This window comes from Pararhizobium mangrovi (assembly GCF_006516965.1).
Taxonomy (GTDB): Bacteria; Pseudomonadota; Alphaproteobacteria; order Rhizobiales; family Rhizobiaceae; genus Pararhizobium_B; species Pararhizobium_B mangrovi.
Genome location: NZ_VHLH01000021.1, coordinates 1 through 81,489 on the forward strand (window position 1 = coordinate 1; position 81,489 = coordinate 81,489).

At 64.4% G+C, this 81,489-nt stretch carries 74 protein-coding genes, 1 tRNA gene and 1 pseudogene; 41 read left to right on the forward strand and 35 right to left on the reverse strand.

All coding sequences use genetic code 11. From position 1 onward, the window contains the following. A partial coding sequence (locus FJU11_RS18460) for a hypothetical protein (RefSeq protein ID WP_210242883.1) occupies positions 1-201 on the reverse strand: 201 nt, incomplete at its 3' end. Between the two features lie 204 nt (positions 202-405). On the opposite strand from FJU11_RS18460, the gene FJU11_RS11525 reads away from it, so the two are divergent. The 4 genes from FJU11_RS11525 (at position 406) to FJU11_RS11540 (ending at position 4,831) form a co-directional block, all read left to right on the forward strand. Next, positions 406-858, forward strand: coding sequence for an NUDIX hydrolase (locus FJU11_RS11525; protein WP_407946711.1), 453 nt, complete (start codon positions 406-408; stop codon positions 856-858). A 160-nt stretch (positions 859-1,018) separates the two neighbouring features. After that, positions 1,019-2,527 (forward strand): inorganic phosphate transporter, encoded by a 1,509-nt coding sequence (locus FJU11_RS11530; RefSeq protein WP_141167209.1) that lies wholly within the window; start codon positions 1,019-1,021, stop codon positions 2,525-2,527. A gap of 28 nt (positions 2,528-2,555) precedes the next feature. Further along, positions 2,556-3,293 (forward strand): 16S rRNA (uracil(1498)-N(3))-methyltransferase, encoded by a 738-nt coding sequence (locus tag FJU11_RS11535; protein ID WP_141167210.1) that lies wholly within the window; start codon positions 2,556-2,558, stop codon positions 3,291-3,293. Between the two features lie 164 nt (positions 3,294-3,457). Then, positions 3,458-4,831 carry a glutamate--cysteine ligase gene (locus tag FJU11_RS11540; protein ID WP_141167211.1) on the forward strand — a complete coding sequence of 458 codons (1,374 nt, stop codon included), beginning with the start codon at positions 3,458-3,460 and terminating at the stop codon, positions 4,829-4,831. Between the two features lie 324 nt (positions 4,832-5,155). Here the strand turns inward: FJU11_RS11540 and FJU11_RS11545 are convergent, their stop codons facing one another. The 3 genes from FJU11_RS11545 to FJU11_RS11555 all read right to left on the reverse strand — a co-directional run bounded on the left by FJU11_RS11545 (position 5,156) and on the right by FJU11_RS11555 (position 7,251). Continuing rightward, the gene (locus FJU11_RS11545; protein WP_141167212.1) at positions 5,156-5,467 is read right to left on the reverse strand and encodes a hypothetical protein; all 312 of its coding nucleotides are present in this window, start codon (positions 5,465-5,467) and stop codon (positions 5,156-5,158) included. A 167-nt stretch (positions 5,468-5,634) separates the two neighbouring features. Continuing rightward, a complete protein-coding gene (locus FJU11_RS11550; RefSeq protein WP_141167213.1) occupies positions 5,635-6,666 on the reverse strand; it encodes a DUF2156 domain-containing protein in 1,032 nt (343 codons plus the stop codon). A 306-nt stretch (positions 6,667-6,972) separates the two neighbouring features. Continuing rightward, entirely contained in the window at positions 6,973-7,251 is a 279-nt protein-coding gene (locus tag FJU11_RS11555; protein ID WP_141167214.1) for a DUF1127 domain-containing protein, read from the reverse strand. 149 nt (positions 7,252-7,400) lie between these two features. Here FJU11_RS11555 and FJU11_RS11560 point away from each other — a divergent pair, with 149 nt between their 5' ends. Both FJU11_RS11560 and FJU11_RS11565 read left to right on the forward strand, forming a co-directional pair. Next, positions 7,401-8,342, forward strand: a complete 942-nt coding sequence (locus FJU11_RS11560) for a LysR substrate-binding domain-containing protein (RefSeq protein WP_141167215.1) — start codon at positions 7,401-7,403, stop codon at positions 8,340-8,342. A 126-nt stretch (positions 8,343-8,468) separates the two neighbouring features. Further along, positions 8,469-9,926, forward strand: coding sequence for a DUF2252 domain-containing protein (locus FJU11_RS11565; RefSeq protein ID WP_141167216.1), 1,458 nt, complete (start codon positions 8,469-8,471; stop codon positions 9,924-9,926). A 120-nt stretch (positions 9,927-10,046) separates the two neighbouring features. On the opposite strand, the gene FJU11_RS11570 is transcribed toward FJU11_RS11565, so the two are convergent. Next, positions 10,047-11,564, reverse strand: a complete 1,518-nt coding sequence (locus FJU11_RS11570) for a catalase (protein ID WP_141167217.1) — start codon at positions 11,562-11,564, stop codon at positions 10,047-10,049. A gap of 139 nt (positions 11,565-11,703) precedes the next feature. Between FJU11_RS11570 and FJU11_RS11575 the strand changes: the two genes are divergently transcribed. Next, positions 11,704-12,612, forward strand: coding sequence for a hydrogen peroxide-inducible genes activator (locus FJU11_RS11575; protein WP_235891001.1), 909 nt, complete (start codon positions 11,704-11,706; stop codon positions 12,610-12,612). Here FJU11_RS11575 and FJU11_RS11580 read toward each other — a convergent pair. The 5 genes from FJU11_RS11580 to FJU11_RS11600 all read right to left on the reverse strand — a co-directional run bounded on the left by FJU11_RS11580 (position 12,593) and on the right by FJU11_RS11600 (position 18,239). Continuing rightward, entirely contained in the window at positions 12,593-13,012 is a 420-nt protein-coding gene (locus FJU11_RS11580) for an MAPEG family protein (RefSeq protein ID WP_141167219.1), read from the reverse strand. The genes FJU11_RS11575 and FJU11_RS11580 overlap by 20 nt on opposite strands. Positions 13,013-13,096: 84 nt before the next feature. Continuing rightward, positions 13,097-14,584 (reverse strand): IMP dehydrogenase, encoded by a 1,488-nt coding sequence (guaB, locus tag FJU11_RS11585; protein WP_141167220.1) that lies wholly within the window; start codon positions 14,582-14,584, stop codon positions 13,097-13,099. 279 nt (positions 14,585-14,863) lie between these two features. Next, on the reverse strand, positions 14,864-15,835 hold the full coding sequence (locus FJU11_RS11590; RefSeq protein ID WP_141167221.1) for an MBL fold metallo-hydrolase: 972 nt from the start codon (positions 15,833-15,835) through the stop codon (positions 14,864-14,866). A 152-nt stretch (positions 15,836-15,987) separates the two neighbouring features. Beyond that, positions 15,988-16,701 carry an RlmE family RNA methyltransferase gene (locus FJU11_RS11595; protein WP_141167222.1) on the reverse strand — a complete coding sequence of 238 codons (714 nt, stop codon included), beginning with the start codon at positions 16,699-16,701 and terminating at the stop codon, positions 15,988-15,990. Next, a complete protein-coding gene (locus FJU11_RS11600; RefSeq protein ID WP_407946709.1) occupies positions 16,701-18,239 on the reverse strand; it encodes a Ppx/GppA phosphatase family protein in 1,539 nt (512 codons plus the stop codon). Before FJU11_RS11600 ends, FJU11_RS11595 begins: the two co-directional genes overlap by 1 nt. Positions 18,240-18,572: 333 nt before the next feature. Here FJU11_RS11600 and FJU11_RS11605 point away from each other — a divergent pair. After that, positions 18,573-18,646 (forward strand) — tRNA-Gln (locus FJU11_RS11605). Between the two features lie 370 nt (positions 18,647-19,016). Here the strand turns inward: FJU11_RS11605 and FJU11_RS11610 are convergent. From FJU11_RS11610 to FJU11_RS11645, 8 genes are all read right to left on the reverse strand, one after another. Next, positions 19,017-20,975, reverse strand: a complete 1,959-nt coding sequence (locus FJU11_RS11610; RefSeq protein ID WP_141167224.1) for a beta-galactosidase — start codon at positions 20,973-20,975, stop codon at positions 19,017-19,019. 105 nt (positions 20,976-21,080) lie between these two features. Continuing rightward, the gene (locus FJU11_RS11615) at positions 21,081-21,719 is read right to left on the reverse strand and encodes a 2-dehydro-3-deoxy-6-phosphogalactonate aldolase (RefSeq protein WP_141167225.1); all 639 of its coding nucleotides are present in this window, start codon (positions 21,717-21,719) and stop codon (positions 21,081-21,083) included. Continuing rightward, positions 21,716-22,663: a 2-dehydro-3-deoxygalactonokinase gene (locus FJU11_RS11620; RefSeq protein WP_141167226.1), complete on the reverse strand. Its 948-nt coding sequence runs from the start codon at positions 22,661-22,663 to the stop codon at positions 21,716-21,718. The genes FJU11_RS11615 and FJU11_RS11620 overlap by 4 nt, the downstream gene beginning before the upstream one ends. Beyond that, positions 22,660-23,427: an SDR family NAD(P)-dependent oxidoreductase gene (locus FJU11_RS11625; RefSeq protein WP_141167227.1), complete on the reverse strand. Its 768-nt coding sequence runs from the start codon at positions 23,425-23,427 to the stop codon at positions 22,660-22,662. The genes FJU11_RS11620 and FJU11_RS11625 overlap by 4 nt, the downstream gene beginning before the upstream one ends. After that, entirely contained in the window at positions 23,427-25,610 is a 2,184-nt protein-coding gene (locus FJU11_RS11630; RefSeq protein WP_141167228.1) for an alpha-galactosidase, read from the reverse strand. Before FJU11_RS11630 ends, FJU11_RS11625 begins: the two co-directional genes overlap by 1 nt. Positions 25,611-25,614: 4 nt before the next feature. Next, positions 25,615-26,463 carry a carbohydrate ABC transporter permease gene (locus tag FJU11_RS11635; protein ID WP_141167229.1) on the reverse strand — a complete coding sequence of 283 codons (849 nt, stop codon included), beginning with the start codon at positions 26,461-26,463 and terminating at the stop codon, positions 25,615-25,617. 4 nt (positions 26,464-26,467) lie between these two features. Continuing rightward, the gene (locus FJU11_RS11640) at positions 26,468-27,286 is read right to left on the reverse strand and encodes a carbohydrate ABC transporter permease (RefSeq protein ID WP_210242885.1); all 819 of its coding nucleotides are present in this window, start codon (positions 27,284-27,286) and stop codon (positions 26,468-26,470) included. A 209-nt stretch (positions 27,287-27,495) separates the two neighbouring features. After that, entirely contained in the window at positions 27,496-28,734 is a 1,239-nt protein-coding gene (locus FJU11_RS11645) for an ABC transporter substrate-binding protein (RefSeq protein ID WP_141167231.1), read from the reverse strand. A gap of 211 nt (positions 28,735-28,945) precedes the next feature. Between FJU11_RS11645 and FJU11_RS11650 the strand changes: the two genes are divergently transcribed. Then, positions 28,946-29,752, forward strand: a complete 807-nt coding sequence (locus FJU11_RS11650; protein ID WP_141167232.1) for an IclR family transcriptional regulator — start codon at positions 28,946-28,948, stop codon at positions 29,750-29,752. A 77-nt stretch (positions 29,753-29,829) separates the two neighbouring features. Beyond that, complete coding sequence (locus tag FJU11_RS11655) at positions 29,830-30,912, forward strand: ABC transporter ATP-binding protein (RefSeq protein ID WP_141167233.1); 1,083 nt, start codon at positions 29,830-29,832, stop codon at positions 30,910-30,912. Between the two features lie 224 nt (positions 30,913-31,136). On the opposite strand, the gene FJU11_RS11660 is transcribed toward FJU11_RS11655, so the two are convergent. Then, complete coding sequence (locus FJU11_RS11660; protein ID WP_328591726.1) at positions 31,137-32,096, reverse strand: aldo/keto reductase; 960 nt, start codon at positions 32,094-32,096, stop codon at positions 31,137-31,139. Between the two features lie 230 nt (positions 32,097-32,326). Then, positions 32,327-33,217, reverse strand: coding sequence for a GntR family transcriptional regulator (locus FJU11_RS11665; protein WP_141167235.1), 891 nt, complete (start codon positions 33,215-33,217; stop codon positions 32,327-32,329). 126 nt (positions 33,218-33,343) lie between these two features. Here FJU11_RS11665 and FJU11_RS11670 point away from each other — a divergent pair, with 126 nt between their 5' ends. The 4 genes from FJU11_RS11670 to FJU11_RS11685 all read left to right on the forward strand — a co-directional run bounded on the left by FJU11_RS11670 (position 33,344) and on the right by FJU11_RS11685 (position 37,723). Beyond that, the gene (locus FJU11_RS11670) at positions 33,344-33,676 is read left to right on the forward strand and encodes a hypothetical protein (RefSeq protein ID WP_141167236.1); all 333 of its coding nucleotides are present in this window, start codon (positions 33,344-33,346) and stop codon (positions 33,674-33,676) included. 206 nt (positions 33,677-33,882) lie between these two features. Next, the gene (locus tag FJU11_RS11675) at positions 33,883-34,725 is read left to right on the forward strand and encodes an amidohydrolase family protein (protein WP_181408158.1); all 843 of its coding nucleotides are present in this window, start codon (positions 33,883-33,885) and stop codon (positions 34,723-34,725) included. Between the two features lie 5 nt (positions 34,726-34,730). Further along, positions 34,731-36,239, forward strand: a complete 1,509-nt coding sequence (locus FJU11_RS11680) for a UxaA family hydrolase (RefSeq protein ID WP_235891003.1) — start codon at positions 34,731-34,733, stop codon at positions 36,237-36,239. Between the two features lie 335 nt (positions 36,240-36,574). Continuing rightward, complete coding sequence (locus FJU11_RS11685) at positions 36,575-37,723, forward strand: metallophosphoesterase (RefSeq protein WP_141167239.1); 1,149 nt, start codon at positions 36,575-36,577, stop codon at positions 37,721-37,723. A 145-nt stretch (positions 37,724-37,868) separates the two neighbouring features. Here the strand turns inward: FJU11_RS11685 and FJU11_RS11690 are convergent, their stop codons facing one another. Beyond that, positions 37,869-38,477, reverse strand: a complete 609-nt coding sequence (locus FJU11_RS11690; protein WP_210242884.1) for a helix-turn-helix domain-containing protein — start codon at positions 38,475-38,477, stop codon at positions 37,869-37,871. A 230-nt stretch (positions 38,478-38,707) separates the two neighbouring features. Between FJU11_RS11690 and FJU11_RS11695 the strand changes: the two genes are divergently transcribed. The 7 genes from FJU11_RS11695 (at position 38,708) to FJU11_RS11725 (ending at position 45,206) form a co-directional block, all read left to right on the forward strand. Continuing rightward, positions 38,708-39,454: an ABC transporter substrate-binding protein gene (locus FJU11_RS11695; RefSeq protein ID WP_141167240.1), complete on the forward strand. Its 747-nt coding sequence runs from the start codon at positions 38,708-38,710 to the stop codon at positions 39,452-39,454. A gap of 72 nt (positions 39,455-39,526) precedes the next feature. After that, complete coding sequence (locus FJU11_RS11700; protein WP_141167241.1) at positions 39,527-40,183, forward strand: amino acid ABC transporter permease; 657 nt, start codon at positions 39,527-39,529, stop codon at positions 40,181-40,183. Continuing rightward, a complete protein-coding gene (locus FJU11_RS11705) occupies positions 40,180-40,914 on the forward strand; it encodes an amino acid ABC transporter ATP-binding protein (RefSeq protein WP_141167242.1) in 735 nt (244 codons plus the stop codon). Before FJU11_RS11700 ends, FJU11_RS11705 begins: the two co-directional genes overlap by 4 nt. Before the next feature lie 3 nt (positions 40,915-40,917). Beyond that, the gene (locus tag FJU11_RS11710) at positions 40,918-42,186 is read left to right on the forward strand and encodes an NAD(P)/FAD-dependent oxidoreductase (RefSeq protein WP_141167243.1); all 1,269 of its coding nucleotides are present in this window, start codon (positions 40,918-40,920) and stop codon (positions 42,184-42,186) included. Positions 42,187-42,408: 222 nt separating this feature from the next. Beyond that, positions 42,409-43,404 (forward strand): TRAP transporter substrate-binding protein, encoded by a 996-nt coding sequence (locus FJU11_RS11715; RefSeq protein WP_181408159.1) that lies wholly within the window; start codon positions 42,409-42,411, stop codon positions 43,402-43,404. A gap of 4 nt (positions 43,405-43,408) precedes the next feature. Next, positions 43,409-43,900 carry a TRAP transporter small permease gene (locus tag FJU11_RS11720; protein ID WP_141167245.1) on the forward strand — a complete coding sequence of 164 codons (492 nt, stop codon included), beginning with the start codon at positions 43,409-43,411 and terminating at the stop codon, positions 43,898-43,900. Positions 43,901-43,913: 13 nt separating this feature from the next. Next, entirely contained in the window at positions 43,914-45,206 is a 1,293-nt protein-coding gene (locus FJU11_RS11725) for a TRAP transporter large permease (protein WP_141167246.1), read from the forward strand. Between the two features lie 90 nt (positions 45,207-45,296). Here the strand turns inward: FJU11_RS11725 and FJU11_RS11730 are convergent, their stop codons facing one another. Beyond that, complete coding sequence (locus tag FJU11_RS11730; protein ID WP_141167247.1) at positions 45,297-46,496, reverse strand: aromatic ring-hydroxylating oxygenase subunit alpha; 1,200 nt, start codon at positions 46,494-46,496, stop codon at positions 45,297-45,299. Between the two features lie 261 nt (positions 46,497-46,757). On the opposite strand from FJU11_RS11730, the gene FJU11_RS11735 reads away from it, so the two are divergent. The 5 genes from FJU11_RS11735 (at position 46,758) to FJU11_RS11755 (ending at position 52,017) form a co-directional block, all read left to right on the forward strand. Then, complete coding sequence (locus FJU11_RS11735; protein ID WP_141167248.1) at positions 46,758-47,939, forward strand: ABC transporter ATP-binding protein; 1,182 nt, start codon at positions 46,758-46,760, stop codon at positions 47,937-47,939. Next, complete coding sequence (locus FJU11_RS11740) at positions 47,936-48,832, forward strand: ABC transporter permease (RefSeq protein WP_141167249.1); 897 nt, start codon at positions 47,936-47,938, stop codon at positions 48,830-48,832. Before FJU11_RS11735 ends, FJU11_RS11740 begins: the two co-directional genes overlap by 4 nt. Next, positions 48,829-49,632, forward strand: a complete 804-nt coding sequence (locus tag FJU11_RS11745; protein WP_141167250.1) for an ABC transporter permease — start codon at positions 48,829-48,831, stop codon at positions 49,630-49,632. The genes FJU11_RS11740 and FJU11_RS11745 overlap by 4 nt, the downstream gene beginning before the upstream one ends. A 56-nt stretch (positions 49,633-49,688) precedes the next feature. Further along, positions 49,689-50,756 (forward strand): extracellular solute-binding protein, encoded by a 1,068-nt coding sequence (locus tag FJU11_RS11750; RefSeq protein ID WP_181408160.1) that lies wholly within the window; start codon positions 49,689-49,691, stop codon positions 50,754-50,756. A gap of 133 nt (positions 50,757-50,889) precedes the next feature. Next, a complete protein-coding gene (locus tag FJU11_RS11755) occupies positions 50,890-52,017 on the forward strand; it encodes a C45 family autoproteolytic acyltransferase/hydolase (protein WP_141167251.1) in 1,128 nt (375 codons plus the stop codon). Between the two features lie 16 nt (positions 52,018-52,033). Here the strand turns inward: FJU11_RS11755 and FJU11_RS11760 are convergent, their stop codons facing one another. Genes FJU11_RS11760 through FJU11_RS11775 form a run of 4 tightly spaced genes read right to left on the reverse strand, consistent with a single transcriptional unit; the run spans position 52,034 to position 56,710 of the window. Next, positions 52,034-52,288 (reverse strand): hypothetical protein, encoded by a 255-nt coding sequence (locus tag FJU11_RS11760; RefSeq protein ID WP_141167252.1) that lies wholly within the window; start codon positions 52,286-52,288, stop codon positions 52,034-52,036. A 3-nt stretch (positions 52,289-52,291) separates the two neighbouring features. Next, positions 52,292-53,527, reverse strand: coding sequence for an aminomethyltransferase family protein (locus FJU11_RS11765; protein WP_181408161.1), 1,236 nt, complete (start codon positions 53,525-53,527; stop codon positions 52,292-52,294). Further along, a complete protein-coding gene (locus FJU11_RS11770; RefSeq protein ID WP_141167254.1) occupies positions 53,527-55,104 on the reverse strand; it encodes a phytoene desaturase family protein in 1,578 nt (525 codons plus the stop codon). The genes FJU11_RS11765 and FJU11_RS11770 overlap by 1 nt, the downstream gene beginning before the upstream one ends. Next, on the reverse strand, positions 55,091-56,710 hold the full coding sequence (locus tag FJU11_RS11775; RefSeq protein ID WP_141167255.1) for a phytoene desaturase family protein: 1,620 nt from the start codon (positions 56,708-56,710) through the stop codon (positions 55,091-55,093). Before FJU11_RS11775 ends, FJU11_RS11770 begins: the two co-directional genes overlap by 14 nt. A gap of 227 nt (positions 56,711-56,937) precedes the next feature. Between FJU11_RS11775 and FJU11_RS11780 the strand changes: the two genes are divergently transcribed. The 4 genes from FJU11_RS11780 (at position 56,938) to FJU11_RS11795 (ending at position 60,950) form a co-directional block, all read left to right on the forward strand. Then, positions 56,938-57,756 carry a class I SAM-dependent methyltransferase gene (locus FJU11_RS11780; RefSeq protein ID WP_141167256.1) on the forward strand — a complete coding sequence of 273 codons (819 nt, stop codon included), beginning with the start codon at positions 56,938-56,940 and terminating at the stop codon, positions 57,754-57,756. After that, positions 57,749-58,474 carry a transcriptional regulator BetI gene (betI, locus tag FJU11_RS11785; RefSeq protein WP_407946710.1) on the forward strand — a complete coding sequence of 242 codons (726 nt, stop codon included), beginning with the start codon at positions 57,749-57,751 and terminating at the stop codon, positions 58,472-58,474. The genes FJU11_RS11780 and betI overlap by 8 nt, the downstream gene beginning before the upstream one ends. Next, complete coding sequence (locus FJU11_RS11790) at positions 58,471-59,559, forward strand: ABC transporter substrate-binding protein (RefSeq protein ID WP_141167257.1); 1,089 nt, start codon at positions 58,471-58,473, stop codon at positions 59,557-59,559. Before betI ends, FJU11_RS11790 begins: the two co-directional genes overlap by 4 nt. 68 nt (positions 59,560-59,627) lie before the next feature. Further along, complete coding sequence (locus FJU11_RS11795; protein ID WP_141167258.1) at positions 59,628-60,950, forward strand: flavin monoamine oxidase family protein; 1,323 nt, start codon at positions 59,628-59,630, stop codon at positions 60,948-60,950. Here the strand turns inward: FJU11_RS11795 and FJU11_RS11800 are convergent. Genes FJU11_RS11800 through FJU11_RS11810 form a run of 3 tightly spaced genes read right to left on the reverse strand, consistent with a single transcriptional unit; the run spans position 60,914 to position 63,748 of the window. Then, on the reverse strand, positions 60,914-61,987 hold the full coding sequence (locus tag FJU11_RS11800; protein ID WP_141167279.1) for an ABC transporter ATP-binding protein: 1,074 nt from the start codon (positions 61,985-61,987) through the stop codon (positions 60,914-60,916). The two genes, FJU11_RS11795 and FJU11_RS11800, sit on opposite strands and share 37 nt — an antisense overlap. Positions 61,988-62,012: 25 nt before the next feature. After that, the gene (locus FJU11_RS11805) at positions 62,013-62,834 is read right to left on the reverse strand and encodes an ABC transporter permease (protein WP_141167259.1); all 822 of its coding nucleotides are present in this window, start codon (positions 62,832-62,834) and stop codon (positions 62,013-62,015) included. Then, positions 62,831-63,748: an ABC transporter permease gene (locus tag FJU11_RS11810; RefSeq protein WP_235891004.1), complete on the reverse strand. Its 918-nt coding sequence runs from the start codon at positions 63,746-63,748 to the stop codon at positions 62,831-62,833. Before FJU11_RS11810 ends, FJU11_RS11805 begins: the two co-directional genes overlap by 4 nt. A 362-nt stretch (positions 63,749-64,110) precedes the next feature. Here FJU11_RS11810 and FJU11_RS11815 point away from each other — a divergent pair, with 362 nt between their 5' ends. Next, positions 64,111-65,532 carry an aminotransferase gene (locus FJU11_RS11815; protein WP_141167261.1) on the forward strand — a complete coding sequence of 474 codons (1,422 nt, stop codon included), beginning with the start codon at positions 64,111-64,113 and terminating at the stop codon, positions 65,530-65,532. A gap of 201 nt (positions 65,533-65,733) precedes the next feature. Here the strand turns inward: FJU11_RS11815 and FJU11_RS11820 are convergent, their stop codons facing one another. Together FJU11_RS11820 and FJU11_RS11825 are read right to left on the reverse strand one after the other, a co-directional pair. Beyond that, positions 65,734-67,887, reverse strand: coding sequence for a sensor domain-containing phosphodiesterase (locus FJU11_RS11820; protein ID WP_181408162.1), 2,154 nt, complete (start codon positions 67,885-67,887; stop codon positions 65,734-65,736). A 211-nt stretch (positions 67,888-68,098) separates the two neighbouring features. Further along, a complete protein-coding gene (locus tag FJU11_RS11825) occupies positions 68,099-68,593 on the reverse strand; it encodes a ferritin-like domain-containing protein (protein WP_141167263.1) in 495 nt (164 codons plus the stop codon). Positions 68,594-68,951: 358 nt separating this feature from the next. Between FJU11_RS11825 and FJU11_RS11830 the strand changes: the two genes are divergently transcribed. Next, on the forward strand, positions 68,952-69,881 hold the full coding sequence (locus tag FJU11_RS11830; protein WP_235891005.1) for a formylglycine-generating enzyme family protein: 930 nt from the start codon (positions 68,952-68,954) through the stop codon (positions 69,879-69,881). A 75-nt stretch (positions 69,882-69,956) separates the two neighbouring features. Here FJU11_RS11830 and FJU11_RS11835 read toward each other — a convergent pair whose 3' ends face one another. The 3 genes from FJU11_RS11835 to hrcA form a co-directional block, all read right to left on the reverse strand. Next, on the reverse strand, positions 69,957-70,754 hold the full coding sequence (locus FJU11_RS11835) for a dimethylarginine dimethylaminohydrolase family protein (RefSeq protein WP_141167264.1): 798 nt from the start codon (positions 70,752-70,754) through the stop codon (positions 69,957-69,959). Between the two features lie 53 nt (positions 70,755-70,807). Next, positions 70,808-71,533: a nucleotide exchange factor GrpE gene (gene grpE / locus FJU11_RS11840; RefSeq protein ID WP_141167265.1), complete on the reverse strand. Its 726-nt coding sequence runs from the start codon at positions 71,531-71,533 to the stop codon at positions 70,808-70,810. A 153-nt stretch (positions 71,534-71,686) separates the two neighbouring features. Further along, positions 71,687-72,763, reverse strand: a complete 1,077-nt coding sequence (hrcA, locus tag FJU11_RS11845; RefSeq protein WP_141167266.1) for a heat-inducible transcriptional repressor HrcA — start codon at positions 72,761-72,763, stop codon at positions 71,687-71,689. 205 nt (positions 72,764-72,968) lie between these two features. Here hrcA and rph point away from each other — a divergent pair, with 205 nt between their 5' ends. From rph to FJU11_RS11890, 9 genes and pseudogenes are all read left to right on the forward strand, one after another. Then, positions 72,969-73,688, forward strand: coding sequence for a ribonuclease PH (gene rph, locus FJU11_RS11850; protein WP_141167267.1), 720 nt, complete (start codon positions 72,969-72,971; stop codon positions 73,686-73,688). Between the two features lie 15 nt (positions 73,689-73,703). After that, positions 73,704-74,153, forward strand: a complete 450-nt coding sequence (locus FJU11_RS11855; protein ID WP_141167268.1) for a VOC family protein — start codon at positions 73,704-73,706, stop codon at positions 74,151-74,153. 107 nt (positions 74,154-74,260) lie between these two features. Next, a complete protein-coding gene (gene rdgB, locus FJU11_RS11860; RefSeq protein ID WP_141167269.1) occupies positions 74,261-74,920 on the forward strand; it encodes an RdgB/HAM1 family non-canonical purine NTP pyrophosphatase in 660 nt (219 codons plus the stop codon). Next, positions 74,917-76,110, forward strand: a complete 1,194-nt coding sequence (gene hemW, locus FJU11_RS11865; protein ID WP_141167270.1) for a radical SAM family heme chaperone HemW — start codon at positions 74,917-74,919, stop codon at positions 76,108-76,110. The genes rdgB and hemW overlap by 4 nt, the downstream gene beginning before the upstream one ends. Positions 76,111-76,241: 131 nt before the next feature. Beyond that, positions 76,242-77,123, forward strand: coding sequence for a 16S rRNA (cytidine(1402)-2'-O)-methyltransferase (gene rsmI, locus FJU11_RS11870; protein WP_141167281.1), 882 nt, complete (start codon positions 76,242-76,244; stop codon positions 77,121-77,123). Further along, positions 77,120-77,488 (forward strand): YraN family protein, encoded by a 369-nt coding sequence (locus tag FJU11_RS11875; RefSeq protein WP_141167271.1) that lies wholly within the window; start codon positions 77,120-77,122, stop codon positions 77,486-77,488. The genes rsmI and FJU11_RS11875 overlap by 4 nt, the downstream gene beginning before the upstream one ends. A gap of 85 nt (positions 77,489-77,573) precedes the next feature. Then, positions 77,574-78,527 (forward strand): glutathione synthase, encoded by a 954-nt coding sequence (gene gshB, locus FJU11_RS11880; RefSeq protein WP_141167272.1) that lies wholly within the window; start codon positions 77,574-77,576, stop codon positions 78,525-78,527. Positions 78,528-78,714: 187 nt separating this feature from the next. After that, a pseudogene (locus tag FJU11_RS11885) lies at positions 78,715-79,362 on the forward strand (magnesium chelatase domain-containing protein); the annotation flags it as partial. A gap of 77 nt (positions 79,363-79,439) precedes the next feature. Beyond that, positions 79,440-81,161, forward strand: coding sequence for a recombinase family protein (locus tag FJU11_RS11890; RefSeq protein WP_141167274.1), 1,722 nt, complete (start codon positions 79,440-79,442; stop codon positions 81,159-81,161). Between the two features lie 25 nt (positions 81,162-81,186). Here FJU11_RS11890 and FJU11_RS18335 read toward each other — a convergent pair. After that, on the reverse strand, positions 81,187-81,489 hold a 303-nt coding region (locus FJU11_RS18335; RefSeq protein WP_181408163.1), incomplete at its 5' end, for a hypothetical protein.

Below are 81,489 nucleotides of genomic sequence, written 5' to 3' on the forward strand. Positions count from 1 at the left end.
ACTAGCACCAAAAGTCGGAAAAAGCAGCCAACCGCCAGAACCCATATGGACCCCGGCGCCGCCGCCGTCGATGAACGCTGTATAGGATGGACAAACCGATCCTGTCAACGAACCGTCATGAAGTTTTTCGAAAAATCTGCGAACCCGATCGCGTCGCCGGCGAAACGTCCCTTGAGGTCGGTGCCGGATCAGCGCGTGCACGTATCTGCTCCGAATGGTGCGCCGTCATGCCAGCGGGGATCGGCCGGCAGTATGGCCAACTCGCCAATCCGGCCCCATCTCATCTAGGATGAAATGGATCGATTCGCGGATCCCGGTTATCCGCGCTTCCTGAGACACGAACGAGATTTGACCGTGCCTGTTTCCCGGACCACCGCCCGATCGGCCTTCTTTCTCGCGCGCCCGTTGCGTACGGCGCTCAACGGTGCGCAGGAAATCTTCGTCCTGCCGCCCCGTCTGCAGTTCGCGGCTTTATGCTGGCGACGCGCTGCACGTGAAGGCACCTGCGAGATCTTGTTGATCACCAGCCGTGGCACCGGCCGCTGGGTCGTTCCGAAGGGATGGCCGATGAAGGGTGCCGAGGCTGCGGCGATCGCCGCGATGGAAGCCCATGAAGAAGCCGGCGTGCGCGGACGCGTCGAACAGGCGCCGCTCGGCACCTTCACGTACGCCAAGGAAATGCGTGGCGGCCTGAAGGTCGGTTGCACGGTGCAGGTGCACGCGCTCGAAGTCGAAGGTCTCGACGAGGACTTTCGTGAAAGAGGGCAGCGCCGGCTTGCCTGGTTCTCGCCGGCCGAGGCCGCCGAACGCGTCGACGAGCCGGGATTGAAGGCGATGCTCGGCGGTTTTCGCCGCTGATGCCGGACGAGGCGAAACCGCTTCAGGCTCGCCGAACTTGCACTGATCGATCATTCCCGCTATCCGCCCGCCGGGTTCGAGCATTGCCGCGACCCTTCGCGCACGGGAGAATCCGTGCCGCGCGGCCGTCCATGCCCGCCCCGCGAGGACCGTCGTCACAGTGAGCCAGTTTTCCTCCGAAACCCGCAAACCGACGCTCGACAAGGATCTCGACAAGTTCGCCTATGTCGAGGAAGCGACGAGTTTCGTCTCCCGTTCGCTGGTCGGACCGGGCATCGCGCTGATCTTCCTCTTCACCGTTGCCGTCTTCGTCGCCGTGATCTTCTCCGGGACGGACCGGACGCTGCTCATCGCCACGGCCGCCGCGATCGGCGGCTACATGGCGCTGAACATCGGCGCCAACGACGTCGCCAACAATGTCGGCCCGGCAGTCGGCGCCAACGCGCTTTCGATGGGCGGCGCGCTCGTCATGGCCGCGCTGTGCGAAAGCGCGGGCGCGCTTCTGGCCGGCGGCGACGTGGTCCAGACCATTTCCAATGGGATCGTCGCACCGGCCTCGCTCGACGGAACGAGCATCTTCATTCAAGCGATGACCGCCGCGCTCGTTTCCTCCGCGCTCTGGGTCAACCTTGCGACCTATGTCGGCGCACCGGTCTCCACGACGCATTCCGTCGTCGGCGGGGTGCTCGGCGCAGGCGTCGCGGCGGCCGGGCTTTCGGCGGTCCATTGGGAGGTGGTGCTGGCGATCACTGCGAGCTGGATCGTCTCGCCGCTGATCGGCGGCGTCATCGCCGCAGCCTTCCTCGCCTTCATCAAGATCTTCATCATCTACCGCGACGACAAGATCGCCGCGGCGCGGCGATGGGTGCCGGTCCTGATCGCGGTGATGGCCGGCGCGTTTGCGAGCTACCTCGCCTACAAGGGTCTCGGCCACCTCTTCCACCTCGGACCGGCCGACGCGACCGTTACCGGGCTCGTCGTTGGGCTCGCCGCTTGGCTGGTCTACAATCCGCTCATCCGCCGGCAGTCGCGCAACCTCGAAAACCGCAACCAGTCGCTGCGCAAGCTCTTCACCGTGCCGCTCGTCGTTTCCGCGGCCTTCCTTTCCTTCGCCCATGGCGCAAACGACGTCGCCAACGCCGTCGGCCCCCTGGCGGCGATCGTCGGCGCGGCCGAGGCCGGTTCCGTCGGTACGGCGATCACGATCCCGATCTGGGTCATGGTCGTCGGCGCCTTCGGCATCTCGCTCGGGCTGACGCTCTTCGGCCCCCGGCTGATCCGCATGGTCGGTCGCCAGATCACCCGGCTCAATCCAATGCGCGCTTTCTGCGTGGCGCTCTCGGCGGCGTTGACGGTCATCGTCGCCTCCTGGCTCGGCCTGCCGGTCAGTTCCACGCACATCGCCCTCGGCGGCGTCTTCGGCGTCGGGCTCTTTCGCGAATGGTACACCGCACGCTCGCCCCGTCGCATGGCGTATGTCCGGCGCAACGAGACACGCCGGGCGAAGGCCGCCCCCGGACCGCACGCCCGGGAAGAGCAGCGCCGGCGCAAGCTCGTGCGCCGCTCGCACTTCATGCGGATCGTCGCCGCATGGATCTTCACGGTGCCGGCTGCCGCCCTTCTCGCCGCGGGCGTCTTCTTCGCCCTCACCCCCTTCTTCGCCCTGTGAGCGATCTGCGAGATCCGGAATCTGCCTGATGCGCGCGAATTTTCGAATGCATCGCCTGTTCGTCGAGGCGCGCCTTCATGCCGGCGGCGAAGTGACGGCCTCCAAGGAACAGGCGAACCATCTCGCAAACGTGCTTCGCCTTGCCGACCAGGCGGAAATTCTCGTCTTCAACGGTATCGACGGCGAATGGAAAGCCCGCCTTTCCTTCCCGACGAAGAAGCGGCTCGTCCTGACCATGACGGACCGGGCCCGGTCGCAGCCCCCCGCCCCCGATCTCGTCTACTGCTTCGCGCCGCTGAAGGTCGGCCGGCTGGACTACATGGTCCAGAAGGCCGTGGAGATGGGTGCCGGCATCCTGCAGCCCGTCTTCACGCACCATACCCAGCTTCATCGCGTGAAGGTCGAGCGCCTGCAGGCGAACGCGGTCGAGGCGGCGCAGCAATGCGGCGTCCTCGCCGTGCCGGCCGTCCGCGAGCCGGTGAAGCTGAAGCCGCTGCTCGACGCATGGCCATCCGATCGGACGCTGATCTTCTGCGACGAGGGTGCCCGGACCCAAAATCCGCTCGATACCTTGAAACGGCTCGACGGGGCGCGATTTGCCCTTCTAGTCGGCCCCGAAGGGGGCTTTTCCGAAGAGGAGCGCACGCTCTTGTCCGCCCATGCCAACGTCATGCCGATCCCGCTCGGACCGCGCATCCTGCGTGCCGATACCGCTGCCGTCGCCGCAATGGCGGTATTGCAGGCGACGATCGGCGACTGGCATTGATGCGGCCGGACGGGGCCGCCGGATGGCGAGGCCAGGCTGGAGCGGCAGACCGGGGGTGCTTGCACGTGACACGTCGTTCAACAGAATTCTTCTTGCACTCGCGGGCCGTTCGCGGCAGGCAGGACGCCTTTCGCCGCGCGCCGAAAAGGGGCGAGTAAGATCGCATGGCCCGAGACACGACTGACGATACGCCGATCACGTCCACGCAGGAACTGATCGCCCACATCGCCGACGGCTGCAAGCCGCCGGAAGATTTCCGCATCGGCACCGAGCACGAGAAGTTCGTCTTCTTCACCGCCGACAACACGCCGGTCCCCTACGAGGGAGAACGCTCCATCTCCGCGCTGTTGCGCGGCATGGAGTCGAGGCTCGGTTGGGAGCCGATCGTCGACGCGGGCAACATCATCGGCCTTGTCGAGCCGACGGGACAGGGCGCGATCTCGCTGGAACCGGGCGGCCAGTTCGAGCTTTCGGGCGCGCCGCTCGAAACGATCCACCAGACCTGTCGCGAATCGAACGCCCATCTGGCGCAGGTGCGCGAGATCGCCGAGCCGATGGGCATCGGCTTCCTCGGCCTCGGCGGATCGCCGACCTGGACGCGCGCCGAGATGCCGCGCATGCCGAAATCGCGCTACGACATCATGACGAACTACATGCCCAAGGTCGGCACCAAGGGCATCGACATGATGTACCGGACATGCACGATCCAGACCAATCTGGACTTTTCCAGCGAAGCGGACATGCGCCGGAAGATGCAGGTGGCGCTCAAGCTGCAACCGGTCGCCACCGCTCTTTTCGCCAATTCGCCCTTCACCGAAGGCGAGCCGAACGGCTTTCTCTCGTGGCGCGGCGACATCTGGCGCGACGTCGACAATCGGCGCAGCGGCCTCCTGCCGTTCGCCTTCGAAGCCGATTTCGGGTTTTCGGACTATGTCGAATGGGCGCTCGACGTGCCGATGTACTTCATCCTGCGCGAAGGCGAATACCGCGATTGCACCGACGTGACGTTCCGCCAGTTCATGGATGGCGCGCTCGAAGGCGATGTCCCGGACGCCCGGCCCACCATGGGCGACTGGACGAACCATCTTTCGACGCTGTTCCCCGACGTTCGCCTCAAGCGCTTCCTCGAGATGCGCGGGGCCGATGGCGGGCCGTGGCGCAATATCTGCGCGCTGCCGGCGTTCTGGGTCGGGTTGCTTTACGACGAAGGCGCGCTCGGCGCCGCCGAAACCCTGACGGAGCGCTGGCGTTACGCCGACGTCGAGACGCTGCGCAATGCCGTTCCCAAACAGGGGCTCGACGCGACGATCGACGGGAGAACCCTCCACAAAATCGTACGAGACGTGCTCGAGATCTCGCGGGGCGGCCTCGTCGCGCGCGAACGCCTCAATGCGGAAGGGTTCGACGAATCGCATTTCCTTGCGCCGCTCGAAGAAATCGCCGCCAGGGGCCAGACCTACGCCGGAAGCATGCTCGCACTCTATGAAGGGCGCTGGAACCACTCGGTCGAGCCCGTCTATTCGGAATTCGCGTACTGAAGGTCTGAAACCCGCGATGTGCGGCTGTCGGCGCCGGATGTAATCGTCCGAATGCGTCGGGAAGGACAAGGTCTCGCGATGGCTTGTCGCGAACCTTCCGAGGTCGGGATTGGCCACCCGGAAACCGTACGCGAGCATTTCCGCTTCATCGAGATCACCCCGTCGAACCGGGTGATCGTTCGGCAATGTACGGCAAAAGAGACAAGACACGCGGGATCCCGGTAGAGGGGATCGCGCGTGTCTTCATGCTCTGCTGCGATCGCTGTTCGATCGGCTTCGATCGCAGGATCGTCGTGCGCTTTTTCGGACCGAACCGGGAATACGCTAGTTGGAGTTGCCGCTCGAGGAGCCGCCGTTCGACGTTCCGCCGCTATTGCCACCCGAGGAAGTGCCGCCGGTATTGCCGGTGCTCGCACCGCCGTTTGTATCGCCGCCGCTTTCACCGCTCGACGCATTGTTGGAGCTGTTGCCCTTGGACGCTTCGCCGCCATTGCTGTTGCACAGCGTGCTGTTCGCGTCGCAGTTCTGGGCATCCGAACCGGTCGTATTCTGCTGCGTATTGCTTTGGGCATAAGCGCCAGCGCACGAGCCGGCGAGCAGAGAAGCCGCAAAGGCTGCCTTCATGATGGTACGCATGTTATTCTCCACGATCCTTGGGAATTTCCGGAGCTGACCGACGTAAACAGTTCAGAAACTGCAAAAGTTCCGATGTCGGCACGATCAACTCTTTACCACGAAGGAAACGTATCTTTATTTTCAAGTCATCGTGATACGAGGACTTGATGCCCTGCGGATCTCGTCTTTTATACGATGCGACAAGCCCGTAGCAGTTTAAGAAGTCGCGGCAGGGACGGGTGCCGATTCATCGCACAGTAAGTCGGCCTGCGTTTGCCGCCATAGCTTTCCTTGTGGCGGGCGAGCGATCGGCTCGGATAGATCCACCGGTTCGTCAGCCCGTTGGTATAGACGAACCGGAAGGCCCGACGCGTCAGCCAGTCATGGGTGAATTCGCGATCCTCGATCTTGTGGAAGGGCATGATGCCGAGGTGGAATTCGAGCGCCCCCTCCTCGGAGAACCGTTCGATCGCGCGGCGGACCATCAGATAGGCCGAAAGCGGGTCTGCCTCGGGCAGCCAGCGCCGCGTCGCCGACAGATAGCCGAGAACCCGGCCGTCGCGATAGATCGGGTCGAAGAAGGCGAAGGCGATCGGCTGGTCATGATCGTCGAGGACGAAGAACTTGCGCACGCCCGGTTCGTCTTCGAGGACGACGGGACGCACGAGGAAGCCGAGCTCGTGACGCGCCGTCGTACGCGTTTCCCGCCAGGCCCGCGAGATCGCTTCGACGCGAACGGGATCGATGTCGTCGAGACGGGCTTCGACGACGCGCTGGCCGGCCCGTTCGGCGCGGTTGACCGCCGTGCGGAAGCTTCTGCGTTTCGTGCCCGCGAAGCTGTAGCCGGACATGTCGATCACGCTTTCGACGCCGAGCGCGTTCACGGTAAAGCCGCGCGCGACGAGCAGTTCGGCCATCGCGCGGGAAATCTGCCAGAACGTGACGTCCCCACAGTGCGCGACGAAGGCGTCGACGAGTTCGCCCCATCGCTCGCGCGGGGCAAGCGGATCGGCGAGCACGAAGGCGGTCCGCCCGACCATGCGGTAGGCGAGGATGCCGTCACGGTCGCCGAAATACGAAAGTCCCGGCTGGCAGGCGACGGAGAAGGCGAGCGCGAAATCGCCATGGGCGCGCAGAAGCGCCAGCCTTTCGTCGAGCGATACGCCGGCTTCGGTTCCGGGCTCGCGCTTTTGACCAAGAAAGAAGAGACGGGTGTCCATGGCGCCCATGCATCGGAGCGTACAATTCTGAAAGCGCGTGCCGTTGCCCGTCCGCCGCGTCGCACGAAAGGACGGGCCATGCCGGCGCGCGGTGCCGATCTACGCCCCGCGCGCGGGGAGCACAAGCCTTTCGCCCGCGAGCAAACAGCACGGAGCAAAGCCGGTAGCGAACGAAGGGCTTGTCGGGAATCGAAAGGCCCGGCAGTCGTTGTAAAACGAACTGCCGGGCAGGTGGACGAGCGTGAGCGCCGCCCGTCGGGAACCCCTTCGGCGCCCGCTACCCGAACGGTGCGGACGCGGCATTCTTCAGGCTCGGCGAATGCGCACGCGCCGCCGGCGTGCAGCCTCGACGAGATGATCGGAAGGGTCGCCGAGCGGCCCCATGGCGAGCGCGGCCCTCAGATCGTCGCGCCTGAGGCCGATATCGGCGAGTTCGTGGTCATCGAACGTTTCGAGCCGGCGCACGGACCGTCGGTTTCGCCGGGCACGCAGGATCGATGCGACGTCCGAACGCAGCGAACGCCAGCCTTCGCTCGCGCGCAGAAATACGGAAAGGGTCGATGAATGCCTGCCGAAAACGCTCATGGGTCTACCTCGCCTCGACGAAACTGCGGTGTATCCCTGCGGTCGGAAACCGCACACCTGCTTCGTGGCCCATGAATGCCCGTTCGCCATTGATCGGTCCAACGAATGTTTCTAATATCGGCCATCAAACAGAATGATGGATGAAACCGATGTCCGCGCCGCTCGATCTCGACCAGCTTCGAACCTTCATCGCCATCATCGAGTGCGGCAGCTTTACCCGTGCGGCCGAAGAGGTCGGGCGCACGCAGTCGGCCGTCTCCATGCAGATGCGGCGGCTGGAGGAACGCATCGCCCGTCCGCTTTTCACGAAGAACGGGCGCGGCAATCGGCTGACCGAGGACGGCGAACGACTTCTCGACCATGCACGCAAGCTGATCCGGCTCAGCAACGAGACGATCGCCGCCTTCGATGCGGAAAGCCTGACGGGCATGGTGCGCATCGGTGTGCCGGACGACTATGCCGAGCGCTACATGCCGGACATCATCGCCCGCTTCGCCAAGACCAACCCGCATGTCGAGCTCTTCATCGTATGCGAATCGTCGCGGGACCTCGCCGCCAGGATCGAGCGCAACGAGCTCGACATCGCCGTCGTGACCCATAATCCGCGCAGCCGTCCCTCTTCCCGCGTGATCCGCACCGAACCGCTCTACTGGGTCGGCTCGCTCAACCACCACGCCCACGAGGAGACGCCGGTTTCGCTCGCCGTCGGCCGGCACGACTGCACCTGGCGCCGCCTCGCCTGCTCGGCGCTCGATTCGGTCGGCCGCGCCTATCGGATCCCCTTCACGAGCTGGTCGTCCACGGTCGTCGCCTCCGCCGTGCTCGCGGGGCTCGCCGTCTCGCTGCTTCCCGAATCGGCGCTTCGCCCCGGCATGCGGGTGCTTTCCGCCGCGGACGGATTTCCGTCGCTCGCGCCCGTCCAGATCGGCATGATGCGCCGGCCGGGCGCCCCTGCGGAGCTGATCGACGCACTCGGCGAACACATCGTCGCAAGCCTCGACGACCTCGCCGATCCGCGCCTTTCTAGCGAGCCCGGCACACTGCAGCGCGCCTCCCGGTCGCGCGCGGGACACCTGCCGGCGACCTGGTAGGGCGGCGGCGTGAAACCTGCCGGTCGGCCGGGCGTTTGCCCTTCGCCGCCGCGCCGCGGGCCTTTACCGGAAACCGCCGGTCGAGCGTCGCCGTCGCGGTGAAACGCTCGAACCCGGAGACGACGGATGGCACAGGAAAAGAAGACGACGAAGGCGAGGGCGGAAGGGTCGGACGGCAAGAGCGGCAAGAAGGCGGCAGCCGACAAGTCGACGCCGCCGCCGGTGAGCAAGATGGGCGACCGGGTGGAGGCCTATGCTCGCCTCGCCACGCAGTTTCGCACCGAAGCGGCCGTCATGCTGCCGAAGACGCTGACCGGCCAGGGACGCCGGGAACACGTGCGCGCATGCATTCTCGAAGACCATGCCGACCGCATCGACACGCATGCCGAGGGCACGACCGCCAAGTTCGATAAGCTCGCCAAGTCGCTGTTTTCCTTTTTCCGCGGAACGGCACTGCTCTTCTATCGCGACATGGCGGGCAGCGACGCGCGCATGCCCACCGTGCTGCTTCTCGGCGACGTGCATCCGGAAAATTTCGGCGTGATGCCGAACCGGGACAACGTGCCGATCTTCTCGGTCAACGATTTCGACGAGGTGAGCTACGGTCCGTTCAGCTGGGACATCAAGCGCGGCGCGGTCGGCTTCATGATCGCGGCAAAGGAGGAAGGCGGTTTCAAGAAGAAGAAGCGCCGCAAGATCGCCAAGCATTTCGTGAGCGGCTACATTGCCGGCATGACGCGCTATGCGCAGCAATCCGACGAGATCGACGACGTCTATCGGCTCGACAACAGTCCGAAGATCATCTCCTCCCTCATCAAGAGCGCGATGAAAGATCGCTCGAAGTGGCTCGACAAGCGCTACGCCAACGAGACGCGCGAAGGCTTTCGCGTCAGCGACGAACTGACGCCGATCTCGAGCCGGCGCGACGAGTTTCAGAAGCTGATCGAGGAGCTGGTCGCGAAGAAGGGCATCGAGACCGGCGGACGCTTCGGTGATTTGCGGGTGAAGGACGTGGCAATCCGGCACGGGCAGGGCACGGCTTCGCTCGGGCTTTCGCGCTACTACGTGCTGATCGAGGGAGCGCTCGGCGACGGTACCGACGATGCGATCATCGAGTTCAAACGCGCCCGCCGCAGCGCGCTTTATGGCCTCGTGCCCGACAACGGGTTCGGTACGGAGGGCCGCGGTGAACGCATTGCGCATGGTCAAGCCGTCCACCTGACGGACGGCGACCAGTTCTACGGCAATGTCGATATCGACGGCATGAGCTTCATGACCCGCGAGCGTGCTCCGTTCCGCGACGACATCGACCTCGACGACCTTTCCTACGACGAGTTCAAGAACTACGCCGAAGCCTGCGGCCGCGCGCTCGCCCAGGCGCACGCGCGCTCCGACGAGGCCGGCCGGATCGACTACGACATCGAGCCGAGCATTCTCGACGCCATGACCCCGCGCGGCCTCTTCATCGACGACATGGTCCGGTTCGCCGAGGAAACGAGCGACCGGCTGGAACGCGACCACGAATCTTTCCGGCGCGACCACAAGCTCGGGGCCTTCGAGACCGTGCAGCAGGATTACCGCTGACGCCGACAGACGGCTATCGATCGCAGCAACGAAAAAGGGCCGGCGATCCGCAGATCACCGGCCCTTTCCTCATCTCGGCGTATGGGAACCGGCCGCCGGCCGATCCCCGTCATGTGCTTGCTATTCGGCCGCTTCCTGCGGTGTCGATTCGGAAACCGGCTGCGCGTTGGGCTTGTAGCCGCCCTCCGCCTTCACCTTTTCCCAAGCCCGACGCACGCCCGCCTCGTAGTCGGGATGCACCTTCTTGAACTCGGAGAGCTGACGCTCGCAGATCTCTTCCGGCACGCCCGGCCAGGTGCCGGCGACGTTCGCGAACAGGCGCTCCTTTTCGTCATCCTCGAGAACCTTCTCGAAGAGCGTACGAACCTGGCTGTAGTCGTCGTGGCCGTTGCGGTGATCGTAGCGATCGGCATTGCCGTCGATCTTGAGCGGCGGCTCCTTCTGGCCCGGATTGTCGGTCGGTCCGTCGAAGGAATTCGGCTCGTAATAGGCGTTCGGCGTACCGGTGGCGACACCGCCATAGACGTTCATCTCGCCGTCCATGTGGTAGTGATGGACCGGGCACTTCGGCCGGTTGACCGGGATCTGCTCGTAATGCGTGCCGAGGCGATAGCGGTGCGCGTCGGCATAGGAGAAGATGCGGGCCTGCAGCATCTTGTCCGGCGACCAGGAGATGCCCGGAACGACGTTCGATGGCGAGAACGCGGCGTTCTCGACCTCGGCGAAGTAGTTCTCCGGGTTCCGGTTCAGCTCCATGGTGCCGACGTCGATCGGCGGGAACTGGTCGTGCGGCCAGACCTTCGTCAGGTCGAACGGGTTGAAGTCGCACTTCTCCGCCTCTTCCTCGGCCATGACCTGGATCTGGAACTTCCAGCGCGGGAATTCGCCGCCGTCGATCGCGTTGAAGAGCGCTTCCTGGTAGCTTTCGCGCGTCTTGCCGACGAGTTCCTCGGCCTCGGCGTTGGTATGATGCTTGTGACCCTGTTGCGTCTTGAAGTGGAACTTGACCCAGTAGCGCTCGCCGGCGTCGTTCCACAGCGAGAAGGTGTGCGAGCTGTAGCCGTTCATGTGCATCGGCGAGATCGGCAGGCCGCGATCCGACATCAGGATCGTCACCTGATGCAGGCTCTCCGGCGAAAGCGACCAGAAGTCCCACATCGCCGTCGGCGAACGCATGTGCGTCTTGGGATGGCGCTTCTGCGTGTGGATGAAGTCCGGGAACTTGTACGGGTCACGCACGAAGAAGACCGGCGTGTTGTTGCCGACCATGTCCCAGTTGCCTTCCTCGGTGTAGAACTTCAAGGAGAAGCCGCGCACGTCGCGCTCGGCATCGGCGGCACCCGCCTCGCCGGCCACCGTGGAGAAGCGGGCGAGCATCGGCGTCTCGGCGCCGGGCTGCAGGCACTTCGCCTTGGTGTACTTGGAAATGTCGCCCGTGATCTTGAGCGTGCCGTGCGCGCCCCAGCCCTTGGCGTGGACCGTACGCTCGGGAATGCGCTCGCGGTTCTGGTGCGCCAGCTTCTCGATGAGCTGGTAGTCCTGAAGCAGGAGCGGACCGCGCTCGCCGGCGGACAGCGAATCCTGGTTCGAGACCCAGGGCGCACCGGCGGATGTGGTGAGTTTCGGTTTATCGGCCATGGGATCACCTCCATGCTTGGTCGAGCGAAAGGGTTTAGAATTCTTCTAAGACGAGCATATGGCACGCCGGCCGATAGTTTCCAATTGAAAATGTCCGCCCTTATGATAGCAATTTCCTATCATGCTCACGCTCCGGCAAATGCGCTATTTCGATGCGCTGGCGACCACCTTGAATTTTCGCAGGGCTGCGGAAGCGGTTCATGTGAGTCAACCCGCCCTTTCGGCGCAGATCCACGAGCTTGAACGTCATTTCGGTGCCAAGCTCGTTTCCCGCAGCCGCGGCGCGAGCGAACTGACGGCCGAAGGCGCGCGCGTCCTGCCGCGCATTCGCGCGATCCTCGGCGAAATCGACGCCCTCGAGGCGAGCGTCGGCCCGTCCGCGGCACACGACCGGACGGTGCGCCTCGGCATGATCCCGACGGTAGCGCCCTATCTCGTCGCGACCCTTCTGCCCCGGTTGCGCGGGGATGAAGGCGCTGCGGCCGTCGAACTCAAGGAAAGCGTGACGGCGAACCTGCTCACCGACCTTCGCGGCGGCCGGCTCGATGCGGCGATCGTCGCCTTGCCGATCGAGGATGCGAGCATTGCCGTTCGACCCCTCGTGGAAGACCGCTTCGTGCTCGCAGGTGCTGCGAACCTGCGGGCCGGTCTCGCCCCGCCGGTCCGACAGGAAGCGATCGACCCCGGTGAACTCCTGCTTCTCGAAGAAGGCCACTGCCTGCGCGACCAGGCGCTTTCGGTCTGCTCGCTTGCCGACGACCGCCGCCTCGTCGGCTACGGCGCGACCTCAATGTCGACCCTCGTGCAGATGGTTGCGCATGGCATGGGGCTGACGCTCCTGCCGGAAATCGCGGTCGCGGCCGAAGGATCCCGGCACGCGCTCGCCATGGTGCGCTTCGCCGATCCGCAGCCGGCGCGCACGCTGGCGCTCGCCTGGCGGCGGGGCTCGCATGGCGGCCCGTTCGAGGCGCTGGCCGAAACGATCGCCGAAAGCGCGCGAAGCGTGATCGCCGACGGCGCGGAATGGATCAGGCCGCAAGAAGCCTGAGTGCGAGCCATATCCACATGGCACCGACGACGAAAAAGCCGAAGATGAAGACCGGGCGACGAATGCGAAGATCGTTCGACGTCACGTGCACATAGGCGTGCACGACGCGCGAAGCGACGAAAACCCACGCGAGCACGACCGCCACGAGCCCCGCACCATGGGTGATGTAGAGGCTCAAGCAGACGACGTAAAAGAGGACCGGCAGCTCGAACTGGTTCGAGAGGTTGCGGATCGCGGTCGCACTCGAGGCAGGCTCGACATTCGGGACGAGATAGTCCTTCGCCTGCGTCTCGCCGTTGCGGATCGCGGCCATACGCCGGTTCGAGCCGATCAGATAGATCACGTAGATCAGCGCCGTCTGGGCGATCATCGGCCAGAAGGTCATCGTCGTCGCGCTCATGGCGGCGTCATCCCCGATGCCTGTCGTCGAAAGCGCCGCCCCGGCATTTACGGGGCGGCGGTGCAAACCGGACGGCCAGGGGCGTCACGCCCCCGGGTAGTTCGGGCTTTCCCGCGTGATCGTCACGTCGTGGGCGTGGCTTTCGCGCAGGCCCGCGCTCGAGATGCGTACGAAGGTCGCCCGCTCGTGGAAATCGGCGAGCGTCGCCGCGCCGACATAGCCCATGGCTGCCTTCAGACCGCCGGCAAGCTGGTGCAGCACGCCCGAGACCGGTCCCTTGTAGGGCACCTGCCCCTCGATGCCTTCCGGCACGAGCTTCAGCGTGTCGCGCACTTCCGCCTGGAAGTAGCGATCGGCCGAACCGCGCGCCATGGCGCCGACCGAGCCCATGCCCCGATACGCCTTGAACGAGCGTCCCTGGTGCAGATAGACCTCGCCCGGGCTTTCGTCCGTGCCGGCAAGCAGCGAACCGATCATCGTCGCCGCAGCGCCTGCGGCCATCGCCTTGGCGACGTCTCCGGAAAACTTGATGCCGCCGTCGGCGATCACCGGGATGCCGGATTCGCGCGCTGCCTCGGCGGACGCCATGATCGCGGAAAGCTGCGGCACGCCGACGCCGGCGACGACCCGCGTGGTGCAGATCGAGCCCGGGCCGATGCCGACCTTGATCGAATCGGCGCCGGCGTCGATCAGCGCCTTCGTGCCGTCGGCCGTCGCCACGTTGCCGGCCATGATGCGTACGGAATTCGAAAGCTGCTTGGCGCGGCTGACGGCTTCGAGCACGTGCTGGGAATGGCCGTGCGCCGTGTCGATGACGAGAAGGTCGACCTCGGCGTCGATCAGCCGTTCGGCCCGCTCGAACCCGTCCTTGCCGACGCTCGCCGCCGCCGCGACGCGCAGGCGCCCCTGCGCATCCTTCGAGGCGTGCGGATTGAGCTGCGACTTCTCGATATCCTTGACCGTGACGAGCCCGACGCAGCGCCCCGCCTCGTCGGTGACGATCAGCTTCTCGATGCGGTATTGATGGAGAAGCCGCTTGGCCTCTTCCTGGCCGACGCCCTCGCGCACCGTCACGAGGTTTTCCTTCGTCATCAGTTCGCGCACGGGCTGGCGCATGTCGGAGGCGAAACGCACGTCCCTGTTCGTCAGGATGCCGACGAGCCGACCGTTCCTGACCCCGTCCTCCACCACGGGAATGCCCGAGATCCGGTTCCCGCGCATGACGTCGAGCGCCTCGGCAAGGCTTGCTTCCGGGCCGATCGTCACCGGATTGATGACCATGCCGCTCTCGAATTTCTTGACCTGGCGAACCTCTTCGGCCTGCTCTTCGGGCGAGAGATTGCGATGGACGACGCCGATGCCGCCCGCCTGCGCCATGGCGATGGCAAGCCGGCCTTCCGTCACCGTATCCATCGCCGAGGAGATGATCGGCAGGTTGAGATCGATGTCGCGGGCGATGCGCGTGCGAATGTCGACGGCATTCGGCATCACGGTCGAATGGTCGGGCTGAAGAAGCACGTCGTCGAATGTCAGCGCTGCGCCGCCGCCGGCGGCTTCGATGATGCGGACCATGGCCAACCCTTTTCCACAAAACGGTAAAGACGTGCCTCGGACGCAAGCGCCCGGGGTTGGCACGGGCTGGTACCACGCCTCTTCGAGAAAGGAAACGGGCGCAGCGCCGATGGGTGCCACGCCCCAGAGCATTTCCAGCCAAAGCGGGATCGCTTTGGCGTCGGATAATGCGACAAAGCAAAGAGCTGGGGCATTTCCGGTGAACCAGAACTCACCGGAAATCCTCTAGCCGTCGTCACCAGAAATCTTCGAAGGCCCCGAGGCGATCCGCCGAATGGTTCAGCCGGCGAGCTGGTAGGTTTCAGGCACGAAGTAGTAGCCCTCGTCGCGCTTTTCGGCATAGCCGAGCGAGGGGAACGGCATGTGGTAGCCGAGGAACGGCACCCGTTCCTTGGCGATCATGTCGAAGACGCGCTTGCGCGTCGCCGTCGCCTGCCCGTGATCCATGTCGTAGGCGACCAGCCATTCCGGCCGCTGCAGCGAAAAGACGAAATGGTTCGCCGTATCACCCGTCATGACCAGGCTGCGATCGCCCGATTCGATGCGGAAGATCATGTGGCCGGGCGTGTGCCCGAAGGCGTTCATGGCCCTGACGCCGCTTGCCACCGTATCGCCGTCGCCGACATAGGAGAACTTGTCCTTCAGTGGCACGACGAGCTCCTCCACCATCTGGTGGTTGCCTTCCGCCTTCGTGCCCTTCAGCGCGTCGTCGGTCCAGAAATCGTATTCCTTGCGGCTGCTGACGTAGCGCGCATTGGCGAAGGTCGGGGCACCGTCTTCCATCAGCCCGCCGATGTGGTCGCCGTGGAAATGGGTAAGCACGACCATCGAGACATCTTCCGGCTTGTAGCCCGACGCCTTCAGCGCTGCGAGCATTCTGCCCGTGCCGTTCTCGCGTCCGCGCGCTCCGTTTCCGGTATCGAAGAGAATGAGTTCCTCGCCGGTATTCAGAAGCGCCGGCGCATAGCTCGAGCGCATGCTGTCGGCCGGCAGGAAATTCGCCCGTGCCAGATCGGCGATCGTCTTCTTGTCCTGCTCGGTGCCGAAGATCGAACCCGGATCGGAAGCCGTGCGATGTCCGTCCGAAAGCGCCGTGAGCTCGAACTCGCCGATGTGGAACCGGCGAAAGTCGGCCGATCGGTCGGGCTGCATCGCGGGCGCCGCAGCGCGTGCGGGCACGATCGCGGGCATGGCAAGCGCACCCACCGTGGTTCCGGCGATGGCGAAGAGGCTGCGTCTCGAAACGGGCATGAAGGCGTCTCCCTGTTCGACTTCGAATGAGCATGCGCTTCGACAGGTGGGGTCGTTTGTGGACCGGACAATTCGCCGCAGCCGAAATGACACGAATGTGATCGCGGGACGTGCGCGTCACGGTCGCGTCTATGGCCGGCGGCGAACGCCCTTCAGGACGTCTCCCGCTCGAGCGCGTCGCGGCCGCGGAAATCCTTGGCGAGCACGTACATCTCGACCGATTCCGACCGCGAAGCCGGCGGTTTGACGTGCACCACGGATCGAAAGCAGCGCTTGAGCAGCATGAGGAGATCCCGTTCCGCCCCGCCCTGAAACGTCTTGGCGAGGAAATGGCCGCCGGGCGTCAGCACCTCGATCGCGAACCATGCTGCCGTCTCGCAGAGGAAGGCGGTGCGCAAATGGTCGGTCTGGCGGTGGCCGGTCGTCGGGGCGGCAAGGTCGGAGATGACGAGGTCCGGCGCGCCCCCGCACGCTTCGAGGAGTGCCGCCGGCGCGGTCTCGTCCAGAAAATCCATCTGGAGGACGACGACGCCCGCCAACGGGTTCATCTCGAGGAAGTCGATGGCCGCGACGCGCGGCGCTTCGTCGGTGGAACCGGTCACGTCCGCTGCGATCTGCGACCAGCTTCCGGGCGCCGCACCCAGATCGACGATACGCCGGGCCCCCTTCAGGATGTCATGCCGTTCGTCGATCTCCAGAAGCTTGTAGGCCGCGCGCGAGCGATAGCCGTCCGCTTGGGCCCGCTGAACGTAGGGATCGTTGATATGGCGATGAAGCCAGTGACGCGAGGAAGCCTTGCGCCGGCCCTTGCGCACCTTCTGGCCGAGCTTGCGGCCGCTTGCGGAGGACCCCGTCGGTCGGGCCATCAGTTCCCGCCGCGGCGCGCGCCGCCCCTTCTGCCGCCGCGCCGTCCACGTCGCCATACGCCGTCCGCCGCCATCATTTCCGTCAGCAACCCTTCACGCAGACCGCGATCGGCGACGCGCATGCGTTCGGCCGGCCAGCGCCTCCGGATCGCCTCGAGAATGGCGCAGCCGGCAAGCACGAGGTCGGCCCGGTCGGCGCCGATACACGGATTGGCCGAGCGCTGGTCGAAATCCCACGAAAGCAGCCGCGCGATCATGCAGTCGACGTTCTCGCTCGTCAGCCAGAGTCCGTCGACGCGGCGACGGTCGTAGCGCGGAAGGTCGAGATGCACGCCCGCAAGCGTCGTCACCGTGCCGGAGGTGCCGAGCAGATGGAACCCGCCATCGTCGTCTTCGGCGCCCGGACACTCGAAACCGGCCAGCATGCCGGCGACGTCGGCAACCATCGCCTCGAAGATCTCGGGCGTCACCTCGCGCCCGCCGTGGCGCTCGGAAAGCGTCACGACGCCGACCGGCAGCGACGTCCAGGCGTGGATATGCCGCGCGAGGCGGCCGGGCCGTTCGCTCGCCGGACGGATGAGCGCGATCTCCGAAGAACCGCCGCCGATGTCGAAGAGGACGACCGAACGCGTGTCCGGCTCGACCAGCGATGAACATCCCGAAACGGCAAGCCGCGCTTCCGTTTCCCGGTCGACGACCTCGAGCGCGAGGCCTGCCTCCGCTTCGACGCGCGCCAGGAATTCCGGCCCGTTGACCGCCGAGCGGCACGCTTCCGTTGCGATCAGGCGCTGGCTGCGGATCGAGCGCGAGGCGATGCGCCCGGCGCACACCTTCAACGCCTCGACGGCACGGTCCATCGCGCATTCCGAAAGCCGACCGCTGCCGATCAGGCCTTCGCCGAGCCTGACGATGCGCGAGAAGGAATCGACGACGCGGAACTGCCCGGGCCGCGTCGGCTGCGCAACGAGCAGGCGGCAATTGTTCGTGCCGAGATCGAGCGCCGCGTAGAGAGGATTGTCGCGATGGCCCCAGGGTCCGCGGCCCCGTTCGCCGGACCTTGCGGCCCGATCCCCGCCCGAACGCTTGGGCGAACCGGCCAACGGCACATCGCCCGCGCAGTCCCTTCCGGTGGCCGAGCGCGCGGCTTCGCTTCCAGACGCCCCTTCCTCCGCACAGACCGCCGCTTTGTCTCTGGAGGCAGCGCGATGCGCAGGCTTCGCGCCCTTCACGCCCGCAAGCGGCCTGCCCTGCGGCTGGCGGCACCCCTTCGCGGAGTTTCGTCCGGCAGCACCGCTGGATCCGGCGTTGCAGTCTTCGTCGGACGGGGCCTGCGAGCGATCGTTCGCGCCGGAAGGCTTGCCGCGTGCCCGCGCCCGCCTGGATCGGCGCCGCCGGCGCTTTCGGTTGTTTGAATGATCTTCGCCGGATGTTTCGGAGGAACCGGAGGCAGGCTCGCCACCCGCCGCGGCGTCCGCATCGGCGCGCGACCGTCCGTCGGCCATGTTCGCCGACGTACCTTCGCCTTTTTCCGCCTCCATAGGATGGTGCGGTCTTGGCGATGCGGGCGCCATTGCCGGTGGCGCCCCGAATTGTGACGGCTCCTCACCGCGATCGGGGTTGGTCACTTCGATAGCCCATCAGGCGCCGCGCAAAATCACCGGGAATGCAGCTGGCGCTCTCGATATGTCGTCGCCCGGACGGTAGCAGCCACGCCGCCTTTCACCAAATTCTTTTTCCGCGCCCCTTGACCGGGCGCTCCACGCGCCGGGCCGAAAAAACTCTCGATCCCCGATTTGCATCCCAACCGCCTTTTGATTATAAGGCCCCCGTCGCCGCCAAACGGCGACCCCGCGGCAACCATGCGCCGCGATTGGGGAATAGGTTAACGGTAGACCCACGGACTCTGACTCCGTTAGTCCTGGTTCGAATCCAGGTTCCCCAGCCAACTTTCCCGAAAGCTCCTGATTTCGCGCCGTTTCGACCAGTCGATCGTTCGCTGGTACTGTCTTGCCTCACCGGGCTGGCCCAATCCGGTCAGGGTGCAGCAGGGAAAAGACACGACGGATTTCGATTTGGCGAACGAAGTTCAGGGGGGAAGGCGTGAGCCACAAGAGTGCTTGGTCCCGTCCCCCGAGTAACTAAGCTGCCTTTTATGCGGATAATTGCTCGCGCAGCGTCTTCTCCGCGCAATCACGGATGCCGTGCGCGAGCGATCATGTTCAAGACCCCATCGGGGACGAGACCGAAGTTTCGGCGCACCTCGCGGCCGCAGTTATCGTCCGGCTCCGCGCTGTCGGCTCCGCAACTCGCATGGATCAGCGCGTGCCCTCGAGGATCGCGACGCCGCTTGGGGCGAGGTCCGCACTGCCGAGAATGGCCGTGCCGCCGAGGCCGAGCGTCGTCAGGTCGAAGCGCTCGTTGCCGTAATTGACGGCGAAGACGAGACGTCCGCGCCGGCGCAGCCGCACGCCGTCCGGCAGGTCGACGGTCGAAAGCCCGGCCCGTTCGGCCATCGCCTTGACCGTCGCTTCGAGAAGCGCTTCGTCGCCCCAGCCGGCCATGTAGACGAGGTTGCCCTGGCGCACGAGCGCCGGCTCGCCGTCGGCGCTTGCGAGTTCGGTCTCGGCCTTCGGGCCGACCTCGACGAACTCGCGCCAGAAGCGGAAGGCACCTGCGCCCGTCGGCACCGGCACGTCGCCGCGCAGGCTTTCGACGCGGGCGACCTTCATGTCGAGCATGTCGGCGGGAAGGTCGGGCGGCAGGCTTTCAGGGATGGCGAAGTCCTTCGTCTTGGCGCCGCTTCGCGGCCCGAGGAGCACCTCGCCTTCGAAGGCGGCGAGTGCCTGCGTCAGGTTCTCCGTAAAGGCGAAGAGCGCCGGGACCGCGACGAGGCCGTAGCCGGAAAGATCGCTGACCGAAGCCGGCACGATATCGATCGAAAGGCCGAGCCGGCGCATGGCGCAATAGGTGTCGAAGACGACCCGGAAATAGTCGAATTCCGCGCCCTGATCCTCGATCTCCCACGCCCAGGAGGACGGATAGTCGAAGACGATGGCCGCGGCGGACTGCCCGCTCTCTGCGCCTATGTCGAGCACGGCGATCTCCTCGGCGACCTTCTTCGCCTCCGGAAAGGCCGGGGCCTCTCCCGAATCCGGACGAAGCAGGCCGGCATGCATCTGCTCCTGTGCGAACGGCGCCTGCCGCCAACGGAAATAGCTGACAACCTCGGCCCCGTGGGCGAAGGCTTCCCAGGTCCAAAGCCGCACCTGGCCTTCGCGTGGCGTCGGGTTGTGCGAGGCCCAGTTCACCGGTCCGGGCTGCTGCTCCATGATCCACCAGCGCCCGTTCGAGGTCGCGCGGTAGATATCGTGGTGGAACGCCTGAAAATCGGGATCGCCGGCGCGCATGAAGCGGCGCTTCCATTCGTCGTCGCGGTCGGAACGGTCGTCGAGGAAACCGAGCGGGTAGGCGTCCCAGCTCGTCACGTCGATGTCGGCACCGACGTCGAAATGGTCGAAGGTCGTCGTGCGCCCCATGAAGTTGTGGATGACATCGCGCCCCGGCGAATGCTTGCGGATGATGTCGGCCTGCAGCCGGTTGAAGCTCACCACCTGATCGGAGGCAAAACGGCGGAAATCCATGCGTGCCGGCGGGTTGGCGTCGGCGATCGTGGCGATCGGCAGCTCGATCCGATCGAAATCGTCGACTTCCATCGACCAGAAGACGTTGCCCCATGCCGTGTTGAGCGCGTCGATGGTGCCGTACTTCTCCTTCAGCCACGCGCGGTAGGCGGCAAGGGCGACGGGCGAATAGGAAAGTGCCGTGCCGTGGCAGTCGTATTCGTTGTCCGTCTGCCAGGCGGCGATGCCCGGATGGTTTCCGAAGCGCTCGGCGAGCGCCGTGACGATGCGCGCGCACTCCTCGCGGTAGCCTTCGTGCGAAAAGTCGTAGTGCCGGCGCGAGCCGAAGGCACGGCGATGACCGTTCTCGTCGACGGGCAGCATGTCCGGCATCTCGTCGACGAGCCATTTAGGCGGCGTCGCCGTCGGCGTGCCGAGCACGACTTTCAGCCCCTCGCCATGGAGCGTGTCGATCGACCGTTCGAGCCAGTCGAAACGCAGATCGCCGCGTTTCGGCTCGAGCCGGGACCAGGCGAACTCGCCGATGCGAACGAAGCTCAGGCCCAGATCCTTCATGCGCCGGGCGTCTTCGGCCCAGATCGATTCCGGCCAGTGTTCGGGATAGTAGCAAACGCCGAGGGCAGGTGCGGACATGCGGGCGATCTCCTAGGAAGCTATTGGTGTGGCAGCCGGCGGCGCGTCGAGGCATCGCCGGCTGCCGAAAAGGAACTGCGTGATGGTCCGACGGATGAAGCGGCTTCAGGCTGCTTCGGCGAACACGTCGTCATAGGCGGCGACGGCCGTTCGGGCGCGCCGGCCGATCTCGGCGGCGTCCATCCCCGGCTTGTAGAGGCTGGAACCGAGGCCGAAGGTGCGGATTCCGACGGCGGCGTAATCGGCGAAGTTCTTCTCCGAAACACCGCCGACCGCACCAACGGGTACATCCTTCGGCAGGACGGCCATCATCGCGCCGATGCCGGCGGGACCGAGAACGCTCGCCGGGAAGAACTTCAGCGCCGAGGCGCCGGCATCGAGCGCGACGAAGGCCTCGCTCGGCGTCATCACGCCGGGCATGGTCACCATCGAGAACGCAGCCGCGCGCGCGATGACCGCCGGTGCAGCGTTCGGCGCGACGAGCAACCGGCCGCCGGCATCGTTCAGCCGATCGACCGATCCCGTGTCGAGCACCGTTCCCGCGCCGATCAGGCAGCCTTCCGGCGCGCGCTTCGCCGCCATTTCGATGGAACGGAACGGCTCGGGCGAATTCAGCGGGATTTCCATCGCGGTGAAGCCAGCCTCGACGAGTTCGTCGATCGCCGCCTCGACCTCGTCGGGACGGATGCCGCGCAGGATGGCGACGAGCGAGCGCCGCATTTCGGGCCAGGCGATCCGGTTCATGAGTGCGCTCCTTCCGTGACGGCAGGGTGGATCGCGGCGGCGGCACGGGCGAGGCCGGCACGCACCGCCTCGTCGGCATCGACGCTCGTATGCGTCACGCCGAGCGTATCGAGGGCACGTTTGTAGAGGGCGCCGAGGCCACCGGAAGCGAGCAGGCGGATCGCCGCGCCGTCGCGCTCGGCAGGCAGGCTTCCCGCGAGTTCGGCGCCGATCAGATATCCCGAAAGCCGCGCCCTAGCGACGGTCGCCTCCTCGCCGAAGAGCAGGCTCGAACCGCGCAGCGCGAAGAAGAAGCGCATGAGAAGCGCCGGCTCGTCATGGGCGGCAAGCACCGCCTTCGCGAAGGCCGGCGCATCGGCATCGACGTCCATCGCGTCGCCGAGCGTCTGCGCCAGGATCGATTCGCGCACCATCAGTGCGTAGACCTCGCCGGTCATGAAGGTGGAAAAGCCGGTGACCGTGCCGTCACGCAGGCGCACCCATTTCGAATGCGTACCCGGCATGCAGTAGAGCACGTCGCCCGTCCCGTCGTCCTCACGCGTCATGGCCCCGAGAAGCTGCGTCTCCTCGCCACGCATGACGTCGGCGGTCTGCCGGTCGCGCTGGGCGAGGCCGGGGAGAATATGCACCGGCCGGTCGATGCCATCGATGCGGACGGCGTTCCCGGCGATGGCGTCAAGGCGGGTCGGCACGTCGAGATAGCGCGCTTCCTGCCAGCCCTGGCGCGAACCGGCCATGCCGCACACGACCGCCGGCAGGGCAGGGTCCGCGCCGAGTGCCTCGAGATGGGTTTCCAATACACGCGCGAAGCCGCGCTCGGCGGCGGTCCGCAGGCCTTCGTCGCTGCGCCGCTCGGCGAGCACGTCGCCCGCCGCATCGAGGAGCCAGACCCGAAAGGTCGACGTGCCCCAGTCGACGGCGGCGAAGGACGGCGTGCCGCTCATTGCGTCCCTCCGTCGGCGACCAGCACTTGCGCCGTGACGCCGCGCGCCGCGCTCGAAGCGAGAAAGAGGCACGGGCCGACCATATCCGCCGGTTCGAGCGGTCGCGGCAGGCACTGCCGATCCAGCATTTCCGAAAGCGCTTCTTCGGTGACCCAGAGTTCCTTCTGGCGCTCGGTCATCACCCAGCCGGGCGCCACGGCGTTGACGCGGATGCCGAACGGTCCGAGTTCGCCGGCAAGACCCTTCGTCAACCCGACGACGCCGCCCTTCGCCGTCGTGTAGGAGGGCATGCCACCCTGGTTCAGCATGTAGGAGATCGAGGAGAAATTGACGATCGAGCCTTCTCCGGCCGCCTTCATGCCGGGCACCACGGCCTGAACGAGGAAGAAATGATGGCGCAAATTCGTCGCCTGATTGTCGTCCCAGTATTCCTCGGTGACGTCCTCGATGCGGTGACGATCGTCGCGCGCGGCGTTGTTGACGAGGACCGTCACCGGCCCGTTCAGTTCGGCCGCTTCGGCAGCGGCCGCGCGCAAGGCCGCGATGTCGCGAAGATCCGCTTTTATGAAGCGCGGTGCGTGGCGCGCTCCGTCGGAAAGGCGTTCGCAAAGCGCTTCGCTCGGCTCGACGGCACGGTCGATGAAGGCGACGCGCGCGCCCTGGGCGACGAAACCTTCCGTCAGCGCCGCGCCGATGCCCGACCCGCCTCCGCTGATCAGCACGGAACGATCCTGTAGATCGGGATGAATGGCGGCAGGCTGCATCAAGACTGATTCCCTTCCAGGCGTTCGCCCGTGACGATCCACATGCGGTCCGGAAATGCGAGCGGCAGGACGAGGCCGACCCGCATGAGTGCGGAACCGGAAAGAACGAGCCCGTCGTCACCGACGAGCGGCGAAGCGAAGGAACGGGTGGGGGGCACCGTCATTTCGTCCCGGTTCCACAGATGAACGCGGTAGAGCGCTTCGGGTTCGAGGCCGGCGAGCTTCAGGGGCGAAGCCGTCTCGTTCGGCTCCGCGGCGAGCATGCCGCAGAAGAGGAGAAAGCGCGAAGCGTCTGCGTCGACGCTCATATGGGCGCGGACATGATCGCGCGCCGGCTCGAGACGGAACTGCCGCGCGGCATGCAGAAAGTCGCGATTTTCCTTGTAGAAGCGCGTGTAGCGCGTGAGCGTCGCGGCTTCCTCTCCGTCGAGCTCGCGCAGGTCCATCTCGAAGCCCATATGACCCGAAAGCGCGACGCCGGCACGAAACGCCATCGGTAGAACGCGTCCGGACGTGTGGCAATGACGCGGGCCGACATGGCTGCCGACGATCTCCGGCGGCAGGAACAGCATCGCTTCGTGCTGCATCCGCCAGCGCTCGTGCGCGTCGTTGGAATCGGACAGCCAGACACGCTGCGTGTGGCGCAGGATGCCGTAGTCGATGCGTCCGCCACCCGACGCACAGCTTTCGATCTCGACCGACGGATGGGCTTCCGCCAGCCGTTCGAACAAAGCGTAGAGCGCGTCCGTCTGGCGGACCAGCAGCGGCATGCCGGCACGATCGACGGCAAGCGTCAGATCGCGGTTCATGTCCCATTTCAGGTAGTCGATGCTGTGCTCCGACAGCAGCGCGTCGAGACGTTCGAAGAGGTAATCGACGACCTTCGGGTTGGTCAGGTCGAGCACGTGCTGGCCTCGCCCCTCGATCTGGACGCGACCTTCCGAGGCGATCAGCCAGTCGGGATGGGCACGAGCGAGCGCGCTTTCGAGATTGACCATCTCCGGCTCGACCCACAGGCCGAAATTCATGCCGAGCGCTTCGACGTGGTCGATCAGCGGGTCGAGGCCGTCGGGATATTTGCGCCGGTCGACGGTCCAGTCGCCGAGGCTCGTCGTATCGTCGTTGCGGCTCTGCCCGGCGCTGCCGAACCAGCCGTCGTCGAGGACGAAGCGCTCGGCACCGAGGGCCGCCGCGCGCTCGGCCAGGTCCTTGAGCGTCGCCACGTCGTGGTCGAAATAGACCGCTTCCCAGCAATTGTAGTGGACCGGGCGCGGACGTTGCGGCTGCGGCCAGCGCAGCACGGCTTCGCGCACATGGCGCTGCAGGGTATGCGAAAGCCCGTTCAGCCCCGTGTCGGAATGGGCGAGGCAGATCCGCTGCGACGAAAGCGTCTCGCCGGGCGAAAGGCGCGTGCCTTCGCAAAGTCCGGCCTGAAGCTGCCGCCGCCCGTCGGCCAGTTCCTCGACGAGAATGCGATGGCAGCCGGAAAACGCAAAAATCAGCGCGTGCGCGCTGCCGGAATGCTCGCCGGTTCCGCGATCGGGCACGACGAGGCCCGGAAAATGGTCCTGCCCCGTACGCCCGCGCCGGCTTTCGCGGAGATGCACACCGCGCTGGATCGGCACCCGGCTTAGAGCGAACTCACGCGTCCAGCGGCCGGCGAACTCGAGAAGATGGGACGCGGTTTCGGGCAACGGCAGCACCGGCGCGGCGAGCCAGTCGACATGGATGTCGCGCGTCCCCCGATTGACGAGTTCGGCTTCGCCTTCGATGACGCCGCCATCCACCGCAATGGCGAACGTGGCTCGGTAGGTCAGACCGTACTTTTCATCGAAGGCTTCGACGACCAACGCGTCGGATCGCGCCACTGCCGACTCGGCCAATACGAACTGCGTAAGCAGCGGCCGACCTTCCGTGTCTCGCGCGTCGATGCCCGTTTGGCCCTGGAAGCCCCGACCCTCTTCGGGACAGACGGAAAGCGAGCCGATCTGATCGAGGACGCCGTTCGTCAGCGGCCGGCGGCCGGCTCGCGCAAGGGCACCTAGATCCTCGTTGACTGCAATGAGCGCACCCCAGTGGATCACCTCGGGCAGCCCGTCGTCGTAGGAGGCGAGCACCAGCGTCTGGCAGGCGCTGTCGAGGCGCCAGGTTCGCGTGACCTTCGGTTCGCTCTGCGTGGTCAAGCGATCAGCCCTTCGTCGCGCCGAGCGTGAGGCCGGCGATGAAGTGGCGCTGCATCAGGAAGAACATGGCGACCGGCGGCAGGGCGGCGACGATGGCACCGGCCGAGACGAGCTGCCACGACGCCACCCATTGGCCGTTCAACGTGTAGAGCCCCGCCGTCACCGGCTGCGCACCGGCACCCTGCGTCAGCACAAGCGCCCAGAAATAGTCGTTCCACACGAAGGTGAAGACGAGGACCGAAAGGGCGGCGATCGCCGGGCGCATGAGCGGCAGCACGATGTGCCAGAAGATGCGGAATTCCGAAACGCCCTCGACCCGTGCCGATTCCAGAAGCTCGAAGGGAAGCGCCTTGATGAAATTGCGCATGAAGAGCGTACAGAAGCCCGTCTGGAACGCGACGTGGAAGAGCACGAGCCCTGTCACCGTGTCGTAAAGCCCGAGCTTCAGCGTCAGGTCGCGCACCGGCACCATGAGGATCTGAAAGGGCACGAAATTGCCGGCGACGAAGATGAAGAAGACGAGAAGGTTCGTGCGGAAGCGATAGGTCGCGAGCGCGAAGCCCGTCAGGCAGGAAAGCGCCACCGCCCCGATCACCGCCGGCACGGTAATGCGCAGCGAGTTGAAGAGGTACTGCGCCATCGGCGACTGGCGGAAGACGTCGAGATAGTTCGACAACGCGATCTGGCTCGGCACGCCGAAATAGTTGCCGTTGGCAAGGTCGCTCGCCGGGCGGATCGAAGTGATCGCGATGCCGATCAGCGGCAGGAGCCAGATGATCAGCGAGACGGGAAGCGCCACCTGGTAGAGCGCACGTCCACCGGTGCCGGCGCGTTCGATCGGACGTGGAAACATTGCCTCAGCCCTCCCGTTCCGTGATCACCATGCGCCAGATGAAGCCGGTGATGAAAAGCATCATGATCAGGAAGAGGACGACGGCGATCGCCGCGCCGTATCCCATGCGGTAGCCGTATTCCGAAAGCGCCTGCTCGTACATGTAGAAGGAGAGAACCCGGCTCGTGCCGTAAGGCCCGCCATCGGTCATGATCGAGACGAGGTCGAAGGAGCGCAGCGCGCCGATGACCGTCACGACCATGGCGATGAAGGTCGCCGGGCGAAGCTGCGGCAAGATCACGTACCACAGCATCCGCCAGCCCTTGGCGTTGTCGAGCCTGCCTGCCTCGACCTGCTCGGGCGAGACGTTGTTGAGCCCCGTCAGGTAGAGGATCATGCAGTAGGCGATCTGCGGCCAGAGCCCGGCGGCGATGATGCCGTAGGTCACGAACCGCGCATCGGCGAGCACCGCGATCTTGCCGAGACCGAGCGCATCGGTGATCTGCGGAAAGAGCCCGATATTCGGCGCGTAGAACCACGAGAAGATGAGGCCGACGACCACCTGGCTGATGACGAAAGGAAAGAAGAAGAGCGACTTGTAGACGCGGATGCCGATGACGTTCTGGTTCAGGAAGATCGCGATCATCAGGCCGGCCGGGATCGCGAGCAGGTAGAGAACGAGCCACAGGACGTTGTTCCACAGCGAAGTGTAGAACGCCGGATCGCCGAGAAGCTCGGTATAATTGCTGAGCCCGATCCACGTCATCTCGCTCAGCCCGTCCCATTGGTAGAACGAGATCCAGATCGATTCGAAGATCGGAAGGATGACGTAGACCAGGAACATCAGCGCGCCGGGCGCCAGGAAGAGGGCCGGCGCGAGCCTGCGCTGGTTGCGCTTCCAGAACGGCATGCGCCGCTGCTCGAGATTGGCCGCGGTGGCCGAGGCAGAGGCTGCGGCGGTGCTCATCGTCATCCTCCCAAAAGTCGATCAGGCCGGAAATCGATCACGAACGCCCGCCGGCGGTCGGCCGGCGGGCGAAGAGAGGCGAACGCCTAGTTCGAGTAGACCCGCTTGCGCACGCTTTCGAGGCGCTGGAGGATCTGGTCGATCTGGTCCGGCTGCGCCATGAACTGCTGGAAACCTTCCATGCCGGCCTTCGCCATCTGCGCCGGTGCGTCGCGATCGTAGAACTGCGACAGGTTCGAAGCGCTCGAAAGCATCTTCGCCCCCTGCTGCAGCAGCGGGTCGTCGGCGATCTTCGACTGGCTGTTGACCGGAAGCTGGCCGAGAATGTCGTTCATCTTGGCCTGAGTCTCGGGCTTTGCAATGAACGCCATGAACTTCCTGGCGTCCTCCTTGTTGCTGGCGTTCGCGGCCATCGCCACCATCTCGGTCGGCGCGTCCTCGGCCCGCGGCACGTCCTTGTTGATCGTCGGGAAGGAGACGAAGCCGACCTTGCTTTCGTCGAGCCCGGCGTTCTTCATGACGTCGACGGCGAAATTGCCCATTAGATACATCGCCGCCTTGCCCTGCACGAAGAGCGGCACGGCGTCCTGCCAGTCGAGGGCGGCTGCGTTCTTGGTGAAGTAGCCGGGCTTCACGAGCTGCGCCCAGTTCTCGAAGACCTTCTTCACGCGCTCGTCGGTGTAGGGAACCTCGCCCTGCGTCAGCTTCATATGGAAGGCGTAGCCGTTGGTGCGCAGGTCCAGGTAGTCGAACCAGCCGGCCGCGGGCCAGAGCGCCTTCGTGCCGATGGCGAAGGGCGTGATGCCGGCATCGCTCAGCTTCTTGCAGTCGGCGAGCAGATCGTCCCACGTCTTCGGCGGCTCGATGCCTTGCTTCTCGAAGATGTCCTTCCGGTAGTAGATCGCCCACGGATAGTAGCTGTAGGGGATCGCCCACTGCTTGCCGTTGGCGCTGACGGCGGACTTCGCCGACTTGAGCTGCGAATCGAGATCGTTCTCGCTCCACAGATCCGAAATGTCGGCGAACAGGTGCGCGTCCACGAAGGGAAGCATCCGGTTGCCGGAGTACCAGGTCACCACATCGGGTGCATCGGCGGTGAGGAAGTTGCGGATCGCGCTCTTGAAGCCTTCGTGATCGAAGACGTTCCACTTCACCTTCACGTCCGGATTGGCCTTCTGGAAAGCGTCGATCGCGTATTTGAACGCGCCCTTCGGGCCTGGATCGGACGTATCCGTGTTGATGGTGATCGTGCCGGCAAGCGCCGACGTCGTCATCAGCGCTGCTGCAGCAGCACCGAGCATCATGGTCTTTACGGAAAATCGCATGGAATAACTCCTCCTCCGGGATCGATAGTCTTGCGAGACGGGCCCGAACGCCGGGCCTTTCGCATTCAATCATCGTTCCGATATTTGGAACGTTATTTGACTATACAGAACTATTTGCCTAAGCTATGCTCGCTGTCAAGGACAATTGGCGGAACGACGCCAGCTTGCGGCGAAGGCCGCGATTGCGAGAAGAACGAAGGAAACGCCATCGATGGAGGCGGAACGGACGAGGCCACGCCCATCCGGGTCGGCGAACGGCACAGGCACGCTCGGCAAGGCGATCGACGTGCTCGAACTCGTCGCCGAGACGGACGAGCCGATCCGCTTCACCGAGATCCTGCGCCGCTGCGACCAGCCGCGCGGCACGCTGCATCGCCAGCTCAGCAACCTCGTCGAGGAGGGGCTTCTGGTCGTCAATCGCGACCATTCCTATTCGCTCGGCGTCCGCCTCCTGAAATTCGCTTCCAAGGCCTGGGCGAACAACGAGTTCCGCGTGATCGCCGAGCCGCATCTGCGCCGCCTGCACGAGCTGACCGGCGAGACCGTGCACATGGGCGTGCTTCGCGGGCTGGAAGTCATCTATCTCGACAAGGTCGAAAGCCGGCAGGCCGTGCGCATGTACTCGCAGATCGGCAACGCCTCCCCGGTGTTTTGCACCGGCGTCGGCAAGGCCGCCCTCTCCTGCCTTTCGAAGGAGACGGTCGAGGAGATGTTGCCGCGCATCGCGTTTCGTCGCTTCACCGAACACACGCTGGTCGATCCAGCGACCTTCGCGAAGGCGATCGACCGGGCACGCAGCGAAGGCGTCGCCTACGATCGCGAGGAACACGAGATCGGCATCCGCTGCGTCGCCGCCCCGATCCACACGGCGGATCGAAGCTTCGTCGCCGGCATCTCGGTGACGGCGCCGGCCTATCGCGCCGGCGAGGAAACGATTGCCGGCTGGGTCGATCTCGTGCGCGAGGCGGCCGCCGCGATCATGGACGACATGCGCAACCGCCTCGGCCCCCGGGTCTGAAGTCGGCGCGCATCGAGACAAACGCCGGCGCCGAGACGCCGAAACAACGTGACCCGATCCTGGGAGGAGTTCGAAGAATGGCCGGTCTGGAACTGAGCAAAGTCCGAAAGTCCTTCGGCGCGGCGGAAGTCATCCACGGCGTCGACCTGACGATCGACGAGGGCGAATTCGTCGTCTTCGTCGGCCCGTCGGGCTGCGGCAAGTCCACGCTTTTGCGCATGGTGGCCGGGCTCGAACAGACCTCCAGCGGCCAGATCCACATCGGCGGAACCGACGTGACGCGCTACGAGCCGGCCGAGCGCGGCATCGCCATGGTCTTCCAGTCCTACGCGCTCTACCCGCATATGAGCGTCGCCGAGAACATGGGTTTCGGCCTGAAGATGACCGGCTACAAGAAGGACGATGTCGACCGGCGCGTGAAGAAGGCCGCGGAGATCCTGCATCTGGAACCCCTGCTCGATCGCAAGCCGAAGGCGCTTTCGGGCGGCCAGCGCCAGCGGGTGGCGATCGGGCGAGCGATCGTTCGCGAACCGCAGGTCTTTCTCTTCGACGAGCCGCTTTCCAACCTCGACGCCGAATTGCGCGTGCAGATGCGCCTCGAGATCGCCAAGCTGCACAAGGAACTGGACGTGACGATGATCTACGTCACCCACGACCAGGTCGAGGCGATGACGCTGGCCGACAAGATCGTGGTGCTGCACGACGGGCGCATCGAACAGGCCGGCACGCCGCTCCACCTCTACGACGACCCCGACAACATGTTCGTCGCCGGCTTTCTCGGTTCGCCGCGCATCAATTTCCTCGAAGCCGTCGTCAAGCGCTCGGAAGGCGACCGTCTGGTCGTCGCACTTCCGGCCTTCGACGACATCGAGGCGCCGCTGCCGATCGCCGAGAGCCATCCGCAGGAAGGCCGCACGCTGCGGCTTGGCATCCGGCCCGAGCATCTCTCGCCCGACGGTTCGGTCCGCTTCTCCGCGAAGGTCGACGTCGTGGAAAACCTCGGCGGCGTTTCCTTCGCCTATGCGAATTCGCATTGGGAGGATCCGTTCGTCATCGAGATGAAGACGCGGCGGGCGAGCGAAGGCGAGACGCTGCAAACGGGTTTCGATCCGGAAAAGGCGTTGCTCTTCGACCCGCAAAGCGAACTGCGCATCCGTTAGATGCGCATTCCCTTCGCCCCGTCGACCGCAGGGACGTCCACATGCGCTCGCCGCAGGCAAACGGGGCGGCAATATCGGGCAATCGAAGGATCGACGAGATGAAGACATGCCGCATTGCACGCACCGGCGTTGAGGTCACCAGGGTCGCTTTCGGCTGTGCTCGGAAAGCCGATAGGCGACACGATGAAGACGCACTCCTTTCGAGTTCGTGCTGATCTTACTTCTTAATCTTGCGCCGAATGCTTCGCCAACGCATCGAGATTGCGTTGAAGGGTTTTGGACTTTGCCGTTCCCAGGAGAAGCGAACTCGTCGCCTTATGCCGCTTGGCAAACAGTAATGCGGCGGTTGCAAGTGTCATTCCCTGTTCTTCCGCGCGCGTTTGAAGGTCCCTGACCTGATCCATGATCTCCGGCGATGCCCGGCCGTAGTCATAAGTCGCATCCGGCACGGGACCCGTTGCCAGAATACCGGAATTGAAGATGCCGCCCAGTACCAGGCTGGTTTCGGCCGCCAGACACCGGGGGACCAGTTCAACCTCGGCGGAACGGTCGAGAAGTGTGAGCCTTCCGGCCAGCAGGATCACGTCGATCGGGCCATGGTCCATGACGTCGAGGCAGACCTGGCATTCGTTCACGCCCAGACCGAAGGCGCCGATGCGACCGGCCGCCTTCAATTGCGTCAGGCGATCGTAGCCGGACGAAAGGAATGCCTCCATATGCCCGTCGTTGTGGTCGCCATGGGTGTATCGCCCCAGATCATGGACGTAGACGATGTCGACGTGATCCAGGCCGAGGCGTTCCAGGCTTTGCTCCAGGCTCGCTTCGATCCCGTCCCCGGAATAGTCGTAGACGACATCGTTCTGCAGCGGCTTCACGTAGCCGTCGGCCTGTTCGATCGGGTGATCGGACGGGCTGAGCAGACGACCGACCTTCGTGGACAGGCGATATCCACTTCGTCCGGCGAGAAAATGTCCGAGACGCTGTTCGGACCGACCGCGTCCGTAATGCGGCGCCGTATCGAAATAGCGGATGCCGGCATCCCACGCGGTCTGCAGAACTGCGTGAGCGTCGTCGTCGTCCACCTCGCGGTAGAGATTTCCGATGCTCGCACCACCGAATGAGACGTCGGTGACCTCGATATCGGTACGTCCGATGCGGTTCGTCTTCATTTCTGCCTCCCCCATCAAGCTGCAGGCGCACGTCGCCCCGAACGCTTTCCGTTCGGCCGGAAGCGTACCCATTGAAGGCGCCGGTGTACTCCGGCTCCGACGTCGGCCTGCCGGCACGCCACGGCGACCTCGTGATCGCCCTATGTTTTTTCGATATTATAAACCGCCGGACGTGACCAGCGGCAATGGAGGTTCCGGCACCGGACAGACTGCGAACGAGCCTGGTTCAGGCGCCGGAGAGGCAGTCAATACGGCTTGAGAGAAGCTAGAAGCGTACGTCGCGCCGTTGTCAGATGGGTGCAGGCGCAGTGACGGATGCGCTCGGCATCGCGGCTTCTCAACGCTTCGATGTAGGCGAGATGCTCCCGGATGGCGGCTTCGTTTCGTTGCCGCTCGGAATGTCTGTTCCACTGATAGTGATAGTGGAAGACAAGCGATATGACCTCCTGAAACTCGCGTACGAAACGGTTCCCGGTGATGTCGGTGATGAGAGTATGGAACCGGTCGTCCAGAACGGAAAAGTCCCGGTAAGCATCCTCGATATGGGCAAGCAGGGCTCGATGGTCCGCCTCCAGTCGGTCGAGTTCGAGCCAGACGGCATGATCCTCGGGCAACTCGGCGAACCGCACGGCAGCGTCGAGTTCGATCATCGTTCGGAACTGCGAGAGTTCGATCGCATAGTCGGAGGTGAACCCGCGAAGCCGCCAGCCACCTCGACCGGTATGGTCGACGAGACCGAAACGACCGAGGCGAGCGAGAAAGCTCGTGACGACGAGCGGCGTGACGGAGAAACGCCGCGCCAGTTCGCTGACGTTCAGTTTTGCGCCGGGAGCCAGGCCGCGATGCAACGTCCACTCCAGGAACGGTCGTTCGAAGCGCTCGCTGTCGCTCGTTAACTCGCCGTCGGGAAACCGGTCCGAACGACGCGGATTGCGCACGACGCGCTTTTCGCGGCCGTTCCACTCGATGACACCACGTTCGTCGAGTTCCGCTAGAACGCTGCGAACGACCGTTCGGCTGACGCCGAGCCGATCGGCGAGGGCATGTTCGGATACGAGGACGCGCTCCTTCTCGGACCCGATCAGTTCGAGAAGAGCGTTGTAGGCATTCTTGAAACGAGTGTTCTTGCGCGCCATGACTTTCGTACAGTTCTGACAACCACCCGATTATGAACAGCAAAATTCGAATTGTACAGAAATAATTAAAAACCGTTGACGTTGGTTCGGGTACGATATCCTATGTCGTTGGGAGGATGAGCGAGCATGAGCACCATCGGCGAAACACCGAAGCGAGGCTTCGAACCGGCCGATGTTCTGTCCGGCCTGAAGCGACGCGGCGACATGCTCCAGCGCATCTCCGCGCTCGCGACGCTGGTGCTCCTGATCATCGCCTTTTCGTTCATGAACGACGCGTTCTTCTCGATGCGCAACGGCATGAGCGTACTTTTGCAGACTGCCGTCATCGGCCCGCTCGGCATCGGCGTCACCGTCGTCATCTCCCTCGTCTGCCACGACATGCACGACGTCTTCCGACTGTGCGACCGGGTCATGGTGATGAACAATAGCCGCAGTGTCGGCGAACATGCCATCGACTAGGTCACCAAGGACGATGTCCTCAGCCTCATCATGAAGGGCGAAACGCGCGGCGGCCGGCAGCCGCGCAACGCGGCCGCCTGAACGAAAGACGGAAAACGAACGATGACGGAAACGATGCAGGCCCTCGTCTGCGGCGAACCCGGTACCCTCAGGCTCGAAGACCGTGCCCTGCGGACGCATTGAAGCCGTGGTGTAGAGGAAAATCGGTGCGTATCGACAGCCACCAGCATTTCTGGACCTATTCTAAAAACGCCGACGATTTCGGCTGGATCGACGACCGGATGGAAGCGCTCAAGCGCGACTTTGGACCCGGCGATCTCTCACCGGAGCTCGCGGCAGCGGGTTTCGACGGCTGCGTTGCGGTTCAGGCGCGCGAAACGCCGGCCGAAACCGATTTCCTGCTGACGATCGCCGACCGGCATGCCTTCGTTCGCGGCGTCGTCGGCTGGCTCGATCTGCGCGCGCCCGAAATCGAGGCGGACCTCGAACGCTACAGCGAGGCAAGGCGCCTCGTCGGCCTGCGCATGCCGGTGCACGACTATCTGGACCCCGACTTCGCGAACGCAAAACCGCACGCGCGCGGCGTCGGCCTGTTGCGTCGGTACGGGCTGACCTACGATCTGCTGGTGCGTCCCGCGCAGCTTCCGGCGGCGAGCGCCCTTGCCCGGCGCTTCCCCGACCAGCCCTTCGTCCTCGACCATATCGCCAAACCCAACCTTACCGTTCAGCGCGACGACGCGTGGTTCGACCGGATCGGCGCGCTGGCCGCCTGCGACAACGTCTTCTGCAAGCTTTCTGGCATGGTGACGGAAGCCGACTGGGCCGATCCGCATTCGGCCCCCTTTACGGCTTATCTCGACCATGTGCTCGAACTGTTCGGCCCGAAGAGACTGATGATCGGTTCCGACTGGCCGGTCTGCACGCTCGCCGCGCCCTATCGCAGCGTGATCGGCATCGTCGAGCGCTGGGCAAAGGATCGGCTGAGCGACGACGAACGAACCGGCCTTTTCGGCGAGACGGCGTTTTCCTTCTACGGACTGGACCGATGAACCACATGGATACTCTCGCAGCAGCACCATCCGCGCTCAAGCTCGGCGATGCCGACAATGTCGCGGTCGCCGTCAGGGCGCTTGGCGCCGGCGAACACATTCTCGGCGTAACGCTCGCCAGCGACGTCCCCGCCGGTCATAAATTCGCGCTGAAACGCGTGGCGACCGGCGATCCGGTCGTCAAGTACGGTCAGGTCATGGCCGCTGCAACGACCGAAATCGAGCCCGGCTCGCATGTCCACGTCCACAACTGCGCCATGGCGGATCTGCGCAACGGCCATGCGGCCGCCGGCGCCTCGCTACCCGACATGCCGGTGCGCACGACGTTCGAAGGCTTCGCCCGGCCCAACGGGCGCATCGGCACGCGCAACTACATCGCCGTGATGGCTTCGGTGAACTGTTCGACGACGGTCTGCCACGCGATCGCCGCGGCGGCGAACGCGACGCTTCTGCCGCGCTTTCCCGGCATCGACGGCTTCGTACCGCTGGTACACGACCAGGGATGCGGCATGGCGAATGCGGGAGAGGGGTTCGAAACCCTGGTCCGCACCCTGAAAGGCTACCGCGACCATCCGAACTTCGGCGGCGTTCTCATCATCGGCCTCGGCTGCGAGGTCAATCAGATCACGCTCTACAGGCCGACGGAATGGACGCGCGAGCGCTTCCAGACCTTCAACATCCAGGAAGTCGGCGGCTCGCGATCGGCGGTGGACCGGGCGCTTGAGCTTCTCGAACCGATCGCTGTTGCGGCGAACCGGGACGAGCGTACGATCCTGCCCGTTTCCGGCCTGGTTCTCGGCATGCAATGCGGCGGATCGGACGGCTTTTCCGGGGTGTCGGCCAATCCCGCGCTCGGGGTCGCATCCGACATGCTGGTCGCGGCCGGCGGCACGTCCATCCTGTCCGAAACGCCGGAAATCTACGGCGCCGAACACCTCCTGATCGCGCGTTCCGACGCCGATACCGGTGCGCGCATCGCCTCGATGATCGAGTGGTGGCGGGACTACGCAGCACGCAACGGTGCGACCCTCGACAACAACCCCTCGCCCGGCAACAAGAAGGGCGGGCTGACGACGATCCTGGAGAAATCGCTTGGTGCTGTCGCCAAGGGGGGTCTGTCGCCCGTTGCAGGCGCTTATGCCTATGGTGAGCGAATAGATCGGACCGGCTTCGTCTACATGGACAGTCCCGGATACGACCCGGTCGCAGCGACCGGCCAGATTGCCTCCGGTGCCAACATCATGGCGTTCACCACCGGTCGTGGATCATGCTTCGGCGCCAAGCCGACGCCGAGCCTCAAGCTCGCCTCGAACAGCGCGCTCTTTCGTTCGATGCCCGAAGATATGGACATCGACTGCGGTGCCATCCTCGAAGGGCATGCCGGAATCGAAGAGGTCGGCGAGACGATCTACGACGCACTCCTCGACATGGCTTCGGGCAAGAGAACGTCATCGGAAGAATTCGGCTATGGCGACAACGAATTCGTACCGTGGAAAATCGGCGCGACCCTGTAATGCGAACAGGAGATTGTTGACTGGAGCGCTTTGCGGCCTGACGGGATCGGGTCCGGCACTCCATCTTTCTGTTTTGCGCATCATCTGCGACGCCGAATTGAATGCGTCTGGTCGGAAAATGCTTTGAACACACCGCCACCGATGGTCGTCCCGCGCGCATCATGTACAGCGATCATTCTACACGTGGTTGCGTGACCGGCCGGTCTTCCGGACCGCTGCATCGCGCCATGCGCCTTTTCGGATGTTCATGAAATTTCGCTTTGATGCGCCTCTAATACGGTGCAATCGTATCGCTGGGCGGCTTGCACCCGGACGATGGGACGAGGCGTGATTTCATGGGCGATACCGAAAGGCTGCGCAAAGGTGAATTCCCTCGCCGGACCGTGCTCAAGGCGACCGCTTCCCTGGCGTTGTTGCCGCTTGCGACGAGGCCGGGCAATGCGGCGTCCAGGAAGAGCACCACATTCGTCTTCACCTGCGATGTCCATGCCTGCCTGATGCATAGCGGCCTCGCACCCGAATGCGCGGCCGAGGGCAAGACGGATGCGAACCTGCTCCGCCACGTGCACGCGATCAACGCCCTTCCCGACTATGCATGGCCGAGTGAAATCCACGGAAGGGCAACGGGCCTCGTCAGCGCCGGAAAGGCGATCGGCAAACCGCGCGGCGTCGTCGTCGGAGGGGACATGACGGATGACGGCGGCGGACAGGTCGCCGTTCCCGGCGAAGGAACGCAGCTCCAGCAATTCTCCCACCGCTACGCACAAGGCACCGGCGAGGACCAGATCCATTTTCCCGTCTATGTCGGTCTCGGCAATCACGATCTCGACCAGAACGGCCCGCCCAACAATCCCGACTGGTACCGCCGCGAGCTTCGCGACTACGTCAAGCTGAACCATCGGCCTTCCGTCTTCTTCAAGCCCGCCCTGCCGGCCTCCGACTACGACGACGATTCAGACGACTATGCGTGGGATTGGGGCACGTTGCATCTGGTTCAGGGCGAGCGCTTCTTCGGCGACACATCCGAGGGCGCGATCAACGGGCTGCCCTGGTTGAAACAGAATCTCGCCGCCCGCGCGGCGCACGGCCGGCCGGTAGTGGTGTTTCAACACTATGGCTGGGATCCCTTCTCGACGCTGGAATGGGATCCCGCACGCGACATCTTCGATGACACGGGACCGGGTCCCGCGCGGTGGTGGAGCAGGGCGCAACGCAAGGCGCTCCTCAATGCGCTGACCGGCTACAACGTCATCGGTATCTTTCACGGACACGAGCACGTGACGCCGATGATCTATAATGTCGAGGGATACGACGTCTTCAAACCGAAGGCCGCCTTCCTCGGCGGTTTCGCACTCGTGCGCGTCGGCGGCAACTTCATGGACGTCGTCCTCGCCGAGGCGAGAGACGGTGGCGAGATCGAGTTCACGAACGCCTTCTCCAAACCGCTCCGGGCGTTTCGAGGAAGGTCGGCACAACGCATCTGAAAACCCCGCCAGGGAACGACGTTCTTGCAGGCCAGCGTTACACCGCCTGCGAACAGGCTGAGGTCGTCGGCGAAAACGCATCTATTCGATGCCGACGGAAATGCCGTGCGCCGATAACGGGACGGATGGCGCGTGCGTGAACGCTTCACCATACCGGCGGTGTCGTGATCCAGATCACTCGTGTTTCGACCTCTCCTTCATTGGCAAACCGATGGGACAGCGTGCTCTCGAAGGTGAAGGCGTCTCCCGCCGAGAGGCTGTACCGCCGGCCGTCGACCTCCAGCATCAATGCCCCCTGCAGCACCACGCCGCATTCTTCACCGTCATGGGTATAGGGTTCCTCTCCGGATCCGCCGCCGGGAGAAAGCGCGATCTCCATGACCTGCAGCGCACCGTCATCCCGGGCGTTCAGGAATTCCTTCACCATCCCCTTGCTGCCGAAGTCCACCCGCCGGCGGCGGCCTGCACGGACGATTCGATCCGTTTCGGGCTGCCCCTCGTCATTGCCGAACAGAGCGTGAACCGGCACCCCGATCACGTCGCAGATGGCCCTCAGGGAGCGTACGGACGGGGAGGAAATGCCGCGCTCGATCTGGCTTAGCCCGCCGACCGAAAGGCTCGCACGCGCCGCCACGCACTTCAGCGACAGCCCTTGAGCCTGTCGAGCGCGACGCACCGCACGACCCAATGCCTCATCGTCCTCGCGTGCGCTGTCGGCCGCAGCGCTTGCGCTTGACGCCAAGGGCATCTCCATCCCGATCTCGCTTTCAAGTACATGAACTTTCTCCGAATGTAGATCGAGGCGATGAAAATCTCAAGCAAGGGAACGATGTTCACTACCGGACTATCTGGCTTCTTTCGATTTTCGTATCGGATAAAAGCGCTGCCGTTTTTCATTGCAGTGATGATCAGTTTCACTATGATGAAATCATCAAACCATCAGTCCCGGCTGCCCGATGGCCGGCATAAGGAAAGGGGAACGCAATGATTTCCAAAGCATTTGCAACGGCGCTCGTCGCCCTGGCCGTCGCACTCTCCGTCCCGGCAAGGGCCGCAGACACGGTCAAGGTTGGTATCACCACCACCGGCGTACCCTTCACCTTCATCGACACGTCGAGCCAGAAGCCGGTCGGAGCCATGGTCGATCTCGCCGCTGCCATCGCGAAGGACAACGGCATGACGCCGGACTTCAAGATCACCGCCTTTTCCGCACTGATCCCGTCATTGAAGACCGGCAAGATCGACATGATTTCGGCCGGCATGTTCGACACGGCAAAACGCGAAAAGATCGTCGATTTCAGCGAGCCGGTCTACAGCTACGGCGAAGCCATGTTCGTGTCGGCAGACGACGAGCAGAACTACACGCTGGACGACCTGAAGGGTGCGACCGTCGGTGCGCAGGTCGGCACAACCTTCGCCGATGCCCTGCGCGAGCGTGGAACGTTCGGCCAGGTGAAACTCTACGATTCCATCGTCGACATCATGCGCGACGTGAAGCTCGGACGCATCAAAGCCGGCTTCGGCGACAAGCCGATCGTGGCTTATCAGATCAAGCAGAAGCCCGCCCTCGGCGTGCGTCTCGTAAAGGGTTACGAGCCGATGCGCAGCGGCAAGGTCGCGCTCGCCGTGTCCAAGGACAATCCCGAACTCCTCAAGAAGGTCAATGCCTCGATCGAGAAGCTCGAGAAGAGCGGAGAACTCGCGAAGATCTTCGCCAAGTACGGCCTCTGAGCGCCTTTACGCCATCGGCGACGGCCGGCTGCCGGCCGTCGTTCAACGGACTTCGAGCGGGATGAGCATGGCATGGACAGCCTGGTTTCGCGTGCCGAGAGCTATTGGCCCATACTGGTAAGCGGGCTGTGGCTGACGATCGCCGTGACGGTCGCCGCCCTCGTGCTTTCCACCGTGCTCGGCCTCGTCTGGGCGATGCTGCGCACCTCCGGCGTGCCGGCGCTGGCGAGGCCGACACGGGTGATCGTGGAGTTCCTGCGCGGCATTCCGATCCTGGTCGTGCTGTTCTACATCTACTTCGTCATGCCGGAGATCGGCATCGACCTGACCGCCTTCCAGGCTGGGGTCATCGGGCTCGGCCTCACCTATTCGTGCTATATCGGCGAGACGTTCCGCGCCGGTATCGAGGCGGTGGATCCCGGCCAGATCGAGGCCGCCAAGTCCATCGGCATGCGCCGCGGCCTCACCATGCGCCGGGTCATTCTCCCGCAGGCCTTCAGGATCGTTCTGCCGCCTTACGGCAACAACCTCGTCATGCTCCTGAAGGATTCCTCGCAGGTTTCCGTCATATCCGTCGCCGAACTGACCATGCAGGGCAAGATGCTGGCCTCCTCGACGTTCGACAACATCACCGTGTTCACCATGGTCGCGCTGCTTTATCTGTGCCTGACCATCCCGCTCAATCTGTGCATGAGTTATCTCGAAGCCAATTTCGGGAGAGCGCGGTGATCCGTTTCGAGCAGATGCGAAAGTCCTTCGGCACGCACGCGGTGCTAAGGGGCATCGATGCCGAAGTGAACCGCGGCGAAGTCGTCTGCCTGATCGGACCCTCCGGCTCCGGCAAGTCGACGATGCTTCGGTGTATCAACGGGCTCGAGCCCTACCAAGGTGGCCGGGTGATGATCGGCGACACGCTGGTGGATGCGTCCCGGCCGACGATCCATGACATCCGCACGCGGGTCTCGATGGTCTTCCAGCGCTTCAACCTCTTTCCCAATCGCACAGCGCTCGAAAACGTCATGGAAGGACCGATCTACGTCCTGAAGGAAAAGCCGGCCGACGTGCGCGAGCGCGCATCGGCCCTGCTTCGCCGCGTCGGTCTCGAGGAAAAGATGCAGGCCTATCCGGCCTCGCTTTCGGGCGGGCAGCAGCAGCGCGTGGCCATCGCCCGCGCGCTCGCCATGCGCCCGGAAGCGATCCTCTTCGATGAACCGACTTCCGCGCTGGATCCGGAAATGGTCGGCGAGGTTCTTTCCGTGATGCAGGGTCTCGCCGAGGAGGAGGACATGACGATGCTCGTCGTCACACATGAAATCCAGTTCGCCCGCGAGGTCGCCAGCCGCGTGCTCTTCCTCGATGACGGTTTGATCGCCGAGGAAGGGCCGGCACGTGAGCTGCTGCAGCATCCGAAGAACGAGCGCACGCAGGATTTCCTGCGCCGCGTCACCCATCCGGTCTAGACGATGGCGGAAAAAGCCCCCCTCACGTCGCTCTGGGCGGAAACGGCGACGCCGGCCTTCGAAGCCTCGCGGCTTGTGGGTGACCATGAAGCCGATGTCGCCGTGGTCGGTGGCGGTTTTACCGGCCTGACGACGGCACTGGCACTTGCCGAAGGTGGAGCATCCGTCGTTCTTCTGGAAGCCGAGCGGATCGGCTTCGGCGCCAGCGGACGGAATGGCGGGCAGGTGATACCGGGCCTCAAACACGATCCCGATGCGATCGACGCGGCGTTCGGCGAAGAGACGACCGACTTCGTCGGACGGACGGCCGACACCGTCTTCGAGCTGATCGAACGGCATGGCATCGACTGCGCTCCCGTGCGCAGGGGATGGATCCAGGGCACGATCAAGAATGTCCATCTCGCGAAGCTTCGAACGCGGATGGAGGAATGGCAGCGCCGTGGCGTCGCCGCGCGCTGGCTCGATGCCGCCGCGATCGAGAAGGCGACGGGCAGCCCAACGTTCGTCGCCGGCTGGCACGACCCGCGGGCGGGAACGATCCAGCCGCTGAGCTATGCACACGGTCTCGCCCGTGCGGCGGAGGCAGCGGGCGCGAGACTGCACGCTGAAAGTCGCGTTACGGACCTTCGCCGAAACGGCTCGCGCTGGACGCTTCGCTGCGCGAAGGGAAGCGTTCGCGCCGAGAGCGTCGTCCTCGCGACGAACGGCTACACGGATGGGCTGTGGCCCAAACTGAAGGCGACCGCGCTACCGGCCAACAGCTTCCAGATCGCGACTGCGCCCTTGAGCGCGGAGGAACTGGAGCGTGTGCTGCCGGAAGGATGCCCCGTCTCCGAGACGCGCCGGATCGGCAATTATTTCCGCTTCGGCCCCGGCAATCGTCTGCTCATGGGCGGGCGCGGCAGTTTCCGCGATCCACGCACGTCGACCGACTTCAAGCGCATCGTCGGCGCATTGCACCACTTCTTCCCCGACCTGCGGGGCAAGAAGATCGACCATCACTGGTGGGGTCGCGTGGCGATGACCGCCGACTCACTCCCACACATTCATCGCCCGGCCCCCGGGCTGATCATGGCCCTCGGTTTCAACGGTCGCGGTGTCGCCCTTTCGAGCGCGCTCGGCACGGCGATCGGCAAGCATCTGCTCGACGAGGCCCATCCCCTGCCGCTCGCCACTTCGCCGATCCGGCCCTTGCCGGTCCACGCGCTTCATCGCTGGTACGGCACTGGCGCCATTACATATTACCGGCTTCGCGATGCGCTCGACCGCTGACATGTGAGGGAGTACGGACACCATCTCGTCATCGAAAGACGCTCGTTTTCAAGATGGTAAGTCGGTGATGAAGCCTGGCGAACTCACAAACGGCGTCGCTAGCGAGATCCCGGACAAACCGGAACTGATCATCGGAGCGATCGGCTTCGTTGACTTGAACTTATGCGTCAGCACGGTACGGATGTGGAACGCATACCGAATCATCTCTCAGGGAGGAGAGCCATGTTCAGAGGTCTTGTCGTAGCCGGTGCCCTTTTCGGCACTGTTCTCGCCTCGCACGCACAAACTTTAAGGTTCGCCGATCTTCACGCCCCGGACTCGCCAACTGGCAAGGGCGCCACGAAGTTTGCCGAATTGGTCAAGAAATACTCGGACGGTGATCTGACCGTGCGTGTCTATCCGTCCGGCCAGCTTGGCGACGCCAAGAACCTGACGAATTCGGTCAAGACCGGCGCCCTCGACATGGCGATAGGCACTTTTCCGCTGCTGGCGGACATCGTTCCGGAATACAATGTATATAACGCTGGCTATTTCTTCGACTCTTGGTCGAATTTAAAGATGATCGTCGAGGGAGAGAATTTCGGAAAGAAGTGGAACAAACAGCTTTTGGATAAAAGCGGTATCGAGATGATGGCTGCTAGTTATTACGGGGCCCGCGATCTCACCACGAAGGGCTTTCCTGTCAAAAAGCCTGCGGACCTGAACGGCAAGAAGATCCGCGCCGTACCCAACTCTATGTCGCTCGCCGTAGACACGGGGCTTGGCGGCAAACCCACGCCGGTCGCGTTTCCCGACCTTTTTCAGGCGCTAAGCCAAGGCGTCGTAGACGCACAGGAAAACCCTCTTCCCACGATCGAATCGGAGAAATTCTACGAGGTCCAAGATCATTTGATGCTGACGCAGCATCAATTGATCGTCCTGCCGTGGATCGCCAACGCGCAACGCCTGAAGCGACTTTCCGACAAGAACAGGAAGGCCGTTTTGAAAGCAGCGCAGGAAGCTGCTCAGTGGACCTCGCAACGCACGGCAGAGGTCGAAAAGAACCTCTCGAAAAAGCTGGCTGATCAGGGTATGACGGTCGTTGACGAGAGTGACGGACTGGATCTCGAGGCCTTCAAGAAATCGGTTCGCGCCGAAGTTAAGAAGCGTTTTGAGGGCAAGGTTTGGCCCTCTGGTTTATCGGAAAAGGTGCTCGAGGCTTCGAAACAGGCACAATGATCCGATGACTTCCGAACCGGAAGTTTCGACGAGCTGGGGTTGGCGGCGGTTGATCGCCGATCCCGAGCTCGTGATCGCTGCCTTCATCCTGATGGCGATTGTCTTTATCTCCTGCCTTCAGGTGTGCATGCGCTACCTGTTCAACGCACCGCTCGACTGGACGCAAGAGGTCAGCGGCATCCTTGTCGTCTGGATGACTTTCATCGCCTCCATCGGCCTGATGCGCCACAACGTCCATACGCGAGTGGAATTGTTCGAGGAGATGATCGAAAACAAAAGGGCGGTGCAGTTGCTCGCAATCGCTATCGATCTCCTTGTGCTGCTGTTCCTGATTTCCATTGTTTACAGCGGCTGGCTCCTCATGGGGCAGGTCGCCGGCCAGAAGACGGCGGCCCTCCGTTTGCCCGTGGGACTGGAAGTCGTCGTTGTGCCGGCCAGCGCTGCGGTGATGACGTTCATGGTTCTCGTTCGCATCATTCGCCGCGTCCTCCTATGACGAAAGCGCGCTGATGGATTTTGATCTCTTTCTCGTAGGCCTGATTGCCATCAGCCTCATCGTCATCATGCTGGGAATGCCGGTGGCATTCGCACTTGGTGCTTGTTCAGTGGGTTATCTGCTCTACGAGGGTTTCCCGATTACTCAGGCTGCGCAGGAACTCGCCTTTTCGATCGGAAAGTTCACGATCCTGGCAATTCCGCTCTTCATGCTTGCCGGTCAGATCATGAACGCCGCCAAGATTACCGACCGCATCTTCGATTTCGCCGTGAAGGTCGTCGGACGGGTTCCTGGCGGTCTCGGCCACGTCAATATTCTGACGAGCCTCGTGTTCGCCGGCATGTCCGGCTCGCTGCTTGCGGACGTCGCGAGCCTCGGCCCCATCCAGGTCCGCTCGATGAAACGCCATGGCTACAGCGAGGATTTCGCAGTCGGCGTGACCCTCGCATCCTCTTCGATCGGGCCCATACTGCCTCCGAGCATTCCGCTCGTGATGTTCGGCATCATCGCGCAAGTCTCGATCACCCAACTCTTCCTGGGTGGCGTCGTACCTGCCTTCCTTATTGCGCTTTGCCTGATGATCTATGTCTATATCGTGGGACGACGCCGTGGTTACGTCGTTCGGCAGACCTATAGCTGGGGAGATCTCGGCTGGTCTCTTCTGGTAGCACTTCCGCCGATGCTGACGCCGGTAATCATCGTCGGCGGCATGACGCTTGGAATCTTCAGCCCAACGGAAGGCGCGACGGTCGCCGTCCTTTACGCGTTGCTTCTCGGGGCTCTCGTTTACCGTGATCTGACGCTCGGTGCGATCATCCAAACGTTCATCGAGGTCGTTTCGGCATCCTCGAAGCTGCTATTGATCATCGCCAACGCGATCCTCTTCGGCTGGGTGCTCACCGTCGGCAACATTCCTCAGGCAACTGCCGGCTTCATCTCCACGACCTTTGATTCTTCGGCGATGTTCATCCTGCTGACGCTCGTCGCCCTCCTAATTCTCGGCGCCATCATAGAAAACGCGATTCTGCTTCTTATCCTCGCGCCCATGCTGGTCCAGGTCGCTTCGAGCAATTACGGGATCGACCCGGTGCATCTCGGGGTCACTATGGTTTTCGCGATCATGATCGGCCAGTATACGCCCCCACTGGGCCTCTCCCTATTCCTCATGCGCGATCTTACAGGCATCTCTTTCGGAAGGATCGTTCGGGCAGTCCTGCCGTTCCTGATCCCGTTGATCGCCGCACTCTTCATCATGGCCTACGTCCCGATTTTGGTTACGGGATTGCCGACCGCTTTCGGCTATTGAATGACCGGATGGGCCCTAACGCAAAGGCGAAAGCGAACAAACGACGAGATCGCCGCGGAATTGTCAGCGTTTGCGGCAGAGTGAACGATTTCAGCCTTCGGCCAGCATCTCGGCGTTGATGCGGGCCATGTCGGCTTCTTCGGGGCGTTCGTCCACATTCAGGACCGGCATCGCGGCGCGCAGATGGTCGTGATGGGTGCGTACGCCGTATTCGAGGTCGGATAGGTAGAAGCCCTGAAAGGCTTTCGATTCCATGGCCTCGTTCGACCATTTGGTGAGCTGGATGTCCTCTTCCATGGTCTCGCGGTCGATGCGCGCAGCGAGATAGCGGGCGAGGTGCTGCTGCCGGGTCTCGTCGGCGTAGCGGTAGGCGCGGCCGCGAAGCAGCGTCCTGCCGGTCGAAAGCGGTACTTCCTGGTAGTATTGCGCACCTTCCGGCGTCACCGAGATGACGGCGTTCGGGAAGAGGCCGTAATAGATCCACGCCTTCCTGAGATCGCCGGGCAGATGTGTCGGTTCCGGAGCGAGGTTGACGTAGTTGCGCACGCTCCAGCGGCGGCCGGCATGCGGATTGTACGTCGCGTAGGAGCGGCAGATACCGTCGACGAAGGGCTCGTCGTAATAGGTGGAGCCGTAGAGGTCCTGCAGCGCCGGATGGGCCATCGCGACGTGGTAGCCCTCGTTGTCGACGTCGCGCACGGACTTCCAGTTGACCTCGGAAATCTCCGACCAGCCCTCGTCGGCCGAAACCATGTTCTCCGTGTCGTAATGCGAAATCTCGTCGGCGAACGGCTTCATGACCGTCGCGACGTCCGGTTGCGGACCCGGCCGGAAGCGAATGAAGACGAACCCCATCCAGGTTTCCAGTTCGAGCGGCATCAGCGCGAACTCGTCCTTGTCCATCTCGGGGAAAGAACGGGGCCTCGCCGCACCGCGCAGCGATCCGTCGAAGTTATAGACCCAGCCATGGAACGGGCAGATCAGCGCGTTCTTGCAATGCCCCTCATTGTCGGCGACGAGACGCCCGCCGCGGTGACGACAGATATTGTGGAAGGCACGCAGTTCGCCGTCGGCGCCGCGCACGATCAGTGCGCGTTCGCCGACCGCATCGAAGGCGAGATAGTCGCCGGGCTCGGGAACGTCGGCGACGTGCCCGGCGATCTGCCAGTGATTGCGAAAGAGGTATTCCTTCTCGATCTCCAGGAACGCCTCGCTGTGATAGCTCCATGCCGGCAGACCCCTGCGGTCCCAGTCGTTCGGAATGGTCAGATCGCGCTGATGGGTGTTCACGGCGCCCTCTCCGGGATCGGTTCGTTGCTGAATGTTCATTCAATACAAGCATAATCACGCTTTTCTCGCAAGCGGTTATGCGATTACGTAGGGTATCGGCCGTTGCTTGCGCTCATGCATGGGCTACTAACCGGCGGGGGCAGACGACGAGGTTTTCCGCCGGTTTCGCGACGGGCCTCTTGCAAAGTCCCGTTGCGGATGACCCAATACACCGCAACGCAACAAAAGCGGGAACGCCATGAGATCGTTTGGACGGTGCCGATGAGGGAGCGCTCGCCGGAACGAAATCCGCAGGAGAATTCGCAGTGTACCCGAACGCATGACGCGGCGATCGATATCCGTCGCGTTCGAAAGAGCTTCGGTACGGGGGCCAACGCCTTCGTCGCGCTGAAAGAGGTCTCCGCCGCGATAAGGCGGGGCGAATTCTTCACGCTGCTTGGGCCGTCCGGCTGCGGAAAGACGACGCTCCTGCGGCTGATCGCCGGCTTCGACCAGCCGACGTCCGGCGACATCCTCCTCGACGGCGAGGACATCTCGCAGCTTGCGCCGTTTCACCGTCCGGTCAACACGGTGTTCCAGAACTACGCGCTCTTTCCGCACATGAGCGTCGCGCAGAACATCGGCTTCGGCCTGAAGATGCAGGGCAAGTCGAAGGCGGAGATCGACGACCGGGTCGACGCGATGCTGACGCTCGTGCAGATGCAGGCGCTCAAGTCCCGCCGCACGGGCGAAATCTCCGGCGGCCAGCAGCAGCGCGTCGCGCTTGCCCGTGCGCTCGCCCCCGCGCCCAAGCTCCTCCTCCTCGACGAACCGCTCTCCGCCCTCGACCTCAAATTGCGCAAGGAAATGCAGATCGAACTGAAGCGGCTGCAGAACGAGACCGGCATCACCTTCGTCTTCGTCACGCACGACCAGGAAGAAGCCCTGACAATGTCGGACCGGATCGCCGTCATGGATCACGGAAGCATCCTGCAGATCGGCACGCCGCGCGAGATCTACGACCACCCCAAGCGTCGCTTCGTCGCCGATTTCATCGGCGACATCAACTTTATCGAGGCGACGGCGGTGACGGACGGCGGGCAAGCCGGCGCACGCATTCCCGGGCACGGGTTCGTCAGGCTCGAAGACGACAGGACGCTTGCCGACGGCGAGACGATGACGCTTGCGATCCGCCCGGAACGGGTCGAGATCGTGCCGTCGAAAGCCCTCGACCATATTGACGGCCCAAGGAACGAGGCGACGAACGAACTGACGGGTAAGCTCGTGAACGTCGTCTATCACGGCACCGACACCATCTACCATTTCACCCTCGCCGACGGCACGGTGATGCGGGCGCGTACGCAGAACAATCGCGGCTTCGCACCGCGCTTTTCGGTCGGCGACGCCATCGGCTGGCGTGTCGATCCCTCCGCCATCTCGATCGTCGAGGACGCGGCGGCATGAGCGGACGTTCCCAACGCGCGACATCGCGGGTGCTGCTCATCGGCCCCGCTTTCGTCGTCATCGTCGTGCTGATGGTGGTGCCGCTCGCGCTGATGGCGTGGATCTCCATCCAGGAACGCGACTATGCCGGCGGCGTCGTATGGGGAAGCCTGACGCCGGACGCCTATGTCCGCTTCCTCTTCGAGCGCAATCTCGACGACACGGTATCGCTGAGCTTCGACTATCTGCGCATCATCGCGCGCTCCTTCTGGCTTTCGGCGATGACGACGGCCATCTCGCTCGCGATCGGCTTTCCGACCGCCTTCTTTATGGCGACCCGGCCGAGACGCTGGCGCGGGGTCCTCGTCTTCATGGTGACGCTGCCGTTCTGGACGAACCTTCTGGTGCGCAACTATTCGTGGATCCTCATCCTGCGCGACCACGGCACGATCAACGGCCTGCTTGAATGGCTGGGCGTCATCTCGCAGCCGCTGCCGCTGCTCAACAATCAGTTCGCCGTCGCCGTCGGCCTGACCTATTCGTTCCTGCCCTTCATGGTGCTGCCGATCTATACGAGCCTCGAAAAGCTCGACCTCAGCCTGGTGGAAGCGGCCTTCGACCTTTACGCAGGACGGTGGCGCGCGCTCAGGCACGTGGTGCTGCCGCTTTCGCTGCCGGGCATCGTCGCGGGATCGGCGCTCGTCTTCATGCCGTGCCTCGGGTCGTACGTGACGCCCGAACTGCTCGGCGGCGGCAAGACGCTGATGATCGGCAACCTGATCGGCATGCAGTTCGGCTCGGCGCGGAACTGGCCCTTCGGCGCGGCCCTCGGCATGCTGCTTCTCGCCATCCTCCTGATCGGGCTCGCGATCTACGCGCTGCGAAAGCCCTCGGGCGAGGAGGCATCGGCATGAGGCGCACGAAAGCCTCCGGCGACGCGAAGCACTGGCCGGGCCTCGCCTTCGGCGCGGTCGTATTCTTCGCCTATGTCTACCTGCCGATCCTCATCCTCGTGGCGCTTTCCTTCAACGAGAACCGCACGGTCACCATGTGGACGGGCTTTTCCCTGAAATGGTACGCCGAGGCGCTCGCCAACCAGGCGATGCTGAACGCCGCCTGGAACTCGCTCGTCATCGCCTCGGTCGCCGCCGTCTGTTCGACCTTTCTGGCAACGCTGTGCGCCGTCCGCATGGCGCGCGACACCTTCGCCGGCAAGACGGCGGTGAACGCGCTCGTCGCCCTGCCGCTCGCCGTACCGGAGATCGTGCCGGCGGTTGCGACGCTGATGTTCTTCGCCACGCTCGGCGTCACCTTCGGCCTCGGCACGGTCATCGTGGCGCACACCGTCTTCTGCCTGCCGTTCGCCTATCTGCCGATCCGCGCCAGGCTCGAGGGCATGGATGCGCGGTTGCCGGAAGCGGCCGCCGATCTCTACGCCAATCCGCGTCGCGCCTTCTTCCACGTGACGCTGCCGCTTCTCATGCCCGGCATTCTTTCGGGGCTCGTTCTCGCGTTCATCATTTCGCTCGACGACTTCATCACCACCTTCTTCGTCGGCGGGGCGGGCTCGACCACCCTTCCCCTTTACATCTTCGGTCTGGTGCGCATCGGCGTGACACCGCAGGTCAATGCCATATCATCGCTGATGCTCGTGCTTTCGCTCGCCCTCGTCTCGCTCTCGCTGTTCCTCAGCCGTTCGAGGGACGGGAACTGACGGGTACGCCGGCAAGGGAAAATCACATTCAAGGAAACTTCCAGAGGAGAAACCGGATGAACCCATCGATCTCGAAACTGACGTCGAGCCTTTGCATCGCCTCCGCGACGGTGATGGCGCTCGGCCTTTCGGCCGGTGCCGCACGCGCCGACGGCGAACTGCACCTCTACAACTGGTCGAACTACTTCCCGCCCGAACTCATGAAGAAGTTCGAGAAGGAAACCGGCACGAAGGTGACGATCGACAACTACGCTTCCGAGGAGGACCTGCTCGCCAAGCTGCAGGCCGGCGGTGGCGGCTACGACATCGTCTTCCCGACGCCGACGACGCTCGGCACGATGATCAAGAAGGGGCTCGTCGCCAAGATCGAGGTCAACCAGATGACAAACTTCGGCAACATCCTGCCGAAGTTCAAATCCGTTTCGGGTGACGAGAACCGGGACTATTCGGCACCCTATATGTGGGGCACGACGGGCTTCACCTACGATCCGTCGAAGGTCCCCGACGGCAAGATGGCGCAAAGCTGGAAGGGATTGCTGGAACCCGACGATTCCCTGAAGGGCAAGATCGGCATGCTCGACGACATGGCCGACGTCTGGAACGCGGCCGCCTACTATCTCGGCATCGACAAGTGCACCGAGGATCCGGCAAAGGCGCAGAAGATCCTCGATCTCCTGCAGAAACAGAAGCCCTTCGTAAAGGTCTATTCGAACGACGGCACCATCGACCGCATGATCGCCGGCGAAGTGGCGATGCACATGCAGTGGAACGGCGCGGCGCACCGCGTGAAGGAAAAGAAGCCGGACGACGTCTACGTCTATCCCAAGGAGGGCGTGACCTTCTGGACCGACCTGATGGTCGTTCCCGCCAACGCGCCCGACATGGAAAACGCCAAGACGTTCATCAACTGGATGATGAAGCCGGAAAACGCCGCGATCGCATCGAACTACACGGGCTATTCCAACACCATCAAGGGCTCCAATGCGTACCTCAAGCCGGAACTGAAGGACGATCCCGCCGTCAACGCGCCGGAGGACGTGCAGGATCGCCTGCGCGCGTTCAAGGAATGCTCGCCGAAGTCCAAGGATCTGCGCGAGCGGGTCTGGACCAAGCTGAAGTCCTGATCCGCCGCCGGCACGCCACCTCCGCGCTTGGGCGGCGCGGGGGTTCACGTCCGATCGCCTGCGCGGTATGCGGGGTCGATCGGACGTCGAACGGCAGAATTCGGGCATGGCGGGCAATGAGACGAGGTCCTGAATGACGCGAACCTATCGCTCGCAAGAAACCGATCCTAACGCACGGGGACGCACGTTCGGCTCCGTCCATGCCGAGGAAATCGGCAGAACGGTCGCGCGCTATTGCGGCATCTTCGATACGCTCGCGGGCGGCTCGTACGATATCGCAGCGGATGGCGATGCCGCCCTCAAAGCGACGCTCGGCTTCGCGCCTCATCTCCACGCGGAGATGCTGGGGCTCGCGGAGGGCACGGGGCTCGATCCGGCGGAAATCGGGGCGATCAACGCACGCACCGAGATCCTTGCGAAGCTCAGAACCGCGCGTCGCGGCGAATGCTCCGCCGCCATCGTGCTGCCGTCCAAAGACATGCTGGACGATGATTTCCCGAATGGCGATCTACCGCCGGTCGCCGTGCAGACCTGGGACTGGTACTGGCGGCTCGCCGACAACTGGCTCGTCTGGGAAATTCCGCTCGAGGACGGCACGACGACGAAGACGATGACCGAGTTCGGCATTGTCGGCAAGGTCGGGCTGAACACGCGCGGCCTCGGCGCGCTCTTCACCATCCTCCGTCATGCGGCCGACGGCGCACGCATCGGCCTGCCGGTGCACGTGGCGGCACGTGCGGCACTCGATCTCGGCCGCGACGTCGCCGATGCCGCCCGCCTGCTCGCCTCGGCCGACGTTTCGGCATCGAGTTCCATCAATCTGGTCGGCTACGAAGCCGGCACTGCAGCGGCGATTTCCGTCGAACTCCATCCGGGCGGTCCGAGCTTCGTCATGCCGGACGCCAACGGCCGGCTGGTGCACACCAACCATTTTCTGGCGCCCGGACCGGCCGCGTTCGATACCGAGCCGAGGATTGCGCCCGACACGCTGATCCGGCGCGACGTGATCCAAAGGCGGATTCGCGCGGATTGCACGACGCCGGAAGCCGTCCTCACCGCGATGAATTCACACCTCGGAACGACGGCGGCGATCTGCTGCCATCACGACCCGCAAGATCCGTTGGAAGAGCAGTTCGAAACGATTGCGACGGTCGTTCTCGACGTTGCCGCCGGCACGCTCCACGCCCATCGCGGAGGACCGTGTTCCATGCCGGTCGGTCTCTCGGACGTCGCCGACGAGGCGGAGGCGATTTCCGCCTGATCCGCTTTACGTGCGATCAGTCGTCGCTCTCGATCTTCTCGAGCCAGTCCCGGCCGATCCCGCTCGTACGCAGGATCGCGAGCGGATCCTCGCCGTCGAGCCGCGAGCAGATCCTGTAGATTTCCAGCACGTCCGAGTCCATCTCTCCGCAATTGTAGAGATAGACTGCGGCCGCGTAACGGGTGCGCCCGGACCAGTCCACGCCGAGCGGTGTGCGCACGAGGTCGAAATTGCGGCGGAGCTCCGCCTGCGTCTCGTCGGCGTTCGACATCGCTCAGAACCCGCCCGGCGGCGTCGCGCGGCGCCGGTCGAGCTTGAGGAAGGGCCGCTCGACGATGCGCGCGCGCTTCATCAGCTTGACGTATCGCAGCTCGTGCAGCGCGTAGATCTCGACCCACAGATCGTCCGTCACCGTATCCCCGTACGGCCGTTGCAGGCTGGCGATCGCGATGTTGCGCTTGAGCATGGGCGACCAGATCGCCGCCGTGACGATGCCCGCCTCGCGCTTCTTGCGATGGTAGACGATCGCGTGTTCGGCCGGCACGTTGCCTTCGATCTCAAGACCGACGAGCACGTGCCGGTTGGCACCCTTCGCCCGTGCCGCTTCGATGGCGCGGCGGCCGTTGAAGCGCTCCTTCTTCATGTCGACCAGCCAGCCGAGGCCGATCTCGTCCGGCATGCGCGCGCGATCTGCGCGAAGGGCCGCGTCGACGGTGACGAAATCCACGTTGGCGATGAGGAAACCGGCTTCGATGCGTGCGCGGTCGAGGGCGCCGAAGCCGATCGCGTTCAATCCGTGAAGGCGTCCTGCCTCCCACAACCGATCCCACAGGGAAAGCGCGTCGCCGGCATCGACGAAGAGCTCGTAGCCGAGGTCGCCGGTAAAGCCCGTCCGCGAGATCGTCACCCGACCGCCTTCGTGCGCGAATTCGGCGATGCCGAACGGTTTCAGCGATCCGATCTCGCCGAAGCCCGCCGCCTGAAGGACCGCGAACGACGTCGGCCCCTGAAGCGCCAGGCCGGCGATCGCTTCGGTCTCCTCCTCGATCGCGACGTCGAACCCGATCGCCCCGTCGAGGAGCCATGGCAGGTGCCGCTCCTGGCAGCAGAGCCGGAACCGCGTCTCGCTCAACCGGAAAAGCGTGCCGTCGTCGATCACTTCGCCGGCGTCGTCGCACCATGCGGTGTACTGCACGCGAAGCGGCTTGAGGCGCGTCACGTCGCGCAGCGTCAGCCGGTCGCAGAAGGCTTCGGCGTCCGGCCCCTCGATGCGGTACTTGACCATCGGCGAGAGGTCGAAAAGCGCCGCCTGGCTGCGGATGGCGAAGTACTCGAGCTCCTCGTCCCAGAGCGAATGGGCGGAGAGATAGCCCGACCAGTCGTACCACGCATGGGTATGCATCAGCGCGGCTATGCGCGGATGGAAGGGCGTTTCGAGGCGGAGCGGTCCGCTCTTGCCGAAGACGTCGCTCACCGGTGCCGTGTTCGTCTCGACGGTGTTTCGTGCCATCATCGTTTCTCCGCCGCGAGGATATGGCGCACGGCATTCATCGCCGGCCTGCCGGAGATCCCGCCGCCCGGATGCGAGCCGGCACCGGCAAGGTAGAGCCCGTCGATCGGCGTGTCGTAGCCGGACATGCCCGAGACCGGCCGCGAGAACAGCATCTGGTCGGCCTGCAGTTCGCCGTGGTGCCAGTGCCCGCCGGGCATCCGGTAGCGTGCCTCGATATCGGCCGGCGTCAGCAGTTCGCTCCGAAGGATGCTTTCGCGAAGACCCGGCGCATGGGCTTCGAGCCGACCGAGCACGGCCTCCAGGAATTTCGGCTTGCCGGTTTCCCAGCCCTCTTTCAAGTCGTAGGGCGCGTATTGGACGACGGCGGAAAGGACGCACGCGCCGTCCGGCGCAAGGCTCGGATCGTGGAGGCTCGGCAGCACGATCTCCATCACCGGTTCGCGCGAGAATTCACCGTATTTCGCCGGATTGAAGGCGCGTTCGACATCGTCGCTCGACCGCGCGATCACCAAACGGCCTGAAAGTGCGTCTTCGTCGACACCGGTGAAGGTCGGCGGACGATCGAGCGCCAGATCGAGCTTGGCGACGTCGCCCTTCATGCGAATATGGGTAAGCTTGCGCACGAGGCCGATATCGAGCGCGCGCGCACCGACGAGATCGAGCATCGTCGTTCGCGGGTTCATCGCCGAGACGATCGTCAGCGCGCGCAGCGTCTCGCCGCCTTCGAGGACGACACCGACGGCTCGTCCCGCCTCGACGAGAATGCGCCCGACGCCGGCTTTCGTCCTGAGCGTCGCACCGGCGCGCTCGGCTGCACTTGCGAGCGATGCGACGACCGCACCCATGCCACCCTTCGGAACGGTCTGTGCGCCCGGCTTCGCCTCGATTTCGCCGGCGAGCCGGTAATAGAGGCCGAGCAGCGAGGTCGGCGAGCGCGGACCGAGATGGCTGCCGAGCGTGGCGTCGAAGGCGAGCAGCCCCTTCAGCCGATCATCGTCGAGGCATTCGTCGGCGACATCGGCGACGTTCATCAGCACCATGCGCAGGAACGCACGCATTTCGTCCTTGCCGAGACGCTTCAGCGAAAGGGCGGCACCACCGAGCACCCCCTTTTCGCCGAGCGTCAGCGTGTCGAGCTGCGGTGGCCGGCGAGCGAGGAACGGCTTCAGAACGCCCGCTTGCAGCATGAGACGCCGGCGCAGTTCCGTCCATGCCCGGCCCTCTGCTTCGCCAAGACCCGTGACCGTCTTCCCATACGCTCCATGCAGGATCAGCGGATCGCCCTTGCCGAGCGCGACCGTCGGCATCGGCGCGCCGCCGAGCTCAAGGCCGTGGCTTTCCAGGTCGAGCGTCCGGATCAGTTCGGCGTCGAGCCGATTGAGGACGTGGGCGAGCGAGGACGTGCGGAACTTCGGCGCAAGCTGGCGCGCGCGGGCCCCACCGCCGACCTCGTCGTCCGCTTCCAGCACGCAGACGCGCCGGCCGGACTTTGCCAGAAGTGCTGCGGCGGCAAGACCGTTATGGCCGCCTCCGACGACGATTACGTCCCAATTGCCGGTATCAGAGGACCTCATGGGCGGGACTCATCTGCTTGTTGGGCCGCTTGGCATCGCGCAAGATTTCCGCCGCGGCGTTGCGCCCTGGTGCACCCATGACGCCGCCACCGGGATGCGTCGACGATCCGCAGATGTAGAGGCCCCCGATCGGCGAGCGATACTGGGCGTAGCCCGGCACCGGACGGTTGAAGAGCAACTGATCGAAGGTCAGTTCGCCCTGGAAGATGTTGCCTTCCGTCAGCCCGACCTCGTCCTCCAGTTCGCGTGGCGTGCGCACCTCCATGTGGACGATGCGTTCGCGAAAGCCCGGCGAATAGTCGGCGATCTGGGAAATCACCGTGTCGGCGAACGCATCGCGGTCGGCGCTCGTCCAGTCCCGCCCTTCCACCTTGGGCGGGCAATACTGGACGAAACAGCTCATGAAGTGCTTGCCGGGCGGCGCCATCGTCGGGTCGAGCGTCGTCGGGATCACCATGTCGAGGATCGGATCGGCCGACCAGCGCCCGGCCTTCCAGTCGTCGTAGCCGCGCTCCATGCGCTCGATCGAATCCGTGAAGTGCATGTCGCCGCGAACGCAGGGCGAGTTCGGCGGAAGGGCCGGAAATTCCGGCATGGAATCGAGCGCGATGTTGAGCTTGCCCGACGATCCGCGCATCTTGAACCGCTCGACGTCGCGCACGAACGGATCCGGCAGATCGGAGCGTTCGACGAGCTTCAGGAAGGTCCGCTTGACGTCGGCGTTCGAAACGACGCGGTCGGCGCGGATCTCCTCGCCGCCTGCGAGAACGACGCCCTTCGCGCCCTGCGTGTCGACCAGCACCCTGTCGACTTCGGCTTCGGTGCGAATGGTGCCGCCGGACTCCCGAAAGGACTTCGCGAGCGCCTGCGTGACGGCGCCCATGCCGCCGCGTGCGAACCCCCACGCACCGACCGAGCCGTCGACTTCGCCCATGTAGTGGTGCAGGAGCACATAGGCCGTGCCCGGCGACATCGGGCCGAGCGCCGTGCCGATGATGCCGGAGATCGCAAGATAGGATTTGACGACGTCGGACTCGAAGTATTCGTCGAGGAAGTCGGAGATCGACATCGTCCAGAACCGCATCGTCAGCGCCATCTCCTCCGCGCTTAACCCGGCGAACTTGCGGCCGAGATAGAGGAGTTCGGAAACGTCGCGCGGGCGCAGGCGCGCCGGATCGGGCGCGGTGCGCATCAACAGCGGCTGGATGAAGCGACACTGTCGCGTAACGTCGCGGGCGTAGCGTTCGTAGGCTTCGGCGTCGCGCTTGGAAAAACGGGCGAACGCACGGCGGTGGGCATGGTGGTCACGGTGGGCACCGAGATGGTCGCCGTCTTGCGTGAAGACGGCCCCGCCCTCGTAGGGGATGACCTGCAGCCCGTGACGCGGAAGCTCGAGATCACGCATGATCTCCGGGCGGAAGAGGCTGCACACATAGGAACAGTTGGAATAGAGGAAGCCGTCCGTCAGTTCGCGGCTGACGGCAGCGCCGCCGATCCATTCGTTCTTTTCGACGACGAGCACGTCGAGCCCCGCGCGCTGCAGGTAGCACGCATTGACGAGGCCGTTGTGACCCGAGCCGATGACGACGGCATCCCACTTCTTCATCCGCATTCCTTCGTTACCGTGCCCTGCCCGTCGGCAATCGCAAGCTTCGCCACCCATCGAATGCCTCGACCGTCGGATAGCGGGAAAGCCCGACCTGGAACCCTAAGGCTGGCACGACCGGTTCCATTCTGTCCAGCCGTGTTGAATGAATGTTCAGCAAGTGACCTTGTAATTCGCGTTTCATGCGGTAGGCTCGCGCTCATGAAACGAACTCTTCGGTCCTTCGCGTGAGCGTGCCTCCCGCACCCGAATACGACGATCTCGCCATTCGTTTTCTGGAAGCGCTCTGGGGAGAAGGCTACCTTTCGCCCGGCGGCCCTGAAGAGGTCGACCGCATTCTCGAAGGTCGCGCGCTCGAAGGCCGCACGGTCCTCGACATCGGCTGCGGCTCGGGCGGCATCACCCTCCATATCGCCGAGCGCTACGCGCCAGCGCGGATCGTCGGGTTCGATGTCGAACGACCGCCGATCGAGCGCGCCCGTCGCTACGCCGAAGAGCGCGGCCTCACCGAAACGGTCGAATTCGTCGAGGCACCGCCCGGTGCGCTTCCCTTCGCCGATGCCACCTTCGACGTCATCTTTTCCAAGGACGCGCTCGTCCACGTCGCCGACAAGGAAGCCGTCTTCGCCGACATTTTCCGTATTCTGAAGCCGGGCGGGATCTTCGCCGCGAGCGACTGGCTGACCTCGCATGACGGGCCGCCTTCCGACCGGATGAAGGCCTATCTCGAAGCCGAGGGCCTGAGCTTCGGCATGGCTTCGGCCGAGCGCTATCGGCGGGCGATGAAAAGGGCGGGATTTCGCGACATCGCGACCGTCGATCGCAACGCCTGGTATCGCGAACAGGCGCGTGCAGAACTCGAGCGTCTCAAAGGCCCGCTCTACGACAAGGCGGCCGCCGCCGTCGGCGAAGCCTATGTCGACAAGAACATCCGCACATGGACGGCGATGCTCGTCGTGCTTGACAGCGCAGAACACAGGCCTACCCACCTTCATGCGATCAAGCCGGCCGGAACGGATTCCGGGGAGAACCGGCCGGATGCTTGAAACGGGGGAAGGCATGAAATCGGATCCGGCAGCAGCGCTGGCGCAGCCAGACAGGAAGGGCCGCAAGGCCTCGAAGGAGGTTCGCCGGCAGCAGCTCATCGACGCGACGATCGATTCGCTGGCGCGGCGCGGCTATTCCGAAACCACGATGGCGAACGTCGCCGACGGGGCCGGCCTTTCGCGCGGCATCGTCAACTTCCACTTCGAAAGCAAGGACAAGCTGCTCGTCGCGACGCTGCAGCACATGGCCGAGGAATACGCCGCGCACTGGCGTTCGGCACTCGCGCGCGCGGGCGACGATGCGGCCGAGCAGCTCTTCGCGCTCGTCTCCGCCGATTTCGACCGCGCGATCTGCAACCGGCGCAAGCTCGCCGCCTGGTGCGCCTTCTGGGGCGAGGCGAAGTCACGCCCGACATACCAGGCGCTGTGCGGCCAGCGCGACGAGGCTTACCAGAACCGCGTGGCCAAGCTCTGCACGGCACTGATCGAAGAAGGCGGCTATCGGCGCGATCCGGGCATGACGGCACTCGGCCTCGACGCCCTTCTCGAAGGGCTCTGGCTGCGGTTGATGCTCGCCAATGGCGAGCTGAAGCGGGAAACCGCACGCGATGCGGCGATCGCCTTCCTCAGGACGACATTCCCGGATCATTTTTCGAACATCGACGGATCGCCGGTCCGTCGCGCTATCAACAACGAAAAAAAGGGAGCAGCACGATGAGCATTTCGAGAACCTGGAAGGGCCTGGTCGCGACGGTCGCGGTCGGAGCCGTAGTGTCCATGTCGGCGGCGGCCTCCGCGAGGGCCGACGATTCCGACCTCACGGTCTTCGACTGGGCGGGCTACGAGGCACCGGAATTCCATCCGGCCTATGTCGAGAAATACGGCCATTCCCCGACCTTCGCCTTCTTCGCGGACGAGGACGAGGCCTTCGCCAAGCTGATGTCCGGCTTCAAGGCCGATATCGCCCACCCGTGCTCACAGAGCGTCGCCAAGTGGCGTGACGCGGGGCTTCTCCAGCCGATCGATCCGAAGCGGGTGAAGGGCTACGACGACATCATGCCCGGCTTCAAGGACATGAAGAACCTGATGACGGGTCCCGAGGGCAAGACCTGGTTCATCCCCTTCGACTGGGGCAATACCGCGCTCACCTATCGCACCGACAAGGTCGATGCCGCCGACGTCCAGTCGCTTCAGGCCTTCGCCGATCCGAAGTTCAAGGGGCGCGTGTCGATCGGCGACAACGTCGACGACGCCTATGCGCTCGCGAGCCTCGCCATCGGCCTGAAGGACTGGACCGGCATGACGGACGAGCAGTTCCAGAAGGCCTCGGACTTCCTGCGCAAGGTGCACAAGAACGTCCGCCTCTACTGGACCGACGGGACGGAACTCGCCCAGGCCATGGCCGGTGGCGAGGTCGATCTCGCATGGGCGTGGAACGAGACGGCGACCACGCTCAAGGCCGAAGACGTTCCGGTGACGATGAAGAAGGACACCAAGGAAGGCCTTTCGACCTGGGTCTGCGGCTATGTCCGGCTGAAGGACGCACCGGGAAGCGAGCAGAAGGCCTACGACTACCTGAGCGCGGTCAACGATCCGAAGGTTTCCAAGTACCTCGTCACCGATTGGGGCTACGGCCACGGCAACGCCGCCGGCATGAAGGCCATTTCCCAGAAGGAGCTCGAGGCAAGCGGGTATGGCGACATCGACAAGTTCGTTGGCAATACGCTGTTCCAGTCGCCGGTTTCGCCGGAACTGAAGCAGAAGATGATCGCCGAGTTCGAGAAGATCAAAGCCGGCTATTGAGCCGGCTCCCGTATCGCGGCGCCGACCAAGTGGCCGGCGCACACTTCTTTCCGCGGGAGCGGACATCCATGAACGAGAGCGTCGATGTCGTCGTCGTAGGCGCCGGCTTTACCGGGCTCGCCGCAGCATCGCGCCTTCGCGAGCTGGGCCTTTCCTGCCTCGTCCTCGAAGCGCGGGACCGCGTCGGCGGCCGCGTCGAGGCGTCACCGAACGGGCTCGGCGAAACGGTCGACACCGGTGGCCAGTTCCTGTGCGAGGACATGGCGAACGTGACGGCGCTCGCGAAACGCTTCGGCAAGACCCTCGTCGAAACGCCGACTGCCGGCCGCGTCCTCGTGCGCCCGCCGATGGACGGTGAAGCGACCGATCGCCTGCTCGCCGACGCACATGCCATGCGCGACCGCTTGAATACGTACGAGCCGGACGACGCGGCCATCGCCGGGATTACGGTCGCCGCATGGACCCACCGCCAGCCCGAAAGCCCGGATGCGCGTCGGGCCTTCAGGGCCATGATCGAAGGGCTCTGGTGCATCGAAGCCGACCGGCTGCCGCTTTGGTATCTCGCAAGCAACGACCGCCGCATCACCAACGAGACATCGGAACTGCAATATTTCGTCGCCGGGACGATGCACGCGCTGGCCCGCGATCTCGCGAGCGAACTCGAAGCTTCGCTTCGCCTTCGATCGCCGGTGACGCGCGTTGCACGGTCATCGGACGGCGTCGACATCACAGCGATGGCGGAGAATAAGGAGCAACGCTTCCACGCACGCGCCGCACTCCTCGCCCTGCCACCGGCGACCGCCGCCGGGATCGACTTCGCCCCCGCCCTGCCCGAGCGTCTGATCCGCGCTCTTGCGGCCTGGCGGAGCGGCAAGGTGATCAAGATCCTGCTGCGCTACGAAAGCGCCTTCTGGCGCGCCGACGGCCATTCCGGCACGGTGATGTGGCGCGAACCGTCGAGCCTCTACGTCTTCGAAACGAGCCCGTCGGCCGATCGGGCGATGCTGACAGTCTTTGCGGGCGGGCCGTTGGCGAAGGCTTGGCACGGGCTCGACGAACCGGCGCTTCGAAACGCACTGCTCGAACACCTCGCCGAGGCGCTTGGCGAGGCCGCGCGCAAGCCGCTCGACATGAAGATCCGCGACTGGACGGATGACGCGTTCAGCGGCGGGGCCTATTCCGACGTCGTCGTCGACATGGACGCGACGGATGCCGAGGAGACCCTGCGCGCAGGATTGCCGCCGCTGCACTTCGCGTCGTCGGAACTGTCGCCGTCCTATCCCGGATACATCGAGGGCGCGCTCGTCGCCGGGCGGAACGTGGCCGACGCGATCGCCGACACACTGGACGCCGCTCAATCGCCCATCGCCACCAGCGCTTCCGGGTCGTAGGCCAACCGGATCGGCGAACCGACAGGAATGTCGTCGGCTCCGAAATCGTTCGTCTCGATGACGGAGAGCGGCTGCTGAAGCCCCGGGATCTCGACGATCAGATGGGTGATCTCGCCGAAATAATGCCGGTCGACGACGGTGCCGGCGATCTCGTGTTCGCTCGTATCGTCGTCCCACAGGACGCGCAGGCGCTCGGGCCGGATGCCGAGCGTGGCCGACCGCCCCTTGACGACGAAGCCCGGCGGGCGCTCGGTCGTCACCCTTCCGAAACCGACCGTTTCGAGGCAGACCTCGGACCCGTCCTCGCCGACGATATCGGCGGCGATGAAGTTCATGCCGCCGAGGAAATCGGCGACCTGCCGGCTGACGGGCCGCTGGTAGATGTCCTTCGGCGCCGCGATCTGCGCGATCCTGCCATCGAACATCACGGCGATCCGGTCCGACATGGCGAGCGCCTCGTACTGGTCGTGCGTGACGAGGATGAAGGTGATGCCGACGGCCTTCTGCAGGTGGCGCAGTTCCACCTGCATCTGCTCGCGCAGCTTCTTGTCGAGCGCAGAGAGAGGTTCGTCCAAGAGAAGCACCTTCGGCCGCATGACGAGGGCGCGCGCGAGCGCCACGCGCTGGCGCTGCCCGCCGGAAAGTTCGTTGGCGCGCCGCTTGCCGAGATGGCCGAGTTGCACCTGGCCGAGCGCCTCCTCGACCCTTCGCTTTTCCTCGCCCCCGCCGAGCCGCAGACGCTTCAGCCCGTATGCGACGTTCTCCGCGACGTTCATGTGCGGGAAGATCGCGTAGCTCTGGAAGACCATGTTCGTCGGCCGCCGGTTCGCCGGAATGTCGGCCATCGCCTGTCCGCCGATCGCGATCGTTCCCTCCGTCGGCTGGTCGAAGCCGGCGAGCAGGCGCAAGAGCGTCGTCTTGCCGCAGCCCGACGGCCCGAGCAGCGAGAAGAATTCCCCTTCCCGGATCTTCGCCGAGACGGTGTCGAGCGCCGTGATCGGCCCGAAGCGCCGGGTGACGTTGGCGATGTCGATCATCGTTTCGCCGGACGATCGTGGCGTTTCAGGCAATCAGGCCTCCATCGGCATCGGTTCGGCGGGCAGCGCGGCGCCGCAGGATTTCGGCCACGGTCAACAGCACGAGCGAGGCGGCCAGCATCAGCGTGCCGAGCGCGAGGATCGCCGGCAGGCGCGAAGCGAAGCGCAACTGGCCCCAGATGTAGATCGGCAGCGTCGGATCCGACCCACTGAGGAAGAAGGCGACCATGAACTCGTCGAGCGAGATGGTGAAGGAAACGAGCAGGCTCGAGATGATCGCCGGCGCCATCATCGGCAGCGTCACGCGGCGCAGCGTGCCGAAGGCGGTCTCGCCGAGATCGAGCGAGGCCTCCTCGTAGGCGTTGTCAAACCCCTCGAAGCCGGAGATCAGAACGGTCATCGCGTAGGGCAGGCAGATGAGGACGTGGCCGAGGACGACCGTGACGAGCGAAAGCCCGAGACCCAGTTGCAGCATGACCAGGAGCAGCGAGACGGCGATGATGATTTCCGGCAGCACCAGCGGCGCCATGATGAGCGCGCTCATCGGCCTTTGCCCGGTAAAGCGGTAGCGCGTGATCGCGCGCGCCGCGCATATGCCGAGAACGGTCGCGAGTACGGCGGACGCGCAGCCGACGACGAGGCTGTTCCACGCCGCGCTCAGCATGACGTCGTTGCCGGCGAGGCTGTCGTACCACTTCGTCGTCAGCCCCTTGAGGGGAAAGACCGGCACGGCGGAATCGTTGACCGAGAAGATCGGCAGCAGGAGCACCGGCAGGTAGAGGAACCCGACATAGACGACGGCGTAGACGCCGAGCCAGCCTGCCATCGCCGTGCGCAGCATCCTCATCGCACCAACCGCACCAGACCGCGCAGAAGAAGGACACAGGCGCCGGCCATCAGCGACACGACGATCATCGTCGTCACCGAAAGGGCGGCCCCGAGCGGCCAGTTCTGCGCGCGCCCGAACTGCGCCTCGATCGCGTTGGCGATCATCACGCCCTCGGTTCCGCCGACGAGCTTGGGCGTGACGTAGTCGCCGACCGTCGGGATCATGACGATCAGGATGGCGCCGATGACGCCGGGCATGGAAAGCGGCAGCGTGATGCGCAGGAACCGGCGCACGGCACCGTCTCCGAGATCCGTCGCGGCCTCGATCAGCGTGCGGTCCACCTTCTCCAGCGACACGAAGATCGGCAGCACCGCGAAGACCGCCCATGCGTGGATCAGCGTGATGATGACCGCATTGGTGCTGTAGAGCAGTTCGGAAACCGGCTGGCTCGTGATGCCGAGCCCCATCAGGGCCTCGTTGAGCACGCCATTGTAGCCGAGGATCACCTTCCAGGCCATGACGCGCAACAGATAGCCCGTCCAGAACGGGATCGTGATGAGGAAGAGCCAGAGCGACTTCCGCTGCGCGCCGTAGAACGAGATGTAGTAGGCGATCGGATAGGCGAAGAGCGCCGTGGCGACGCTGACCGTCAGGGAGATGTAGAGCGAGCGCACGAGCAGGTCGCGATAGATCGGCTCGGTGAGCGCCGTCTTGTAGTTTTCGAGCGTGAACGTTCGATCGATGGTCAGATAGGTCTGCGTCCAGAAGCTGTGGACGACGACGACGACGATCGGGGCGAGCAGGAAGATCAGCGTGTAGACGAATGTCGGGCTGATGAGCGCCAGACCCTTCGCCCTGTCCGAACGGAGGAGCGCGTGCCGGCCGCCCGATGGCGTCTCCGCCGCGACGGATGCCTCGCTCGCTGCCGTCACGATCGCCGCGTCCCGTTCGCAGATTGATCGGGACCTGCCCCGGCCCCCCTCGATTGGCTCATGCGCTTTCCGTGATCGGCGGAACGCTTGCGCGTGCGCCATCGCGTTACGAACGTCCCTCTCCGGCGAGATATCGACTGGAACGCCGAACGGGCGTCGCGATGGTACGCCCGCCTTCGCTCTTCGAGAAGGCTGAACGTGCATGATGGTCGCAAAGACCCGTTGAAATCAAGCCCTGTCTCTGAGATATTGAATGAACGAACATTCAAAACAATGACGGGATATTCCTGTTTTACAGGGACTTGATCGCTGAACGTCAGCGATCACCCGCTTGGAAACGCGACGATCGGAAGGCTTGAAGCATGACAGCCCTGAAGGCTCAGACTGCCGTTTCGCCCACGGACGAAGCCGAAACGCTCGCCAAGGCGGCAGAGCGCCATCTCATCCAGCCCTGGCCTTCGGCCGGCGAGATCGGCGACGAGGCGCGCGGGCTGATCGGCAGCGGCGACGGCATCTACGTGACCGACGCGGAAGGCAATCGACTGATCGACGGGCCGGCCGGCATGTGGTGCGTCAATGTCGGTCACCGGCGACGCGAACTCGCGGATGCGCTCCACGAGCAGGCGATGGCGCTCTCCTACAATTCGCCCTGGTACACGATGAACGAGCCTTCCGCGCTGCTCGCCGAGCGCATCGCCGGCCATGCGCCCGGCGACCTCAACCACGTCTTCTTCACGACGGGCGGTTCCTCGGCGGTCGAAAGCGCCCTGCGCTTCATGCAGTTCTACAACAATGTGCGCGGCCGGCCGCAGAAGAAGACGATCCTCAGCCGTGACGGCGCCTATCACGGATCGACCTATCTCTCGGCCTCGCTGAACGGCAGTTCGCGCGGACGCGACTGGATGGACATCGCCGACGATCTCGTTGTCAAGCTGTCGTGCCCCGACCCTTTCCGGCGCCCCTTAGACATGAGCATCGAGGAATTCTCCGACATGCTCGTCGAGGAGTTCGCGGACGCGGTGAAGCGCATCGGCGCGGAAAACATCGGCGCCTTCGTCGGCGAACCGGTCATGGCTTCCGGCGGCGTCATCGTTCCGCCGCCGAACTACCTTCCCCGCATCGCTGCGATCTGCCGGGAAAACGATATCCTCTACATCTCCGACGAGGTGGTGACCGCCTTCGGGCGCATGGGCGACGTCTTCGCCTCGAAGGACGTCTTCGGCATCGAGCCGGACATCATCACCTTCGCCAAGGGCGTGACCTCGGGCTATTTCCCGCTCGGCGGCATGGTCGTCTCCGATCGCCTCTTCGCCGAGCTGCGGCAGTCGAACCACGCCGATGCCATGTACGCGCATGGGCTGACCTATTCCAGCCATCCGATCGGCTGCGCCGTCGCACTGAAGAACCTCGACATCCTCGAAGGCGGACTGCTGGAGCATGCGCGCGAGGTCGGCGTCTACTTCATGGAACAGCTGAAGACGCTCGAGGAACTGGATCTTGTCGGCGAGGTCCGCGGAACCGGCCTGATGGCCTGCATCGAGTGCGTCGCCGACCGGGAAAGCAAGAACCCGCTCACGCTCGACACCGAAGTCGGCCGCCGCATCGACCAGCACTGCCAGGAACTCGGCCTCCTGCTGCGCCCCCTCATCCACATGTGCGTGATGTCGCCACCGCTCATCATCACCAAGGAACAGATCGACGAGATGGTCGCGATCCTGCGCGAAGGCATTTCCCGCACCATGGAGGATCTTCGCAAGGAAGGCCTCTGGAAAGGCTTCGCGTGATTCCGCGGTCCCGGGGCCGCAGCAAATCTGCACCGCAGCAGGACGAGGACGCGATCCAGCACCGAGCGTGCCTTGGGCCTTGCCGCGCATCCGCGGCAGGCACGCGACCGATGGCGATCTCGGCGCCGAGGCAGGCGAGGCGTCGCGTCTCACCCTGAGCAAGATCGAAAGGCTCCGATCCCGGTCATCCCCGTATCGGAATTATCCGACCGAACGCCATCGGGCTTCGCCGCAGGCGTCATGGTCCTTGAGATGGGCGAGACGCTGCACGGGCTGCGGACGGCCGAAGAGATAGCCCTGGATGTAGGAGCAGCGTTCCTCGCGCAGGCAGGCGTATTGTTCTTCGGTCTCCACGCCCTCGGCCGTCGTCTTGATGCCGAGGCTCCTTCCCATGCCGGTCACCGCACGCACGATCGCCAGCGCCTCGTCGCGCGTGCCGAGATCGTTGACGAAGGAACGGTCGATCTTCAGCTTGTCGAAGGGGAAGGTGCGCAGATAGCTGAGCGAGGAGTAGCCGACGCCGAAATCGTCGAGGCTGACCCGAACGCCGAGCGACTTCAGCTGCTTCAGCGTCGCGAGGTTTGCCATCGTCTCGTCGAGGAGCACGGTCTCGGTGATCTCCAGTTCGAGGCGGTGCGCCGGCAGGCCGGACTGCGATAGCGCCGAGGTGACGGCCGAGTTCAGCGCCTTGCGCCGGAACTGCACGGGCGAGAGATTGACCGATACCGTCAGCCCCGCTGGCCAGGTGATGGCCTCCCGGCACGCCTTCTTCAGCACCCATTCGCCGAGCACGTGGATGAACCCCGTCTCCTCCGCCACAGGAATGAACTCGCCGGGCGGGACCAGGCCACGTTCGGGATGGTTCCAGCGGATGAGCGCTTCGTAACCGACGAGCGTCAGCGTCTCGGCTTCGTAGAACGGCTGGTAGTAGAGCTCGAACTCGTCGTTTTGAAGAGCCTCGCGCATCGCGTGGCCGAGCGCGTGGCGATCGCGCGTGCGCTCGTCGAGTGCCAGATCGTAGACGTGGTAGGAGCCGCGCCCCGCCCGCTTCGCCTCGTAGAGCGCGATGTCGGCGCAATGCAGGATCTGCGCGCTCGTCTCCCCGTGCTCCGGCGTCATCGCGATACCGGCACTGACGCTCATCGAAAGCGTCTTGCCGTCGATCTCGAAGGGACGGCCGGCGAGGTCCAGGAGCGTCGTGGCGAGGGCGCGCGCCGCATCCGGCGTCGTCCGGTCGACGAGGATGGCGAATTCGTCCCCGCCCAGCCGTGCGAGCAGCGTCTCCGGCGGCAGGCCGAGCGAAAGCCGTTCGGCGAAGGCGCGCAGGAGTTCGTCGCCGGCGTGATGGCCGAGCGTGTCGTTGATGACCTTGAAGTCGTCCATGTCGACGTAGAGCACCGCGCCGGAACCGCCGTGCTCGATATGGTTCTGCACGCGGGTGTTGAAGAAGGTGCGGTTGGCGAGGCCGGTCAGGGCGTCGTGATGCGCCATGTGCCAGATGCGCTCGGCGGCGGCCTTGCGCTGCGAGGCGTCTCGGACGATGAAGCCGGTGAAGACGTTGCCGCTGTGTTCCCAGCGGGTCGCGCTGACCTCGATCGGCCGGGCCTGGCCGTTGGGCAGGCGCGCCTCGCATTCCATTGAATCGCCGGATCGCTCGACGATGCAGTCCTCGAGCAGGCTGGCACTGCCGTCGACGATGAACTCTGCAAAATTCTGCCCTTGCGCTTCGCCGCGCTTGCGCTCGAAGATCCGTTCGGCGGCCGGGTTCCAGAAGTCGATGCCTCCGGTGACGTTCGTGACGATGACGCCGTCCGGCGTCGCGCTCGCGAGTTCCATGGCGCCGCGCTTCATGGATTCCAGCCGCTGGTCCTCGATGCGCAGCATGACGAGCGACGCCATCTCGCCGAGGATCTCGCGGCTCGTCTCGGAAAGGTCGAAACGCGGTTTCGTATCGACGATGCTGAGCGCACCGACCTCCACGTCGTTCGCACCGATGAGCGGCGCACCGGCGTAAAAGCGGATCGCCGGCTCGCCCGTCACGCAGGGATCTTCGCAAAAGCGTGCGTCGTTGCACGCATCCTCGACGAAGAGGACCTGGCGGTCGAGCACGGCCCGGCTGCACAGCCCGAACACGCTTTCCACCGTTTCGTCGTCGAAAAGGGAACTCGAGGCGAAGCACTGCGTGTCGTTCTCGAACAGCGTGACGATGGCGATGGGCGCACCGAACTGTCGGGCCACTAGGTCGACGGATTTCTGAACGATCTCGTCGTGGCGCGCGCTAAGGCTCGCGAAAGACCGCAAGGTCTGGATACGCAACGTTTCGTCGTCGGGGATCTGGTAGGTACTCGCTGGCATGTCCTTCGATCCGGCGGCAGGCGCCGACCTCATCCATTTCGAATTGAAACCAGCATATCCTCATACCCTTGAAGAGAGACTTAATCGAATGCGCATATTGCGTTGCAAGATGTTCTAAAATGAGCGCCGCGGGATGCCGTAAAGAGTCGAGGCGGGCGTAAGGATCGCCCGCCTCGAAAGACCTGCAGTTCGTCGTCGGCGCGTCCGGCTCTTACGAAGCGGCCGGATTCACCGTGCTCTTCGCGATCTCGGTCATCTTCTTGTCGCCGTCGCGCGTGCCGTCGAGGCATTCGCGCAGCATGCGCGCCTCGTCCTCGAGGCCGAGCCGTTCGGCAAAGGCGGCGCAGCAGCCATAGCCGGCGATGGCGTAATGACCCATGCGCTGGACCTGCGTGATGATCATGGCGTCGCGGGCGTCGCCGTCCTCGATCTTTTCGTCGAGGCCATGTGCGCGGGCCTCCTTCACGAGGCCTTCCATGCCCTTGCAGAACTCGTCGGAAGGATCGGCGTCATGACCCTTGAGGATCTTCGAAAGGGTTTCCATCCCGCTTTCGATGCCCTTGATCGACTTTTCGATCGCCTGACGGAGTTCGTCGCTCTTCGCGGCTTTCGCGAGTTCGGGCATGACGTCCTTCGACTGCGTGTCGGCACTGTAGATGTCCTGCATCTGATCGATGTAGACGTCCTTGAGGCTGGTAATCGCCATGGTCCTGCTCCTTTGATCGTGGTTCCCTGAAACTCGACGCGCGCCGTTCCGTTCCCGAAAGAGTTCGCTCCGCTCGCCGGTCTTCGTCCCGAAGAACCCTTCGAACGGAAAGCCCGCCCCGACTTCGGCCGGAACGGGCGTCGAATATCGCTACCCACTAAACGATAGGCGCCGCGGTCCACTCAGCAAGCCTTATGGGCACGGTTGCAACCGCTGCATATGCGACGGCTTCTTAGCGGACTGGTGTTCCATCCGGGCCGCGAAGGCGCTATGGCGGGCAAATCCGAAGTTCGCAAACTGGATGACGGCGATGGAGGAGAGCGGGAGCACCGGGAAGAGCGGCGGATGCTGCCAGCCCATGCTTGAAGAGAAGAACGCGACCCCGGACGATGCCGGCGAAATGCCGGTTCCGCTGGCGGACGACGATCTTCGCCGTAGCCTGCGCGCTCGGCTGACGGAGATCCCAGGCGGCCTCTTCGAGATGGGGACGCGGCGACCGACCTTTCCCGCCGACGGCGACAGCCCCCGCCGCAAGGTGAAGCTTTCGCCCTTCCTGATCTCGCCCCATGCGGTGACGAATGCCGACTTCGCGCACTTCGTCGAGGAGACCGGCTACCGCACCGTCGCCGAGCGGGAAGGCTGGAGCTTCGTCTTCGCGCTCTTCCTTTCCCAGGCGGGCCGCTTCATGCGTCATCCGCCGGGGCTCACCTGGTGGCGTGCGGTCGCCGGCGCAAGCTGGCAGGCGCCGGAAGGGCCGGCCAGCGGGCTCGATGGAAGGCACGACCATCCCGTCGTCCACGTCGCATGGCTCGACGCCGCCGCCTATTGCCGCTGGGCAGGCCTGCGCCTTGCGAGCGAGGCCGAATGGGAGTGCGCCGCCCGCGGCGGGCTGGAACGCAAGAAATTCCCCTGGGGCAACGACCTTACGCCCGGCGGCGAGCACCGTATGAATGTCTGGCAGGGGCGTTTTCCGACGGAAAACACGGCCGACGACGGCTATGTCGGCACCGCTCCGGTCGACGCGTTCCCGCCGAACGGCTTCGGCCTATTCAACATGACGGGCAATGTCTGGGAATGGGTCGGCGATCGCTTCGGTCCGCCGCCTTCGCACGCCGGTGCGGCCCACGACCCGACCGGTCCCGAGACGGGAGATCGTCGCGTTCAGCGCGGCGGCTCGTATCTGTGCCACGCCAGTTACTGCGACCGGTATCAGGTCCATTCGCGAACCGGCAATCCGCCCGATACCTCGACCGGCAATCTCGGCTTTCGCGTCGCGGCGACCCTTTGAGCGGATCGCGGTATCGAACTCGTTTGCAAGACTTGACTGCCAAACCGAGCCGGAAGGCTGCATCCGGCCCGGAACCTACCGGCGCTCGCTTCGCCAGCGAAGAGACATGCAGGAAAGCCCCGCATCGAGCTTCATAACCTCGTCGAGCGCGACTTCACGGACCGTGTACCCTGCCCCGTCGAGAAGCTCGGCAGTCCGTGAAGAACCCTTCGCGATCAGCACCGTGTCGTTGACGCGCAGCGCATTCGCCGCCGCTTCCTCGCCGTCGGGAACGACGAGCGTCCGCATGCCAGCGAAGAGGTCGGCGTTTTGCATTGCTTCGGTCACGAGGAGGGTTTCCGCGTCGAGAAGCGAACACGCCGTCTTGAGGTGGAGAACACCTTCGGGCGGCGTGACGATCTCGCCATTGCGGCCGAGATCGCGAAGTGCCGCAACCAGATGTTCCGCGCCCGTTTCGTCGGTGCGTGCGGAAAGGCCGATATAGACCGTATCCGGCGTGACGAGGACGTCGCCGCCATCTGCGAAACCGGTTTCCGGCAGGGTGAGTACCGTCGCGAAGCGTGCGCGCAGTTCGGGCAGGATGGCGGCGGCTTCGCCGAGCCGGCTCGCCGCACCGGGTCGAAGCAGGATCGCGCCTTCGCCGAAGACGAGTGCGGGATCCTCCACGAACATGGAATCGGCGAACGCCTCGTCGGCTGCAAGCCGTTCGACCGTCACTCCGCAGACCGTGAGCGCATCGACATAGGCCGCGTGCTCGGCCTTCAGCCCGGCGATCTCCGGTGCTCCACGGTCTACCGCGCGAAGACCGTTGACCGCGCTCTCGGCGGGCTCGCGAACGAGCGCGCGGTCGAATTCGAAGACGGAAGCGGCCACGCGTGCCTCCCGATGTTCGGTGCCGGGTTTCAGATGTCGAGCGTCAGGCGTCGTCAGGCGTCGCGCTCGGCTTCTGCGTTCGGTCCGCCGGGTTCGGCGCCGTCGGCCGCGCTCGCGTTCTGCTTGGCCGCAGGCTCCGGCTTCGGGCCGCCGCGCGAGACGCCGACCATGGCAGGGCGCAGGACGCGCTCGCCGATGACGTAGCCCGCCTGGACGATCTGCACGACCGTACCGTTCGGCACGGATTCGTTCGGAACCTCGAACATCGCCTGATGGAAGTTCGGATCGAACTTCTGGCCTTCCGGCTCGATCCGCTTGACGCCGTGGCGTTCCAGCGCGGAAAGCATGTCGCGCTCGGTCATCTCGACACCGTCGAGCAGCGTCTTCAGCGCTTCGTCGGCATTCTCGCGCATCTCCTGCGGTACCGCTTCCAGCGCACGGCGCAGATTGTCGGAGACGGAAAGCATGTCCCGCGCAAAGCCGGTCACGGCATAGGAGCGCGCATCCTTGACCTCGCGCTCGGTGCGCCGGCGCAGGTTCTCCATCTCGGCCGCCGCGCGCATGAAGCGGTCCTTGAGATCGGCGTTTTCCGCCAACGCCGCCGTCAGCGCCTCGTCCGCGGCGGTTTCGGCTGCCGGATCGGCGCCGGTCTCGGAGGCCGTATCGAACGCCGCCTCCTCGCCCGTCACGTCGTCATTGGCCGCATCGACCTTGGGAGCGCCGGTTTCGTTTTCCCGCGCCGCGTCCTCGGTTTCACGCTTGTTCGTTTCGTCGGTCATGACGCTGTCGATTTCCCTTGTTGTCAAAGAATTCGCTTCGGCATTCGCTCTGGCCGCTGGCGCCGCATATCGACGCTCGAATGCGAAAAATCAAGACCTCCGCCTGGCTGCGACCCGGCCCCGGCATGCCACGACCATGTGGCGTACCCCACCCTATCGCATCAGCCGGGAGACGAGCTGGGCCGTATAGTCGACCATCGGCACCACCTTCGAATAGTTCAGCCGCGTCGGGCCGATGACGCCGACGGCGCCGACGATGCGCTCGTCCGCATCGCGATAGGGTGCGACCACGAGCGAGGAACCTGAGAGCGAAAAGAGCTTGTTCTCCGAACCGATGAAGATGCGCACGCCGGACCCGTTTTCGGCGAGATCGAGCAGTTCGAGCAGGCTGTCCTTCTTCTCTAGATCGTCGAAGAGCATGCGCAGCCGGTCGATGTCGTCGCGTCCGGAAACGCTTTCGAGAAGGTTCGCCCGCCCGCGCACGATGAGCCGCGAAGGCTCGGAACCGCCCGAACCGGACCATACCGCGAGCCCGCGCTCGACGAGATCCTGCGAAAGCTGGTCGAGCTCGCGCATCACCGCTTCCTTGAGGTGCTTCAGCTCGGTGCGCACCTCGGCGAGCGTGCGCCCGACGAGGTGGGCGTTCAGGAAGTTCGCCGCCTCCGTCAGCTGCGAGGCGGTGGTGCCGGCCGGCAGGTCGACGATGCGGTTTTCCACCTGGGCGTTCTCGCCGACGAGCACGGCGAGCGCCTTGGTCGGCTCAAGCCGGATGAACTCGATATGCCTGAGCACGGCGTCGGACTTCGCCGTGATGACGAGGCCGGCTCCGCGCGAAACGCCGGAAAGCATCTGGCTAGCGTCGTTGAGGATCGTATCGACGGGATTGCGTCCGCCGTCGGCGGTCATCTTGCGTTCGATCTGCCGGCGTTCGTCGAGCGAAAGGTCGCCGACCTGCATGAAGGCGTCGACGAAGAAGCGCAGCCCCTGCTGCGTGGGAAGCCTGCCGGCGCTGACATGCGGCGCGTAGATCAGGCCGAGCGCCTCCAGGTCGCTCATCACGTTGCGCACGGAAGCCGGCGAAAGCGCCATCGGCAGGATACGCGATAGATTGCGCGAGCCGAGTGGTTCGCCCGAATCGAGATAGCTCTCGACGATCTGCCGGAAGACCTCGCGGGAACGCTCGTCGAGCGTCCGGAAAGCCTGGTCGTCGCTCGGTTCCTGCTCAGCCATCGTCGTCGCACCGTTATCCGATGCGCAAGGTAGGGGGCGAAGGCCCGTTCGCAAAGAGCTTTCGAGATACCCGCGACGAATCGTGAAAGACGGCCGGCATTCACGGCCCGCACCGTTTGCCCGCGATCGAACGGAGCACTTCCGTCCGGCTGCGAAACGCTCTAGAAGGCTCGCCATCGCACCATCGCGGGAAAAAGGGGATCCCATGCGCCCGTCGGGCCGGAAACCGGAAGAAATGCGCGCCGTCTCGTTCGAGCGGGACGTGTCCAAGCACGCCGAGGGCGCCTGCCTCGTCAAGTTCGGCGATACGCACGTGCTGTGCCTGGCGAGCCTCGAAGAGCGCGTGCCGCCATGGCTGAGGAACGCCGGACGCGGCTGGGTGACGGCCGAATACGGCATGCTGCCGCGCGCGACCGGCGATCGCATGCGCCGCGAGGCCTCCTCCGGCAAGCAGGGCGGGCGCACGCTGGAGATCCAGCGCCTGATCGGCCGCTCGCTGCGTGCCGTCGTCAATCTCGAAGCGCTCGGCGAGCGACAGATCACGGTCGATTGCGACGTGCTTCAGGCCGACGGCGGCACCCGCACGGCGGCGATCACCGGTGGCTGGATCGCGCTGCACGACTGCCTGCGCTGGATGGAGAAGCGCTCGATGATTTCCTACGACAAGGTCATGAAGGATCATGTCGCGGCGATCTCGTGCGGCATCTTTGCCGGCCAGACGGTCGCCGACCTCGACTATCTCGAGGATTCGTCGGCCGATACGGACGCGAACTTCGTGATGACCGGGCGCGGCGGCATCGTCGAGATCCAGGGCACGGCCGAGGGCGAACCCTTCTCCGAGGAGCAGTTCAACGGCCTGCTCGCTTCGGCGAAGAGCGCGATCGGTACGCTCGTTGAAAAGCAGAAGCAGGCGATCGCCGAATAGGCGAAGGCGCAAAGCATGGCCGGCACCGTTCCTCCGCTCGGCGGCATCCTCGAATCGGCACTCTACGCGCACGATCTCGATGCGGCCGAGCACTTCTACGCAACGGTGCTCGGCCTTGCGAAGGTCACGCGGGTCGATGGCCGCCACGTCTTCTTCCGGTGCGGCGCGTCCATGGTGCTGATCTTCGATCCCGCCGCCACGCAGGCGGCGCCGTCCAACCCGGACCTGCCCGTTCCGCCCCATGGCGCGGAGGGTGAAGGGCATCTGTGCTTTGCCGTTCCGCAAGCCGAACTCGACCCCTGGGTCGACCGGCTGAAGGCGGCCGGTGTCGCGATCGAAGCGGATTTCCGCTGGCCGAACGGCGCCCGCTCGATCTATTTCCGGGATCCGGCCGGCAACAGCCTCGAATGCGCCGATCCGGCCCTGTGGGGCCTTCGGGGCGCATCGCCGCCGCGAGCCCAATAAAGGCGCCTACGCTTCGCTTTTCTGGCGAATCGGTTCACGTTCGTTCCCGCGTATCCGCTGCCACAAGGCCGCGTGCGCCGACATCCATTCAGGGAAACTGACTGCGCATGCGCACGCTCGAAACGAAAACGCTGGTCGTCGCCAGCCACAACGCCGGCAAGATCGCGGAGATCGCCGACCTGATCGCGCCTTTCGGCTTCGAAACCACGTCCGCAGCCAAACGCGGCCTCGACGAACCGGAAGAGACCGGCACGACGTTCGAGGAGAACGCCGCGATCAAGGCGCTCGCCGCCGCGCGTGCGACCGATTTGCCGGCACTTTCTGACGATTCCGGCCTTTGCGTCGACGCCATCGGCGGCGATCCCGGCGTCTACACCGCCGATTGGGCGGAAAAGCCCGAAGGCGGGCGCGACTTCATGATGGCGATGAAGAAGGTCGAGGACGCGCTGATGGGCCGCGGTGCGACGACGCCGGCCAACCGGAGGGCGCACTTCGTCAGCGTGCTCTGCCTCGCCTGGCCGGACGGGCATACGGAATATTTCCGCGGAGAGGTCGCAGGCACGGTCGTCTGGCCGCCGCGCGGCGACCAGGGCTTCGGTTTCGATCCGGTCTTCCTGCCGGAAGGCCACGAGCGGACCTTCGGCGAGATGAGTGCGGAGGAAAAGCACGGCTGGAAGCCCGGCGATACGCAGGCACTCTCCCACCGTGCCCGTGCCTTCAAGCTCTTCGCCGAGACGGCGCTCGCGGGCGCCGGAGAGGGTCGATGACCATCCATTCCCAGCCCGACAACGCGCTCGCCTTTCCCGATTTCGGCGATCCGGGTTTCGGCGTCTATGTCCACTGGCCCTTCTGCGCGGCCAAGTGCCCCTATTGCGACTTCAACAGCCATGTCCGGCTGAAGGGCATCGACGAGGAACGCTTCGTCGCCGGCTTTGCCCGCGAGATCGCCTGCATGCGCGAGCTTTCCGGCCCGCGCGAAGTGACCTCGATCTTCCTCGGCGGCGGCACGCCCTCGCTCATGAAGCCGCAAACGGTCGAGGCGGTGCTTTCGGCGATCGCCGGCGCATGGCACGTGCCGGACGGCATCGAGGTGACGCTGGAGGCGAACCCGTCGAGCGTCGAGGCGGAGCGTTTCCAGGGATACCGAAGCGCCGGCGTCAACCGCGTCTCGCTCGGCGTCCAGGCGTTGAACGACAAGGATCTGCGCTTCCTCGGCCGGCTCCACGACGTCGCCGGGGCGATGAAGGCGATCGATCTTGCGCGCGAGACCTTCCCGCGCATGTCCTTCGACCTGATCTACGCCCGGCCCGACCAGACGGTCGACGCATGGACGGCGGAACTGGAGGAAGCGATCGGCTACGCCGCCGACCACCTTTCGCTCTACCAGCTCACCATCGAGGAAGGCACGCCCTTCTACGGCCTGCACAAGGCCGGCAAGCTGAAGGTGCCGGACAACGATCAGGCGGCGCTGCTCTACGAGGCGACGCAGGAGACGACCGCCGCCCGCGGCCTGCCCGCCTACGAGGTCTCGAACCATGCGCGGCCGGGTGCGGAAAGCCGCCACAACCTCACCTACTGGCGCTACGGCGACTATGCCGGCATCGGCCCCGGCGCCCATGGCCGGCTGACGCGTGCCGGACACAAGTTCGCGACCGTGACGGAGACGCATCCCGAGACCTGGCTCGAACGCGTCGAGGCGCGTGGCGACGGCATCACCGAGAGCGTCGAACTCGACACGGAGGAACAGGCGGACGAGCTTCTGCTGATGGGCCTGCGCCTGCGCGAGGGGCTCGACGTGCGCCGCTGGCAGTCCGTCGCCGGCCGCACGCTCGACCCTGCGCGCGAGGATTTCCTGCTTCGGCAAGGCTTCATCGAGCGGCTCGGCAACGATCGGCTGCGCTGCACCTCCTCCGGCATGATCGTGCTCGACGCGGTGGTCGCCGACCTCGCATTGTGACAGGATCGCCGCAAACGCCCTGACCGCCGCGTGCGGTTAGAAGCGTCCATGTCGAGAAGGAAACCCGTCCGCTCGTGGCCCGCCCATCCGTCAGAACACCGGCAAACACGGATGCGGCGAGCGACCGGCCGATGACGTTCCGCATCGGCACCACCGAGTTTCCCACGCGCCCACTCGAGCCCGGCCTCTACCTCGTTGCCACACCCATCGGCAATCTCGGCGACATCACGCTGCGGGCGCTCGAGACGCTGGCCGCCGCCGAAATCGTCGCCTGCGAGGACACGCGGGTCAGCCGCGTGCTCCTCGATCGCTACGGGATCACCGCCAGACCGCTCGCCTACCACGAGCACAATGCGGAGACCGCCGGCGAGGCGCTGATGACCGCGCTCGAGGCCGGCCGGAGCGTCGCGCTCATCAGTGACGCCGGCACGCCGCTCGTCTCCGATCCGGGCTACCGCATCGCCAACGCGGCGATCGACGCCGGCCACCGCGTCGTTCCCATTCCCGGGGCCTCCGCCCCGCTTGCCGCACTCGCAGCTTCCGGACTGCCGAGCGACGGGTTCTTCTTCGACGGCTTTCTGCCGGCGAAGGACAAGGCGCGGCGCGATCGGCTGGCAGCCCTCGCCGCAATACCCGGCACGCTCGTCTTCTTCGAATCGCCGCACCGCATCGCCGCCAGCCTTACGGCGGCCCGGGACGTTCTCGGCGCCAAACGCGCAGGCGTCGTCGCGCGCGAACTCACCAAGGCGTACGAGGAGATCCGGCGCGGCACGCTCGAGGCGCTCGCCGCCGATTTCACCGCGCGCGAGCGCGTTCGCGGCGAGATCGTGCTTCTCGTCGGGCCCGGCGAAGAGGCACCGCCCGAAAGCGACGAGGAGATCGAGACCCTGCTCGCAACGCTGCTGGCGGACCGCCCGCCGGCGAAGGCCGCGCGTGAAGCTGCGCGGTTGACCGGCCTCGACCGGAAGGCGCTCTACCAGCGCCTGCTCGCCATGAAGGAAAGGAGCGGATGAGCGCGAGAGACGGGACGGCCGCCCGCAGGCGCGCCCATCGTCGCGGCCACGCCGCCGAACGCCTTGCCGCGATCGCGCTCGTGCTCAAGGGCTATCGCATCCTCGCGCGCCGCTACCGCACGCCGCTCGGCGAGATCGACATCGTCGCGCGCAGGGGCGATCTCGTGGCTCTCGTCGAGGTCAAGGCGCGTGCGAGCACGGCGACGGCGCTCGATGCCGTTTCCCTCTCGGCGCAATCGCGCATCCGTTCCGCCGGCGATCTCTGGCTCGCCCGCCAGCGCGATCACGAACGTCTGTCGGTGCGATGCGACGTCGTGGCAGTGCGGCCGTGGCGCTGGCCGGTCCATTATCGCGACGCGTTTTGATCCGCGGGGGCGGCGGCCATTGCAAACGGTCGGCGATGCGCTCTATTGCGGACGCATCGTTACGCTTTAGGTCCGGAGACGCGCCATGACCAAGTCCCTGAAGATCGCGGTCCAGATGGATCATGTCGCCGGCCTCAAGATCGCCGGAGACACGACCTTCGCGCTCTGCCTGGAAGCACAGACGCGCGGCCACCAGCTTTTCCATTACACGCCGGACCGTCTGAGCTTTCGAAACGGCGCCGTTTTCACGCGCGCCGAACCGATGACGGTGCGCGACGAGACCGGAAACCATTACACGCTCGCCGAAGAGCGGCGGCTCGACCTTGCGACGATGGACGTCGTCCTCCTGCGCCAGGACCCGCCCTTCGACATGTCCTACATCACGTCGACGCACCTTCTCGAGCGCATCCATCCGAAGACGCTCGTCGTCAACGACCCGGCCTGGGTGCGCAACTCGCCCGAAAAGATCTTCGTCACCGAGTTCCCCGATCTCATGCCGGAAACGCTGATCACCCGTGATCAGGTCGAGATCGAGCGCTTCCGCAAGGAGATGGGCGACATCATCCTCAAGCCGCTCTACGGAAACGGCGGCGCCGGCGTCTTCCACTCGACCAAGGACGACCGCAACCTTTCCTCGCTTCTCGAAATGTTCGCCCAGCTTTCGCGCGAACCGATCATTGCGCAGCAATACCTGCCCGCGATCCGCAAGGGCGACAAGCGCGTGATCCTCATCGACGGCGAGCCCGTGGGCGCGATCAACCGGGTGCCGGCCGAACACGATTCACGGTCGAACATGCATGTCGGCGGAAGGGCCGAACCGGTCGGGATGACCGATCGCGACCTCGAAATCTGCCGCCGGATCGGCCCGGCGCTGAAGGAACGCGGCTTCATCCTCGTCGGCATCGACATCATCGGCGACGTGATGACCGAGATCAACGTCACATCGCCGACGGGCATCCGTGAAGTCCGTCGGTTCGGCGGGGCCGATATCGCCTCGTTGTTCTGGAAGGCCGTGGAAGCCCGTCTATACACCGCCTGAGCGGCGATCTTTCCACAGGATATCAACAGCCCATCCACGACTTGTCCCACACGCCGTTCAATGGCGTACCATTTTCGTTCTTGTTTTATTCCATCGGTTATGCTTCGCTTCCGTAAGGCGGTGCTGTTTAAGATGCTCGTCGGCGAAACGATCTCGCGGACGAACGGCGGTTGGAAGGGGCAAGGACATGGTCGCACGCGTAAGGACGGTCGCGTTCCAGGGGATCGAGGCCGTTCCGGTCGACGTCCAGGTGATGATCGCACCCGGAAAGATCAACATGCACATCGTCGGCCTGCCGGATAAGGCGGTCGCCGAAAGTCGCGAGCGTGTGCAGTCCGCACTCCATGCTTCCGGACTGGCACTGCCGGCGAAGAAGGTGACGGTCAACCTCGCGCCCGCAGACCTCCCCAAGGAGGGTAGCCATTTCGATCTGGCGATCGCGCTCGGCCTGATGGCGGCACTCGGTGCCGTACCGGCCGATGCGCTCGCAGGCTACGTCGTCATCGGCGAGCTTTCCCTCGACGGCACGATCGCCCCGGTCGCCGGTGCGCTGCCCGCCGCGATCGGCGCCAGTGCAGAGGGGCGCGGGCTGATCTGTCCCGCCGACTGCGGACCGGAAGCGGCCTGGGCGGGCGAGGACATCGACATCGTCGCGCCGAAGAGCCTCATCGCGCTCGCCAATCACTTTCGCGGCACGCAGGTCCTCGGCCGTCCCGAACCGGCGCGCCACGCCTTGCCTGCAAGCCTGCCGGACCTTTGCGAGATCAAGGGGCAGGAAAGCGCCAAGCGTGCGCTGGAAGTCGCTGCCGCAGGCGGCCACAACCTTTTAACAGTGCGCGCAAAAGCACTAGTGGGGTAGCCACTCGCTTTTAACCCCTTGTCGCTAGTGTGCGCCAAAACAAGGGGTTAGGGATGCAGTCCGAGCAGCAGGCTTATGCCTATTCGTACATCCGCATGAGTACGAGCGAGCAAATCAAGGGCGACAGTCTCCGTCGACAACTGGAGATGAGCCGAGAATACGCCAAGCGCCACGGTCTCCAACTGGATGAGAGCCTCCGCGATATCGGCGTTAGTGCCTTTAAGGGCAAAAACAGCCGAGAAGGCGCACTCAGCAATTTCCTACGAATGGTGGAAGACGGTCGCGTTAAGCGAGGCAGCTACCTACTCATTGAGAGTCTTGACCGGCTAAGCCGGCAGCAGGTTCTGGACGCGCTTTCGCTGTTTATGGATATCCTGCGAAGCGGCATCACCATCGTCACCATGTCGGACGGTGAACGCTATAGCAGCGAGAGCGTCGGCAATGACTGGACGAGGTTGATCGTGAGCCTGAGTGTGATGGCACGCGCTCATGAGGAAAGTGCACGTAAGAGTGAACGCCTTGGCCAAGCCAACGCTAATAAGCGGAAGCGTGCTCGCGAAACTGGTGTGGGGATGACAGCCCTGACGCCCGGATGGATCGACGCTCACAAGATCACCAAGGGCCAGTACGAATTCACGCTGAACGAGCACGCGGAGACGATCCAAAAGATTTTCGAATTAACGGCTCAAGGATTAGGAGCCACGGCCATTGCGAAGTATCTCAACGCCCGCGAAGTGCCCACCCTGAAGAGCAAGCGCGGTTGGTACCAGAGTATCGTGAAACGCCTTCTCAACCGAGATGACGTGCTGGGAACTTTCCAACCGCATCGGAAGGTGAATGGCATTCGCATACCGGAAGGCGAACCTATCGAGGGATACTTCCCGCCGGTGGTGAGCAAAGACCTCTACGACCGTGCCCAGCGGATGCGCCGACGCCAGCAGGTCACTGGCCGTAAGGGCGCAACGTTCCCGAACCTTTTCTCCGGATTGGCCGTCTGCAAGCATTGCGGCGGGCCTATGGCCTGTAAAAGTCAGACGCTGAAGCGTGATGGCTTGGTGCACTATCTGCTCTGCGACAATCATAACCGGGGCTACCGTTGCCACGAAGGCAGGAAGCATTTTCGGATCGACCATCTGGAAAACGCAATCCTCGACAACGTGAATCTTTTTGAGCATGCCGATGTGTTTCAGCGACAACAGGTAGACAAGCAGGCGAAAGAACTGGCTGAACGCATATCGGCAAAAGAAACCGAACTTCGGGCCATCAAGCAGCGTGAAACCAATCTCGTAAGCGCGGTGGAAAATGCGACCGACGTAGACCTGCTTGTCGAGCAACTACGCAAACGCAAACAGGAGCGGCAGGAGTGCGAAAATGAATTGCGCTCCCTAAACCAGCATCGGGACGACCTAACAGCGGAGCAGTCAGACGCTCTTGGACGCGCTTCTCGCATGAAGACGCTACGTGAGCAGTGGCGAGTCACGGAGGACATGGATGAACGCTACAGGCTTCGCGCTGAAGCACATATGGCCATAAGGGACATCGTAGACCTTATCATCTGCAATAGCAGGGCCAACGCCGTCCGCGTTGCACTGCTCGAGAACATGATCGTCCATGAATTCCAGGATGGTGAACTCGTGCTCACGCTGGATCTCACGAAGCACCATGTGAACGACCAGAAGGGCTCACTGACCGCCCAGCATTTCGCCGGTGTCGGACCGGACCAAGCCGCACGGCTACGAGCCGCAGAAGCACACATTTCACGTAAATACGGGTGAGGATTTAACCTCACTATCTGGCTGCTCAGGACCGGGATTTCGAGATCGGAACCTCGATCTGTTTCTGCGGATCGTTCACGAACACCGCATTGCGCTCGTACCAGAAGATGTGGAGCGGCGGATCACGGAACACATTATGCGTCGAGATCTGTTCGACGAGTTGCTCCTGCTCGTAAAGGCATCGAGCCAAGTTGAGCGTCACACCGGTATCCACCGCAGTATCGATAATGAGCAGATTGTCAACGACGGAGCCAAACCAGGCCACTCGGGCGGAATAAAAGTCGGCCACGGCGATGGCAGGCGCGACGCACGAAGGGGCCCGATCGGG

What these genes read in the sequence shown, in the direction of transcription:
- FJU11_RS11690 (WP_210242884.1), bottom strand. Translation starts at nt 38,477, where the DNA reads ATGGAGATGCCCTTGGCGTCAAGCGCAAGCGCTGCGGCCGACAGCGCA.
- FJU11_RS11560 (WP_141167215.1), top strand. Translation starts at nt 7,401, where the DNA reads ATGTCCGCGCCGCTCGATCTCGACCAGCTTCGAACCTTCATCGCCATC.
- rph (WP_141167267.1), top strand. Translation starts at nt 72,969, where the DNA reads ATGCGCCCGTCGGGCCGGAAACCGGAAGAAATGCGCGCCGTCTCGTTC.
- FJU11_RS11775 (WP_141167255.1), bottom strand. Translation starts at nt 56,710, where the DNA reads ATGAAGAAGTGGGATGCCGTCGTCATCGGCTCGGGTCACAACGGCCTC.
- FJU11_RS11590 (WP_141167221.1), bottom strand. Translation starts at nt 15,835, where the DNA reads ATGCCCGTTTCGAGACGCAGCCTCTTCGCCATCGCCGGAACCACGGTG.
- FJU11_RS11625 (WP_141167227.1), bottom strand. Translation starts at nt 23,427, where the DNA reads ATGCAGCCTGCCGCCATTCATCCCGATCTACAGGATCGTTCCGTGCTG.
- FJU11_RS11660 (WP_328591726.1), bottom strand. Translation starts at nt 32,096, where the DNA reads ATGGGGGAGGCAGAAATGAAGACGAACCGCATCGGACGTACCGATATC.
- FJU11_RS11750 (WP_181408160.1), top strand. Translation starts at nt 49,689, where the DNA reads ATGAACCCATCGATCTCGAAACTGACGTCGAGCCTTTGCATCGCCTCC.
- guaB (WP_141167220.1), bottom strand. Translation starts at nt 14,584, where the DNA reads ATGGTCCGCATCATCGAAGCCGCCGGCGGCGGCGCAGCGCTGACATTC.
- FJU11_RS11600 (WP_407946709.1), bottom strand. Translation starts at nt 18,239, where the DNA reads ATGGAGGCGGAAAAAGGCGAAGGTACGTCGGCGAACATGGCCGACGGA.
- FJU11_RS11545 (WP_141167212.1), bottom strand. Translation starts at nt 5,467, where the DNA reads ATGCGTACCATCATGAAGGCAGCCTTTGCGGCTTCTCTGCTCGCCGGC.
- FJU11_RS11800 (WP_141167279.1), bottom strand. Translation starts at nt 61,987, where the DNA reads ATGATCGACATCGCCAACGTCACCCGGCGCTTCGGGCCGATCACGGCG.
- gshB (WP_141167272.1), top strand. Translation starts at nt 77,574, where the DNA reads ATGACCAAGTCCCTGAAGATCGCGGTCCAGATGGATCATGTCGCCGGC.
- FJU11_RS11540 (WP_141167211.1), top strand. Translation starts at nt 3,458, where the DNA reads ATGGCCCGAGACACGACTGACGATACGCCGATCACGTCCACGCAGGAA.
- FJU11_RS11640 (WP_210242885.1), bottom strand. Translation starts at nt 27,286, where the DNA reads ATGTTCCTGGTCTACGTCATCCTTCCGATCTTCGAATCGATCTGGATC.
- FJU11_RS11830 (WP_235891005.1), top strand. Translation starts at nt 68,952, where the DNA reads ATGCTTGAAGAGAAGAACGCGACCCCGGACGATGCCGGCGAAATGCCG.
- FJU11_RS11650 (WP_141167232.1), top strand. Translation starts at nt 28,946, where the DNA reads ATGGAGGCGGAACGGACGAGGCCACGCCCATCCGGGTCGGCGAACGGC.
- FJU11_RS11670 (WP_141167236.1), top strand. Translation starts at nt 33,344, where the DNA reads ATGAGCACCATCGGCGAAACACCGAAGCGAGGCTTCGAACCGGCCGAT.
- grpE (WP_141167265.1), bottom strand. Translation starts at nt 71,533, where the DNA reads ATGACCGACGAAACGAACAAGCGTGAAACCGAGGACGCGGCGCGGGAA.
- hemW (WP_141167270.1), top strand. Translation starts at nt 74,917, where the DNA reads ATGACCATCCATTCCCAGCCCGACAACGCGCTCGCCTTTCCCGATTTC.
- FJU11_RS11760 (WP_141167252.1), bottom strand. Translation starts at nt 52,288, where the DNA reads ATGTCGAACGCCGACGAGACGCAGGCGGAGCTCCGCCGCAATTTCGAC.
- FJU11_RS11765 (WP_181408161.1), bottom strand. Translation starts at nt 53,527, where the DNA reads ATGGCACGAAACACCGTCGAGACGAACACGGCACCGGTGAGCGACGTC.
- FJU11_RS11665 (WP_141167235.1), bottom strand. Translation starts at nt 33,217, where the DNA reads ATGGCGCGCAAGAACACTCGTTTCAAGAATGCCTACAACGCTCTTCTC.
- FJU11_RS11805 (WP_141167259.1), bottom strand. Translation starts at nt 62,834, where the DNA reads ATGAGGATGCTGCGCACGGCGATGGCAGGCTGGCTCGGCGTCTACGCC.
- FJU11_RS11725 (WP_141167246.1), top strand. Translation starts at nt 43,914, where the DNA reads ATGGATTTTGATCTCTTTCTCGTAGGCCTGATTGCCATCAGCCTCATC.
- FJU11_RS11745 (WP_141167250.1), top strand. Translation starts at nt 48,829, where the DNA reads ATGAGGCGCACGAAAGCCTCCGGCGACGCGAAGCACTGGCCGGGCCTC.
- FJU11_RS11825 (WP_141167263.1), bottom strand. Translation starts at nt 68,593, where the DNA reads ATGGCGATTACCAGCCTCAAGGACGTCTACATCGATCAGATGCAGGAC.
- FJU11_RS11580 (WP_141167219.1), bottom strand. Translation starts at nt 13,012, where the DNA reads ATGAGCGCGACGACGATGACCTTCTGGCCGATGATCGCCCAGACGGCG.
- FJU11_RS11550 (WP_141167213.1), bottom strand. Translation starts at nt 6,666, where the DNA reads ATGGACACCCGTCTCTTCTTTCTTGGTCAAAAGCGCGAGCCCGGAACC.
- FJU11_RS11740 (WP_141167249.1), top strand. Translation starts at nt 47,936, where the DNA reads ATGAGCGGACGTTCCCAACGCGCGACATCGCGGGTGCTGCTCATCGGC.
- betI (WP_407946710.1), top strand. Translation starts at nt 57,749, where the DNA reads ATGCTTGAAACGGGGGAAGGCATGAAATCGGATCCGGCAGCAGCGCTG.
- FJU11_RS11875 (WP_141167271.1), top strand. Translation starts at nt 77,120, where the DNA reads ATGAGCGCGAGAGACGGGACGGCCGCCCGCAGGCGCGCCCATCGTCGC.
- FJU11_RS11635 (WP_141167229.1), bottom strand. Translation starts at nt 26,463, where the DNA reads ATGTTTCCACGTCCGATCGAACGCGCCGGCACCGGTGGACGTGCGCTC.
- FJU11_RS11715 (WP_181408159.1), top strand. Translation starts at nt 42,409, where the DNA reads ATGTTCAGAGGTCTTGTCGTAGCCGGTGCCCTTTTCGGCACTGTTCTC.
- FJU11_RS11615 (WP_141167225.1), bottom strand. Translation starts at nt 21,719, where the DNA reads ATGAACCGGATCGCCTGGCCCGAAATGCGGCGCTCGCTCGTCGCCATC.
- FJU11_RS11855 (WP_141167268.1), top strand. Translation starts at nt 73,704, where the DNA reads ATGGCCGGCACCGTTCCTCCGCTCGGCGGCATCCTCGAATCGGCACTC.
- FJU11_RS11680 (WP_235891003.1), top strand. Translation starts at nt 34,731, where the DNA reads ATGGATACTCTCGCAGCAGCACCATCCGCGCTCAAGCTCGGCGATGCC.
- FJU11_RS11565 (WP_141167216.1), top strand. Translation starts at nt 8,469, where the DNA reads ATGGCACAGGAAAAGAAGACGACGAAGGCGAGGGCGGAAGGGTCGGAC.
- FJU11_RS11685 (WP_141167239.1), top strand. Translation starts at nt 36,575, where the DNA reads ATGGGCGATACCGAAAGGCTGCGCAAAGGTGAATTCCCTCGCCGGACC.
- FJU11_RS11695 (WP_141167240.1), top strand. Translation starts at nt 38,708, where the DNA reads ATGATTTCCAAAGCATTTGCAACGGCGCTCGTCGCCCTGGCCGTCGCA.
- FJU11_RS11655 (WP_141167233.1), top strand. Translation starts at nt 29,830, where the DNA reads ATGGCCGGTCTGGAACTGAGCAAAGTCCGAAAGTCCTTCGGCGCGGCG.
- FJU11_RS11820 (WP_181408162.1), bottom strand. Translation starts at nt 67,887, where the DNA reads ATGCCAGCGAGTACCTACCAGATCCCCGACGACGAAACGTTGCGTATC.
- FJU11_RS11610 (WP_141167224.1), bottom strand. Translation starts at nt 20,975, where the DNA reads ATGTCCGCACCTGCCCTCGGCGTTTGCTACTATCCCGAACACTGGCCG.
- FJU11_RS11645 (WP_141167231.1), bottom strand. Translation starts at nt 28,734, where the DNA reads ATGCGATTTTCCGTAAAGACCATGATGCTCGGTGCTGCTGCAGCAGCG.
- FJU11_RS11535 (WP_141167210.1), top strand. Translation starts at nt 2,556, where the DNA reads ATGCGCGCGAATTTTCGAATGCATCGCCTGTTCGTCGAGGCGCGCCTT.
- FJU11_RS11795 (WP_141167258.1), top strand. Translation starts at nt 59,628, where the DNA reads ATGAACGAGAGCGTCGATGTCGTCGTCGTAGGCGCCGGCTTTACCGGG.
- FJU11_RS11790 (WP_141167257.1), top strand. Translation starts at nt 58,471, where the DNA reads ATGAGCATTTCGAGAACCTGGAAGGGCCTGGTCGCGACGGTCGCGGTC.
- FJU11_RS11720 (WP_141167245.1), top strand. Translation starts at nt 43,409, where the DNA reads ATGACTTCCGAACCGGAAGTTTCGACGAGCTGGGGTTGGCGGCGGTTG.
- FJU11_RS11815 (WP_141167261.1), top strand. Translation starts at nt 64,111, where the DNA reads ATGACAGCCCTGAAGGCTCAGACTGCCGTTTCGCCCACGGACGAAGCC.
- FJU11_RS11755 (WP_141167251.1), top strand. Translation starts at nt 50,890, where the DNA reads ATGACGCGAACCTATCGCTCGCAAGAAACCGATCCTAACGCACGGGGA.
- FJU11_RS11620 (WP_141167226.1), bottom strand. Translation starts at nt 22,663, where the DNA reads ATGAGCGGCACGCCGTCCTTCGCCGCCGTCGACTGGGGCACGTCGACC.
- hrcA (WP_141167266.1), bottom strand. Translation starts at nt 72,763, where the DNA reads ATGGCTGAGCAGGAACCGAGCGACGACCAGGCTTTCCGGACGCTCGAC.
- FJU11_RS11890 (WP_141167274.1), top strand. Translation starts at nt 79,440, where the DNA reads ATGCAGTCCGAGCAGCAGGCTTATGCCTATTCGTACATCCGCATGAGT.
- FJU11_RS11595 (WP_141167222.1), bottom strand. Translation starts at nt 16,701, where the DNA reads ATGGCCCGACCGACGGGGTCCTCCGCAAGCGGCCGCAAGCTCGGCCAG.
- FJU11_RS11570 (WP_141167217.1), bottom strand. Translation starts at nt 11,564, where the DNA reads ATGGCCGATAAACCGAAACTCACCACATCCGCCGGTGCGCCCTGGGTC.
- FJU11_RS11555 (WP_141167214.1), bottom strand. Translation starts at nt 7,251, where the DNA reads ATGAGCGTTTTCGGCAGGCATTCATCGACCCTTTCCGTATTTCTGCGC.
- rsmI (WP_141167281.1), top strand. Translation starts at nt 76,242, where the DNA reads ATGACGTTCCGCATCGGCACCACCGAGTTTCCCACGCGCCCACTCGAG.
- FJU11_RS11710 (WP_141167243.1), top strand. Translation starts at nt 40,918, where the DNA reads ATGGCGGAAAAAGCCCCCCTCACGTCGCTCTGGGCGGAAACGGCGACG.
- FJU11_RS11700 (WP_141167241.1), top strand. Translation starts at nt 39,527, where the DNA reads ATGGACAGCCTGGTTTCGCGTGCCGAGAGCTATTGGCCCATACTGGTA.
- rdgB (WP_141167269.1), top strand. Translation starts at nt 74,261, where the DNA reads ATGCGCACGCTCGAAACGAAAACGCTGGTCGTCGCCAGCCACAACGCC.
- FJU11_RS11770 (WP_141167254.1), bottom strand. Translation starts at nt 55,104, where the DNA reads ATGAGGTCCTCTGATACCGGCAATTGGGACGTAATCGTCGTCGGAGGC.
- FJU11_RS11575 (WP_235891001.1), top strand. Translation starts at nt 11,704, where the DNA reads ATGCGCTATTTCGATGCGCTGGCGACCACCTTGAATTTTCGCAGGGCT.
- FJU11_RS11735 (WP_141167248.1), top strand. Translation starts at nt 46,758, where the DNA reads ATGAGGGAGCGCTCGCCGGAACGAAATCCGCAGGAGAATTCGCAGTGT.